This window comes from Corallococcus sp. RDP092CA, from assembly GCF_041903675.1.
Classification (GTDB): domain Bacteria; phylum Myxococcota; class Myxococcia; order Myxococcales; family Myxococcaceae; genus Corallococcus.
In genome coordinates, this window is record NZ_JAYESI010000005.1 from 113502 (window position 1) to 226603 (window position 113102).

The window sequence follows — 113102 nt, forward strand, 5'->3', positions numbered from 1 at the left end:
CGCTGGAGCACCCTGAGTCCGGCGGCACGCGGCTGCGTGTCACGGAGGGCCTGTCGCTCTGGGTGCCGGAGGTGCCGGAGCTGCCCCGGGGCACCCGCGCCGCCTACGCCGTGCCCGCCGAGGACATCCTCCTGTCCACCGGGCCCCTCACCGGCGTCTCCGCGCGCAACGTGCTCGAAGGCACGGTGACGAAGCTGGAGGAGGCGGGGGCAGGGGAGTGCGCGACCCACGTGGACGTGGCGGGCGTGCGCTGGGTGGTCCGCCTCACGCATTCCGCCGTGCGCGAGCTGGGCATCGCTCCGGGGCTGCGCGTGTTCCTCGCGGTGAAGTCCTCCGCGTGCCGCCGCCTGACGGGACGGGCCTCCTAGCTCCCGCGCGCTTCCGCTTCGAACTGGCGGTGGGCGGACTCCATCCGCTCCAGCGCGCCTTCGAGGCTGCGCTCGATGTCCTCGCGCTGGGCCCGCACCAGGGCCTCCGGAAACCCCATGCGCTCCAGGAGGTCTCGCTGCATGAAGAACGCCTCGCATCGCCCGAGGTCGTCCGAGCGATCCAGGAGCTGGCCTCCCTGAAGGAGGAACGCTCCCCAGGAAAGCGCCCCGTGGCGGTAGCGGAGGAACAGGCTCGCCAGGTGGTCCGCGTCCGCGGCGCGTCTCTCCTCGGGCGTGGCTGGCGATGGAAGCCTCGGAATGCCGCGGAGCAGCCCCAGCGCCGTGGGGGTATCCGGCGCCGTGCACAGCTCCAGCAGCCAGCGCGGTGAGTCATCCAGCTTCATCACCCACGCATCCGCCCAGGCGATGAGCTGTTCGAGCCCGATGAGCCCCATCTCCACCATCACGCCGATTCGCGCGACGGCGACCGGGTCGAACGGCGTGCCCTCCCTCACCGCTTCGCTCCCGGCTTCTTCGCGCCGCCGCGCCCCGGCTTCGCGTGGTAGCCCTCCACGAGCATCCCCAGCTCATGGACCACGGACATCGCCGTGTCCTGCGGGATGCGCGTGTCCTTCAGCCGGTTCTGCGCGGGGATGAGCACCAGGCCCGTGGCGCCGGAGAAGTCCGCCCGGGTGAGCGTGCAGCCCCGGAAGTTGCTGCCGGTGAGGTCCGCGCCGGTGAAGTCCGCGTCCGTCAGGTCCATGTCGAAGAAGTTCGCCTCGCGCGCCACGCAGCGCACGAAGGACGTCTGGCGCAGGCTCAGCCCCACGAACGAGCTGTAGGGCATGCCGCACTCCTCGAAGCTCACCTCCGGGTTCGGCGCCACGCCCGTCCAGTCGATGCCCATCAGCTTCGAGCCCTCGAAGCGCACGCCCCGCAGCCGGATGGCGTTGAAGTTCGCGCGCGTCAGGTTGCAGCCCTGGAACACGCACACCTCCAGCAGCGTGTCCCTCCACCGGCCCTCCTGCAGCTCGCAGTTCAGGAACGTGCACCGGTAGAACTCCTTGTCGCGCAGGTCGAGGCCCTGGAGGTTCAACCCCTCGAACGTCTCGTTCTCGAACGAGTCCTCCTGCTGGAGCCGCTCCACCGCGCTGTCGTCCTGGGCCATGCCGGCGTTATACCGGCCCGCCGTCACGCGCGCGCGGTGTGCAGCGTCCGCTCCAGCCAGTCGAAGACGCGCTCGTCCCGCAGCGCCGCCGCCGCGGGCTCGCAGTGCCAGCTCGCGCCCTCGGACTCCGTGAAGCGCAGCAGCGTGGAGTCCTTCAGCGCGGCGTGCAGCTCCTCGGACTGGCCCGGCCAGAACTGCTCATGGTCCGGGGAGGTGATGAGCACGGGACAGTCGATGCGCGCGAGCGTCTCCGCGTCCAGGTGCATCGCCTCCGCCGCCCTGTACGCGTCGAAGGGGGAGCGCGTCCCGTAGGGCGCCATGCGCCACTGGAGCTCCGCCCGCGCGGCGGGCGCGTGCTTCAGTCCCTCCGCCATGGACGCGTCGAAGGTCTCCTTCTCACCGGCATCCAGCAGCTGGCGCAGCTCCGGGGGCAGGTGCTCGCGCCACGAGTCCCCCACCCGCATCACGCCGGGGTCCGCGACCGCCGCCGCCACCCGGTGCTCGAACGCCACCGCGCGAGGCACCCAATAGCCCGCCTGGCTGATGCCTTGCAGCGCGATGCGCCGCGGATCCACGTCCGCGCGGGTGAGCAGCCAGTCCACCACCGGCGTCACCACGCGCTCCCAGTCCGCGCGGAAGGGCAGCCCCTGCCGGTGCAGCGCCGCGCCCTGGCCCGGTCCGTCGAAGGTCAGCGCGTTCCAGCCGCGCTCCACCGCCGCCGCGCCGCCGTCCTTCCACATCGACGTCACCGGCCCGTCGCTGCCGTTGTTCAGGATGAGCGTGGGCCTGCGCGTGCCGCCACCCCCTGGTGGCCGGAAGAGGTACCCCTCCAGCGACGTACCCTCGTAGGGGATGAGGACAGGCTCCACCGGCGGGTCGAACAGCGCGGCCGCGCGGTCCCAGCAGTCCCGGTGCCGCAGCCACAGCGCGCGGAACCGCTCCGGCCGCGAGGTGCCGGGCGCGCAGGCGGAGGCCTCATCGAAGTAGGTGCTCGCCCTCAGGAACGCGGAGCGCGCGCTGACGCGGAGGCCGCCCGCGGCGCTGGCGTGGGCCTGGCGCTCCAGCCGCTCGGCCAGGGCGGTGAACTCCCGCACCCACGCCTCGCGGTCCCCGTCCGGAATCCGGTCCACCGTGACGAGCACCTCTCCCACGTCGGAGAGTCCCCGGTACGCGGCGCCCAGCAGCCCCAGACGGGCGAACTCGAACCGCTCATCCTGGAAGTGGCGCTCCATCCCGGGAGGATGGCGCTCCTTCCCAGGGGGCGCCCGCCGTGGGCATCGAGGCCCGCCAGCGTCCGCCTCCCTGCCCACTCCACCGCGAAGGACCCGGCGACGGCGCGCCGGGCCCTCCACGGCCCTCACGCTACTTGGACACCAGCAACAGCAGGCCGCGGCCGCACACGCCGTAGCTCGTGCCCTCGCCGCCAATCAGCTGCGCGCTGCCCGGGTTGGGCACCACCTGGTTCGCGCCCTCGGCCCACGAGCAGGTGTCCGTCACGCGGTACCACTGCTTGCCATTGCCCGGCCACGGCAGCAGGAAGTTCACGGCGTCGGACCAGCCGTTGTAGGCGACGTAGATGGCGCTCACCGTCTCACCGGAGAACTCCGACGCGTCGATGCGGTACGCCAGCGCGTGCCTGGTCGGGTCGCTGAAGTACGCCGCGTCGGGGACGTAGCCGTCCGGCTTGAACCAGCGGTGCTGCTCCATCACGTTCCCGTTGTTGTCGTTCGTCTTGTAGAACTCCGCCGGGCGCAGCGCCGGGTGCGCCTTGCGGAACGCGATGAGGTTCTGGGTGAACAGGCGGAAGTGGGACTGCTCCGTGCTCCACGTGTAGTTCAGCCAGTTCTTGTCCGAGTCCAGGTTGTACGCGTTGTTGTTGCAGTACTGCGTGCGCAGGAACTCGTCACCGCCCGTGAGCATCGGCACGCCCGCGCTCAGCATCAGGAACGCCACGCCGTTGCGCGCCGCCTGCCGTTGGAGCATGGCGCTGCCGCCCTGGTCCCAGCTGTGATTGCTGTCCTCGCCACCGTCGGACGGGCCGTAGGGCCACGGCTGGGTGTTGTTCTTGCTGTTGCACGAGTACAGGTCCTTCAGGGTGAAGCCGTCGTGGGCCACCATGAAGTTCACGGACGCGGCCGGCTTGCGGCCGTCGTCCTGGAACAGGTCCGACGAGCCCGCGAAGCGCGTGGCCAGGTCCGACGGCTTCACGCTCTCCACGCCGAGCTGGTTCTGGTCCTTGCGGAAGACGTCGCGGAACGCGCCGTTCCACTCCCGCCACTTCGCCGGGAAGTTGCCCACCTGGTAGGAGTTGCCGCCAATGGCCCACGGCTCCGCGATGAAGTCCGTGCCCGCGCCGCCTGCCTCCGGCCGCGGATCCAGCTGCGTGGTGATTTGATTGAGCGCCGTGTTCGGGTTGTCGCGGTCGTACGAGTAGCCGTCGTGCGTGTCCGTCTGGTGCTCGTAGACGTTGCCCAGCACCGACGCCAGGTCGAACCGGAAGCCGTCCACGCCCAGCGTGTCCTTCCAGTACGACAGCGAATGCAGGATGACGTTCCGGGCCGTGGGATTGAACGTGTTGAAGTTGCCGCCCACGCCCGTGTTGTCCCAGTTGAACTTCATGTCCTTCGTCAGGCTGTAGTACGTGGGGTTGTCCAGGCCCCGGTACGACATGACGTTGTACGTGCTCGGGTCGCCGCTGATCCAACCGCCCCCCTCGCCGGTGTGGTTGTAGACCACGTCCACCAGCACCTTGATGCCGGCGTCGTGGAACGCCTTCACCATGGCCTTGAACTCGCGCGTGGGGCCGCCCGGCGTCTGGTCGCACGCGTAGCGGCGGTCCGGCGCGAAGTAGCTGAGGTTCATGTAACCCCAGTAGTTGTCGCCCGCGGTGCTGGCCACGGCGTCATTGCGGCCGTTGTCCGTCTCGTGCAGCGGCAGGAACTCCACCGCCGTCACGCCCAGCGCCGCCAACTGCGCGGCCTTCTGGCCCGCGGTCTTGTAGGTGCCCAGACAGGCGGAGTCCAACCCGGAGCCGGTGTCCTGCTTCGTCAGGCCGCGCAGGTGCACCTCATAGACGATGTCGTCCTTGAAGGCGCGCGTGGGCTTGGTGCCGGTGGCCGTGGTGTCCGGCGCCAGCACGATGCCCTTGGGCGCCAACGGGCCGCTGTCCTTGTAGCGGTGCAGCGGGCCGGACGCGAACACCGTGGCGTCCGCGTTGCTCAGGTTCACCGGGTCGTGGGACAGCTCCAGCGCGTACGGGTCCCAGAGGAGCTTGTTCGGGTTGAAGCGGTTGCCCGCCGAGTCCACATCCGCGACGAAGCCCACCGCGCTGTTGGTCGTCGGGTTCCAGGTGGATACGTACGTCCAGTTGGGCCCCCAGGCGCGGTAGCCGTAATAGACGGTGCCGGTGACGCTGTAGCTGTTCTTCAGCGTGGCGACGGAGACCGTCTTCGACCAGACCTGGGTCGTCGCGTTCTTCGTCATCACATACGTCACGGCGGGGGTCGCGCTCGTGGGCGTCCTGTAGATCCACAGCTCGATGCGCGTGGCGCGGGAGGAGTAGACGTTGAAGTCGATGTTGGACTGCGTGGCGTCGTACTTCGCGCCCAGCGTCCAGGTGAGCAGCCCCTGCTTGCGCTGCGCCGTGTCCTCCACCACGGCGGGCGCGGGCGCTTCGTCAGGCGTTTCCGGGGAGGCGCAGGAGACCAGCGCCGAGGCGAAGCCCACGGCGACGAGGGGCTGCCACCGCGCAAGCCAGGGGCTCCGGCGGTGACGACGGGGAGGGGGCATCATGGTTGTGGCTCCAGACGCGGCAATCGGGGTTCATGACCGCTGCAAGCCCACCGGGCCCGCGACTGCCCGGGGCCACCGGTTCACCACCCCCACGACAGTGAAGTCAACCGCGCGTTCCCCCGCGCGTGCCCCTCGGCCCGCGCGCGTATGACGCAAGACACGACCCGTCGCGTCATGGTCATGGAAGACCCCTGTAGGTCGCGGGAGACGCAATGGCTCACATCCTCTCGCGGCATGCCGCGGCTGCGCAGCCAGCGCCGCGCGCTTGGTGGCGGTGAGCGCGACCTGCCCTGCGGGACCCCCCGGCGATCCGGGAGGTCCCCACGCGGCGCTAGCAGGTCTTCTTGATCAGCGCGTTGCAGTTCTTGATGGCCTGGGCGACGGTGCAGTTGGTGAACGTACAGTAGGGCTGCGGCTTGCAGTACTGGAGCACGACCCAGCAGGAGGCCGCCTAGGCGCTCACGTCCGCGCTCGGTTCGATGGACATGTTCGCGGCTTCCTCCATCGGGGCCTCCTCGCCCGCGGAGCGCTGCTCGATGACCATCTGCGTGCCATCCTCCCTCGTGATCACCTGAGCGTTCTCCGACATCGAGGGGTCAGCGCCCTCGCCACAGCCGACGAGCGGAATCACAGCCAGCATCATTCCCAGGAGCAGCTTCTTCATGGTGGGTCCTTTCCAGAACAGGCGCGTGGTGACGCCGCCGGACAGGAGGGTGTCCGGTTGATATGGATTTGCGCCGAAAAAGCATGCTAGTCAAGCATTGCTTGAATTGGTCTGTTTTTGACAGGCGGCGTGCCCAGGGCCCTGGTTGATTGTCTGGAATCAAGTCGCGCGCATGCGAAGGGAGCCGCTGGCGCGCGGTGACACAGGCACGTCACCGCCACCGCCAGTTCCATAGCGAGTGGATGGTTCTCATGACGCAGGCCGTTATCTGGAGCGGCGTTCAGATGCGAAGAAGGCGGGTCCCAGTAAAAATCCAATCAATCTGTTTTGACTTGATGGAAACAAGGAATCCATGGTTATTGTGTTTCCCATGGCTCCCTCCACACCGCCCCAGACATCCGCCGCCGGCCCTTCGCGAGGGCGGGCCGTCCCCTGGGTGTTGGCGGGGGTGGGGCTGGTGGCCGTGGTTGCGGCCGTGGGGCTGCTGGGGCGTGGCGGCCATGACGCACAGGCTCCGTCCGCGATGGCCGCCCCCGTCAAAGCCACACAGCCCGGGGGCTCGCATGGCGGGGGTCGGGGCGGGAAGGTGGCGGCGGCCGGCGTGGAGGAGGCGGAGGCCGCGGAGCGCCGCTTCTCGGAGCAGACGTGCTTCCCGGAGCTGGCGCGCTTCAACGACGGCGTGACGCTGGAGACGTTCCGCGACTGGGCCGGGCCGCTGCTCGCGTCGAAGGATGCGCTCGTCCGCGACTACCTGAAGTCGAAGCTCGCGGAGCTCATCGGCGACGACGCGGCGAAGGCGGGGCAGGTGGTGGACTGGGCCCGGGACGCGCAGGGCGCGGAGTTCAAGGTGCTGCTGTCGGGCCTGCGGGAGGCGGACGCGGTGCAGAAGCCGCAGGTCGCCGCGCGGCTGCTGGAGGCGGGGCTGGACCCGAAGCTGCCCATCGAGCGGCGCGCGGGCCTGCTCTCCGCGCTCGACACGCAGAAGCACCTGACGCCGGACGCGATGGACCGGATGGCGGACTTCGCGCGCGACCCGGCGTCCACCGAGGCGGGCTGGGCGGCCACGCGCACGCTGGGCCGCGTGATGACGCGCGAGTCGGAGAACCAGGGCGATGCGTCGCCCTACCTCGACCGGCTCATCACCATCGCCACGGACGCGCCGGACGAGCAGATCCGCCACCTGGCGCAGACGGCGCCGCTGCACAACTCGCCCGTGCTGGATGAGAAGGCCACGGACCGCTTCGCGCGCATCCTCCAGAGCGAGGGCAACGAGGACGGCCGCGACGCGGCGGCGCAGGCGCTGGCCATGTCCTCCGACAAGGAGCGCGTGCTGAAGCTATTCGCGGACTCCTTCCAGCGCGAGCAGTCCGTGTGCGTGCGCTGGGCGCTGTTCCGCTTCTCCGCGCGCGTCGCCGGCCGGGAGGCCCTGCCCGTGATGGCGAACATGGCGACGGTGGATCCGCGCTTCCAGCCGCTCTACGGCACCTTCGAGACCCTCTACGCCCAGGGCAACGTCGACTTCATCCGCGTCTGGAACGAGCTGCCGGACCAGAACCCCTTCGGCTGCATGGACCGTCACCAGTAGGAGCCCTCCGCATGCCCCGCTTCCTTCATGGCCTTCGCGCGTTCGGGGGGCTGGCGCTGATGCTCGCGTCCCCGGCGGTCCTGGCCCAGTCCACGCCCACCGCCGCGGCGCCCGCGCTGCGGGGAGAGCGCTGCTCGGTCCAGGGGTTGATGGATCAGCTCCGCGAGGGGCTGCGCTCCCGGTCCAAGGCCTACCGCGACTATCTCAACGCCGTGCTGCGCGAGGCCGCCGTGTCGCTGCCCTCCGGCGAGCTGCACGCGGCGTTCGACCGGGAGACGGACCCGGCGATGGTGGAGCAACTGGCCTCGGCGCTGGTGGCGCGCAGCGAGCGTGAGGCGGAGAAGGACGCCATCCAGGCCGTGGCCCGCCGCGCGCTGGAGGACCGGGACCCGGCCGTCCGCGCCGCCACCGTCCGCGCCATGCGCCGCACGGGCGCGCTGGAGAAGACGGGGGACATGTACGAGCGGCTCATGCGGGACGGCTCGCCGGAGGTCCGCATGGAGGCGGCGACGAACCTCATCGAGGACAACCAGTACGTCTATTCCGGCTACCACGGCCCGGCGACGGACATGGCGGTGAACGCGGCGGTGGCGTCCGCGGATCCGAAGGTGACGGCGAAGCTCCTGGAGTCCCTGGACACGCGCAGGCTGGGGCCGGAGGCGGGGCAGAAGCTGCTCGGGATGCTGGGCCACGAGAGCGCGGACGTGCGGCGCGCGGCGGCGCTCGCGATGGGTGGGGTGCCGGCGGCGCAGATGGGGCCCGCGCGCGAGGCCCTGGTGGGCATGTACCGGGGGGAGCGGGACGCCGGGGTGCGCAAGGCGCTGGTGCAGGGCATCGCGGAGCTGGGCTTCGCGGACGCCGTGCCGGAGCTGCGCAAGCTGCGGAGCGTGGACCCTGGGATGGCACCGGAGATCGACGCGTGGATCCGCGTCCTGGAATCAGGCGTTCAGGAGTGGGACCTGCTCCTGAGAGAGAAGCAGCGGCTGCAACAGGTCCGTTGAGCGGCACCCCCATGGGGCCGGTCCCGCCGGCCCGAAAGGAACACCCCCGATGCGTTACATGAAGAAGAAGGCCTTCGCGGCCATCCTGGCCCTCGCGGTTCCCTCGGTCGCGGCTGCGTACTCGTACACGGTGAAGTCGCCCTTTCCGGGCACGGTGACGGCGACGACGTACTACTCCAGCGGCACGTTCCACGGCGCGCTGGACATCTCCAGCGGCCGTTGCAACTACTGGGGCGTGGAGACGGGCGTGGTGGCGTCCCTGTCCTGGAACGTGACCATCCGCACGTCGGGCGTCCACTGCAACGGCACGGGCAGCGGCACGCAGAACGAGGCGAAGCACGCGTTCGCCAATGGCAAGACGTTCCGCCTGTGGCACTTCATCAAGACGTCGGATTCGCATGACCGCACGTGCAACCGCTGCCAGGTGGGCAACGAGGGTGGCACGGGCAACGCCACGGGCCCGCACGTGCATGCGCAGTATGACAAGTCGGGCAGCAACCTGACCGGCTGGTACTCCGGCTACACCACCAAGGGTGAGGCCGTGGACCGCGCGGAGACCATCGGCGTGCTGGAGTAGTCACGCGGTGCCCGCCGGGGGCGGAGCGTCGTGGGGACGCTCCGGCTCCGGTGGGGCCGGGCCATCAGAAGCAGAAGCTGTTGCAGTACGGCGCGCCGTTGCGCTGGGTGCAGCAGATGTCGCCGTTGGAGCACGCGCCGTTGATACACGCGGGGCGGCAGAGCCCCTCGTCGCCAGCGCCGGTATAGGCACAGACGGTGGTGCCGGGGCAGGCGCCGGTCTCCCACTCACAGGCGAGCCCCTGCTCCCGGGTGCCGAGGGCTTCGTCGGCGGAGGTGCTACCGCCGCAAGCCGTGAGACCGACAACACAGAGCGCCGCGACGCACAGGGAACGCCACATGGATGCCTCCAGGGTCAGGTGGGACGGCTGGAGGATACACACACCGGGGCCGGGGCGTCCGGAGGGCGGGCGGAGTCCGCGATGCAGAACTGTGCGGTCCAGTACAGCAGCATGACGGCGTAGCCCAGGCCGGGCAGGGGCGTGACGAAGAGCCGGATGGAGAGCAGCCCATCGCTGGCGGAGAACAGCAGCGCGCCCAGGAACGCCAGCCATTGCGCGCGCCGCGGGAGCTCCGAGGCGCCCAGCATGGCCGTCGCGCGCCAGCCCATGGAGGAGATGACGGCGACATAGGCCGTCACCGGCGGCGCCATCCCGCCCAGGCCGGGCCACAGCGCCACGGTGGCGCCCACCGCCAGCAGCAGGAAGGGCAGCGCGCGGAGCAGGGCCAGGCGCCGCGTCACGCAGAGGAACGCGCCGGTGTAGCTCACGTGCGCGAGCAGGAAGGCGCCCAGGCCCGGCAGGAACAGCGCCGGGCTCACCTCCAGCAGCACGTCCCCGAGCAGGGACAGCGCCAGCCCCGCGAGGATGAACCGTGCGTAGCGCCCCCGCGCGGGCCACAGCCACCCGAGCAGGCACGCCATGGGCAGCGCCTTGGTGACGAGCCGCACCTCCCGGGGCCCCACGTCGATGGCGAGGAGGAAGCCCACCACGCCGGCCAGCCCCACCGCCGCCAGGAGCTTCGTCCCGCCTGTCCATGCGTCGCGCATGGAGCGGCACCTTACGAGGGCCGCGGTGCTTTGCATCAACGACGTGGGGGGGAGGCTCAGGCCGGGGGCGGCGCGCGGAGGGCCACCGCGCCGCGTCCCCGGCGGCGCGCGCGGACCCAGCGCCTGGAGGCGTGGAGCCTGCGCAGCACGCCCCGCAGCGACGGCTGCTGGCTGGCCATGAGCAGCAGGTAGCTCCACACGGAGCCGCCCCGGCGGCTCAGCAGGGCATGGGCGAGGGCCGTCGCGTCCCGGTTCACGTGGTCGGGGACGTTCTCGAACCACTCGGCGCTGCAGCGCGCGGCCAGCTGGATGGACAGCAGGGACGCGCGCCGCTCCTTGTCGTAGGCCTCCAGCGCGGCGGGCAGGTTGTCCGGCTGGGCCCGCAGCTGCCGCGCCAGCGCGATGGCGTCCTGGATGGCCAGCTTCGTCCCGGAGCCGATGGAGAAGTGCGTGGTGTGCGCGGCGTCGCCCATGAGCACGACGTTGTCGTGGTACCAGCGCGCGTTGGTGATGCGCTTGAAGTTGAGCCAGGGCGCCCGGCCCATGCCCTTCAACGGGTTGAACAGCGACTTGCCCTGGAGCCGGCTGTGGAAGATGCCCTCCAGCCTCCGGAGCGTCTCGTCCGGCCCCAGCGTGTCGAAGCCCAGGCGCCTCCACGTCGCCTCCTGGCACTCCACGATGCAGGTGCTGGTCTCGTCGTTGAAGCGGTAGCCGTGGAACCAGATCCACCCGGCGGGCGTCTCCTCGAAGGCGAAGGTGAAGGCGTCGAACACCTTGTTGGTGCCCAGCCAGAGGTACTTGTTGCGCCCCTCCTCCACGTGCGTCTGGAAGCGCTGCGCGTGGCGCTGGCGGAGCCGGCTGTTGACGCCGTCGCAGGCGACGACGAGGTCCGCGTCCATGTACGCGGAGAGGTCCGTGCCGTCCTGCTCGAAGCGGACATCCACCCCCAGCCCCTTCGCCCGCCGGACGAGGATGTCCAGCAGCCGGTCGCGCCCCAGCGCGAAGCCATCGCCGCCGATGTGCGTCGCGTGTCTGCCCCGCAGGTACACCTCCTGCGTGTCCCAGCGCGCCGCGGCCTCCGCGATGCGCCGCGCGCTCACCGGGTCGCTCCGGTAGAGGTCGTCCAGCAGGTCATCCCAGAACACCACGCCCCACCCGTACGTCACGCCGGCGGGGTTCCGCTCGACGACGGTGATGTCGTGCCTGGGGTTGGACAGCTTCGCCAGGATCGAGAAATAGAGCCCGGCCGGGCCTCCGCCAACACAGACCATCTTCATGACGTCCCCCCAGCGCACGAATGGCTGGATGCTACCGGGCCGCCATGGAAAGCAACGCTGGTCGGAAGCGCTGTCTGTCGTTGCTGGCAGGACAGAGCCGGGATGAGAGGCTTCAGCGGCTCCGGCCCGCGCGGCGCCGGCCCGGAGCGCCAGGGCTGGAGGATGGAGGCAGGTGTTCAGTCAGGAACGCGAGGAAGGCGGCGAGCCGGCGGCCGGGTTCGCGCCCGGCGGTGTGGACCGCGTGCAGGTCGATGTCCGGCAGCGTGAAGCGGTCCAGCGCGGACACCAGGTGGCCGGAGGCGAGCAGGGCCTCCACGTCCCAGGTGGACTTGAGGATGACGCCCGCGCCCGCCAGGGCCCAGTCCTTCAGCACGCCGCCGTCGTTGGCGGTGCGGTCCCCGGACACGCGCACGTGGAAGACGCGGCCTTCCTCGTCGCGGAACGCCCAGCTCGTCTGCGGCGCCCCTGGCCGCGCGAGCACCAGGCAGTTGTGGCGCGTCAGGTCCGCGGGCCTTCGGGGCGGCGGGTGGCGGGTCCAGTACGCGGGCGAGGCGCACACCACGCGCCGGCCGGAGACGATGCGCCGCGCCGTCAGCCGCGAGTCCGCCAGCGGCCCGAAGCGCAGCGCCACGTCGATGCCCTCCTCGATGAGGTCCAGCACCCCGTCGCTCAGCACCAGCTCCACGCGCACCCCCGGGTGGAGCCGGAGGAACGCGTCCACCAGCGGGGCCACCCGCGCGCGGCCGAAGTCGTTGGTGGCGGTGACGCGCAGGAGGCCGGTGAGGGGGCCCTCGCGCCCGCCCACGCTCGCCTCGCTCTCCGCCAGGTCGGCCAGGATGCGCTGGCAGTCCGCGCGGTAGCCCTCGCCCTCGGGCGTCAGCGACAGCCGCCGCGTGGACCGGGCGAGCAGCCGCACCCCCAGCCGGGCCTCCAGCCGCTGGAGCCCCAGCGTCACCGTGGAGGGCGCCACGCCCCGGGCGCGCGCGACGGCGGACAGGCTGCCGCGCCGCGCGATGTCCAGGAACAGCTCCATCTCGTCGAAGCGATCCATTGTTCGAAGCTATCGAATGCTGGTTTGCATGGCGTGGCCATTGTTTCGGAGGCTCGCGGACCGCATACCCACGGACCTCGAGCCTCTCTCCTCTCTCCCTGGGACACCCCATGCGCATCGAACTCACTGGAAGGATTGCCCTCGTCACCGGCTCCACGGCCGGCATCGGCCTGGCCGCGGCGAAGGGGCTGGCGGCGGCGGGCGCCACGGTCATCGTCAACGGCCGCACGCAGCAGGCGGTGGACCGGGCCATCGCGGCGGTGCGCGAGGCGGCCCCGGGCGCGGCGGTGAAGGGCTTCGCGGGAGACCTGGGCACGGCGGAGGCCTGCGAGGCGCTCGTCGCGGCGCACCCCCACTGCGACATCCTCATCAACAACCTGGGCATCTTCCAGCCGAAGGACTTCTTCGACGTGCCCGACGCGGACTGGAGCCGCTTCTTCGAGGCGAACGTCCTGTCCGGCGTGCGGCTGTCGCGCGCGTACCTGCCGGGGATGCAGAAGCAGGGCTGGGGCCGCGTGGTGTTCGTCTCCTCCGAGTCCGCGCTGAACATCCCCACGGAGATGATCCACTACGGCGTCACCAAGACGGCGCAGCTGGCCGTCGCGCGCGGGCTGGCCAAGCGCATGGCGGGCACCGGCGTCACGGTCAACTCCGTGCTGCCGGGCCCCACCGTGTCCGACGGCTTCCGCCAGATGGTCCGCGAGGAGCACGAGAAGACGGGCCGCTCCTACGAGGACATCGCCGCGGACTTCATCCGGGCGAACCGGCCCAGCTCCATCCTCCGCCGCGCCTCCAGCGTGGAGGAGGTGGCGAACATGATCGTCTACGTCGCGTCGCCCCAGGCCTCCGCCACCACCGGCGCCGCGCTGCGCGTCGATGGGGGCGTGGTGGACTCCATCGTCTGAGCGCCGCGGGCGGGCCCCGCGCGTCAGGGGGGCGCTGGGGGTGGGGTCCCCCCAGGCCGCGCCCAGGGCCACAGCCGTAGCCGGGCCGTGACAGGCGGGTCCTCCAGGACCGACGCCAGGGCGTCGCGTGTGCAACAGTGTAGGCGTCCGGCGGGGTTCAGGGGCATGCAGCCCGGTCGATAGACCATCGCATCCCGCCCTGCCGCTGATTATGCCTGGGGCTCGGCTCCCGGGTGGGACCCTCCAGGACTTCATGCCCAGCACGACCCGTCACGACCTCGCGCCATCCCCTTCGCTGAGCGCGGTGGGGCGCGCGCTCCCGCCGCACTACGCGAGCCAGGAGCAGCTCATCGCGGCGCTTCGCGGCCTGTGGGCGACGAAGCACTTCAACCTGGAGCGGCTGGAGGACCTGCACCGCAACGTGCAGGTGGGGGGCCGGCACCTGGCGCTGCCCCTGGAGGAGTACCCGGCGCTCGCCACGTTCCAGCAGCGCAACGACGCGTGGATCCGCGTGGCCACGGAGCTGTCGGAGCAGGTGGCGCGGGAGGCGCTGTCGCGCGCGGGGCTCACCCCGAGGGACGTGGACCACGTCTTCTTCGTCACGGTGACGGGCATCGCCACGCCCAGCGTGGACGCGCGGCTGGTCAACCGGATGGGCCTGCGCGACGACGTGAAGCGCACGCCCCTCTTCGGCCTGGGCTGCGTGGCGGGCGCGGCGGGCCTGGCGCGCGCGTCGGACTACCTGCGCGCGTTCCCCAGGCAGACGGCGCTGCTCATCGCCACGGAGCTGTGCTCGCTCACGCTCCAGCGCGAGGACCTGTCCATCCCCAACATCATCGCCTCCGGCCTCTTCGGAGACGGCGCGGCGTGCGTGGTGCTGCGGGGCGCGGAGGCAGGCGGCGCCGGGCCGCGCGTGGTGGGCTCGCGGTCGGTGTTCTACCCGGACACCGAGCGGGTGATGGGCTGGGACGTGGTGGACACGGGCTTCAAGGTGGTGCTGTCCGCCAAGGTGCCGCAGCTGGTGAAGGAGCACATCCGCGGCAACGTGGACGGCTTCCTCGCGCAGCACGGGCTGACCCGCGAGGACGTACGGCACTGGGTGGCGCACACCGGCGGCCCCAAGGTGCTGGAGGGCTTCGAGGCCGCGCTGGAGCTGGAGGCGGGCGCGCTGGAGCGCTCGTGGAGGTCGCTGCGGCAGGTGGGCAACCTGTCCAGCGCGTCCGTGCTCTTCGTGCTGGGTGAGACGCTGGAGGAGGCGGACGTGAGGCCGGGCGACTGGGGCGTGGTGATGGCCATGGGCCCGGGCTTCTGCGCGGAGATGGTGCTGGTGCGATGGTGACCGGCACGCAGGCGCTGTTCGCGGGCTTCATGGCGCTGCTCGTCGCGGAGCGGCTGCTGGAGCTGGTGCTCTCCAAGCGCAACGCGGCGCAGGCGTTCGCGCGGGGCGGGGTGGAGACGGGGCAGGGGCACTACCGGTTCATGGTCGTGTTCCACGCGCTGTTCCTCGTCGCGTGCGTCGCGGAGGTGTTCGGCCTCCAGCGGCCCTTCTGGGGCGCGTGGAGCTGGGCGGCGCTGGGGGGCGCTGGGGTGGCGCAGGCGCTGCGGTACTGGGCCATCGGGACGCTGGGGGATCGGTGGAACTCGCGCATCATCGTGGTGCCGGGGCTGGCGCCGGTGACGGGCGGGCCCTACCGGTTCCTGCGGCATCCGAACTACGTGGCGGTGGTGCTGGAGCTGTGGTGCGTGCCGCTCATCCACGGGGCGTGGGTGACGGCGGTGGTCTTCACGGTGGGCAACGCGGCGCTGCTCTACGTGCGCATCCGCGCGGAGGAGGCGGCGCTCGGGGCGATGTACTCCGAGGCCTTCGCCCACCGTCCCCGCTTCATTCCGGAGGTTCGCCGTGGCTGACATCGTGATGGAGGCGCTGGCGGAGATCCGCCGCATCGTCCAGGAGGAGCTGGAGTTCGAGGGCGAGGTGGAGCCCTCGCACGACCTCCTGCGCGACCTGCACCTGGACAGCCTGGGGCTGACGGTGCTGGCGGTGGGGCTGGAGAACCGCTTCCGGGTGCTCTTGTCGGAGGAGGACGCGCAGGGCGTGCGCACGGTGGAGGACCTGGCGCGGCTGGTGGGCGCGAGGGTCGGAGCCGCGAAGCCGGACGCGGGGGCGCACCCGTGAAGGGGCCGCCCCTGCCGGCGCTGAAGCACGCCACGGTGAACGCGATGCTGAAGGCGACGTCGCACACGTCGCTGGGGCTGGTGTTCGTGGACGCCGCCGAGCACGAGACGTCCCTGCCGTGGGCCCAGGTCTACCGGCGGGCGAAGCGCGCGGCGGCAGGGCTGGCGCGGTTGGGGGTGCGCCCGGGGGACCGGGTGGCGCTGCTGCTGCCCACGTCGCCCGCGTTCATGGACGCGTACTTCGGCGCGCTGCTGGCGGGCGCGGTGCCGGTGCCGCTGTATCCGCCGGTGCGGCTGGGGCGGCTGGCGGAGTACCACCGCTCGACGGCGCGGATGCTCCAGCTGACGGGCGCGGCGGTGGTGCTGACGGACACGCGCGTGCGGCTGCTGCTGGGCCCGAGCATCGAGCAGGCCCGGCCCAGGCTGGGCTGTCACACGGTGGACGCGGTGATGCACGGCGACGGGGACCTGGAGGTGGAGGTGGGGCCCGACGCGCTGGGGCTCATCCAGTTCTCCTCCGGCTCCACGGTGGAGCCGAAGCCGGTGGCGCTGACGCACGGGGCGCTGGTGGCGCAGGTGGCGGCGCTGGAGGCGGCGATGCCGGTGGCGCCGGGCGTGACGCCGGTGGGCGTGAGCTGGCTGCCGCTGTACCACGACATGGGGCTCATCGGCTGTGTGCTCGCGGCGCTGTACTACCCGGGCAGCCTGGTGCTGATTCCGCCGGAGACGTTCCTGGTGAAGCCGGCGCTGTGGCTGCGCGCGCTGTCGCGGCACCGGGGCTTCGTGTCGCCCGCGCCGAACTTCGCGTACGGGTTGTGCCTGAAGCGGGTGAAGGACGCGGACCTCCAGGGCGTGGACCTGTCCGGGTGGCTGCACGCGCTCAACGGCGCGGAGCCGGTGTCCCCGGAGACGCTGCGCCGCTTCGCGGAGCGGTTCGAGAAGTGGGGCTTCTCCGCGCGGGCGCTGCGGCCGGTGTATGGCCTGTCGGAGGCGTCGCTGGCGGTGACGTTCCCGCCCGGGGGCCGGGGGCCGCGCGAGCTGGGCGTGGATGCGGCCGCGCTGGCACGCGAGGGCCAGGCGCGCGACGGGGCTCGGACGCTGGTGAGCGTGGGCTCGCCGGTGGCGGGCTTCGAGGTGCAGGTGCGCGGCGAGGACGGCGCGGTGTTGCCGGAGCGCCAGGTGGGCCGCGTGTTCGCGAAGGGGCCGTCGGTGATGCGCGGCTACTTCGGGGACGCGGAGGCGACGGCGCGCGCGCTGGTGGAGGAGGGGTGGCTGGACACGGGCGACCTGGGCTTCAGCGCGGACGGGGAGCTGTATCTGACGGGCCGCGCGAAGGACCTGGTCATCATCCGGGGCGCGAACCACGCGCCGCAGGCCTTCGAGGATCCGCTGCTCGAGGTGGAGGGCGTGCGCACGGGCTGCGCGGTGGCGCTGGGCTTCACACCCGAGGGATGCGAGGACGAAGCGCTGCTCATCCTGGCGGAGCGCGCGGAGCGGGGCCCGGACGAGGCGTCGGTGGAGGCGGACATCCGCGCGGCGGTGATCGGTGCCACGGGCGTGCAGCCGCACACGGTGAAGCTGCTGGAGCCGGGGACGCTGCCGCGCACGTCCAGCGGCAAGCTGCGGCGGAGCGAGGCGTTGCGGCGCTATCTGGCCGGAGAGCTGACCGCGCCGAAGAAGGTGGGCGCGGTGGGGCTCGCGGTGGAGATGGCGAAGAGCGCGCTGGCGATGGTGCGCGCGGAGCACGACTCATGAGCGCGGCGGCGCTCGCGTGACCGCTCCGGTGCGCGGGGCACGGGCTGCTCGGAGCGGGATGGGGCGCGAAGCAGCGCTCCGTGCGGCTCCTGTAGTGCGCGGGGCACGGGCTGCTCGGAGCGGGATCGGGCGCGATGCAGCGCTCCGTGCGGCTCCTGTAGTGCGCGGGGCACGGGCTGCTCGGAACGGAATGGGGCGCGAAGCTGCGCTCCGCGCGGCTCCTGTGCCGCGCGGAGCACGAGACGGTTGGCGTGGGGTGGCGTGTACGCTGAGGCCCCGCGGAACCTGCTCTGGCTTGCCGCGCCCTGTGACCCGATGAGGTCCAAGAACGTGAAGCAACACGACGTGGTCGTGGTGGGCGGCGGCCCGGCCGGTCTCGCGGTGGCCATCACGGCGGCCCGGCGCGGGCTGGACACGGTGGTGGTGGAGCGCGCAGCCGCGCCCGTGGACAAGGCGTGCGGCGAGGGCCTCATGCCCTCCGGCCTCGCGGCGCTGGAGCGGCTGGGCGCGCTCGCGCACCTGGACCGGAGTGACAGCGCTCCCTTCGTGGGCATCCGCTACGTGCAGGAGGACGGCAGCGCGGCGGAGGGAATGCTGCCCGCGCCCGGTGGGCTGGGAGTCCGCAGGCTGGCCCTGTCTCATGCGCTGGCGACCCGCGCGCGAGAGGTGGGCGTGGACCTGCGCGAGCACACGCACGTCGTGTCACACGTGCGCACTCCGGACGGGGTGACGCTGGAGACGCCCGTGGGGCGCGTGTCCGCGCGCTTCCTGGTCGCGGCGGACGGCGTGAACTCACCGCTGCGCAGGGCCGAGGGCCTGGACGTGGAACAGGCCATGCCCCGGCGTTACGGCCTGCGGCGCCACTTCCGGCGCGCGCCGTGGACGCCCTACGTCGAGGTGCACTTCGCCTCCGGCGTCGAGGCCTACGTGACGCCCGCCGGAGCGGCGCGCGTGGGCATCGCGTTCCTCTGGGAGGACGGCGCCGCGGCGGGCCGCGTGAGCTTCGACGCGATGTTGGAGCGCTTCCCCCGGCTGGCGGAGAAGCTCACCGGCGCGGAGCCGGACTCCCAGCCGCGAGGCGCCGGCCCCCTGGCGCGCGGGGCCCGCACGCGCATCGCGGACCGCTTCGCCCTGGTGGGGGATGCCGCGGGCTACGTGGATGCGCTGACGGGCGAAGGCCTCACGCTCGCCTTCGCCTGCGCCGAGTCCCTGGGCGCGCTGCTCCCGGACGCCCTGTCGAAGGGCGCGGGCCACGACACGCTGCTGCCCTACGAGCGCGCCTTCCAGCAGGTGTTCCGCAAGTACGCCTGGACGACGCGGGGGCTGCTGATGCTCGCGCGCCGCCCGCGCCTGCGCAGGCCCGTGGTGCGCCTGCTGGGCCGCGCCCCCTGGCTGTTCGAGCGCATCCTCGCCGCCGTGGTGACGTGACCCGGAAAGCCTGGAGCCCTCGGAACCCGGGCGCAAAGCCGCACGGCGTGGCCCTTGTCCCATCGCCGTGCGCCGGAGACACTTGGCGCCATGGCATCTGGCCCCTCGGCTTCGCGTCCCTGGTTCGCGTTCTCCCTCGACCTGGCCCCGGCCGCGGCGAGCCGGCACCTGCACGGCCTGCCCCCCGTGCCCGACTTCCCCGAGGGCGAGCTCGCCGAGGCCCTGGACGTGGACGTCGTCTACGACGTCCACGTGCCCAACTGGGGAGGCCGGGTCGCACGCCTGGTGGAAGCCCCCGGACACCGGCTGTCCGGGCGCCTGCGTCTCGTCGCCACCGAGTCCTGGCCCGTCCTGGCCCGCCTGGAGACCGCCCTCGCCTTCGCCACCGAGGAGCGCGCCGTGAAGGTTCGCACCGCCCAGGGCGCCGTGGTGGAAGCCCATGCCTTCACCCCCGCCGCCCGCGACACCTCCACGCAGGGGCCCGTCAGCGAGGCCTTCCTGATCACCCTCGCCGTCGCCGCCGAGCGCGCTCGCCTGCCGGCCGCCGTCGTCGAAAAACTCCAGGCCGAGGCCCGCATCGTCCACGCCGTCCAGCACGCGCGTCCCGACGGACACCGGCCTCCGCCCCCCTCCAAGTCCGGCATTAAGTGACAACCGGGTCCAGCCAGACCGAAAAGCGCCCTGATCGCTGAGAAAAAGGGCGCTGGGACGCAACCGGGCATGGCGTGTCGCCGACGATGAAGAGGAGGGGCCCTCTCCCCGACAGTCGCCACCCACCGCCGGCCCCGAGGACGCTCACCGCATGTCGCCGCGAATCCCGACGCGAGTCTCCACCCCTCGCCCCACGCTCGCGAATGCCGCGGTCCCCACCGCCGCGCCCGCGAACACCGCGGCGCCCGCCGGAGCGGAGGCCCCTGTCAGCGCGCCCGCCGCCAACGTCGTGGCGCCCTCGGGGGGCAGTTGGAAGCGCTCCGCCACCAAGGAGGTGGCCATCTCCGACCTCCAGGAGAAGTTCGGCTGGACGGATGAGAGCTGGCAGGGGCGCCTGCTGCACGCGGCGGATGAAGGCGCTGACGGGAGCCGGGCCTCGAACGGCCAGGTGTCCGCGGCGGAGCTGGAGTCGTACCTCTCCGCGCCCACGGACGCGCAGTTCCTGACCTCGACGGCGCTCCAGCAGCAGCGCGCGGCGCTCGACGCGAAGCTCCAGGGGGGCGCGCAGTCCGCGAAGGTGGACAGCTTCGACAGCCCCTGGCAGCAGGCGGTGGCGAAGCGCGCGGACCTGCTGGGCGGCAACGGCGACGGGGAGCTCTCCGCGGACGAGCTGACGGCCTACATCAACGCGTCCAAGGCGAACCAGGCCAAGGGCACGGGCACGGCCGCGAACACGCAGTGGGTGCCGGACCAGCAGATGGCCGCCTTCCAGAGCCGCGTGGCGGAGGTGGCGGGCGAAGTGGATCCGCTCCAGGGCGTGGGCGGGAGCGGCGCGACGCCCGGGCTGAACCTGGTGAAGGAGTACTCGCGCACGCTCATGGACTCGGACAAGAACGCGCCCACGTTCGTGAGCTACCTGCTGTCCGCGGCGGACGTGAAGGAGACGCCCGCGGACGTCAGCCGGCTCAACAGCACCTTCGTGCGCGATCCGGAGCTGAAGGGCGGCGTGGTGGACGCCGACTACAACGGCACCGGCTTCGACCGGGGGCACATGAAGCCGGCCGAGGACTCGCCCACGCAGGCGGCGATGAACGAGAGCCACTACATGAGCAACATCGCGCCCCAGTACGGCAACCACAACCAGCAGGTGTGGCGCACGCTGGAGCGCGGCGTGTCGGAGCTGGTGAAGGAGACCGGCGGCAAGGCCTACGTCGTCACGGGCAACCTGTACCTGGACGACAAGGGCAAGCCGCTGCCGCCCGAGTCCCTCCAGACGACGGGCTCGAAGGACAGCCGGCGCATCGCGGTCCCCACGCACAACTTCAAGACGGTGCTGCTGGAGCTGCCCAACGGCAACCTGTCCATGTTCGCGTACATGGTGCCGAACGTGAAGGATGGCCCGTCCAAGAAGGACGCCATCCTCCCGCTGCTGCAGCAGTCGCGCGTGCCGGTGGACCAGATTGAAGAGCTGCTGGGCCAGGACCTCTACGCGCAGCTGCCCAAGAGCGTGCAGGACAAGCTGGAGAAGGACACGTCCGCCGCGGGCGTCTTCCAGCAGCAGAGCCTCTACGAGTCCGCCACGCTGCTGCGCGCCCCGCCGTCCACCTGAAGCGGCGGCGCGGCGACCGGGCTCAGCGGCGCACGCGGTACTTGAGCCACACGATGCCGGAGTCGCGGCGCTCCACGTGGGTGAGCTCCAGCGCCGCGCCCGCGCCGGTGGAGCCCTCAGGACGGTCGAAGAGGGTTGGAGTCCCGGGCAGACCGTCGGCGGTGGGGTGCACGAGCAGGCTCACCTCGTCGATGAGGCCCGCCGCGAGGAACGAGCCGTTGATGCCGCCCCCGCCCTCCAGCAGCAAGGTCTTGATGCCGAAGGTGTCTCCGAGCTTCTCCAGCACGCGGGCGAAGTCGATGTCCTGCTTGCCGCCGAAGACATAGGAGACGCCGCGCTCGCGCAGGTGGGCGAGGTGCGCGTCGGGGACGGACTCGGCGAGCACGACGACGAGGTGATCATCGTCGATGGCGCCGGACTCCCAGCTCAGCTTGCCGTGGGCATCCAGCGCGATGGCGTAGGACTCCGCGTCCTTGCGCGCGACGAAGTCCGTGCGGGGCAGGGGCGACGCGGGGGCGGGCTTGGACACGTCCCCTTCCGCGGCGAAGTCCTCCATGGTGATACGGCCGCACATCCAGGCGTCCGCGTCGAAGGTGTCGGCGGCGCGCTCGTATTCGCCGCGCATCGACGCCGTGTCGGGCCAATGCTTGACGACGATGCGCCCGTCGATGGACGAGATCATGTGGCAGATGACATGGGGCTTCATCGGGAGGCTCCGGAGCGCGGCCCGCCTTCAGGCGGCGGGCGGCGGAGCGCGGATGGTTCCCGAGGTGCCACGCGCTGTCGAACCGATTCCGCGCCGGTCCGTTCATAATCCCGCGAGCCGCTACCGCGTCGCGCCGGGAGTGGCCGGCACGCGGGTGAACTCCATCACCCAGTTGGTCTCCCAGGTCTCTCCGTCGAGCGAGAAGGCCTGCTCCCACCGTGCCCGCTCCTGGCCCAGGCGGGTCCAGTGGAACGCGACCTGGACCGGGCGGCCTCCTTCGGTGTCCTCGCCGTAGAAGCGGCCGTGGTCGCCGGTGAAGCCTCCGTGCACGGGCGGCTGGAGCACCGCGTGGCGGCTGTCGATCCAGTGGATGGACCAGCGGCGCTCCCGCGCGTCGAACAGGCGCAGCGCCATGCCGGAGAAGCCCCGCTCGAAGACGGTCTCCTCGACGTTGGACAGGCCGCCCAGGTGGGGTTGGCAGCGCATCCTGGACGTGAACACGTCCCAGTCGTCGCTGCCGGCCAGCCGTTGCTTGAGCTTCCGGTTCACGCACGTCCACTCGCCCATGAGGAAGTCGAAGTCGTGCACGTCGCCCGTGGGCAGTGGGGGAAGGGGCTTCATGGAGCGGAGCCTTTCGGGGAGGGGGTCAGCGCAGCTCGGACCGCGCGGTGGGGGCCAGCGTCAGGTGTTCGAGCGGCGCGCTCAGCCACGGCTGGAGCGGCTCCGCCCAGGCCGGTGAAGTGGCTCGGCGTCGGAGGTGCTCGCGGTGGTGTCCCGCATCCGGGAACACGGTGAGCCAGGCGAAGACGTGCTCGCCCGTGCGCACGGGCAGGGCGGGGAAGGTGTTCTCCGCGTGCTCGGTCTGGAACAGGGCTCTCGGCGGTGCGCCCAGCGCCGTGAGCGCCGGGCGCGCGTGGTGCTCGAATCGGGCCGTGAGGGCGTCATCGGCCGGGGCCTTCAGGTAGCAGAGCGTCACCTCCACCCGCGATCCGGGCCGTGCGTCCGTACCGGGCGGTGGCCGGGGCGTGGCGGGATGCGCGAGGCGCGCAATCGGGCGCAGGAGCAGGACGTTGTCGGAGTCCCGCATGGTCGCGTTCGCCGCGCTCCGGTGCTCCTTCCACACGGGGCCGCCGTAGAACGCGCTCAGGGCTTCGCGCCGCGACGCCATGTCGCGAAAGCCTCGCATCCACACGTACCGGTCCGGACGGTCCTCGTCGCGGAACTGACCGATGAGGTGCATCCCCGTGGCCTCCTGCGACTCGATGAAGGCCCGCTCGAAGAGCGAGATGAGGACGTCCCGCTGGCCGGGATGCAGCGTGTACTGGCGCAGTTCGAGGACCGAGCAGCAGGGAGACAGGGACGACATGGGAGGCTTCCGGGGTGCGGGTGCGGAGGCCATCCTTGCCAGGAAACTGGTAGGGTCATGAAGTCCACTTTCCGCTGAATCGGCCATACCAGTTGAAGACCTCCACCGGCGTCGCGTCCTCGCTCCTCCTGCGGCTCGATTCGCAGAGCTCCACGCCGCTCCATGAGCAGCTCTTCGAGGGCATCCGTGCGCGCATCCTCTCGGGAGCGCTGGCGCCCGGGCTGCGGCTTCCCTCGTCCCGCCAGCTCGCCGCCGAGCTGGACGTGGCCCGGAGCACCGTCCTCCAGGCCCTGGATGCGCTCACGGCGGAGGGCTACCTCGTGGCCCGCGCGGGCTCCTGCACGCGCGTCGCGCCCGAGCTGCCCCTGCTCACTGGAGAGCGGAGCCGTGAGCCCGGGCTCACCGGCGCCGCACGCGCAGCGAACATCGGACGGAGGCAGGGGGCTTCGCGGGGGCCTCGGCTTGCTGCCGCCACGCGGGCGTTGAGGCGCTCACCGGTGGGGGCTCCGCGCCTGGGGGCCGCGCCTCGCGCGTTCCGGCCGGGTGTCCCCGCGCTGGACCTGTTCCCCACCGCGCTCTGGGCCCGCACCGTGTCTCGCGTTCACGCTCGCGCGAGCACGGGGTTGCTCGACGGGGGTGACCCTTCGGGCCATGCGCCACTGCGTGAAGCCATCGCCACGCATGTGTCCGTGTCGCGGGGCGTGCGCTGCTCCTCGGAGCAGGTCTTCATCACCGCGGGCACCCAGCAGGCCTTCGATGAGGTCCTCCGGCTCGCGCTGAACCCGGGGGACCCCGTCTGGGTGGAGGACCCTGGCTATCCCGGCGCCCGTCGCGCCGTGCGCTCCGCTGGAGGACGGCCGGTGCCCGTCCCGGTGGACGGGGACGGACTCGACGTGGGCGCGGGCCTGGCTCATGCGCCTCGGGCCCGGGTCGCGTTGGTGGCTCCCTCGCACCAGTACCCGCTGGGCGTCACGCTGAGCCTGGCGCGGCGGATGGCGCTGCTCCAGTGGGCTGAACGCACACGTTCGTTGATCATCGAGGACGACTACGACAGCGAGTTCCGTCACCGTGGCCGTCCCCTCACCGCGCTCCAGGGGCTCGATGACGCCGGCTGCGTGGTCTACGTGGGCACGTTCAGCAAGTCGATGTTCCCCGGCCTGCGCCTGGGCTTCCTCGTCGTGCCGCCTTCGCTCGTGGACGTTGTCTCCGCCGCGCGCGCGTCCGCGTCCGCGCCTGCTTCCTCGCTGGAGCAGGCCGCGCTCGCCGTGTTCCTCGCGGAGGGCCACTTCGCCCGCCACCTGCGCCGCATGCGCGCGGCCTATCGGGAGCGCGGCGAGGCACTGCTCGAAGCCCTGCATGCCGACTGCGCGGGCGTCCTCGCGCCTCGTCCCTGTGACACCGGCATGCAGGTGTGCGCGTTCCTTCCCGCGCCGCTGTCCGACCTGCGCGTCCGCGATGAAGCGGCACGGCAGGGCGTGGAGGTCGCCGCCCTGTCCGATTACTTCCTCGGCCGACGCAGGGAGTCCGGTCTCATCTTCGGCTTTGGCGGTGTACGTCCGGACGACATGCGCGCCGGGACCCGGATCCTGGCCCGGGCAATCGAAGCCGCGCGGCGCCGCGGTCCCCGCTCCTCCCACCCGAGAGCGAAAGGACCGCCGCCCCGATGAGCACCGCCCTGCCCGTGCAGGCGACGTCACCCGCCGCTTCAAGGACTCCGCTGAGCGGGTTCTTCGATGCGTGGGTCCGCCCCGTGAAGGCCCACCACTGGCTCATCGTCACGGCACCGGACAGGCCACGGGTGCGCGCGCGGAAAGCGATGCGCGAGTGGGCGATGGGTTCTGCTTCTCGGACTGTGGAAGGACAGCCCCATGATGGGATGGTCGAAGAGGGGGGGGGCTGGCTGGCTCCGATTTTCGTCCAGTAGCGCCCACATCCCTTCCCGGGCGTGGGCCGTCTACGATGGCGGCATGACCTGGCGCTCCCTCCTCCTGCCGCTGCTGCTGTTGTCCGCATGCGGCCAGCGGCGCAGCGACCCCGCGCGCGTGGCGGAGGATCGGATGCGCCCCGCGCCCGTGGGCGCCTTCGCCGCGGGTATGCCTCCGGCCACCACGGAGGACTGCACGGTGCGCACGGCGAAGACCTGCTTCGACCAGGCGCTCACGCTGCTGGCCACGAACGCGCGGGGCCCGGAGCGGCTGCGCGCGCTGTCGCTGATGGGCAAGGCGTGCGACGGACAGGTGAAGGACGCCTGCTCCTGGCTGTCCCAGCACGTGAAGGAGCCCCGGCGCGTGCGCGGCGGCCCCCCGGACGACCCGGTGTTCCAGGAGGCCTTCGAGCACTGGCGCGAGGGCCGCAAGCACCACGTGCGCGTGAGCTGCCGGCTGGTGCAGGGTGGTGCGCCCCAGCAATGCGAGGTGCGGGAGGCGACGCTGCCGCCGGACCTGCTGGCGCAGGCGCTCGCCAGCATCCAGGCCTCGCGCTACACGCTGCCCACCCTCGACGGAGAGCCCTTCGAATGCGACTGGACCATCGTCATCAAGTGACGCGGCTGGGGCCCGCGCTGGCGCTGTCGCTGCTCACGGGCTGCTTCGCCGGCACCGTGCACCGGGGCCCGGTGACGGACCACTTCGATGGCGAGTCGTTCCAGAACATCGGCGACGCGCCGAAGCTGTCCCCGCTCGCGCTGGTGCGGGCCGCGATGGAGGAGACGCGCGGCCCCTGGCGCGACTACGCGGAGGAGCCCTTCGGCCCGAAGCCGCCGGAGCGCGTGGGGCCGGGCGAGCTGCGCGTGACGTTCATCAACCACGCCACGGTGCTGCTCCAGGCGGACGGCGTGAACGTGCTCACGGACCCCATCTACTCGGACCGGGCGAGCCCGGTGTCCTTCGTGGGGCCCAAGCGCGTGCGGCCCCCGGGCATCCGCTTCGAGGACCTGCCGCCCATCGACGTCGTGGTGGTGAGCCACAACCACTACGACCACATGGACCTGCCCACGCTGCGGAGGCTGGAGGCGGCGCACCATCCGCTCTTCCTCGTGGGCCTGGGCAACCGCGAGCTGCTCACGGACGAGGGCTTCCAGCGCGTGGAGGAACTGGACTGGTGGCAGGCCGCGCGGAGCGGCCCTCCGGGGTTGAAGGTATGGGCGGTGCCCGCGCAGCACCGCTCGAACCGGGGGCTGACGGACCAGGAGGAGACGCTGTGGGCGGGCTACGTGCTGGAGACGTCCGGCGGCCCGGTGCTCTTCGCGGGGGACACGGGGCTGGGGCCGCACTTCGACCGCATCGCGGAGCGCTTCGGGCCCATGCGCCTGTCGGTGCTGCCCATCGGCGCGTTCCGTCCGCGCGTCCTGCACCCGGTGCACATGGGGCCGGAGGACGCGCTGAAGGCGCACCGCGTGCTGCGCTCGGGCACGTCGGTGGCGATGCACTACGGCACCTTCCCCATGGCGTGGGACGGCCAGGACGAAGCGAAGTACCTGCTGCTGCGGCTCTTGTTGCGGGAAGAGGCGCGGCCCCGCTTCTGGGCGCTCGGCTTCGGCGAGGGCCGGGACGTGCCGCCGCTGCCGCCCGGCCATGGCGGGCGCGCCGATGCCGGACGCTGAGGGGAGGTGCCTCCGGAGGGAGAGGCGAGGATGGGTCGGTCGCGAGCGCCTGCGTCCGTCCGGGCGAGCTGCAACTGGAGTGCGAGCGGACGGCTCGGGTGAGGTCATGCCCTGACAAGCAGCCCGGCCCGGCCTTCAGGACTCCTCAACGACAGGCCACCACTCACTCAGTCGCAGCTCGATGGCATCGAAGGGTGCCGCGCGGATGACATCGTCATCGCCGTACACGCCCACCTCCGCCCAAAGCCCGTTGTGCAGCTCGCTCACCGTGAGCGTGCGTGCCTCCAGGTCGATGAACCAGAGATGTTGGATGCCAATGCGTGCGTAGAAGGGCCGCTTGATGCGCGTGTCGTAGCCCCGCGTGGACGGTGACAGGATTTCGCAGGCCCAGTCCGGGACGACCTTGCACCTTCCACCCGGCAGCACGGGCATCCGCTCGCGCCTCCATCCGGCGAGGTCCGGGTTGAACTCCGGCGCTCCCTCCACCTGGATGCCCGGCTCCGCCAGCACCCACCAACCGCCCGGGCCATTCTGGCCGCGCTGGAAGGGGCCTCGCAGGCCATCAATCAGCGCGCCCACCAGGTCCATGTGCCCGGCCCGGGGCCGCGCATGTGCATACAACGTCCCATCGATGATCTCGCCCACCACGCCCTCGGGCAGGGCCTCGATGTCAGCGAGGGTCGCCGGACCCCCGAGTGGTTTCGCGCCATAGGCCATGCCTGGAGTGTGGAGTTAGCAGCACCGTCTGACAAGCCAGACGCGGGACCGTCAGTCCGGCTGCGCGATGATCAACGTCTGCAAGGGCAGATGCCGGATGGGCCGCGTGCTCTGCACCTTGAACCCCGCGTCATCCAGGAAGCCCTCGACCTCCGCGGGCGTGTACGACGCGGCCCCGGACGTGAGGAAGTAGTGCAGCCCGATGAGCGGCGCGGAGGACCCCTGCGTGTCCCGCTCCTCGCGCAGGTACTCCAGCACCGCCAGCGTGCCCCGGGACACCATGGCGCCGCGCACGCGCCGCAGCAGCGCCACGCTCTGCGCGGGCGTCAGGTGGTGCAGCACCTGGAACAGCAGCGCGCCGTCATACGGCCCGCCCAGCTCCGCGCTCAGCACGTCCCCTTCCTTGTGCGTCACCCGGTGCGACAGCCCCGCCTGGGCGATGATGTCCCGCCCCACGCGCACGCTGCCCTCCAGGTCCACCACCGTGGCCTTCAGCCCCCGGTGCAGCCGGCACAGCTCCGCCGCGTACCAGCCATGCGCGCCGCCCAGGTCCAGCAGGTGCCTCGCCCCCCGGGGCAGGGGGATGTTCGCCGCCACCTCCGGCGAGGCCAGCCGCGCCAGCTGGTACATGGCCTGGATGTAGTCGCGCCAGCGCGGGTCGTCCGGCGCGAACTGGTGGATGTCCACCGACTGCCCGCTCCGCACCGCGTTCTCCAGCTGCCCCCACCAGTCCCACTGCGCGTAGTTGAACTCCAGGAACGCCGTGATGGCCTGCGGCGAGCGCGGGTCCAGCCACCGCCGCGCCCGGGGCGCCAGCCGGAAGCGCCCCCGGTTCAGCTCCACCACCTCGCAGGCGATGAGCGCCTCCAGCAGCGCCCGCATCCCCTCCGTGCTCGTCTTCAGCCGCGCCGCCAGCGCCTCCGCCGTCGTCGCGCCGTCCGCCAGCGCCGCGTACACGCCCAGCCGCGCCCCGGCCATCAGCGTGCGCGACGCCATCATCCCGAAGAAGGCGTGCGCCAGGGGCTGCGGCGCCAGGTTGAGGAAGTCCGCCACCCGCTCCAGGAGGTTGTCCGCTTTCAGGCCCAGCCGCATCGCGCGTCGCTCCGGGGAGTGGGGGGAGTGGCGGCTACCGGCGGCGCCGCGAGCCTGCCACGGCGGCCGCGCCCAGCACTATCAGCGCCGCCTCCGGGCCCACCATGCAGCCCTGCGTCTCCGCCTGGCGGATGCCGGTGTACTTGCACTTGCCCGCGTTGCAGCTGAAGCGCGGCGCGCAGTCACTGGTGCTGCGACAGTCCGTGGGCACGCGCCCGGTGTTGTCATCCCCCTCCGGGGAGTTGGGATCGTCCGGCTGGCCCGCGTCCTGCTGCGGTCCCTCCTGGCCCAGCGCCACCAGGGGAGAGAACACGAGGAATCCGGCCAGGAGCCCTGCCGGGCAGATGCGGGCGAGGAGGGAGGACATGAGGCGGGCGCCACCCTAACGCCCCAGCAGGGCGCTTGCACCCATCCTCTGAAGCGGGCGGCCTTCCGGGGTTCCCTGGAAACGGTGGCCGCCCCCGCGCCCGAATCTGCTACGGTCCCCCCCGCGATGGCGCCTCGAATCCTCGTCGTGGACGACAACCAGGAGCTCCTCTCCCTCCTCACGCAGCTGTTCGAGGACGCCGGGTATGAGGTGGTGGGCGCCAGTCGTGGCAAGCAGGCCATCGAGGCGGCCCGCGCCCAGCCCCCCGGCTGTGCCGTTTTGGACATCCTGCTGCCGGACATGATGGGCTACCACCTGGCGGACACGCTGCGGAAGGACAACCCCCAGCTGCCGCTGCTCTTCATCACCGGCGTCTTCAAGGGCGGCAAGCACGCCACCGAGGCGCGCCAGAAGTACCAGGCCGCCGGCTACTTCGAGAAACCCTTCGAGGCCCAGAAGCTGCTCGAAGCGGTGGCCAAGGTGCTGCCCGCGGAGAAGAAGGTCCCCGCCGCCTCCATGCAGGACGCCTTCGAGGTGGAGCTGGACATCGACGTGGAGGAGGAGGGCCCGCAGGACGCCATGGAGCTGACCGGCCGCATCAAGGTCACCGGCGGCGGCAACCTCACGGCCGAGATCCGCGGCGCCAACCTCACCGCCACGCCCATGCAGAAGGTGTCCACCACCCAGGTGCGGCCCCCCACGCCGGGCCGTCCGCCGGATCCGCTGCCCGTGGGCGCGGGCGCCCCGGGCAGCCGCCGGGGCGAGCTGCGGGACAACCTGCCGTCGCTGCTCACCGCCTTCTACCTGTCGCGCGAGACGGGCGAGCTGGGCGTGCAGCGCGGCAAGGTGAAGAAGGTCGTCTACTTCGAGAACGGCACCCCGGTGTTCGCGCTCTCCAACCTGCTGGCGGACCGCTTCGGGCAGTTCCTGGTGCGCGTGGGGAAGATCAAGCCCGAGCAGCTCCAGGACGCGTCCGCCGTCGCCGCGCAGAGCCACCGGCGCACCGGCGACGTGCTGGTGGAGCGCGGCCTGCTCAAGGACACCGAGCGGCTGTACTACGTGGGCCAGCAGGTGAAGGCCATCATCTACTCGCTCTTCTCCTGGGAGGAGGGCACGTACGTGATGAGCTTCAAGGAGAAGGCCTCCTCGGAGTCCATCAAGCTGGACGTGCACCCGGCGAACCTCATCGTCCGCGGCATCAAGAAGCTCTACAAGCCGGAGCGCCTGCGCCGCCTGCTCCAGCCCGAGGACCGGCTCATCCCCGCCGTCGCCCCCGCCTACGGCCTCAACGAGGTGGAGCTGGAGCGCTGGGAGGCGGAGCTGTTGCCCAAGGTGGACGGCAACCGCGTGGTGGCGGAGCTGCTCGCGTTCGCCAACCGCCCGGAGCACGTCGTCTACGGCTTCCTGGTGTCCATGATGGCGCTGGGCATCCTGGACAAGCGCGCGTAGGCGGACCCGGCCGCGGGACGGAGGCCCCGCGGCGTCACGGCCCTTCAGACGAGCCGCGAGCCGATCCAGAACAGGCCCAGCGCGCCGGAGCCCAGCGCCACGCCGCGCTGGATCCACAGGTTGATGCGCGCGTTGGCGCGCGACAGGCCCTCGGCGAACAGCAGGCCCACCGCGCCCATGCCGATGAGGATGCCCAGCGCGAAGCCGGGCAGGTACGTCCACGCGGACAGGCTCATGCTGCCGCCCACCAGCAGCGGGGGCAGCGCGATGAGCAGCGACCGCACGCCGCTCACGGCCATGAACGCGCCCGCGGCGGTGCTCACGGTGTGCACGTGCTCGTGCGGCTCGCGGTCGTGGCCGGGCAGGTGCGGGTGGCCGTGGTCCAGGCTGTGCGGGAAGAGCAGGGCGGTGACGGCCAGCGCCACCAGCACCGCGCCGCCGAACACCTCCGCCCACCGCTCGAAGGTCTCCGACAGGCCCACGCCCGCGAAGAGGCACACCGCCGCGATGCCGCCCAGCATGGCCGCGTGGCCCAGGGCGAAGCGCAGCGCCGTCATGAGGGCGACGCGCCGCCGACCGCCGCCCAGGGTGCCGAGCGTGGCCATGGCGGCGCAGTGATCCGGCCCCAGGGCGTGGAGCAGGCCTTGGGACAGGCCGAGCAGGAAGGCAAGCAGGATGGGAGCCACGACGGCGCACCCTAGCCGTGGTTTAACCCTGTGGCCAGCAGGAGGACGTCCCACACCATGCGCATCACCCATCCCCGAACTTCCGCCGCGCTGCTGCTCGCGGGGCTGCTCGCCCTGTCGGGCTGCTCCAACGACCCCGGGCCGGAGCAGCTGAAGAAGGCCGAGGACCGCTACCAGGAGCTGATCAACCAGAACCTCCCCGCCCAGGATCCGGCGTGGGCGGAGGTCACCGCCCAGTTCGAGGCCGTCCCCAAGGACTCCAAGGCCCGCGCCGAGGCGGACAAGCGGCTGGCCGCGCTGAAGGCCGCCCGCGAGAAGCTCCCCCCGCGCCCCCTCGCGCGGCCCGGGGCGACGGGAAAGGGCGCCAGCGACGTGGAGGCCAAGCGCGCCGCGTGCGAGTCGCTCGCGAAGAAGATGGGCGAGGCCCACACGGACGCCACGCGCAACCTGCTGCGCAAGGTGCTGGAGACCTGCCAGGCGGACCTGGTCAAGCTGGAGGCCAACAGCCACCCGCCGGGCGAGGAGGTCCACCCGCCGGGCGAGGAGGCCCACGCTCCGGCCGAGAACGCGCGCTGACGTTCCCGTGCGCGCGGAGTTGAGAAGCCACCGGGGGCTGGGTATGGAGCCGACGCATGCCCATGCCTCAAGCAGGTGACAAGGCCCCCGGCTTCTCGCTCCCCGACCAGAGCGGCGCCACCGTCTCCCTCTCGCAGCTCAAGGGGCGGCACGTCGTCCTCTACTTCTACCCGAAGGACGCGACCCCCGGCTGCACCACGGAGGCGTGCGACTTCCGCGACGAGCACTCCGCGCTGGTGAAGGCCGGCGCGGTGGTGCTGGGCGTGTCGCCGGACAGCGTCGCCTCGCACCAGAAGTTCGCCGCGAAGCAGGGGCTGCCGTTCTCGCTCCTGGCGGACCCGGACCACGCGCTGGCGGACGCGTACGGCGTGTGGGGCGAGAAGTCCCTCTATGGTCGCAAGTTCATGGGCCTCATCCGCGCGACCTTCCTCATTGGCCCGGACGGCAAGGTCGTCCGCGTGTGGCCCAAGGTGAAGGTGGCCGGCCACGTCGCGGAGGTCCTGGCCACGCTCCAGGGCGGCGCCGCGGCCGAGGCTCCGAAGCGGGCCCCGAGGGCGCTGGCGAAGAAGGCCTCCCCGGCCGGGGTGAAGGCCGCGGCTGTCAAGAAGCCGGCGGCCAAGAAGGCCCCGGCGGCGAAGGGCGCGGCCCGGAAGGGTGCTCGCGCCTGACGTGGGGCGTGGGGCCGGGCGCCGGTGCACTCCTGGCGGGACAGGGAGGCCGGGACCGTGTATGCCTGCGCCCGTGGCTGGCCTCTCTCTCCCCGAGCGGGGCTGGCCGTTCACCATGAAGCCCTGTCGGCCTCCGGGCCGGACAGCGGGCGGCCGGCAGGGCCTGCCCCCGGGTGGGTGCCCGGTGGTGGGCGAGGTCGGCATGACCATTCCTCAGGGATGGCGGAGACGATGAACATGCGCGAGCGAGGCATTCAGCGGTGGATGGGGGCGGCGGCGCTGGCGGCGGGCGTGCTCCTGGGCACGGCCTGTGGCGGGCTGCCGGAGACGGGCGGCAAGCAGCCGGATGAGTCGCGAGGCAATGCCTTCGCCCAGCGCGGGACGCAGCCGGAGGCCGTCTACAACGTGGCCGAGCAGCAGGGCCACGAGAACCCCGCCGACGCGCACCACGGCGACCCGGCCGCGAAGCTGCCCCCGCATGTGCTGACGGTGGACCGGGGCTACAACGGCACCATCGACAAGATCGGCTCCAGCATCGACCCGCGCACGCCGGCCAAGGCGGGCAAGTCCAACAACTCCAAGCGGGACGACGCGGGCGGGATGATGGCGCACCGCTACGCCGTGCTCGGCGGGGCGGACTACTCGCCCGCGGCGGACGGGCTGGGCGGCTGGAACGTCTCCACCGCGAACGAGGGCACGCGCGGCTTCGAGGAGCCCTACGCCTACGTCGGCACCCCGCCCATCTACCTGCGCGACCGCGAGTAGGACGGAGGTCCAGGAGGCGCCCGCCGGCCAGCGTGCCAGCGGGCGTCCGTGCTCCCGCCCCGCCACTCCCGGCGGGGCGTCGGGGTGGCCACTCCTTCTGTCGAGGCCCTCGCGGCTTCCGGAAGGAGCAGGCCATGCACTCGAAGAAGCTTCACCCCTGGACGCTGGTGGCCGTGTGCGCCGCGACGGTCGCGGTGGTCGGCCCTGGCTGCAACCGTGGCAAGCCCACCCTGCCGCGCGCGGGGAGCCGCTATCAGGGCATCGCCAACACCCAGCAGCCCGCGCCGCGCGGCTCGGGAGGCTCCGGCGCGACCGTCCCCACCGACGCGAGTGGGTCGCCGCTGAAGCCGCAGCCCGCCGGGGCCCAGGGCAAGCAGAACCAGATTGGCGCGCCTGGCTTCACCACGCCCCAGGAGCCGGTGCCCGGAGACCGGGGCGGCGCCCTCCGCTTCCAGGGACCCATGGGGCAGGGCTCCGAGCTGGGCTCCAGGCACGCCGGCCACTAACGCGACGCGAGCATGACCTCCGTGGGGTCCTTGCCGGTGAAGGCACTGGCGAGGCCCTGGGCCAGGGCGCGGTGCTCCGCGTCGCCCAGCGTGGCGAGCCGGTCCTCGGCGGGGTGCGCGAAGCGGGCGGCGAGCGCGTCCAGGCGCCGGTGCGCTTCGGTGATGCGCTCGCGCGGGACGCGGCCGGACTCCACCGCCTTCACCAGCGCCTCGATGGCGGCGCGCTGCACGTCCGCCTTGTGGCACACGAGGAACAGGTCCACGCCCGCGAGCGTGCCCTGCACCGCGGCCTCCGCCACCGAGTAGTGGTCCGCGATGGCCTTCATCTCCAGGTCGTCGCTGACGAGCACGCCGTCGAAGCCCAGCTCCTTGCGGAGCAGGTCGTGCAGCGCGCGGTGGCTCATGGTGGCCGGGACGCCCTGCTCCAGCGCGTCGAACAGCACGTGCGCCGTCATCAGCGACGCGAGCCCCGCCTTCGCGAAGGCCTGGAACGGCACCAGCTCCACGCGGCGCAGGCGCTCCAGGTCATGCGGCAGCCTCGGCAGGGTGAGGTGGCTGTCCGACGTCGTGTCGCCGTGGCCGGGGAAGTGCTTTCCGCAGGACGCCACGCCGCCGGCCTCCAGGCCCTTCGCGAGCGCCACGCCCAGCCGGCCCACCTCCACCGGGTCGCGGCTGAAGCTGCGGTCGCCAATCACCGGGTTGGCCGGGTTGGTGTCCACGTCGAGCACGGGCGCGAAGTCCCAGTCGAAGCCCACTGCGCGCAGCTCGTGCGCGAGCAGCCGGCCCACGCGCTCGGCCAGGGCCTCGTCGCCGCGCTGTCCCAGCTCGCGCATGGGCGGCAGGGACGTGTAGGGCTCGCCGCGCAGGCGCGCCACGCGGCCACCCTCCTGGTCCACGGAGAGGATGAAGGGCCGGCCCGCGCGCGTCTTGATTTCGCGGCACAGCGCCGCGGTCTCCGTCGCGGTGCCCACGTTGCGCTTGAAGAGGATGGCGCCGTAGATGCCGTCGTCCATCAGCGCCGCGAGGTCAGCGTCGATGCGGGTGCCAGGAAAGCCCACCATGAAGAGGCGGGCGCAGTCGCGATAGAGGGCGGAAGCAGGGCTCACGGCCGCGCAGTGTGGCAGAGCCCGCCGCCTGTGTGGCACCGCGCGCGAGGCCCGAGCGTCGGCTGCCTGTCAGGGCACGGAGCGGGCCGGTCCCCAGACCTTCGGGCTGGGCCCCGACGGACGCACCCATGCGAACCTGTCGGACCGCTTGGGGGACCAGTGGCTGGGGCAGGCTGTCCGCTCCGGTCCGCGGAAACCTGTCCGACAGTCGGACAGGTTCTGGAGAAGCGCCGCCGGGGCGGGCTACTTCCGCAGGAGCGTGCCCTCGAAGAAGAACGCCAGGCACGCGGCCAGGATGAGCCACGTCCACAGCGGCACGGCGGGCTTGTCCGCATCCCCCGTGGAGGCCTTCACCGTGTCCTCGCCAAAGTAGGCCGTCAGCGTGTCCGGCGGCACCCGCGTCAGGTCACTCTCCGCCGGGTCCAGCGTGGCGGCGAAGTCCAGCGCGGCCACGGGCTTCCCATCCGCGCCCAGCACCGAGTGCACGCCCGGCTCCACCGTGGGCCCCGCCACGAACGAGCCGTCTGGCTGTGCCTTCAGGGGCACCTCGCCGCCGTCCGGCGCGCGCACGCCCGCCACCTTCTGCGTGCCCTCCGGGTGCAGCGTCACGGACTCGCCCACGCGCACGCGCACCTCCTCGCGCTCCTCCAGCGAGCCCGTGAGGTACGCGGCGAAGCGCTGCATCAGCGGCAGGAAGCTGGTCCGGATGGCGAAGTCGCTCCAGTCGCGGTCCACCGTGCTGGTGAACAGCGCCACGCGCCCCTTGCCCCGCCGCGCCACCGCCACCGCCGGCGCGCCGTCCTCGTAGGTGGCCAGCACCTGGCTGGTGCCCGGCGCGGACGGGCTGTCCGCCTCCAGCAGCATGTACTTGTAGAAGCGCGCCCCGATGAGCCCCTCCTCCGCGCGGCCCGTGAAGGGCGCGAACAGCGGATGGTCCACCTTCACCTGCGCCAGCTTCGCCGTCTTCGTCTCCGCGTCCGGATCCTCGCGCTCGGCGCTGGTGCGCACCAGGCGCAGCGGGCGCGGCAGGAGCGTACCCAGCCGCTGGTTGTACGCCTCCGGGTTCACGTGGTCGCCCACGCTCACGAAGAGGCCGCCGCCGTTCTCCACGAAGGCCGCCAGCTTCTGCGCCTCCTCCTCGGATGGCGCCGGGGTGTTGAGCAGCAGCACCAGGTCATAGGCGCTGAAGTCCTCGCGCAGGCCCACCTCCGCGTCGCGCACCGTCACCTCCACCGGCGAGCCCGGCGAGGTCAGCGCGGCGTCCACGAAGAAGGCCTCGTCCCGGTAGCGCGTCGCGTGCGGCGAGCCGTTCACCACCAGCGCCTTCAGCCCGCGCGGCACCGGCAGCACGAAGGCCCGCCGGTCGTCCTCCGCCAGCGCGTCCGGCGCGAGCGTCACCTGGCCCACCACCGTGCCGCCCTGCGGGAAGCGCACCGTCAGCGTCTTCTGCGTCGTGCCGCCCGCGGGCACGTCCACGAAGCCCTTGGCCAGCGTGGACTCACCCACGCGCACGGCGGCCTCCAGGTCCTTGGCCGGCTTCGCGCCGAAGCTCCGCACCGTGAAGGTGAACTGGTACGCGCGCGGCCCCGCCTGGAGCGCGGGCTCCACCCGCAGGTCCACCAGCGCGTGGTTGTCCAGCGACTCGCGCCCGGACGCCACGTCGCGCAGCACGACCTCCGGCTTCACCGTGGCGCCCGTGGGCCCCTTCACCGTGGGCGGCGGCGCCTCCAGCCGGAAGCCGGAGGCCGTCATGTCGGAGACCACCACCAGGCGCTTGCCCGGCATCGGGTTCTCCTCCAGCGCGCGCGCGGCCATGTCCAGGCAGCGCGACAGGTCCGCCGTGCCGTAGGTGGGCTTCGCCTCGTCCACCAGCGCGCGCAGCCGCGCCCGGTCGAAGCCCGGCGGCGGGGGCGCTTCCGGCGACGCCGTGCACACCATCACCGTCGCGGGCTCCTCGGGCAGCAGGTCCTTGAGCGCGTCGCGCGCCTCGTCGCGGCCCTTCTCGAAGTTGGACGTGCCGTCCGACCAGCGCATGGACAGCGACGCGTCCAGGATGACCGCCGTGGCCGCCGGCCCGCGCGTCACCGTGGCCGCCTGCGCGTCGCGGGTGAGCTCCGGCCGCGCCAGCGCCACGGGGATGGCCAGCAGGATGAGCGTGCGCAGCGCGTACAGCAGCAGCCGCTTCAGCTTGAGCCGGCTCGCCGTGCGCTTCTGGCTGCGCAGCACGAACGCGAGCGGCCCGAACGGATGCGCCCGGGGCCGGCGCCGGTCGAACAGGTGCACCAGCACGGGGATGAGCGCGCCCAGCGCGCCCAGGAGGAACCACGGGTTGCCGAACGTCACCTGCGCCTCCCGCGACGCCCCAGAAAGCGCAGCAGCACCTCATCCAGCCGCTCGTCCGTGCGCACCAGCTCGTAGTCCACGTCGGCCTCGGCGCAACGGGCCTTCACGTCCGCGAGGAACGCGCCGAACTCCTCCAGGTAGCTCTGCTTGATCTCGCGCGGGTTCACCTCGATGCGGCCCTCGCCCTCCATGTCCAGGAAGAGGGTGGGGTCGTCGAAGGGGAACGTCAGCTCCGCCGGGTCCACCAGGTGGAACACCGCCACGTCGTTCTTGCGCTGCCTGAGGGCCAGGATGCGCTTGAGCGCCTCCTGCCGCTCATCCAGCAGGTCCGACAGCACGATGACCGTGGAGCGCCGGGGCAGCACCTCCGCCAGATGATCCGCCGCGCCGCCCAGGTCCGTGGGGCCTTGGGCCTTCGTGTGCTCCAGCGCGTCCAGCAGCACGTTGAGGTGGCCGGCGGAGGCGCGGGGCGGCACGTCCTTGAACGCGCCGCCCACCATGAGGGCCAGGCCCGCCGCGTCCTGTTGGCGCACCAGCAGGTAGCTGAGCGCGCCCGCGAGCGTCTTGGCCACGTCCAGCTTGGACAGCGCGCCGCTCTGGTAGCCCATGGACGCGGACGCATCCACGACCATCACCGAGCGCAGGTTCGTCTCGTGCTCGAAGCGCTTGACGTAGTACTTGTCGAACTTGCCGTAGGCCTTCCAGTCCAGGTGGCGCAGCTCGTCGCCGGGGGCGTACTCCTTGTGCTCGGCGAACTCCACGCTCTGGCCCTGATGGGGGCTCTTGTGGAGGCCGGACAGCACGCCCTCCATCACGGCGCGGGCGCGCAGCTTCACGCCCTGGAGGCGGGACAACGTCTGGGCGTCGAGCAGCGCCATGGGGTTGGAAGCGCCTAGCCCTTCACCACCGTGAGGAGCTGGTCGATGAGCTTCACGGACGTGATGCCGTCGCTCTCCGCGGTGAAGTTGGGCAGCACGCGGTGGCGCAGCACGGGCCGCGCCAGCGCCCGCACGTCCTCCACCGTGGCCACGAAGCGGCCGTTGAGGATGGCGCGCGCCTTGGCCGCGAGCACCAAGTACTGGCTGGCGCGAGGCCCCGCGCCCCACGACACGTTCTTCGCCACGAAGTCCGGCACGCCCGCTTCCTTGGGGCGCGTGTGGCGCACCAGCTCCACGGCGAAGCGCACCACGTGGTCCGGCACCGGCACGCGGCGCACCAGCTCCTGGAGGGCCAGGATGCGCTCGGGGGAGAGGATCTTCTCCAGCTTCGGCGGCGCGCCGGCGGTGGTGCTCTTGACGATCTGCACCTCCTCCTCGGCGGTGGGGTAGCCCACGTCCACCAGGAACATGAAGCGGTCCAGCTGCGCCTCGGGGAGGGGATAGGTGCCCTCCTGCTCGATGGGGTTCTGCGTGGCGAAGACGAGGAAGGGCAGCTCCAGCGGGTACGTGCGGCCGCCGGCGGTGACGCGGTACTCCTGCATGGCCTGGAGCAGCGCGGCCTGCGTCTTGGGCGGCGTGCGGTTCACCTCGTCCGCGAGGATGATGTTCGCGAACAGCGGGCCCTGCATGAAGCGGAACGCGCGGCGGCCGGTGGTCTTGTCCTCCTCCAGGATGTCCGTGCCCGTGATGTCCGAGGGCATCAGGTCCGGCGTGAACTGGATGCGGTTGAAGGACAGGTTGAGCACGTCCGCGAGCGTGGAGATGAGCAGCGTCTTCGCCAGGCCCGGCACGCCCACGAAGAGGCAGTGGCCGCGGCTGAAGAGCGAAATCAGCAGGTGCTCCACCACGTCCCGCTGACCGACGACGCGCTTTTCAATCTGCTCGACGATGGCGCTGCGGGCCTGGGCAAGCTCCTCGACGGCGCGCAGGTCCTCGGGGGTGGCGTCGGACGGGGGGAGAGGGGCGGGGGCGGCGCTTTCCATGGAAGGGTTCTCTTAGTCGGCGCGGCGGGGGCGGACCAACGGTTTCCGTCGCCCTGGGGCCCCGAGCGTGGGGTGCCAACCGTTCCAGTCCGCCGGTATTCCGCGGGGGATGGAGGGGGGCCCCCGCCGTGACGCCGCCGGGACGCCCGCGGGTCCCCCCGACCCCGCGCCCGGTCCCCCGTTCGCCCCCCGGCCTGTTTCAGCTCCCTCCGGGGCGGGGGGAATGCCGCACCGTGGACACACTGCTTACGTTCCCAAGGCACCTGCGCTGGGGCAGGGCAGGCATGGGAGCAGGGCATGCGTTCAGCGCGGCGGGTCAGCTGGGGCGGGTGGGCACTTCTGGGCGCGGGACTCCTCGGGCTGGGTGGCACTGCGTGTGGTGGTGGCGCTCCGGCGGACGAAGCTGGGGATGTGACGGGCGGTACGGAAGCCCGGGAGGCGGTCCCCGCGCCGGCGCCGGAGACGGCCGCTCCCTCGGCGGGGACCCAGGCGCCCGCGGAGGCGCCCACGGCGGAGGCGCCCCGGCCCGCGGCCCCGGCGGCGAGCGCCTGGTCGCTCACGCAGGGCGGCCCGCAGGACGACACGGGCGCGGGCCTGGCGGTGGGGCGGAGCGGAGATGTGCTGTGGGTGACGTCCGGCACGCCGCGCTCGGATGAGGACCGGGAGCAGGTGGACGGGGAGCGGCTGGTGCTGACGCTGTCCCGCTACTCGGCGGACGGGACGAAGCAGTGGGCGAAGGAGTTCGAGCGCAACCGCCTGTCGGACCTGCGCGTGGCGGGCTCCACGGGAGCTGACGGCGCGGTGTTCCTGTCCGGCAACGCGTTCCTGTACTCGGCGGACTTCGGGCTGGGCGAGGCGCAGGACGGCTTCCTGGTGAAGTTCTCGCAGGCGGGCGCGCCCGAGTGGCAGCACCGCGTGGGCCAGAAGGTCTACGCGGTGGCGGCGGACGCGGCGGGCGGCGTGGTGGCGCTGGGCGAGGAGTGGACGCCGGAGGTCCATACGCCCCAGCTGGTGCGCTACGCGGCGGACGGCGCGGTGGCCTGGACGAAGACGTTCGATGGCGCGAAGGAGGGCACGCTGCTGTCGGCGGTGGCGCTGTCGGCCTCGGGTACGTCGGTGGTGGCCGGGCGGCTGGTGGGCCCGGTGACGGTGGATGGGCACACGTTCGACGCGCGGGGCACGGGCGGCTTCGTGGTGCTGGCGTTCGGCGCGGACGGGGCGCTGGCGTGGGGCCGCGAGGTGCCGGGCGTGAACGGGCGCGTGGGCTCCGTGTCGGTGGGCGCGGACGGCACGGTGGCGGTGGCGGGCGAGGCGGTGGGCCTGCTGCTGTGGAACGGCGTGGCCCTGGATGAGGGCGGGCCGTTCGTGCTGACGGCGACGGCGGACGGGCAGGAGCGCTGGGTGAAGCAGCCCACGTGTGGCACCGCGTCCGTGGGCACGGTGGCGGCGGTGGAGGCCGCGGGCCCGGTGGCGGCGGCGTGCGGCAACACGCTCACGCGCTACGCGGCGGACGGCGCGCTGCTGGGCACGGAGACGCTGGCGCCCGAGGCGTGCGGGAGCGGCGCGTGCTCGCTGGCGACGACGACGCTGGTGGCGGCGCCGGACACGGGGCTGGTGGTGTCTGGCTGGCAGCGCGACGGCGCGGGCGACACGTGGAACCAGGATGCGTTCCTGCGGCGCGTGACGCCCTGACTCGGGAGACGCCTGCGCCGGACCTTCAGTCCCGGTCCGGCGCGCCCAGGGGGAACAGGGGCCGGTACGGCCGCGCCTCGTTCACCGCGCGGGCGAAGGACGGGCGGGCCAGCAGCCGCGAGCGATAGGCGCGCAGCCGGGGATGGGACTCGGAGATGCGGTGCGTCCAGTCCGCGTAGAACAGGGAGGGCGCGGCGGCGCAGTCCGCCAGCGTGAAGTCGTCGCCCGTGGCCCAGGTCCGGCCGGCGAGCTGACCTTCGAGCCAGCCGTAGGCGCGCTCCAGCTTCTCCACGGACATGGCCAGGCCGTCCTTGCGCTTCGTGGCGTCCCCCGTCAGCGCGCCGTCCACGGCGTGCTGGGCCGCGTTCATCACGTGCAGGTCGAAGAAGCGTTCGAGGAAGCGCACGTCCAGCGCGGCCTTCGGATCCTCGGGCAGCAGGCGCACGGGCCCGGGATGCACGAGCTGGAGGTACTCGATGATGATGCTGGTCTCGACGACGTCGCGCTCGCCATCCAGCAGCATGGGGAACTTGCGCAGCGGCCAGCGGCGCAGCCATTCGGCCGAGTGCTGAGGCGTGTCCGGCCCGATACAGCGGAACTCGAAGGGCGTGCCGTTCTCGTACAGCGCGATGAGCACTTTCTGCGTGTACGACGAGAAGGGGTGTCCGTAGAGCGCGAGCGACATCGAGGGCCTTTCTGGTCAACTGCTTGCGTTTGGCAGGTGGTTGAACCGCACCTCGATGGCTTCACGCAAGGCCCGCCGTGCCCAGCTTGAGGTCCTGGTTGAGCCCCGCGTCCCTGCGCACGCGCCAGATGTACTGGTCCAGGAAGTAGTGGTGCAGCGCGAAGCCCCAGATGAAGCCTTCCATCAAGTCGCGCAGCGTGAGCCCCGCGCCGCCCAGCGCCACCTTCGCGTCGAACGCGCCGCAGCCCGGGTGCACGCCCATGCCGCAGCCCAACGTCCGGTACGCCAGCGTGAAGGCGAGCCCGCAGAGCGCGTAGACGATGAAGCGCTGGCTCACCTTCGGCGCCCATCCGAACGCGGACCGGTCCACGCCTTCCGCGTGGTAGCGGTTGCGGTGAAAGAACCAGACGATGCCGTGGTACTGCACGTTGTGGAACGCCGTCACCGCCACGGTGAACATCAGGAAGTCCATCCGGCGCGACACCGACGGCCAGAACACCAGCGACGTCAGCGTCACGAACACCGCGAACGGCCAGCGCTGCCCGGCCAGCACCGACGCCGCGAACACCGCCGGCCCCGCCGCGAACCAGCCCAGGCTGCCCCAGAGCAGCCGCGCCCGCGTCTTCCGCTCCCGAGCGTCCAGGTACGTGCGCGACACCGTCGCGAACAGGTGCGGTCCGTCCAGGAGCAGCACCCACGCCCACCACAGCGGCGGCCCGCTCACGCCGCCCAGCACGTGCAGCGCCATCTGCGCCAGGCTCGCGCCCAGTCCCCCGACCGTGGAGAGCAGGTCGTGCCGTCGGTCCACCAACCATCGGGCGTGCAGGGGAGCCGGGGCGACATGGGGGACCGCGTTCATGGGAGGACTCCCGTCCAGGGGACCCGGACTGCTTCCTGGGAGAAACGAAGCCCCAGGATAGCGGGGACATACAGGTAAGTCAGACGCGCACCTGGAGGTCTTGAGCGGGAACCGGCCGGACGGGCAGGGGGCCAGAACCCCCTTGAGGGAATGGCCTCCGGACGCGACAGTGCCGAACCATGGATCAAGGTCGGCGTACCTCGGACCGCAAGTCGGTCGGTCTGTTGGTGAAGCTCAAGCATGAGTCCGTGGGGAGCTTCACCGAGGAGTTCGCCACCAACATCAGCCCCGGGGGCATGTTCATCCGCTCGCGCACGCCGCAGCCGGTGGGCACCCCCGTGCGCTTCGAGGTGCAGATCGCCAACGGCGTGCGCGTGCTTCAGGGCGCCGCGACCGTGCGCTGGGTGCGCGAGGTGAACGACCCCGCGGGGCCTCCGGGCATGGGGTTGCAGTTCCTGGAGCTGGACACCGCGAGCCGCGCGCTCGTGGACATGATGCTCCAGCGCAAGGCGGGCGGGGCCGCGCCGGTCGCCGCGCCGCTGCCGTCCATTGCTCCGGTCGTGGCGCCGGGCATCGCGCCGCTGGCCTCGCCTGGCATCGCGCCATTGACCGTGCCGGGCATCGCGCCGGTGCGTCCGCCCGCTGCCGCGCCGGCTCCCGCGGCCACCGCGCCCCGGCCCGCTGCCACCTCCGCGCGTCCCGCCGCCGTCGCACCGCCCGCGCGTCCTGCTTCGGGAGGTGCCGCGCTCGACTCCCTGTTCGATGACCTGGATGCACCCGCGTCCGTGGCGGACGAGCCGCTGTCCCTGGGCGGCGCGGACGAGCCGTTCTCGCTGGGGACCCCGGACGAGGAGCTGGGCCTGGCGCAGGCGGACTCCGCGAACGACGTGGACATCCCGCTGGACGAGCTCATCGCGGGCACGCCTCCACCTGCCGTGCAGGGGGTGCTGTCGAGCGATGATGAACCGCTGCCCGGGCTCGACTTCGAGTTCGAGGCTCCGGCCGTGGAGGCGCCCATCGCCATGGGCGAGCCGCTGGAGGAGGTGCCCATCGAGGTGGGCCTCTCCGTCGAGGACAGCGCGGCGTCGAGCGCGGGCGATGCGGGTGGTTTCGAGCTGGATTTCTCGGATGCCTTCGCCCCCGAGCCAGCGCCTCCGGCGCCGGTGCAGCGAGCTGCCCCTCCGCCGCCTCCGCCCGCGGTGAAGCCGGCCGCGCCGCCGCCGGCGCCCGCTCCGTCTTCCGGTGGCAGCGCCGAGTTCGACTTCGACCTGTCGTCGCTGGACGACGACCCGCTGGAGCTGGCGCGCGAGCCCACGTCGTCGCCGGGCCGTCAGCGGCCGCCGCTGGGGCGTGAGCCCGCGTCCTCGCCGGGCCGTGCCGCCGCGCCGGCCCTGGGGCGTGAGCCTGGAGCCGCCGCCGGTCGCGCCGCGCCTGGATTGGGACTGGAGCCCGGATCCGCTGCTGGCCGTGCGCCTGGATTGGGACTGGAGCCCGGGTCCGCCGGTCGTGCCGCGCCGGGCCTGGGGCTCGAGCCGCGCTCCTCCGGCGGTCGTCCCGCCGCGCCGGGTTTGGGCCGTGAGCCTGGATCCGCCGCAGGGCGTTCCGCGCCCGGGCTGGGGCTCGAACCCGCTTCCCCGGCGGGCCGTGCCGCCTCGCCGGGCCTGGGCCGTGAGCCTGGAGCCGCTGCGGGGCATCCCGCCGCGCGCGCCCCCGGTGAGCTGCCGCTGGAGCCCGGCTCCTTCGCCAACCGTCCCGCGGCGGGCCGCGCCCCCGACCTCTCCCAGGAGGCGGCGTCTTCCTGGGGCCGCGCCGCGCCGCAGCAGCCCGCGCCGCCGCAGCCCCCCGCGCCGCAGCGCTCCTCCGGCGGCAGCACCGAGTTCGAGCTGGACCTGTCCATCGACGACGACGGTCCGCTGGAGCTGGCGCGCGAGCCCGTGTCCTCTCCGGGACGTCCCCGGCCCGTGGCCCCGCCTCCGCCGCAGCCCCCGCCGAGCACGCTGCCCCCCTCCGTGCGACAGGCCCCGCCCGCGCCCGCCGCGCCGAGCGCCCCCGCCATGCTCGCGCCCGCCGCCGCGCCGGTGGCCGCCGCGCCGCCTCCCCTGGACGCCAACGGCCAGCCGCGCCCCATCTACCTCACGCCGCCGCAGACGCTGTCCGGCACGGGGGCGGTCATCGGCATCGACCTGGGCACCACCAACTCCTGCGTGGCGCTCCTGTCCAACGGCCGGCCCATCGTCCTCCGCTCGCGCGAGGGCTACAACACCATCCCGTCCGTCATCTCGCTGAGCGCGCAGAACAAGCTGCTCGTCAGCCACCGCGCGAAGAACCAGCTCGTCCTTCGGCCCACGCAGACCATCTACGGCGCGAAGCGCCTGGTGGGCCGGCCCTACGAAAGCGCCGTGGTGAAGCAGGTGCGCGAGCGCTTCCACTACGAGATCACCCCCGACGCCGCGGGCCGCGCCGCCGTGCGCCTGGGCAACGACGTGCTGTCGCTGGAGGAGGTGCAGGGCATCATCCTGCGCGAGTGCAAGGAGATGGCCGAGGCCCACCTCAACCAGAAGGTGGAGCGCGCCGTGGTGACGGTGCCGGCCTACTACTCCGAGCCCCAGCGTGAAGCGGTCCGCAAGGCGGGCGCGATGGCCGGCCTCAAGGTGGAGCGCATCCTCAACGAGCCCACGTCCGCGGCGCTCGCGTACGGCCTCAACCGCGAGCTCAACAAGAAGGTGCTCGTCTACGACCTGGGCGGCGGTACCTTCGACGCGACCATCCTGCGCATCGAGAAGAACGTCTTCGAGGTGCTGGGCACCGGCGGCGATATCTTCCTGGGCGGTATCGACTTCGACAACCTCATCGTCGACTTCCTCCTGGAGCGCTTCCAGGAGAAGGAAGGCATCGCGTTCAACGGGGACGGCATCGCCCTGTCGCGCGTGGGCGACGCCGCCGAGCGCGCGAAGATGGCGCTGTCCGAGCGCAGCACCTTCGAGGCCCACATCCCCATGTTGATGATGGATGACGCGGGCCGCCCGAGGGACCTGCGCGTGACGATGTCGCGCCAGGAGCTGGAGAAGATCTGCGACCCGCTGCTCAACCGCACCATCGACGTGGTGCGCGACGTGCTGCTGGACGCCAAGCTGAAGGCCTCGGAGGTGGACGACATCATCCTGGTGGGCGGCATGAGCCGCATGCCGCTGGTGCGCGACAAGCTCAAGGGCCTGTTCGGCAAGAACGCGCAGGCGAGCGTCAACGCGGACGAGGCCGTGGCGCTGGGCGCGGCGCTGTACTCGGGCTCGGTGGACAAGGTGAGCAGCGTGGTGCTCATCGACGTGCTGCCCATGACCATTGGCGTGGCCATGCCCGGGGGCGGCTTCAAGCGCGTCATCGAGCGCAACAGCCCGCTGCCCACGCAGCGCTCGTTCGCCATCAGCACGTCGCAGGACAACGAGGAGCGGATGGAGCTGTCCGTCTTCCAGGGCGAGGACAACCACATCTCCGCCAACGAGTACCTGGGCACCGTGCGCATGGAAGGCCTGCCGCGGGGCCCCAAGGGCTCCGTGCGCGTGGCCGTGACGCTGAAGCTCGACTCCGAATGCGTGCTGCACGTGGAGGCGCGTGAGTACTCGACGCGCAAGGAGGTGAAGGCGACGCTCGCCACGCGCTACTCGCCGGAGGAGCTCCAGCGGCAGCTCCAGGTGAGCAAGGAGGCGGTGAACGCCGCCGAGGAGCGCCGGGGCGCGGACCTCAAGGAGCGCGCCGGTCGCTTCTGGGGCTTCGTGAAGAAGGCGCTGGGCCGCAAGTAGACTGGCCCCATGACCGCCTCCGCCCCCCGCTACATGGCGCGCTTCCGCTGCATCGCGGAAGCGTGCGAGGACACCTGCTGCGCGGGGCTCACCGTGCCCATCAGCGAGTCGCGCTGGAGCCTGCTGCGCCAGAAGGTCGCGGGCACGCCGGACGAGGCGCGCGTCGCGGCGCTCATCCAGCCGAACCCGGACGGAGCCACGGGCCAGCAGGCCGGCCTCCTGGGCAAGCGCGCGGACGGACACTGCGCCTTCCTGGATGAAGCGAAGCTGTGCTCGCTCCAGCGCCGGTACGGTGAAGCGGTGCTGCCGGATGGCTGCTCCGTCTTTCCCCGGGTCCTCACGCGCTGGGGCGCGCAGGTGGAGATGGCCGGGTCGCTCGCGTGTCCGGAGACGGCGCGACTGTGCCTGCTGGCGGAGGACGCGCTGGTGCGCGAGCCCGTGCCCGAGGAGCAGGCCCTGCGCCCCCAGGTCGCCCGGCAGGTGGCGTCGGGGGACGACGCGTGGACGGCCCACGCGGACGCCGTGCGCGAGGCGATGCTGCGGCTCCTGAACCGGCGCGAGGTCCCGCTCGCCGCGCGCCTGTTCGCGCTGGGCCGCATGGCGCTGGACCTGGGGGACTTCTACTTCCCGGGGACGGCGTCCTTCGGTCCTGAAGCCCCGGAGCGGCTCGCGCGCATCCTCGCTGGGTACGACTCCGCGGAGACCCTGGCGACGCTGCGCGCGCAGCTCGACGCGCTGGAGCTGCCCGGAGGCCCGTGGGCCGGCATCTGCGCCGCCGTGCTCCGCTCACGCGAGGCCGCTGTCGGCAGCCCGCGCTTCCTCGCCCTCATGGGCGACGTGCGCGCGTCCTACGGTGGCGCGGAGACGGGGCCTGACGAAGCATGGCGGCTCCACGCCGCCCGGCGCTCCGCCCTGGAGTCCCTGCACGGCGAGCGCGTGCACCAGTACTTCCTGCACCACGCGCTCAACCACGTCCTGCGCCACCCGTTCACCGAGGCCGAGAGCCTCCTGGACGCCGTGTTCCTGCTCGTGCTGCGCGCCTCGGTGGTGCGCTGGGTGCTGCTCGGGCACCCCGCCGTGGTGGCGCTGCTGGACGCGCCCGGCACGCCCGTGGCCGCGCTGGACGCCGCCGCCGTGGAGGCGTTCCAGGTCGTCGCCAAGCACGTGGAGCAGGCGCCCACGTTCCTGGACTTCGCCCGGGGGCTGGCCGGCGAGGGCCCGGAGACCTTCGCGCGGCTGCTCATCCTGGTGAAGGGCCTGTAGCGCCCGCGCTCAGCCCTGCGATCTCGGCTTCGCGCCCAGCTGCTGCATGGCCCGCTGGAAGGACGGGTACTCGTGCGCGCCCTGGATGGCCAGCCGGTCGCCCAGGATGAAGGTGGGCACCGCGCGGATGCCCATCTCCTGGGCCTCGCGCACGGACGCCTCCACGAGCTGCCGGTAGCGGCCTTCCTCCACCGCGCGCTGGAGCGCGTCCGGATCCAACCCGGCCTCCACGCCCGCGGCCCGCAGCGTGTCCCACTGCCAGAGGTCCTGACCTTCACTCCAGTAGCGCCGCAGGATGGCCGCCTGGAAGGGCTCCAGCCTGCCCTGGGCGCGCGCGTACTCCGCCGCCTCGTGCGCGCGGCGCGTGGACGGGATGAGGTCCCGCTGCACCAGCGTCAGCCCGGCCCTGGCGGCGCGGAGCTTCAGCGGGTTGTTGGGGTCCTTCATCCCCTGGCGCACGTACTCGGGCAGCGGCAGCCCTTCCGGAGGCGTCTCCGGGCGCAGGAAGTAGGGGTGCCACTCCACCTGGACGTCGTATTCCTTCTTCAGCTTCTCGACCTCACCGAGGCCGACGTAACACCAGGGTCAAACGAAGTCGGACCAGACGTGGACGACGATGGGTGCGCTCATGGGCGGAATCTCTAGCACCGCGCGTCAGGGCCTTCCACCCATTCCACTGGGGCCCGCATCCATCGGTGGACAGCCCGTCCTCCCGAGGGCACGGTCCGGGTTCCATCTCTCCGGAGGAACCTCCCCGTGCCCCTGTCGCTCCTCGCGGCCCTGGCGCTCGGCGCAAGCCCCGCGTCCGCGCCCCATCCGTTCAATCAACAGGACCTGGTCACGCTGCGCCGGCTCAGCAGCCCGCGCGTCTCGCCCGACGGACGGCAGGTGGCCTACGTCCTGCGCTCCACCGACCTGGAGATGAACCGCGGCCGCACCGACCTGTGGCTCGTCAACCTGGACGGCTCCGCGCCGCGCCAGCTCACCTCCCACCCGGACAGCGACAGCGACCCCGTCTGGGCGCCGGACGGCAAGAGCCTCTTCTTCCTGTCGTCGCGCGGCGGCTCCTCGCAGGTGTGGCGCCTGCCCGTGGACGGCGGCGAGCCGCTCCCCGTCACGAAGCTGCCCCTGGACGTGAACAGCTTCGCGCTGTCGCGCGACGGCCAGCGGCTGGCGGTGGCGCTGGACGTGCGCCCGGCCTGCGCGGACCTCGCGTGCAACACCCTGCGCGCCGCGGAGGCCTCCAAGAAGAAGACCACCGGCCGCGCGTATGATCAGCTCTTCGCGCGGCACTGGGACACCTGGCGGGACGGCACGCGCTCGCACCTGTTCGTCGTCCCCGTGGCCGGCGGCACGGCCGTGGACGTGATGAAGGGCATGGACGCGGACGCGCCCAGCAAGCCCTTTGGCGGCGCGGAGGAGTTCACCTTCACGCCGGACGGCAAGGGCCTCGTCTTCGCCGCGCGCGACGTGGGCACCACCGAGCCGTGGTCCACCGACCTGGACCTGTTCCTCGCGCCCATCGACGGCAAGACGAAGCCGCGCAAGCTCACGGAGAAGAACCGCGCCACGGACACGAGCCCCGTGTTCAGCCCGGACGGCAAGACGCTCGCGTACGTGGCCATGTCCCGCCCCGGCTACGAGTCCGACCGCTTCCGCGTCATCCTGCGCACGTGGCCGGGCGGCCAGGAGCGCGTGCTGACCCAGGACTGGGACCGCTCCGCCGGCTCGCTCGCGTGGAGCCACGACGGCGCCACGCTCTACACCACCGCCAACGACGTGGGGCAGAACGCGGTGTTCGCGCTGGACGTGGCCTCCGGCAAGGCGCGCCGCCTCACGCAGGGCGGCAGCGCGGACGCCCCCCAGCCCGCGGCGGACGGCCAGGTCGTCTACGCGCTGGATGACCTGGACTCGCCGTCGGACCTGTACGCGATGAAGGCGGACGGCACCGGCGCCCGCCAGCTCACCCAGGTGAACCAGGAGGCGCTCGCGGGCCTGAAGTTCGGCGCCTTCGAGCAGTTCAGCTTCCCGGGCTGGAACAACGAGACGGTGCACGGCTACGTGGTGAAGCCCGTGGACTTCGACCCGAAGCGCCAGTACCCGCTGGCCTTCCTCATCCACGGCGGGCCGCAGGGCAGCTTCGGCAACCACTTCCACTACCGGTGGAACCCGCAGGTGTACGCGGGCCGCGGCTACGTGGCGGTGATGATCGACTTCCACGGCTCCACCGGCTACGGCCAGGCCTTCACGGACTCCATCGCGGGGGACTGGGGCGGCAAGCCGCTGGAGGACCTGAAGAAGGGCCTCGGTGCCGCGCTCCAGAAGTACCCCTTCATCCACAAGACGAAGCGGTGCGCGCTGGGCGGCAGCTACGGCGGGTACATGATCAACTGGATCGCCGGCAGCTGGGCGGACGGCTTCCAGTGCCTGGTGAACCACGACGGCATCTTCGACGAGCGCGCCGCCTACTACGACACCGAGGAGCTGTGGTTCCCCGAGTGGGAGCACAAGGCGCTGCCGTGGGAGAAGCCGGAGGCGTATGAGCAGTTCAACCCGGTGAACCAGGTGGCGAAGTGGAAGACGCCCATGCTCGTCATCCACGGCGGCAGGGACTACCGCGTGGTGGACACGCAGGGCATCTCCACCTTCACCGCGCTCCAGCGCCGGGGCATCCCGTCCCGCTTCCTGTACTTCCCGGACGAGAACCACTGGGTGCTCAAGCCGCAGAACAGCATCCAGTGGCACGACGAGGTGCTGGGCTGGCTGGACCGCTGGACGCGCAAGTAGCGCCTCCGCGAGGAGGGACCCCTGGGGCGCAAGGCCCCAGGGGCGCCCGCACCCCTCAGGGGATGCCGAAGCAGTCGTCGATGCAGTTGGCGAGGACCTCCGAGCACGTCCGGTCGGAGAGGCACTGCGAGCACTCCGCGGTGCGCGCGCGGCGGGCGTCCTGCTCGCTCTCCTTCTCGTCCTCCCAGGCGCCGATCTTCTCGGCGCACTTGCCGGTATCCAGGTCCGCGTCGAAGCACTCCTTGCGGTAGTCGCAGATGGCGTCGGCGTCGTTGGAGCAGCCGGTGAGGAGCAGCACGGAGACGCAGGAGGCCAGGGCAATCAGTCGTGACATGGCCCGGCACTATGCACGCGGAAGGCGCCTCCCGTGAATCCACTTCAGGGGAGGCGCTCCGTGCTTCATCACGGCTGGATTACTTCGTCTTCGTCGCACCGCTGGGGGTGCCCGAGGCGCCGCTCATGGAGCTGCCCGTCGTCGCGCCCGTGGCGCCGTGGTCCATGGTGCTGCCCTGCATGCCGGCGCCGCCCACGCCCATGGCCTCGTCCAGCTTGCCGAGGGTCTGGTAGGCCATGTCGCGGTGCCTGGGCAGCTCCTGGGTGAGGTTCGTGAGCAGCGTGGCCAGCTCGCCCGTGGCGTTCATGCCGTGCTGGGCGGCCATCACCTCGCCAATGGCGGCGTCATGCGCGGCCACCTGGCCGGCCATATAGGCCGAGTCGAACGGCGCGCCCTTCAGCGCCTGGAGCTTCTCCATGTCCGCCTTGTCCGCGGCCATGGCCTTCTTCTCCAGGGTGTTGGCGGGCGTGGGCGTCTCCGCCAGCTTCATGTTCTGCGACTTCGCATAGGCCATGACCTTCTGGTCGGTGGTCGTGTGCGCGTCGATCATCGCCTGCGCGTAGCTCTTCACGTCCGGGTTCTGCGAGTTCTGCTGCGCGAGCTTCGCCTGCTTGATCTCCGTCTGGTTGATGTGGTGCACGCGCTCCAGGAAGGCCTTCGGGTCCGCAGGGGCCTCGAAGCCCTTGAACTCCAGCGTGCCCTTCGCGGCGGGGGTCGTCTTGCCGGGCGCGGGGTTGGGGGACGTGACGTTCTGGGCCAGCGAGACGCCGCCGGTGAGGAGGACCGCGGCGAGGGTGACTCCGTGCAGGGTGCGCTTCATGGGGTGCAGCTCCTTTTCAAGGCCTCGGGAGTGAGGCGGGACAAGGCCGGTGGACCGGACACGCTCCCGGATCCGCGCGGCGCACGTTGGAGCAGGGCGCGACAGCGGACCCAGTGGGTGGGGAGGAGGACGTGTGCCACTTCACGTTGCACCTCCGCGCCGGTGCGCCAGTGGACACCGCCACTGCCCCCCGGGCGCGGACGCGGACGTTCAGCACCGCACGACTGTCTGGGAGCGCCATCCCGTCCTCCTCGTGCCCGGAAAGCCAGGCATCCCCCGAAGGCGGGAAGGGAGCGGAGGCGGAGCCCCGGCTGGCTGGCCGCCGGGGAGGAGGGCTACTTCGCGGGGCGCGGCGCCGGCTTCGGCGCCGGGGCGGGCTTCGGGGCGTCGGGCGTGCCGGCCGGGACGTTCTTCGTCTCCGACAGCTCGTCCTCCGCGCGCAGGAAGGCCTGGGCGGCGCGGTCCACGTCGTCGGGCTTGAGGCCCGTGAGGTTGGCGGCGGCCACGCGCGTGCGCGACGCGAGCGCCGTCTCCCCCAGCGCGCCGTGGATGCGCGTGAGGGCCACGTGGATCTCAGGGTCGAACGGGTCCGAGGCCAGCGCCTCCAGGTACGCCGTCTTCGCCTTCGGGTAGTCCTTGCGGAACAGCAGGATGCGGCCCAGGTGCACGTTGGTGGAGGGCGAGCCCGGGTGCATGCGCAGCGAGCCGCGCAGCACGGCCTCCGCTTCATCCAGCCGGCGCAGCTCCAGGAGCGCGAGCGCGAACTTGTTGGAGACGGACTCGTACTTGTCGCCCACCAGCTTGTGCGCCCGCGCGTACTCCTCCGCGGCGGCCTTCACGCGGTTGCGCTCGCGCAGCACCTCGCCCAGGTGCGCGAACTTGCGCGCGGGGACCTCGGTCACCTCGGCGAAGCCGCCGAAGGAGATCTCACGCCCCTTCTTCTCGCTGTCCTTCTTCTCCCCCTTGGCGTCCTCCTTGAGCACCACGCGGTCGTCGCGCGGCACCAGCTCCTGCGGGAAGGGCTGCTTCTTCACGTAGGCCAGCCACGTCTTCTCGAAGAGGGGGAAGGGCATGCCCGTCGCCGCCTCCACCGCCTTCTTGTCCGGCTGGCCCGCCTTCAGCTCCTGCAACAGGGTGCGCAGGCCCGCGGTGCCCTTGGTGCCGTGGATGTAGTCGATGGCGTAGAACACCTCCGCGAACGCGGTGGCCGCGTCCTCCGCCGTGGGCAGCATGGCGATGGAGGGGTGCATCTTCTCGAAGGGGATGAGCTTGTCCTCCTTCACGCGCTTGCCCAGCAGCGCCTGCGTGGAGGGCGTCATGGCGAGCCCGCCCTTGCCGCGCCAGCGCGACTCCAGGAACTTGGCCAGGCCCTCGTGCAGCCAGATGGGCACGGTGTTGTGGGACAGCTGGCTGACCACCAGGTGCACGTACTCGTGCGCCAGCGTGTCCTGCCAGTCGTAGCCCTGCGCCACGGCCTTGGGGCTCGTGACCATCAGCTTGTTGAACTTGCAGATGGCGATGGTGCCGGTGGTGCGGATCTGCTTCTCCGTCAGCGTGCTGACGCGGGACAGCTCGCGCGCGTTGTTCACCACCTCCACGCGCACCTTGCCCGGCGGCGTCCAGCCCAGGTCCTCCGCGAGCGCGCGGTGGATGGCCTCCAGCGTCTCCAGCGCGTAGGGCACCAGGATCTCCTCCTTGCCCTTGGGGTAGAAGAAGATGAAGTGCTCGCTCTCCGCGCGCTGGTGGTCCTTGACGATGGCGCGCGTGTCCTTGGCCAGCCGCAGGTAGCTGCCCGGCTTGTCCTCGATGTTGGCGCCTTCCAGCAGCGTCACCGCGTCGTCGTACTGGCCGTCCTCGAAGGCCACGCGCCCCTGGAAGTACTTGAGGGGCTCCAGCTCGGACGGCACGCGCTTCTCGACCTCGGCCAGCTCGCGGCGGGCGGCGCCCACGTCCCAGTCGTCCAGCGACTGCTCCACCTTGCCCAGCCGCTGCTTCACCTCTTCCTTGAGGGCCGCGTCGGGCGGCTGCGCGAGGGCCGCGGGGGCGGCGAGCAGCAGGGCGCACAGGGCGCCCAGGCAGGGAATGGTCGCGTGCGTGCGGCGGCTCACTTCACCAGCTCCTCGTAGTAGCGCTTCACCTGCTCGCGGTACTTCTCCGGCGCGCCCTGCTTCATCGCGTCCAGCAGGTCCTTGCGGAACTCGCGAGGCGCCTGGAACGCGTCCTCGTCCGGCAGCTCCACCTTGTCCTGCGGGTCGCGGCCGTTGCCCTCCTGGCGGCGGCCGGAGCCCATGGGCATGGGCAGCCCGCGGCCGCCCTTGCGGCCCTGCTGGCTCTGCTGCATCTGCTGCTGGAAGCGCTTGAGGCCCTCCATGGCGGCCTGCTGCTCACCGTAGCCGCGGCCGGGGTCGCGGCCCTGCATGCGCTGGGCGGCCTCGCCCATGCGCTGGCCAATCTCCTCCATCTGCTGGCCGGCCTCCTCCCCGAACAGGGGCGCCGTCTGCTCCATGTCCTCCATCTGCTGGCGCAGGCCCTGCGCGCGCTGCTCCAGCTGCTGCTGGCGCTGGCCCAGCTGCTGGAGCTGCTGCTTCTCCTGCTGCGACAGCTGCGAGCCCGGCGGCGGGAAGAGGTTCTGGAGCTGCTGGCTCACGTCCGACACGTCGCGCGCGTCCTTCTTGAGCTGCTCCGCGAGCTTCGCGGACTGCTGGCGCACCTCCGGCGGGTTGCCGAACATCTCGTCCAGCTGGCGCTGCTGCTCGCCCATGCTGGACAGCTGGCGCGCGGCGTCCTCCGCGCGGGCGGCGGACTCGGCGGCGAGGTCGAAGTCGTCCACCTTGAGCGCGTTCTCCACGTTGCGCAGCTCGGACTGGGCCTCCTCCAGCGGGCGGGCCGCGCGGCTGTTGAGCCGGCCCGGGTCGAGCTTCTGGTAGTGCTCCTGCACCTGCTGCACCTTGCGCGCGAGCTCGTCCTTGAGGGCCTGGCCCTTCTCCTTGAGCCGGTCGCGGTTCTGGCTGCGGGCCTGGTCGCGCAGGGCGCGCGTCTGCTCCGCGACCTTCTGCTGCTCGTCCAGGGTGCCCTTCAGGTCGTCCATGAACTTGCCGAACTTCTCCGCCAGCTCCGGGTACTGCTCCGCGCCGAAGTCCTCCTGGGACTTGTCCATGGAGTCGAGCATCTCGTCCATCTGCATGCCCAGCTCCTGGAGCTTCGCGAGGGCCTCGTCCGCCTTGCCCTCCTGCATCAGGCGCTCGACCTCGTCCATGGCGCCCTGCATGTCCTCCTGCTGCATCATCTCCGACAGCGCCTCCGCGTTGAGGTGCTCGTCGCGGATGCCCTTGCGCAGCTCGGCCATGCGCTGCATCAGCTCCTGGATGCGCGACTTGAGCTGTTGGATCTGCTGCATCACCTGCTCGCGCGCGGCCTCGTCCGGGTTGGCCTTGAACTGCTCGATGAGGCGCGACAGGTCGCGGCGGTCGTTGGCCAGCTGCTTCGTCAGCTCCTGGAGCGCCTCCAGCTTCTGCCGGTCCAGCAGCGACTCCAGGTAGAGGATGTCGCGCTCCAGGCCCTCGATTTCGTCCTCCACCACGGCGGTGAGCCGGGTGCCGGTGCCCCAGTCCTCGCCGCGCGCGCGCTGGGTGCGCAGGTAGAGGCGGCGGAAGTCGGAGGTGGTGCCCACGCTGCGCTTGAGGTCCCCGCCGATGTTCAGGAGCGCGGAGATGATCTCCTTGGGCACGTCCTTCTCGCGCGACAGCTCGCTGCCCTGCGCGCGGAAGTCGTCCGCGAGCTGCTGGCCGCTCGAGTCCACGGACTTCGCGCTCTCCACCGCCTGCGCGTCCTTCTGCTTTGCTCGGTCGGGGCCCTCCAGGCGGTCCGCCAGGTGGTCCACGAGCCGGCCCCACAGCGCCTCCGCCTTCTCCAGGGCGGCGCGGCGGTGCTCGGCGGCGCTGTAGACGCGCAGGGTCTGCGTGCGGCTGACGCCCTTCTTGGGGCCCTCCACCGCGTCGTTGTCCTTCGCCTCCACGTAGTAGGTGATGCGGTCGCCGGGGGCGGGCTTGAGCGGGCCCAGGTCCCAGCGGAAGGTGCCCCGGCTGCGGCGGCTGTCCTCGCGCGGCAGGGGCACGCGCGCCTCCTGCTTCGCGCCGGGCATGCGGTACACCAGCGCCAGGCCGGACAGGCCGTAGTCGTCGGTGGCCTCGTACTTGAGCGTCACGGTCTGGCCGGGGTCGACCTCGATCTCCGTGGACGGCGTGAGCAGCGTCACCTGGGGCGCCTTGTCTGCCTCCACGGTGAGGGGGAGGTCCGGGCCCACCGCGAGCGGCTTCGCGCGCGCGCCGTAGAAGACGAAGTGGTAGTGGCCGCCCTGCTTCGCCACGAAGCTGCCCTGGAGCTCGCGGCCGCTGGTGACGGTGAGGGGCAGCGTCTGTCCGTTGACGACGACCTCCGCGCGCTCGATGGGGCGGTCCGAGCGCGTCTTCAGCGCGACCTCGGTGCCGGCGGGCGCGCTGACCTCGCCGTTGGTGCCGGGCACGGTGCGCGGCGCGAGGCCCGTGTACGCGGGGTAGCGGTAGGTGAGCTCGATGTCGCCGGTGATGGGCTCCGCCTGCGCGGCGGTCTCCGGGCGCGAGGCCTGCTCGCGCAGGTGCTTCCAGCCCGCGGCCCACCGGCCGCCCACGAAGAACAGCAGCACCGCGAGCAGCAGCACGGCGCAGCCGGACGCCAGGGCCACGCGGCGCAGGGGCTGGCGGTCCACCACGAGCCGGGGGTCCACCGTGCGGGCCCGCTCGTCCATCTGTTGGAGGAACGCGTCCGCGAGCTGGGGGGACCAGCCGGCCTCCTCGCGGCGCTCGCGGGCCAGCTCCACCGCCGCGAGCACGTCCAGCGACAGCTCCGGGCGGCGCTGGCCCACGAGCCGGGCGGTGCGCGCGTCGTCGCCCACCTGCCGGTGCGCGAGCACGACGCCGAAGACGTACGCCACCGCCGCGCCCACCGGCACGGCGAGCCACAGCAGCGCCTGGGCCAGCCCCGGCGCCGCCCGGCCCAGGAGGCCGGTGGCGAACAGGAGCACGAGGGCCGCGACGGCGCCCAGCAGGACGCCCTGGGCCCACAGCTGGCGCCGCTGGCGGGTGCGCACCTGGGCGAGCAGGTCCACCACGCCGCGGGAGCGCGCTTCGCGCCGGGCCTGGGGCGGCGGAGCCGGAGGCGGCGGGGGCGGCGGCTCGGGGGTGGGGCTCTGCGGTGTCTCGAGGTTCACGCTGGCTTGTCCGCTCGTCGGTCGCGAGCCAACCCCGGAGGGGGCGGGCTATTTCCCAATTGTGGCCCACTCCCGCCGTCTTCGCGCGTGCAACGCCGGGGCGGGCGACAGGAAATGGCGCCCCTGTGTCCGCCGCGCGAAGGAGGGGCGGACGGCAGGGTTCTGGGGACAACGCGGAGGGGGCACCGGTGCCCTCCCCGTCCGGCCGGGAGGGCAGGGGGCGGGCGCTCAGCCCTCGGCGGAAGGCTTGGTCTGGGAGGCCGCCGGGGCGTCCTCCATGCTCGCCGAGAGGCCGCCCAGCTCCTCGGCGAGGGTCTTGAGCACTTCCTGGGTGAAGAGGATGCGGTCGCGGGGCAGGCGGGCGAGCACGCGCTGCACGGAGGCCTCGACGGTGCCCTCGGAGGGGATGTCCAGCACGCGGCCGGAGTCGGTGAGCGCGAAGAGGGCCTTGCGGCCGTCGAGCGGATCCGACTTGCGCTCCAGCAGCCCGCGCTTCTCCAGGCGCTTGAGCACGCCGGTGAGCGTGCTGGGGTGCACGTGGAGGATGTTGGCGAGCGTGCCGGCGGTGATGCCCGGGAAGCGTCCGACCAGCCGGATGACCAGCCTCTGCGGGCCGGTGAGCCCCAGCGTGGACTCCATCCGCTTGGACGTGGACTGCAGGCCGTGATCCACGGCCCACAGGAGGCGCATGAACTCCAGCACCTCACCCAACTGTTGATGCTGCGGGCCCCGGGACTTGCTGCCTTCCGAGCCTGGAATCGACTCCGGGGCGTGTGTGTCCTTCATGGGCGCATCCTCCCTCACCGCCGGCCTCCCTGTCTTTCTGATGTGGTCCAAAGATGGGCGTGTCCTAGCGCGTCGGCTTGGGGGTTCCAGCAAAATCCGGAAGGGATGCTCGCGGCCGGACGGGGCTGCCCGGCCGGGGGCCTTGGGGGGTGGCATGACGCGAGCGGGTGGCCGGGTGTGTCATCCCAGCCAGAGAGGGCCGCCGTCCCCGGACATGCCGGGACCCGGGAATGGCGGCCCCCGTGAGCCTGAATCAACCAAAGGTTGTATTTGTCATGGGTTCGTGGCGGGTCCCTCCCTTCCCGGCGGCGGGGGGGCGGGGACCTGCTCGACCTTGAGCGTCGTGGGGCCGGTGAGGGCCAGGTGGGCCCTCAGCTTGAGGAACTTCTTCTTTCCGAAGCCCTTGACCCGGACCAGCTCCTCGATGCGCCCGAAGGGCCGCTTCTTGCGGTGCTCGAGGATGCGCTGCGCCGCCTTCTCACCCACGCCCGGCAGCAGGTCCAGCTCCGCCGCCGTGGCCTCATTCAGGTTGACCACCCCCACGTATTGCATGCGCGGGCTGGCGGCGTCCGCGCGCCCCGGCCCCATCAGCATGCAGCCCAACACCCATCCCCAGGCCCACTTCACGAGTGGCCCCCCACGCCCGCCTCCAGCGAGGGCTCGCCCCCGAAGCGGCTGCTGGCCGCGGAGTCGCGCTTCTCCGCCGCCTCGCGCACGTGCAGCTTCCCGTCCAGGGGCAGCACGTCCAGCAGCACGTTGAGCGAGCCGTCCTTGTTGACGAACGCGCTGCCCGCGCGCACCCAGATGCTCCCGCCCTTGCCCTCGCGGATGGAGAACACCGCCAACCGCTTCCCCGCCATCAGCATCGACACGCTTCCCCCTTCAGACTCCCGGGCCACCACGGCCCGGGCACCTCGCTGGCTCGACCGCCTGAGGTCGCGTCCGGGCTTGAGCAGCCCGCGTGCCAGCGGCGTGTTCCTCTGAGGTCATGTCAGCGCACCCGTGCGGCGGTGTGCGCGGCGTCCACGCCCGGGGATGGGCGCGGATGCTCCAGCGCGGGTCTTGCGCGGTGAGAGTCGGGAGATTGTCTCCGCAGTGCGGAGACAATTGGATGCATACCAGGGGCAGCGGGTAGAGCGCTGCCTGTTGGCTCAGTTTGCCACTGTGGTTCCCGGCGCTGAGATTGTCACAGCACTGCTGCGACAAGTGGGGGGACCCCACGGACCGCGCCTTGACGGGCTGGGGGTGACCTCCTAGAAGGACCGGGCCCTTGGGTGCCCATGCCGGGCCTTCAAGAGGGAAGCCGGTGCGAGTCCGGCGCGGTCCCGCCACTGTGAACGGGTTGCCCTGAGGTCCAGGGCCGGAAGCCTCGGCTGTCACCACTTTCGCTCCGGCGAGGGGAAGGTGGAGGGTTCCTTCCAGAAGGGCGCAGCGTGCGCCCACGTCTGGAGCCCGTGAGCCAGGAGACCTGCCCGGGGGTGCGGCAGCGGTCCTGCCGTGAGGCCTTCTCTCTTCGACGGAGAGAGCGGAAGGCGGAGCATGTGGCGCTCGCTTCTCGCCCGGGCCTTCATGGGCCTGGTGCTCAGCTTCCAGGCGCAGGCCCAGGCCGGGCAGGAAACGCCTGCGCCCGAGGCCGAGGCCAGCGAGACGCCCCTCCCTGAGTTCGTCCTCCCCACCGTCGAGGTCATCGGCAAGGACGTCTCCGAGGCCCCCGTCGACGCCGCCCGCCGCCGCGATCCCACCGGCGCCATCACCGTCATCGATGCCCGCGAACGCGCGGGCGAGGCTCGCGACACCGCGGAGCTGCTCGGCGGCTCCGCGAGCCTCGTCGTGCAGGACTCCGGCGGCTACGGTCAGAGCAAGAGCCTCGTGGTGCGCGGCGCGTCTTCCAACGGCGTGCTCGTGTTCCTGGACGGCATTCCGCTCAACGGCGCGGGCGGCGTCGCGGACCTGTCGCTCATCCCCGTCGCGCTGCTGGAGCGCATGGAGATCCTCCGCGGCGCGGCCGGGGCCCGCTACGGCGCGGGCGGCCTGGGCGGCGCGGTCAACCTCGTCACCCGCGCGCCTTCGTCGCGGCTGCTCTCCAGCGGCGAGGTCACCTACGGCAGCTTCGAGACCGTGATGGCCCACGTCGCCGCGTCGGGCGCGCTGCTCGACGGTCAGGCGCTGGTGCTGCTGCACGGCGGCCGCTCCCAGGGGGACTTCAGCTACCGCGTGGATGAGCTGCCCGCGCTCGACGACAACCCGCTCACGCAGGAGGTGCGCACGCGCAATGACGCTCGCGGCGGCGGCGCGCTCCTGAAGTACCGGCACGGGCTGGACGGCGGCGGACGCGTGGACGTGCTGGCGGAGGTGTCGCTGGAGGACCGCGCGCTCGCGGGCACCGTGCAGAACCCCACCGTGTCCCGCCGCCAGGACCAGACGCGCCTGTCGTTGGGCGCTCGCTGGGCACGGCCCTTCGGGGACACGGGCGAGGGCAGCGCTCGCGGCTTCTTCCGCCGCGACTGGCTGGACGTCACCGGCGGCACCACCGGCGTGGACTCCGGCGCGCAGCGCTACACCGTGGGCGGCGTGGAGGTGGAGGGGCGCGCGGTGTGGGGACCCCACGCGCTCGCCGTCACGCTCGCCGGGTCGTCGGAGTCCGTCACGCAGGCCGTGGGCGCGCAGGCCGCGTCCTGGTGGCGCGCGAGCGTCATGGCCATGGACGAGCTGTCCCTGTTCTCCGAGCGCCTGAAGCTCGTGCCCTCGCTGCGCGTGGAGCGCGTGGGGCGCTTCTCGCTCCTGTCGCCCAAGCTGGGCGCGAGCGTGGACCTGGGCCACGGCTTCGGCGTGCGCGCCAACGCGGGCCAGTCCCACCGCGCGCCGTCGTTCCTGGAGCTCTACATCCGCCAGGGCCTGCTGCTGCCCAACCCGGAGCTCAAGCCCGAGCGCGCCCTGTCCGTGGACGCCGCGGCCTTGTGGCGCGATGACGCCTGGAGCGTCACCGCGGGCGGCTTCGCGGCGGTGTACGAGAACCTCATCGCCTACGAGCTGTACCCGCCCATGCTCGCCAAGCCCTACAACTTCGCCGCCGCGCGAGTGTGGGGCGCGGAGGTGGAGCTGGAGGCCCGACCGCGCGCGTGGCTCACCGCCACCAGCAGCTACGCGTGGACCCGCACGCAGAACCGCTACGGTGACCCGCGCTACTTCGGCAAGGAGCTGCCGTATCGCCCTCGCCACAAGTGGGTGGGGCGGCTGCGCGTGGGGCCGGGCTGGCTCAACGGCCGCGCGGAGGTGCTCGTCCAGTCCGCGCAGCTGATCAACCGCGTGGGCGAGGCGCGGCTGTCACTGCCCTCGCGCACCTGGGTGAGCGTGGGCGCCTCCAGCACCTTCCTGCACCGGCCGGACCTCACCGTGTCGTTCGACGTGAAGAACCTGCTCGATGCGCGGACCGCCGACTACACCGGCATGCCGCTGCCCGGCCGCGCCGCCTACGTGACGCTCGCCGTGGCGCTCGACCCATCTCCTCCGGAGGATTCCCATGTCGCGTCCCCTCCCTGATGCGCGGTTCGCGCTGTTGCTGTCGGCCCTGGCGGCGGCGCTCCTCACCGGCTGCCCGGAGGAGAAGGTCCTGTGCACGACGGGCCTGAGCGTCTGTGGCGCCGAGTGCGTGGACCTCCAGGGCGACCCGTCGAACTGCGGCGCGTGTGGCACCGCGTGCGGCGCGGGAGAGACGTGTCAGGCGGGCGCGTGCGGCTGCCAGCCGGGCACGGAGGTCTGTGGTGACGCCTGCGTCGCGCTCATGAGCGACCCGCTGAACTGTGGCGCTTGTGGCGCCGCGTGCTCCTCCGGGCAGGTCTGTGAAGCCGGCACCTGCCGCGAGGGCTGCTCCGCTGGCGCCGAGCGGTGCGGGGACAGCTGCGTCGTGCTCGCGGAGGATTCGCTCAACTGCGGCGCTTGCGGCACGGTGTGCCCGGACGTGCAGTCCTGCCACGCGGGCCGCTGCATGTATGACGTGGTGACGGCCTGCTACACCAACGGGCAACTGGTGGGCATCCAGGCGGGGACGGACCGGATGGGGCCCCGGCGGCAGTTCGGCTCGGGCGTGCAGTCGCTGGCGGCCTGGGATGGCGTGGTGCTGGCGGCGGACGCGGCGCGCGCGGTGCTGTCGCAGGCTCCGGCGGGGGCGCTGGGGACGGTGGCGGAGGAGGACTCGCTGGGCGCGGTGGCGTCCTCGCCCAATGACATCCTGGTGGACCCCCCGTATGTGTATGTCCTCGACTCGGTCAACAACACGCTCCAGGTGCTCAAGCGGGAAGGGGCTTCGCAGGGCGGAGGGCTGGGATTGCGCACGGTGGGGCAGGTGAACCTGGGCGCCAACACCAGCCCGCAGGTCATCGCGAAGCGCGGCGACACGTTCTACATCCCGCTGTTCGGCACGGCCGGCTCCGACTTCAAGCAGGGCAACGCCGTGGCGCGCGTCAGCGTGAGCGATCCGGAACACCCCCGGCTCGTGGACACCCTGCCGCTCACGGGCCTGGACCTGAAGTCCTTCGATGGCGGGACGACGATGGCGCTCCCGTACGCGGCGGTGTCGGTGGACGCGGGCGTCTACGTGGCGCTCACCAACCTGAACCCCGCGAATGACTACCTGCCCAACGGGCCCGGGATGCTCGCGCGCATCGACCCAGCGGATGGCGGGGTGCGGGCCATCGATCTGGGCGCGAAGGACTGCCTCAACGCGGGCGACGTGATGGAGGTGGGAGACCAGCTGGTGGTGAGCTGCCTGGGCGAGGCGGTGTTCGACACCACGAGCGGCTACCGGGCGAAGGCGGTGAAGGCCACGGGGCTGGTGCTGGTGAAGGATGACCAGCCGGTGGCCTCGTATGCGCTGTCGCCGGGTTGCACCGGGGGGCCGGAGAACGGCTGCGACCTCGCGGTGGGCGGACGGCTCGCGGTGGTGGGCAACGCCGTGTACGTCACGGACGTGAACGCGGGCCGCGTGTTCGTGGTGGAGGTGCGCGACGGCCAGCTCGTCGAGCGGCGCGGCAACTCCACGCCTCAGGCGGCGGGCCCGGCGCTGGATGCGTGTCCGGTGGACCCCCGGCGCCAGGTGTCCAATGCCATCGACATCGTCGCGGTGCCGTGAGGCATTGGCCCGCCTGTATTGACAAGCACTGCCGTCCGCCATACTCCAGCGCGCGTCGTTGGTACGCCGCATCCGCGCAGGGTGCGGCGTTGAAAAAGGGAACCCGGTGTGAAGCCGGGACTGCCCCGCAGCGGTGAGCAGGAACGAACGCCGTCCCCGCAAGCACTGGCCCTCGGATGGGCTGGGAAGCGACGGCCAGTAGGTGGGTGTCCCGGTGAGGGCCTCCCGCGCCTGCGAGTCCGAAGACCTGCCACGACCCATGCCTCCGGGCATGGCCAGACCGAAGCCTCCGAGGGGAGGTGACGGAGGTCTTCCGCTCGCGCGGCGTGTCGTGGCCTGACGTGTCCCTCGTGCGCGGTCCGCTCTCCGTCCCCGCCCCTTGGATTCACCTCGCCCGTGGGGGCGATGCAAGGGAGCAGTCGCGGATGAAGACAGAGCGGATGATGACGGCGCGGGGACTCAAGGGCTTCACGTGGGTGCTGACGACCCTCGCGATGGCGCTGCTCCACACCGGGTGCGGCGATGAGTGCATCGATGACTTCGACTGCCGCGACCAGGGCACCCCCGCCGCGGGACAGCGCTACACCTGCGTCGAGAACAAGTGCGAGCAGACGCCCATCGCCGTGCCGGACGCGGGCACGGAGACCGATGCGGGCACGGAGACCGACGCGGGCACGGACACCGACGCCGGCACCGAGACCGACGCCGGCACCGAGACCGACGCGGGCACGGAGACCGATGCGGGCACCGAGACCGACGCGGGCACCGAGACCGACGCGGGCACCGAGACCGACGCCGGAACGGATCCGTGCGAGGCCGCCACCTATGACCCGAAGCTGGGCACGCTCCAGCTCCAGGCGGGCTTCGTGGCCGGTGAGGCCGCGACGCTGCCCTCGGCCGCGGGGCCGGTGGGCGTGACGCCCGGTCCCACGTACTCGCTCTACACGGTGGTGTCGGACAGCTACGTCGGCCCGCATGCGCTGTACTCACTGGGCACGTGGCCGCAGGTGTCGCTGGGCACGGCGTCGCTGTTCGACGTGGCCGCTCCCGCGGACCAGAGCCCTGGCGCTCAGCTCTTCCTCAGCAGCTACGTGGAGACGGACGGCCTGCGCGTCCTCACCGGCTACACGAAGTCCGGCGCGGGCTTCCCGGGCTCCGTGGGCGTGTATGACGTCGCCACGCCCGCCAGCTCCACCTACGTCTCCGCGCCGAGCAACTTCTCCGCGGGCGTCGTGCCGGGGGCGTTCCTCATCAACGGCGGCGGGCTCGACACGGTGTCGGCCGGCCTGGCCGTCTACGCGCTGAAGACGGACGTCACGCCGTACACCGCGCTGAAGGTGGGCACGCTCCCTCCGGAGACGGGCGGCAGCGGCTTCACCGCCGTGTCCACCAACGGCGTCGCGATGCTCGGCTACTACTCCGACGAGACCTTCCTCAACGAGGGCCGCGCGGTGGGCCCGGCGGTCATCTCCGAGGCGCTCACCTCCGGCACGCCGTTCGCCGTGGCGGATGCGCCCGCGCTCGACGTGGGCTCCAACTTCGTCGCGGCCGCGGGCCACGGCGAGGGCGTGTCGGTGCTCCGCGGCGACTACGTCCCGCCCGACTACAACTTCGCCGGAACGGACATCTCGCGCTTCGCCTTCACCGTGACGAACGGTGGCGCGACCGTGACCGTGGGCGCCCGTCAGCCCGTCCTCGTCTACGTGGACCAGTGCACGAGCGTCACCGGGATGACCGCCATCGGCGCGGACCTGCTCGTCGGCGTGGATGACAAGAACGGCGCGCGCCTGGTCCGCATCCAGCAGGCCCCGTGAGCATGCCCATGAGGACGGCCCTTCTTCCAAAGTCGTTCGCGCTGGGCGTCACCGCGCTCCTCACCGTGGCGTGCGGCGGCGAGGACTGGCAGGACTCCACCCAGGCCCAAGCGCTCGTGGGGGATCCGTTCGCGGACCGCATCGTGTCCTTCTCTCCGGGCACCGGCGCGGGGTTCGGTCAGAGCCTGCTGCCGGGCATCGTGCTGGGCGCGCCGCAAGGGGATGGCGCGGGCTCGGGTTCGCTGGACGTGCTGTCGCTCGGGCGCAACGGCGTCATCGTCCTGGAGTTCACCGACATCGCGGTGAAGGACGGGCCGGGCGTGGACCTGCTCGTCTTCGAGAACCCGTTCATCAAGCCCAACGGCAAGCCGTTCGCGGAGACAGGCGTGGTGGCTGTCAGCGACGACGGCGTCACCTGGTACGAGTTCCCCTGCGCGTCGTCCGACGTGGCGAACAACTACCCGGGCTGCGCGGGCGTCACGCCCGTGTACTCGCACCCCTCCAACGGCATCCCGGCCACCGACCCGGCCGTGGCGGGCGGTGACGGCTTCGACCTGGCGAGTGTGGGCCTCACCCGCGCCCGCTTCGTGCGGATCCGCGACTCGGGCGCCAACGGATACGCGGGCATCAGCGGCGGCTTCGACCTGGATGCCGTCGCCGTGGTGAACGGCGTGCAGCTGCCGTAGCCGCGCGGAGCGCCGGGGCCGTTCTCCAGCGGACGGTCCTGGAGGCTTCGCGCGTCCACCTGGCGCAGCCGGGCCGGGGGAAGGCTTCCGGGGTGGGGGCGGCGGGATTAGATGCCCGCTGTTCCTCCCCCGGGTGCGCTTCCATGAACCGTCGTCTCGCCTCACTCCTCGTGTTGCTGGGCGTCCTGCTCGGCGCGGCCGCGCCGTCCCTCGTGCCCTCGGCGGTCTGGGCCCAGGCGTCCCGCGGCGCGCCACGGAAGGAAGCGGCGCCACCTCCTCCCGCACCGGCGTATGAGTACACCTTCGTCAAGCGCGAGGGCCCGGACGAGGACCTGGCGGAGCTCCAGCGCCTGGGGGCGGAGGGCTGGCGCGTGGTGTCCACCGTCGTCGTGGATGGCAGCACGCGGCGCTACGTGCTGATGCGCGACCGCCGCGCGGAGCCCGCGCCGCATTGACTTTGTCACAGGGGCGCCATAGTCCCGCCCCGTCATCGAGGCCTTCCCGCCATGGGGCGTGAGGGCTTCCAGGGAACCCGGTGCGAGTCCGGGACTGCCCCGCAGCGGTGAGCAGGCGCGGCGTTCGCACGAACGCCGCTCCCGCGAGTCCGAAGACCTGGCGACGACCCGGCAGCCTCCCCACGGAGGGGCCGGCGACAGACCGGAACCTCCGCGGGGAGCTGACGGCGAAGGCAGGCCTCCAGGGGGCGACATGCGCCCGGGGGCCGGTGCCTTTCGTCCTCGGCCTCCCGCCAGGGGGAACGGCTTCTTCCGCCTCCATGCGGAGAGGCCAGGAGCGAGGACGCGATGCGGACCGACACGAAGCGGATGGGCACGAAGGGCCAGCGCGCGGCGCTGATGGGCGCCCTGCTGGCGATGGTGCTGGGCGGCACGGGCTGCGGCGACGAGTGCGTGGACGCCTTCGACTGCCGCGACAAGGGCGCGGCTCCGGAGGGCCAGTCCTGGGCCTGCGTCGATGCGAAGTGCACCCAGGTCGCCGTCGACATCGAAGAGGACGACGCGGGCACCGGCACGGACGCGGGCACCGGCACGGACGCGGGCACGGAGTCCGATGCGGGCACCGGCACGGACGCGGGCACGGAGACCGACGGCGGCACGGACACGGATGGTGGCACGGTCGCCTGCGCCCCGCTGCCGCGCGAGCAGGTGCTGGGCACGCTCCAGCTCCAGACGGGCTTCACCGTCGCGGAGTCTGCGCCCCTGTCCACGGAGGTGCGCGCGGTGGTGGCCACGCCCGGCCCCACGTACTCGCTGTTCGCGCTGCGCGAGACGACCACCGGCCGTGACGTCTTCTCGCTGGGCACCTGGCCGGACGTGACGCTGGGGAGCGCGGCGATCGACACGGTGATCGCGCCCGCGGATCGCGCCAACCCGACCGCGACCTTCCCGTCCTACTACCTGGCCTATGACGGCACGCGCCTGCTCGCGGGCTACACGAAGAGCGGCTTCCCCGCCCCGGGCTCCGTCGCCGTGGTGGATCCGTCCACGCGCGACGCGACGACCTACCTCGACGCGCCGGACAACTACACCGCCGCGGGCACCCAGGACGCGTTCTTCATCAACGGCGGCGGCCTGGACACCGAGGCGGCCGGCCGGGGCGTCTACGCCCTGGTGACCTCCGCCAAGCCCTATGTCGCCGCGAAGGTGGTGGACTTCCCTGCGGACGCGGCCAGCAACGGCGTCACCGCCGTCGCGGGCAACGGCATCGCGGTGTTCGGCTACGCGGTGGCGGACACGTACGTGAACGTGGCGTACGCCGTGTCCAGCTCGAAGGTGGGCGAGGCGCTGGCCTCGCGCACGCCGGTGGTGCTCGTGAACGAGCCGAAGGTGGACGTGGGCTCTGACTTCACCGCCGCCGCGGGCTTCGGCAACGGCGTGGCGGTGGTGCGCGGGACCTACAGCGGCGCCACCGACGTGTCGCGCTTCTCGCTCACGCCCGGCCTGGGCGGCAACCAGCCCATCAGCGTGGGCACGCGCCAGGCGGTGCTCAACGCCACGGATGCGTGCACGGCCGTGGACCTGCTGTCGTCGCTGGGCTCGGACCTGCTCGTGGGCGTGACGGACGTCAACGGCCGCCGCCTCGTGCGCATCCAGCAGGGGGAGCCGTGATGAAGCGCCCGCTGCTCGCGCTCGGTGCGCTGCTGGCCCTGGGCGCGTGCACGGGCGACCCGGAGCCCGCCCCGCTTCCGGATGAGGCGTTCGTGGACGCCGGCGCCCGCGAGGATGCCGGTGCTCCCGATGCGGGCCCGGACGTGGACGCGGGGACGGACGCCGATGCCGGTGTCGACGCCGGCTCGCGCCCGGTGGATCCGTTCGCGGACCGGGTGACGGCGTACCAGTTCGGCGACCTGGCTGGCTTCGGGCAGGACCGCTTCCCGGACGTCGTGCTCGGGCCTCCCGTGGGCGCCGGGCAGAACGCGGGCTCGCTGGACGTGCTGTCGCTGGGGCAGGGCGGCTCCATCACCCTGGAGTTCACCGACCTCGTCGCGGTGGACGGCCCGGGCGTGGACCTGCTCGTCTTCGAGAACCCCTTCCAGAAGTACGGCGGCGACATCTTCGCGGAGACGGCCAGCGTGTCCGTCAGCGACGACGGCGTCACCTGGTTCGACTTCCCGTGCGCCGCCACCGACAAGGACGGCGGCTACCCGGGCTGCGCCGGGACGCACCCGGTGTACTCGGCCCCGGACAACGGCGTGTCGCCCATCGACCCGGCCGTGGCAGGCGGGGACGGCTACGACCTGGCGGACGTGGGGCTGCCACGCGCGCGCTTCGTGCGCCTCACCGACACGGGGCTCAACAGCTACGCCGGCACGTCCGGCGGCTTCGACCTGGATGCGCTGTCCGTGGTGAACGGCCAGCTCGTGGACGGCGGCGCGCCGTGAGCGCTCGCGCGCCCCACCTGCCCTCGGATGACCCGGAGGCGGGTGGGGTGGACCGCCGCCAGGCGCTGTGCGCGCTCCTGCGCGGCACCTGCGCCCTGGCCGCGCTGGGCTGCGGCGGCGACTGGCGCGAGGCCGTGGTGCTGCCCGCGCCGGACCCGGGCCCGTCCCCCGTGTGCGGTGACACCGGCGTCCCGGGGACACCCGAGGAGGGCTGGGTGGAGGTCCCCCTCTCCGCGCATCCGACCCTGCGCGAGCCCGGAGGCCACGCCACCGTCCGCGTCCCGGAGGCGCTGCTGGACGTGGTGGTGGTGCACGCGGCGGATGGCTGCCTCCGGGCCGTGTGGCGCACCTGCACCCATGGCGACTGCGCGGTGGCCTGGGACGGAGCGCTCGGGGCGGTGGAGTGCCCCTGTCACGGCTCGCGCTTCGGCCTGGACGGGAGCGTGCTCCGGGGACCCGCGTCCCGCCCGCTGACCGCATTCCGCACCCTGCGCGTGGGTGACGCCCTCTTCATCCACCGCCCCAGGTGAACTCAGACCCCGGGGGCCCTCCCGTATCGGGCGGGTTCCCCGGGTATGACGCGACGCGGGAGGGCCTCCAAGTCCTCGGCTGGACGCCCGTCCACCACGGGAAAGTGTCTCGGACTCTCGGAAGATTGGGAGGTCGTGTAATGTCCTGCGCCCGATGTGGCAGATCATCATCAACGGGCCCGGCTACTTCGACACGTCGTACGACCTGCCGGAGGGCGTCACCAGCCTCGGCCGTGCGGACGAGAACGACATCGTGCTGGGCGGCGACCTGGTGTCGCGCCGGCACGCGCGACTCTACGTCGAAGGTGACGTGCTGCGCATCGAGGACCTGGGCAGCCGCAACGGCAGCCGGGTGAACGGCTCGCCGCTCCAGGGCAGCAAGCACCTGAACGCGGGCGACACCGTGGCGCTGGGGGAGAACACCCTGGCGGTGCGCCAGCCGCACACGGTGGAGAACGCCGCCACGGAGATGATGGACCTGGGCGCGGGCGGCGTCGTGCGCTTCGGGCATGGCACGGACGTGGGGCCCTCCGTGCTGCTGGCCAAGAACGTCAAGGACGCGGACGTGCTGCGCCTGCTGGACAACGTGGGGCCGCTGCCGTTCGACGACGCGTTCAGCGGCGCCTCGCCCCTGCCCACCGGCGCCGCCGTGGCCAGCCCGCGCGTGTCCTACGAGACGCTGGTGCTGCTGGTGCACGCCGCGGAGGCGTTGGCCACCGCGCGCACGCTGACCGCGTTCCTGGAGTCCGCCATGGACCGGCTCCTGGAGCGCACCGACGCCACCACGGCGGTGGTGCTGCTCAAGCACGCCACCGGGCCGCTGGTGCCCGCGGCGGTGCGCCACCGGGGGCGCCTGGCCAAGGGCGAGGTGCCCGTGTCGGACGCCATCGTGGACGAGGCCATCCGCCAGGGCCGCGCGCTCGCGGTGGGCGACGTGCGCGACGACCGCCGCTTCGCCGGACGCGAGAGCGTCATCATGTACGGCGTGGACCGGGTGCTGTGCATCCCCATCGGCACCGAGCCGCCCTTCGCGGGCGTGCTCTACGTCAACGTGCCCGGCGGGGGCGACACCAGCCTGGAGCTGATGCTGGACGCGTGCACCGCGGTGGCCCACCTGGTGGCCAGCGGCGTGCAGCGCTTCGCCGTGCGCGACGGCTCCAGCACGGACCGGATGCGGCGCAACCTGGAGCGCTTCCACTCGCCGGAGGTGGCCGAGCGCCGCTCCGCCGAGGCCCAGCGCACGGGCGGCAAGCTGCCGGGCCTGGAGGAGAAGAACCTCACCGTGCTGCACGCGGAGCTGGCGGACTTCAGCGCCGTCATCGCCCGGCTGGGCGCGGCGCGGGCCACGCAGCTGCTCAACGACTTCCACGCGCGCATGAGCGGCATCATCTTCAGCTTCGAGGCCACCGTGGAGGGCTTCCTCGGCGAGTCCATGCGCGCGCTCTTCGGCGTGCCCTACGCCAAGGGCGACGACGCGGTCCGCGCGGTGCGCGCGGCGCTGGCCCTGCGCGCGGACTGGGAGCGGGGCATGGCCCGCAGGCCCCAGGACGAGCGGTGCGAGCTGCGGATCGCCCTGCACTCCACCAAGGCCCTGGTGGGGATGATCGGCACCGAGGCGCGCATGGAGTACAGCGCCGTGGGGGAGGGCATGGGGATGGCGGGCTGGCTGGCCTCCACCGCGGCTCCCGGGCAGGTGCTGATGACCGGCAAGCTCCTGGCCGCCACCGGCGCCCGCTTCGACGTGATGCCCCTGGGCGAGCGCGTGGTGCGGCCGCCCCGCGACAAGGTGGCGGTTTTCGAGGTGATTGAAGAGGACATGGGCATGCTGACCAACCCCGGTATCCGGTGAGGCGGCCGGCTCGGCCGGTTGGCCGGTTGAAGCAGCCCCCCTGCTCGGGGTTCAATGCGCTTCCCGTGGTGGACCCCCGCACCGCATGAGCTCTTCGAACCCGCCCGCCCGATTGCGTCCCTTCCGGCCGCAGCCCTTCGGCCGGTACACGCTCCTGTCGCACCTGGCCACCGGCGGCATGGGGGAGATCTACCTCGCCCGCCTGGAGGGCGCGCAGGGCTTCGAGAAGCTGTGCGTCATCAAGAAGATCCTCCCGCAGTTCGCGGAGGACCAGGACTTCGTCGACCGCTTCGTCGGGGAGGCGCGCACGCTGGTGCGGCTGGGGCACGGCTCCATCGCGCAGGTGCTGGACATGGGCGTGCACGAGGGCGAGGCCTACATGGCCCTCGAGTACGTGGACGGCAAGGACCTGCGCAAGGTGGCCGCGCGCGTGAGGGACCGGCAGACGCCGCTGCCGCTCACCTTCGTGCTGTACGTGATGGGCCGGGTGCTGGACGCGCTGGCGTACGCGCACCGCAAGCGGGACGAGGAAGAGAAGGAGCTGAAGCTCGTCCACCGGGACATCTCGCCGCAGAACATCCTCATCTCCTACGAGGGGGAGGTGAAGGTCATCGACTTCGGCCTGGCGAAGAGCCGGCTGTCGGCGGCGAAGACGAACCCCAGCATCATCCTGGGCAAGTTCCTCTACATGTCGCCCGAGCAGGCCCGGCACCAGCCGGTGGACCGCCGCAGCGACCTGTACGCGGTGGGCCTGTGCCTCTACGAGCTCATCTCCGGCAAGAACCCCTTCGACGCGCTGCCGCCGGGCGAGCTGATGTCCGCGGTGGCGAACCCGAAGGTGGCGCCGCTCAGCGAGGTGGAGCCGCTGACGCCGCCGGCGGTGTCGCAGTTGGTGGCGAAGGCGCTGGCGGTGGAGCCGACCCAGCGCTTCCAGACGGCGGAGGACTTCCGGGTGCGCCTGCAGGCGTGCCTGATGGAGATCGACACCAGCGCGGGCCCGGAGAGCGTCAGCCGCTTCATGCGCGACCTGTTCTCCGCGGACTACCAGTCCGAGCGGCGCCTGCTGGCGTCGCTGCGCGAGGTGTCGCGCGACGCGCGCGGCAGCGGCTCGTACGAATCGGTGGCCCCCGCGCCGCGCCCGACGATGCAGGCGGCCACGCTGCCTCCCAAGACCATCCGCCTGGACGGGCCGGTGGAGGCGCTGTCGTTCCACCCCACGCCCCGCAGCCGCGAGGACGGCGGCGGCGTGCGCGACGACGGCGAGACGCGCCCTGGCGTGGTGGTGGACGAGTCCACGCGCCCCGCGTTCCCGGTGGAGGCGCTGGAGGAGGCGGCGCGCGCGAAGCTGCGGCCCAGCCCCGCGTCGTCGGAGCCGTCGCCCACGGTGGAGGTCCGCCAGGACGCGATGGAGCGGCCCACCATCCTGGAGGGCCTGCCGGCCATCCGCACCGCCGAGGAGCGCGCGCTGGAGGCGGCGGCCCCGCCAGCCGGTGAGCCCACCGCGCCCCGGGCGGAGGCGCTGCCGGCCTCGGAGGCGTCGAGCGAGCCCACCGCGCCGCGCGCCACGTCACTGCCGTACGCGGAGCCAGGCCCGCCGCCGCGCGACGCGCCTCCGGTGCCGGACGTGCCGGTGGCTCGGCCGTTCGCGGACGCGGGCGGGCGGGGGGCCTCGCTGCCGTTCTCGGATTCGGTGGGGCCGCGGGGCGTGCCGCCTCCGCCGATGGCGGCGATTCCCGCCGTGCGGCCGGCGGATGGGCCCGTGCCCGTCGTGCCGGCGGATGCATCCCGGCCGGTGGCGCCTCCGCCCATGCCCGATGCGTCGGGCGAGTCGCTGCCGTTCATGGAGCCGCCGCCTCCGCCGGATGACCCGTTCCTGGAGGAGGACGAGGAGCTCCCCGAGAGCCCCTATCCGTGGCCGGAGGAACCCCTCCCCGCGGGAGGCCGCTCCAGCGGCGCCGAGCTTCGCGCCGCGGAGGCGCGCATCCCGGAGGGACAGCGTCCCACCGCCGCGATGCCGTCCCTGTCGGCGGTGCGCGCTGGCGGCACGACGCCGGCCCTGTCGGTGGCGCGCCCTGGTGGCATGACGCCGTCCGGCGGCAGCCGGCCCGCGCCTGCGCCCGCATCCGATGCGGCTCGCGCGTCGGAGCCCCTGCCGGGCCTCGATGCGGTGCGCGTGTCGGAGTCCTCGCGCGGCTTCGATGTGCCCCGGGCTTCCTCGGAGCCCTCGCGCGGCTTCGATGCACCCCGGGCCTCGGAGTCCTCGCGCGGCTTCGATGCGCCCCGGGCTCCCGAGCCGGTCCGCGGCTTCGAGATACCCCGGGCCTCAGAGCCCGCGCGCGCGGTGGAAGCGCGCATCCCGGAAGGTCAGCGCCCCACGGCCGCGATGCCCTCGGTGGCGCCCTCGCGCCCCGGCGTGACGACGCCGTCGAATGGCAACCGGCCGGTGCCGGCGCACGCCGCGCCCACCATCCAGGTGCCCTCCATCCAGTCCGGGACCTTCCGCTCCGTCGACGCCGACGAGGACTCGCGGGACCCCGAGCCGCTCGAATCGGGTCCGGTTCCCCGGCCCACGATGCAGGACACGCGGCCGTCGGAGGACCCGGTCGCGGTGGATCTGCGCGCGCTGGAGTCGGACGCCAGCGTGCCGTACATCTCCGCGGATCCGGATGACGCCCCGGCGGCCCGGCTGGGCGACGCGGACACGCACCCGCGCATCCCCATGCCGTCCCGCGCCTCGCGCCGCGAGGAGCCCCAGGCCCGCGTGATGCTGGACGAGGCCCTGCTGCGCGAGGCCTCTTCCGCCACCGGCAAGCGAGAGCCAGACACCGGCCCCACCGCTCCGGCCCGGGGCCGCACCGGGTCCCGGCGCGCCGTGCGGGGGTCGTCACCGAGCACGCCGCCCGCGCGCTCCAGCACCTCGTCGAGCGTGCGCGCCGTCTCCCGCGCCCCCGCGCCCGCCGCGGATCCGGACGAGTCCTCCACCTCGCGGGCGACACGCGACGCCGCGACCCGGCGCAAGGCCATGCCGGTGCGGCCGGAGCCCTCGGAGCCGCCGCGTGCCGCGCGGCGTGAGGCGGCGCCGGTGAAGAAGGGCGGCGCGCTGCGCTCCGCGCTGATGTTCCTGCTGCTCATGGTCGTCGCGCTGGCCATCGTGGGCGCGGGGCTCTACTTCGTCCCGGAGCTGCGCGTGGCCGTGGGCCTGGAGCAGTCGCGGACGTCGACGCCGCCTCCGCCCACCCCGGTGCAGCAGCTCTCCACGCGGCCCTCGCGCCCCACGGGGCGTCCGCCTGGGGCCGAGCCGGCTTCGGCGGACACGCCCCCGGCCCAGGACGTGGCCGCCACTCCTCCCGCGCCGCAGGCCCCCGCCGAGGAGGCCCTCTCGGCATTGACCGCGGATGAGCTGCTCGGTCCCAATGCGTCGGCGGAGGGCACCGCCGCGTCCACCCCCGCCGCGAAGAAGCCAGCGCCGTCACGCCCTCCCAAGCGCGCCGCGCCGGCCCGTCCCGCCAAGGTGAGCAACCTCCCCCTCGAGCTGGAGAAGGAGTGGACGCAGACGAAGACGCTCTTCCAGACGCTGGAGGAGAAGCACGGCTGCGAGGCCATGGGGTTGGCGTGCAACCTGTACGGCAAGCTGGTGGAAGACTTCAACGAAGGGGGGAGCAGGACGCCGACGCTCAGGGCCGTGAAGAACCTGCATGAGAAGCTCAAGATCGTGAAGCGCGCCCAGGAGTAGCCGCCACAGGGAAGCCGCGCCTAACGGCGCGTCCCCGCGTCCATCGTCCCCGTGCCCGCGTCGCGCCCGGAGCCGCCGGTGCCCTGCGAGGACGCCGCGCCCCGGTAGCTCTCCGCGAGCCCCGTGCCCAGCTCCTCGCTGCCGCCCATCGCGCCCCGGCTGTTGCTGTTGTAGGGCGTGCCGCCGCCCTCCTGTCTGGCGGTGTCGCCCAGGTTGTTGCTCGCCGCCTTCCCGGCCTGAGCCTCGCGGGAGCGATACTGGAGCTGCACGGGATCCTGGAACCCTTGCGTGTCCGCCGGAGGCGATTCCTTGCCGCAGCCCCAGCCTCCCAGGGCGCCGCCCACCAGCAGCCCCAGCCCCACCGCGCGCTTGAAGCCCTTCATGATGTCCCCCCCCGGCGCGAGCGAGTCCGCGCCCATCCGCCCGGGAAGTTAGGGCCGATGCCCGCCGCGGCCACCCGCCCCGACAGCTACCTGCCCGGCCGCCCGCCGGGCTCCGGGAAGTGCCCGTGTTGACAAGACTGTCGTCCCAGCGGGAAACACTGGGAGCGCGGGACCCCTACGCCGTGTGTCTCCCCCCGCCCCCGAGGCCGCATGGTGCGCTACGCGCTCGCCATCTTCACCAGCGCCTTCCTGCTCTTCGGAGTCCAACCGCTGGCGGGCCGGTACGCGCTGCCGTGGTACGGCGGCACGCCCGCGGTGTGGACCGTGTGCATGCTGTTCTTCCAGGCGGTGCTGCTCGCGGGCTACGCCTACGCGCACGTCGTGGCCTCCCGGCTGCGTCCGCGCGCGCAGGCCCTCCTGCACCTGGGCCTGCTGGTGGTGGCGCTGGCGGCGCTGGCGGCGCGGGCCTCGTGGACGGGCTCGCCGCTGGCGCCCGGGGAGGGGTGGCGCCCGGTGGACGAGCACCTGCCCGTGCTCCGGCTGATGGGGATGCTGGCCGCCACGCTGGGCCTGCCCTTCTTCGTGCTCAGCACCACCGGCCCGCTCGTCCAGGCCTGGTTCGCCCGCGCGCGGCCGGAGCGCTCGCCGTACGTGCTCTACGCGCTGTCCAACGCGGGCTCGCTGCTGGCGCTCTTGGGCTACCCGTTCCTCGTGGAGCCCTGGGTGGGCCGGAGCGCGCAGGCCTGGGGCTGGGCCGTGGGCTTCGTCTTCTTCGTCCTCTGCATCCTGGCCTGCGCCAGGGACCTGCTGCGCCGCGCCCCCGCGAACGCCCTGGGAGAGGCCTCCGCCGGGGACTCCACCCACGCCGCCGCCGAAGCCTCCACGGCGCCGCGTCCGGGCCTGGGGCCCACGCTGACGTGGCTCGGGCTGAGCACGTGCGCGTCGGTGCTGCTCCTGGCGACGACGAACAAGCTCTCCCAGGACGTGGCGGCGGGGCCCTTCCTGTGGGTGATGCCGCTGGCGGTGTACCTCCTCACCTTCATCCTGGCCTTCTCGCGCGAGTCCCTCTACGCGCGCACGCCGTACTCGGTGGGGCTCATCGCCTCCGTGGTGCTGGTGACGTACGCGCACAAGGAGGGGCCGTCGCTGGGCCTGGGGTGGCAGGTGCTCTTCCACGCGGGCGCCCTCTTCACGGGCGCCATGGTGTGCCACGGCGAGCTGTACCGGCGCCGGCCCGCGCCGCGCTACCTGAGCGCCTTCTACCTCTGGGTGTCCGTGGGCGGCGTGGTGGGCGGCGTGTTCGTCAACCTGGTGGCGCCCGCCCTCTTCAACGCCTACTGGGAGCACCCGCTGGCGCTGGCCGCGTGCTGTGGCGTCGCCTTCGTGGGGCTGATGCGCAGGCCGAAGGCGGAGTCGGTCGTGGCGCGCACGCAGCGCCTGCTGCGCGGGGCGATGCTGGTGGGCGTGGCGGTGCACCTGCCGGTGCTCGTCGCCACGGACCTGGGGCGCGTGCGCTTCGCCGCGCGCAACTTCTTCGGCGTGGTGCGCGTGCTGGAGCTGTTCCCGGACGACCCGAAGCAGCACCAGTACGCCCTGCGCCACGGCGCCATCACCCACGGCTGGCAGTACATCCAGCCGGAGCGCCGGCGCGTCCCCTCGGCGTACTACACGGCGGACAGCGGCCTGGGGCTCGCGCTCGCGGAGCAGCGCCGGTGGCGCCAGGCGCTGGGGCTGCCCACCGGCCTGCGCGTGGGCATGCTGGGGCTGGGCGTGGGCAACAGCGCCATGCTCCTGGCCGCCGGGGACGACGCGCGCTTCTATGAAATCAACCCCGTCATCATCGCCCTCGCCAGGGGGCAGGGGGGCTTCTTCAGCACGCTGAAGGACACGCCCGCGCACGTGGAGGTCGTCGAGGGCGACGCGCGCATCTCCCTGGAGAAGGAGCTGGAGCACGGCTCGCGCCAGTTCGACGTGCTGGCGCTGGACGTCTTCAGCTCGGATGCCATCCCGGTGCACCTGCTGACGCGGGAGGCGATGGCGCTCTACGTCCAGCACCTGGCGCCGCACGGCGTGCTGGTGCTGCACATCAGCAACCAGCACCTGGACCTGGTGCCCATCAGCCTGGCGCACGCGCGGGCCGCCAACCTGTCCGCGGCGCTCGTGTCGCGGGACAGTGAAGGCGACGCGGTGTCCAGCGCGTGGATGCTGCTGAGCCCGGACAAGGAGTTCTTCGGGGGCTCCACCTTCCACGAGGGGCGGGCCCGGACGCGCCGGTTGGCGCTGCGCGGCGAGCCGGAATACGTCTGGACGGACGAGCGCAGCAGCGTGCTCCAGGCCCTGCGTCCCCGGGCCCGGGGACGGGCCGCGGCCGACCCGAACGTCACGGACGCGCCCGAGCCTTCGTCTCGTCCGCCCGCGCGGCCCGTGGCGCGGCCCGTGGCGCCCTGACAGGGCGGCGGGCCGGACGGGCCTCAGTGCCCCTGCGCGGCGTGGGACGGCGCGGGCTTGACGGTCATCCGCACGTCCAGCGCGGCCAGCACGCCCAGCACCGCGCACGGCAGCGCCAGCGTCACGGCGCCGTGGCGCAGGAACAGGAACGGGCCCAGCGTGGAGCCGGCGAGGAACGCCAGCGCCAGGCCCAGGTGCAGCCGCGTGCGCTCGAACTGCACGGCGGAGGGCAGGTCCCTCACGCGGTGCCACAGCCCCGTCGCGCCCTCGCCTCGAATGCCGTCGCGCACCCACGCGAGCATCTGCACCAGCTGGATGCCGATGTCCGTGAGCAGCCCCGTCACGTGCGTGGTGCGCACCACCGCGCCGGACACCCGCGTGACGAGCGCGTTCTGGAGCCCCATGGAGAACGCGAGGCCCCAGAGCAGCACCGGCGCGCGCGTGTCCGGCAGGGACGTCAGGCCCACGCCCACGCTGCCCAGCACCAGCGCCTCCAGCAGCAGCGCGGCCACGTGCCGGCCCCGCGTGCGGTGGCGCGCGGCGTCCAGCAGCGCCGTGGCGCAGAAGGCCCCGGCGACGAACAGGGTCATCAGCTGGGCGGGCAGCCGCGCCGCGCCCCAGCGGCCCTGGGCGAGGGACTCGCCCAGCGTGGCCATGTTGCCGGACATGTGGGACGCATGCGCGCCCAGCGCCACGAACCCCATGGCGTTGACCGCGCCGGCCACGGAGGCCAGCAGCACGGAGAGGCGGGAATAGGCACGGCGGGATTGTGGCGACGTCTGGGCACTGAACATGACGGGCGGGCCCACCCGGGAGGAGGGGCGGGCCACGCGCCCGGGAACGCTATCACCCGCCGCCCCGGCGTGCGTGTCTTGTGGAGGGGGCGGGCAGCAGGAGCCGGCTAGCCCGGCGGCCAGTGGAGCTGACGGCCCGCGAGCAGGTGCAGGTGGATGTGGAACACGGTCTGGCCCGCGTCGCGCTGGGTGTTCATCACCACCCGGTAGCCCTTGTTCGCGTGGCCCCGCTCGCTCGCGACCTTCGCCGCGGCCCTGTAGAGGCTGCCCACCAGCGCCCGGTCCTCCGCCGCGATGTCGTTCATCGTGGCGATGTGCTTGCGCGGGATGAACAGCACGTGGGTGGGGGCCTGGGGGTTGATGTCCTCGAAGGCCAGGCAGTCGTCGTCCTGGTAGACGACCTTCGCCGGGATGAGGCCATCGCGAATCTTGCAGAAGAGGCAGTCGGATTCGGGCATGGCCGTGGCTTACCAACCCGCCAGAGGGCCCGGAAGGGGCTTCCCGGCCCGGAGTGTCCCGCTCAAGGCAGTCGCCACGAGTAGCCGGGGTCCGGTGCGCAGCCCGCCACGGGCAGCTTCACCAGCGCCACCGGGCCGTCCCGGGCCACCCGCGTGCCCGCCCCCTCGAAGCCCACCCGGGTGATGACGTGGCTGAAGCGGCGGGACTCCCGCCCGGGGCCGGTGTGGGGATACAGCGGCACCTTCCGGTGGAAGTAGCTGTAGCCCCCCGCCCACGCCAGGTGCACCGCCTCCACCTTGAGGCCGCACACGTCGTCGCGCCGGCCCGCCACCTCCAGCAGCCGGTTGACGGGGCCCTGGTCGTCCCAGGCGCTGTCCCTGGGGCGCACGCGCTCGTACTGGCCCAGCTGTCCGAAGGTGAGCGCCCCCGCGCCCGCGGCGGACAGGAGCGCCCCCGCCGCCACCGCCACCGTGGCGGTGGCCCGCGCCGGTGCGCCGCGCAGCAGCCGCGAGGCCGAGTCCAGCCCCACGCCCGCGAGCGCCGCGAACAGGGGCAGCACCGGCACCAGGAAGCGCAGCTCCTTGTGAGGCTGGAGCGCGTGCAGGACGAAGAACGCCGCCGCCAGGGAGGCCAGCGCCCACGCCCGGGGCACGGCCACGAGGGCCAGCGCGGCCGTGACGAGGGTCAGCGCGGGCATGGCCGTGCGCAGGACGCGCGGGTAGTAGCCGAAGGGCTCGGTGCCCCACTGGGCCGCCTTGCCCTGGAGCACGTTGAAGTCCAGGTAGACGATGGCCGAGTGGAACCACCGCCCCCAGGTGAGCGCGTCCAGCAGGCCAAAGGCCAGCGCCCACCCGGACAGCACCGCCAGCGCCACCCCCGCCTGACGCCACTGGCGCCGGCAGAGGAGCACGGCCACCAGGCCGGCGCAGAAGACGCCGTTCTGGAGCCGCAGGAGCACCGCCAGCCCCAGGAGCGACGCCCCGGCCACCAGGGCCCGCCGGGACGCGGCCCTCGGCAGCGCCAGGGCCAGGCCCAGCACCACCGGCAGCGCGGAGGCGTTCTCGCTCATGGCCCGGGGCGCGAAGTACAGCGGCACCGACGCCAGGGCGAACAGGGCGGCCCCGCCGGACGCCGCCAGCGTGGAGGCCCCGGCCGCGCGGGCGAGCCGCCACGTGGCCCACGCCGTGGCCGTGCCCACCAGCGCGAAGAAGCCCTTCACCCACGCCAGGTAGCCCGCCGGGTCCGTCAGCCCCACGAGCCGGCCCAGCCCCAGCACCCCCGCCACCAGCCCTGGCAGCGCCCAGTTCCGGGCGCCCTCGACGAACTCCCAGGCCACGAGGCCGTAGCCGTAGACCAGGCGGTGGGCCGGCTCCAGGCTCTGGTAGACCTCGTCCGGCCAGTAGATGCCGTCGTCGCTCAGAGCCCGGTGCAGGCGGAAGGCCGCGCCCAGGACGAGCGAGGCCCCCAGGAGGAGGAGGCCCAGCCGGCGCTCGAAGGGGGCTTCGGTGCCAGCCCCGGGGGGCGCGTCCGTGGGAGCTCCGACCCGCGCTCCGGACCGGGGCTCGGCGGCGGCTGTAGGGGAGGCGGGGGGAGCGGCGGACACGGTGCGGTTCACCTCCGGAGGCCGGTGGGTGATATCCACGTCCCGACGATGAAATCCATTCGCATCTCCCAGTTCCTCGAGGACCACGGGCACGACCTGCTGCTGACCCTGATTGCGGGCTCCCAGGGGCTGACGCGCACGGTGGACTCCTCGCGCATCCAGAAGCCGGGCCTGGCGCTGGCGGGCTTCACGGAGCACCTGCATCCCCGCCGCGTCCAGGTCTTCGGCAACACGGAGATCTCCTACCTGGCCACGCTGGCGGAGGACGCGCAGCGCTCGTCCCTGGCCAAGCTCTTCAGCGAGGAGGACCTGGCGTGCGTGGTGGTCACCAAGGCGCTGGACGTGCCGCGCGCGCTGGTGGACGCCTGCGAGGCGGCGGGCCTGGCGCTGATGAAGACGCCGCTGCTCTCCAGCGAGTTCATCCAGCGGGTGCAGAACTTCCTGGAGGACGCGCTCACGGAGTCCAGCAGCCTGCACGGCGTGCTGATGGACGTCTTCGGCGTGGGCATCCTGCTGTTGGGCAAGAGCGGCATCGGCAAGAGCGAGATCGCCCTGGACCTGGTGATGCGGGGCCAGCGGCTGGTGGCGGACGACATCGTGGACGTCACCCGGCGCAAGGGGGCCGTCTACGGCGCGGGCAATCCGGTCATCAAGCACCACATGGAGATTCGCGGACTGGGCATCATCAACATCAAGGACCTCTTCGGAGTGTCCGCCGTCCGGGAACAGAAGAAGATTGAGCTTGTGATTGAGTTGCAGGAATGGGATCCGCACCAGGAGTACGACCGCCTGGGCGTGGAGGACAAGCACCTGCAGATTGTCGGCGTGGACATCCCCCTGTCCGTCGTCCCAGTGCGTCCTGGACGCAACATGGCCACCATCGTGGAGGTGGCCGCTCGCAACCAGCTGTTGAAGCTTCAGGGCCACCACTCGGCGCGAGAGTTCGCCGAGCGACTCAATCGAGCCATCGCCCAGGGGGCGATGCGCCGCACCTTGGGAGAAGAGGTCGAGTGACCGCCCCCGCGAAGCAGATCATCGTCATCACCGGCATGTCAGGTTCCGGAAAGTCCACCGCCATCCGGGCGCTGGAGGACGCCGGCTTCTTCTGCATCGACAACCTGCCGGTGCTCCTCCTGCCCAAGCTGACGGAGCTGGCGGGGGGCGGCAACATCGAGCGCATGGCGCTGGTGGTGGACGCGCGCGAGGGCGTCTTCCTCAAGGACGCGCCCCGGGTGCTCGACGAGGTGCGCCGCGCGGGCCACCAGGTGGACGTGCTCTTCCTGGACGCCAGCGACGACAGCCTGATGCGCCGCTTCAGCGAGACGCGCCGCCGCCACCCGCTGGCCCCGGACGGCACGGTGGCGGAGGGCATCCACGCGGAGCGCGAGGCGCTGAGGGACCTGCGGGAGCTGGCGGATCAGGTCATCGACTCGTCGGCGCTCAACGTGCACGACCTGAAGCGCATGGTGCAGGGGCGCTTCAGCCCGGAGCCCACGACGGGGCCCAGCCTGTCCATCATGTCCTTCGGCTACCGGTACGGCGTGCCGCCGCAGGCGGACCTGGTGTTCGACGTGCGCTTCCTGCCGAACCCGTACTTCGTGCCGGAGCTCAAGGGGCTCACGGGCAAGAACCCGAAGGTGTCCGGGTACGTGCTGGAGCGCGAGGAGACGCAGGCGTTCCTGGACAAGGTCGTGGACCTCTGCCGCTTCCTGTTCCCGCGCTACCAGAAGGAGGGCAAGGCGTACCTCACGGTGGCGCTGGGGTGCACGGGCGGCAAGCACCGCTCGGTGGCGCTGGCGGCGGAGATGGTGCGCCGGCTGTCCGCGGACTACGGCCGCGTGCAGCTGTGGGACCGCGACATCGAGAAGGAGTAGCGCGGCCTCCGGAGCCCGGTCAGTGCCGGGTCTCCGTGACGGGCGTGAAGCGCGCGCCGGTGACGCCCTCCTTCTCCAGGGCTTCCTTCACGACCTCGGAGACGACGAGGGTGACGGGCCAGCCCCAGGGGCGGAACACGCGGGCGCGGCCCACCTGGGCCGGGTCGATGCGCAGGCCCCGGACGGAGCGGTACTGGCCCACGCGCGCGGGGAGGCCGTCGCCGGGGCCGTAGCGGTGGACCTCCAGGCAGGCGGCCTCGTCCACGCAGCGGATGAGGCGCGTGGCGACGAGGAGGAAGTACGGCTCCGGCTGGCCCTCGATGTCCACGGGGATGAGCTGCACGTCCTCGGGGGCCAGGCGCGCGAACACGGCGGCGACGCGCGGGTGCACCACGGGGGTGAGGCCGGCGCCGGCGAGGCTGAAGTCCAGCGGGGTGAGCTTCAGCTCATTGGGGATGTGGAGCGGGCCGGGGGGATCCACGGGGCGCCCGGCGGTGAACATCCATACGTCGCCCACCTCCTTGTCCTCCAGGTCCAGCGGGTCGCCGGGCTCCCAGCGGCCGGGGGCGCGGAAGTCGTCGTGCAGGTCGTAGAAGCGGGTGGCCGTGGCGGCGCTGGTGCGGCGGGACTTGCGGCTGCTGGTGTGCGGAGCGGTGCCATGCGCGACGATGCGCGCGGCCGGGCGGCGGGGGCGGCTGGTGCGGACGGGAGGCGAGGCCTCCTCCGCGACCGACGCGCGCGAGCGCCGGGGCGCGGCGGCGGTGGGTTCGGTACCGCCGGGCAGGCTCTGCCGGTCCGGGGGGCTGCTCTTGGCGGGCCGGAGCCACAGCCGTCGCAGCGCGTTGGTGAGACGCCTGAACATCAAGCGATGTTACCCAAGCGCCTGCTGGAGGGGAGCCCCTCCTGTGAGCTTCCTCGCCCGTCCTCAAGGCAGGCCGGCAGCCATCGGCGTTTCGGGCCGGGTCATTCCTGGCCCGGACGCGCTGGTGGCCCTGCTTCCGGCGTGGCTGGGCCGTGAGGGGGCATGCCATGGTCCGCGCCCATGACGACCCCGAGCCCGAAAGCCGAAGCCCCCGCCACGCCCGAAGCCGTGTTCGCCGGCCTGCTCCAGAAGCTGGGGGAGGCGGGCAGGGCCCCGGCTGGAACGCTCGCCACGCCAAAGACGCCCGAGGCGTTGGCGGCGGCCCTCTTCGACGTCGCGGGGAGCACGGGCGCGGCGATGTTCTCCGTCTGGGCGGCGGACGACACGGACAGCGCCGCAGACGAAGACGGGGAGGGTGGGGACGGAGGGGCGGGGGAGCGGATCATCAACGCGGGCATCACGCTGTTCTTCATCGCGAGGGACACGCCGGGCACGGTGGGCCTGCTGGGCGCGGAGCGGATCCCGGTGCGTCAGCCCATGGCGTATGCGCTGTACCGCCCGCTGGGCAAGGCGCTGACGGCGTACGCGAAGCGGGGCGCGGATCCGGTGATGCCGGACCGCGGCAGTGTGTCCTTCCCGGCGGGAGCAGCGGATCCGGACATCGAGTTCCGCGTGTCCTTCCGCGAGGACGCCCTGGGCACCTGGACCACGGTGGTGGCGAGGGACCGGGAGACGCGCCAGGCCTATCCGAGCATTACCAGCCTCCCGCTGTCCGCCGAGGCGGCGGCGTTCCTGAAGGGGCATTTCAACCGTTTGGACAAGTCGCTGTTCAACGGCCAGGTGGTCCTGCTCACGGGAGCCTCCGGCACGGGCCGCAGCACGACCCTGCGAGCCGTGATGGATGCGCTGCCCGACAACGTGCACGCGCTGGCGGCGGTGGAGGAGCCGAAGGGCGGACCGGGAGGCGCCATCGGCGTCGTGAAGGTGGGCGGGGAGCTGAAGCTGGTGCAGGCGCTGCGGTCGTTCCTGCGGCAGGACCCGGACCTCGTCTTCGCGGATGAGGTGCGCACGCTGGAGGACATGCAGATGCTCTGCAACGCCGCGTTCACGGGCCACGCGGCGGCCGCCGTCCTGGAAGCGAAGACGCCTGAAGAGGGCTACGCGTGGCTGACGGAGGCCATGCCGGGCTTGCCCGTCCATGCGCTCATCGTGCACCACACGCGCGACGCGGCGGGCGCACTGGCGATGACGCTCCATCAGACGAAGCCCACGGAGGATGGCAAGACACTGCACATCGTCCCTTGGACGCCGGGAAGCTGATCAGGGCCGGCGGGTCGCCGTCAGTTGCCGCATGTCCCAGCGCAACGGAACGCTGCCGTCCGTATGCCGCAGCGGCTCCACGGCCTGGAGGATCGCGGCCTGAGTGTCGCCTGCGCCGCTGGAGGCAGACGGCCTGCGTCGTACGTCGTGAGCAGTCACTCCCAGTCCTCACCAGGCGACGCGTCCCCCTGCATGGAGCGGGACCGCACCATTGACGTCCGCGATGTCTTCGCTGAAGAGCGCGCGGTCCATCAACGGAGGAGACTTATCAAATGAGCGCCCGGTGGTTCAGCCGTGAACCACCGCGAAGTCACCTCTGCGAGGTGCGCGTGGAAGCCAATCAGGTCTGACTCGGAAGGGAGGGTCCTGGGACTCCTGCCACCTGCGGCGTCCCGCGCGGCGGACCCGGGTCCCGCCTGAAGGGTCCCCTCATTTAGCGAGTTGATCAGCACACGCTTGCTTGGCCGCAGCGTGCGAAGGTGCTGGCACCCGCGCCAAGAGGAGGCCACCATGACGCGCAAGGTGGCCATTGACGAAGAGCAGGTGCGGGCGTTTCTGACGGAGGTGTTCGAGGACGACCTGCACGTCAAACGAATCCTGTCCCTGTCGCACGCGACGCTGGGGGCGTTGCAGGCGGCGAGCCTGTCCGTGGCGGCCATTGGCAAGGCCATGGCGTGGGCGAGAGGAGAGGACGTCACGTCCAAGCACGCGGTGAAGCAAGTGGACCGGTTGCTGTCCAATGGGGGCTTCGACGTCTGGAAGCTCTTCGCGGCCTGGGTGCCCTTCGTGCTGGCGGAGCGGACCGAGGCCGTCATCGCGCTGGACTGGACGGACTTTGAGCAGGACGACCAGGAGACGCTCGTGGCGAGCCTCATCACCGGCCATGGCCGGGCCACCCCCCTCTTGTGGACGACGCTGGTGAAGTCCGCTTCCGGGGGCAATCGGCAACTGGTGGAAGACCAGACGCTTCAGCGACTGCGCGAGGTGATTGCCTCGCAGGTGAAGGTGACGGTGGTGGCGGACCGGGGCTTCGCGGACGTGAAGTTCTACGCGCTGTTGGGGCAACTCGGCTTCGAGTACGTGGTGCGCTCCCGTGCGGACGTGCTCGTCACGTCCGAGGAGGCGGAGACGAAGTGCGCGGCCGAGTGGGTGCCCGAAGGCGGGCGCGCAAAGGTGCTCCGGGGCGCACGCGTCACCGCGGCAATGGTGCCGGTGGGGGCGGTGGTGTGTGTGAAACGCAAGGGAATGAAGGACTCCTGGTGCCTGGCCACCAGCTTCACGGACGCCACTGCCCAGGAGGTGCTGGACGTCTACGCCCGGAGATTCACCATCGAGGAGACATTCCGGGACGTGAAGGACCTCAAGTTCGGCATGGGATTGAAGCAGGTGCGTGTGAAGACGCCGGAGCGTAGGGACAGGTTGCTGCTCATCAGCGCCCTGGCCCAAGTCCTTCTGACGCTGCTGGGCGCAGCGGGCGAGGCGCTGGGGTACGACAAGCATTTGAGAGTGAATACGGTGAAGCGGCGGACGCACTCGCTTTTCACCCAGGGTACCTACTATTTCATGGCCATGCCGCGAATGAGCGATGAACGACTTCGCCCGTTGGTGGAGCGATTCGCACAACTCGTTCGCGAGCACGCCGTCTTCCGAGAAGCCTTCGGACTTATCTGAGTCGGATGAGGGGATGCTTCAGGGTCCAGGGGGGATTACCTTTGCTCCAGGCCAGGTGACTCGCATTTTCGGGCATACGCATCCAACTTCGGCCCCCCCTAGCGCAGCGGACTTCGAGGCGCTGCGGAGGCTCGGGCAGTCACAACAAGCTGTCTACCATGGTGGTCAGGCCACCAAGATAAGGCCGTGATGAGTGTCTTGGTTCAAGGTGCAACTCCCTGTTCTGTTTGTGGCAAGATCATGGGGTCGGAGGACGCCGTGGTGCAGTTGCCTGCCTTTGTCTGGAATGAGGCTGACGTGCTCCTTCCGTTCAATGATGCTTCAATGCACCGGATGTGTTTTGAGGCGCATCCACTGCGAGCGCGAGTGGAGGCTGCCCTTGAAGAGCTCAGCCGCAAGACTGGGCCAGGACGGCGGAAGTGCGCCGTATGTGGGAATGAGATCCTGGACCCAGACGACTATTTGATGGTGCCACGGCTCACCGATGATGCGGCTTCGCCAGCTTATCGTTTTAACTACATGCACCTTCACCGTTCGCACGTCCGTGGATGGCGTGGGCTCGTAGACCTTGAGCGCCTTCTGGAGCAGCTCGAGGCCGGAGGAGGCTGGGAGGGAAATGTGCTCCGGGACTTGCTCCAGCAACTTCGAAGGCTGTCGGTCTGAACACGCAGGAACTCGGCGCGGGGGCGGACGCCCCCGCGTCCGGGTGGGTTGCCTCGATAGGAAACCGCACCATGCCAATACTGGCATCCAAGGTGGGAATCGTGGTCGCGCGGGACTTTGGATCCCGGGTAGCCGACTTGGCTCGCGTCTTTCACGTATGGGTCGTTGAATCGCGCGCAAACACCCCAGTCATCCACGGCGTCTGGAAGAGTGGCCTGATGGAAGCGGCGGTCGATCCTCTCGCGGGAGGCGTCACGTCATTCGCCGCTCTCGAGGGAGAGTCTCCAGAGGCGATGTGCGCGAGGATCGCCGGTGCTGTGGACGAGCACCATGGTGCGTTCGCACATGACCCCCCGTGGTCCGAAATCGAGGTCTTCGGGGTCAAGCTGACGTCAACCTTGCGGCACGTCTTCGACGAACTCGAAGCAACGGCCTGTACTCCAATCCAGGAGGGGTTCGTCTGTCGGCGGTCGTTGCCGGGAAACACCTGACAGCTGGAGCGGATCAGGGATGACGTGTCCCAGTCAGCTGCCGCATGCCCCAGCGCAACGGAACGCTGCCATCCGAGCGCCGCAGCGGCTCCACGGCCTGGAGGAACGCGGCTTGAAGAGACGCCTGCGCCGCTGGGGACAGGCGGTCCGCGTCGTACGTCGTGAGCAGTGACTCCCAGACCTCACCGGGCGACGCATCCCCCTGCACGGAGAGGGACCGCACCGTGACGTCCGCGAAGCCCTCGGCGAAGAGTTCCTGCAACCCGTTGACGGAGCGGACCCGCGGGTCGCCCAGCCGCATGGGAGGAACCGCCACCGCGCTCTTCATGAGCCCGGCGAACACCTCCAGCGCGTTCCCCGGCACCGGGTCTCCCCCCACGACGATGGATACCCGCCCGCCCGGCTTCAGCACACGCCGCAGCTCCGCGAGCACGGTCTCCACGTCGTCCATCAGCATGAGCGCCAGGTGGCTCAGCACCACGTCGACGCTGGCATCCCCGAGCGGAAGCGACTGCGCCCGTCCCTGAAGCAACGTCGCCGTCCCGTTCAATCGGGCCCGCGCCGCCTCAAGCTCATGAGCGCTCATGTCGAGCCCGACGAGCGACAGCTCCGATTGCTCCCGTCGCGCAATCAGCTCCAGCAGGTATCCATCCCCACACGCCAGGTCGAGCACTGTCAGGGGCCGTGCATCGCGAGGCACGACGGCCTCCAGCAGCGCATAGCTCGAAGGAGCCGCTTCCTCCGCTTGCACGGGCGCATGCGCGAACCACCGCGAAGTCACCCCCGCGAGGCGTGCATGGAAGTCGAGCAGGTAGGACTCGGATGGAGAGGGCATGGGCACCTTCAGCGCCGGGGCTTCTTCTGTCCCGCGTTCGTGGCCTCGGCGGTGAGGGCCAGCACGGAGTACAGGTTCATCGTGTAGACGCTGTTCTCCGGCTCCAGGTCGGAGGCCTTCTGGAAGAAGGCACTGGCGCGCTCGTAGTCGCGCTGGTGGTTCAGGAGGATCATCCCCATGCGGTTGTAGAGCGGCGCGGGCTTCGGCAGGAGCCCGATGCTGCGCTCCAGCAGGTCCAGCGCCTCCGCCAGCTTCCCGGCCTGCTCCAGCCGCACGACGCGCTGGAGCACCTCCTCCCGCGTGTCCTCCCCCTTCGGCGGTGACGCCGGCGGCACCGTGGGAGGCTTCGCCGTCAGCGCCGCCCCCAACGTCACGGACGGCGCCGGCGGAGGCCGTGCTCCCGCCGGAGCCGCCGCCTTCGGCTTCTGCCCGAACACGGGCGTGCCATCCCCGGAGAACGAGGCATCCGCCGACGCCAGCGTGCCCACCAGCTTCGTCACGCCGCGCTCGGACAGCGACTCGAACACCGCGCGCAGCTCCAGCTCCGTCACCTGGGTGATGAGCGCCATGTCTGACAGCGCCGTGCGCCCGTCCACGAACGACAGCACGTACGCCTCGAACGGGCTCAGCGGCTGGTTCACCAGGTCCAGCCCCGCCACGATGACAGGCCGCACCGGCGGCCCCTTCTTCGCCGTGGCCTGCGCCTGGAACGCCACGACCCGCGTCGCCTCCTGCTGGGGCGGCCGGGGCACGCCGCGCGCTCCCGTCTGCTCGGGCTTCGTGAGCAGCGCGCGCACCAGCGACACGTTGTCCCGGGGCGGCAGGTCGTCCACGCTCCGCACGAGCAGCAGCTCGCAGCGCGCGCACTGGAAGTCCCCCGGCTTGCAGGACGCACCACAGTGCGGACACACCAGGTCCTCCGGCGGGTGCTCGAAGGCGTGCGCGTCCGCGTAGTAGTGCTTGCGGATGGCCGCGCGGATGGACCGGCGCACCGCCACGAACGGCAGCACCTGCGCCACGCCCACCGTCCACGCAATCTCCTCCAGCGCCCGCTGCCGCTGCGGCTCGGAGATGGCCACGTACAGCGCGTCCTGCGCCAGCCGCAGCGGCATGAAGTCGAAGCCCTCCGCCAGCCGCACCGGCACCCGCTCCAGCAGCGCCGGGTCCACCTTCGCCTGCGCCAGCTTCTCCGTGGACACGAAGCGCGTCTTCAGCTCCTGCGCCAACAGCCGCAGCACCGGCGTCTCGTCCACGCCCAGCCGCACCAGGCACTCGCCCAGCTTCAGCCCCGTCTCCTGCTGCCGCGCGAGCGCCCGGGACAACAGCTCCGGCGTCAGCACTCCATCCAGGACCAACTGCTCCCCGAGCTTGCGCGTCATGCCCCGATTCAAGGACGCCCGGGCCGCCCCGTCCACCGGCATCCACGCCACCTACACCGCTTTCCCACCCCTCCTGTTGCGAACGTGTATTGATTACACTAAGATGGTGTCGCAATCACACAAACCAACGCAGCAGGCGAGGGGGATGCGCGGATGTTCATCGGGTACATGAAGTCGACGCCGACCACGTACGTGATGCAGTACCGGGACGGCGCGGTGGTCCGCGAAGGCGCGGGCCTGTCGTTCCTCTACTGGAAGCCCGCGACGACGCTGGTGGCGGTGCCGCTGTCCAGCGCGGACGTCCCGTTCGCCTTCAACGAGGTCACCCGAGACTTTCAGCCGGTGACCCTCCAGGGGCAGCTGACCTACCGGGTGGAGGACCCGCGCCGGCTGGCGGGGCTGCTGGACTACTCCATCACCCCGGCGGGCCGTCACCGCTCCGACGACCCGGAGAAGCTGGCGGACCGGCTGGTGCAGGCCGCGCAGGTGCGCGCCCGCGCGGTGGTGCAGTCGCTGAGCCTGCGCGAGGTGCTGGTGCAGTCCGACCTCCTGGAGTCCCGCGTGCTGGCGGCGCTGGCGGACGCCGAGTCCGTGAAGTCGCTGGGCGTGCACGTGATGGCCTTCTCCGTGCTCTCCATCCAGCCCACGCCGGAGATGGCGCGCGCCCTGGAGGCCGCCGCGCGCGAGGCGCTCCAGCGGGAGGCGGACGAGGCCATCTACGCCCGCCGCAACGCGGCCGTGGAGCAGGAGCGCCGCATCAAGGAGAGCGAGCTGGCCACGGAGCTGGTGGTGGAGGAGCGCCAGCGCCAGATTCGCGAGGCGAAGATGGCCGCGGACATCGCGGTGGAGGAGCAGCGCGCCGCCCTCATGGAGCGCTGGGTCCAGAACGAGCGCCAGTCCGCGGACGCGCGCGCGTACACGCTGGAGAAGACGCTGGAGCCGGTGAAGGCGGTGGACTGGAAGACGCTCCTGGCCACGTCCGCCAACGGCGGCGACCCGGCGCTCCACATCGCCCTGGCCTTCCGCGAGATGGGCGAGAACGCGCAGCGCATCGGCGAGCTCAACGTGTCGCCGGACCTGCTGCGCTCGCTCCTGCCCGCGGCCTCCGGCCCGAACCCCGGACCCCGCCCGGACCCCGCGCCGGCCGCGGCCCCCAAGCCCGGCCGCGCGGACGTCCACCGCTTCGACCGCTGACCGGCCCCGGAAAGGATGCACGCCATGTTCGAGAAGGTGGTGCTCGTCACGCGCAAGACGCGGCTGGCGGACCTGGTGGTCCGCTTCAACACCAAGAAGCAGGCGAAGTTCTACGTGGAGCACAACGGCCAAGACTTCAACGGGTTCGAGGCGGAGGACGACACGTACCGCCGCGCGGTGGACGGCCTGCGCGCGCAGCTGGACGTGGGCCTGCCGGTGCAGCAGGTGGACCGCTCGCTCGTGCCCACCTTCCTCTTCACCGGCAAGGAGGTCGTGGTGGCGGTGGGCCAGGACGGCCTCGTCGCCAACGTGGCCAAGTACGTGGGCAGCCAGCCGCTCGTGGGCGTCAACCCGGACCCCGCGCGCTTCGACGGCGTGCTCCTGCCCTTCCTCCCGCGCGACGCCCGGGGCGCGGTGCTGCGGACGCTGGAGGGCCGCGCGAAGGTGCGGCAGGTGCAACTGGCGGAGGCGCGGCTCCAGGACGGCCAGCGGCTGCTCGCCTTCAACGACCTGTTCATCGGCGCGCGCACCCACGTGTCCGCCCGCTACCAGGTCCGCCACGGCGGGAAGGAGGAGTCGCAGTCCTCCAGCGGCGTGCTCGTGTCCACCGGCGCGGGCTCCAGCGGGTGGCTGTCGTCCGTGTTCGCGCTCGCGCAGGGGCTCACCCGCTGCACGGGCGGCACGCCGGGGAAGCCCTGGACGCTCGGCTGGGAGGACGCGCGGCTCGCCTTCGTCGTGCGCGAGCCCTTCGTCAGCCGTCACTCCAGCGCGGGCATCGTCGGCGGCTTCGTCACCGCGCAGGAGGAGCTGGTGCTCGAGTCCCGCATGCCCCAGGGCGGCGTCATCTTCAGCGACGGCATGGAGGAGGACTTCCTCACCTTCGGCGCCGGCGCCACCGCCCGCATCCGGCCGGCGGAGCAGCGGGCCCGCCTGGTCGTCCACTGAGACACCGCACCCGATGCGCCAGGTCCCTGGACTCCGGTACGCCCCGAGTACCCTTGGACCTCGCGGGGCCTCCTGGGTTTTCCAGGTGATACCGCCGCGTCCGTGCCATGGCCCGCCCGGCTCCCTACCCACCGAGCGGGGACGCCGGGCTCGCCCCGCGGGGCACGCACCGCGCGGGCGCGTGGCGCATCTCCTAGAGCGTGGGGAGACCGCGCCCGGCTCCCCGTCCGGCAGACGACACCCTGTCCCTTCCCCGGACCTGAAATTCCAGGCATGGTGGGCGCAGTCGCCTTACCTTCGAAGCGAAGTGGTTGGGGCAGCGGTTCCCAGGTGCAGGCGGAAACCTTCACCGGAGTTGCGTCCGGTCGTTGATGGGCGTAGGACGCAAATTCTCCCGGGAAGTGGCTCAGGGGTGATCCATGGTCGGCCTCGTCATCGCATCGCACGGGCGTCTCGCGGATGAGCTTGTCTCTACCGCTGAACAGATTGTGGGCAAGCTGCCCGCCGTGGCCACCTGCAACATCGAGCCGGGGGCTCCTGTCGAGGACCTCCGGGCCAAGATGAAGCAGGCCGTGAAGACCGTCGACGAAGGGGACGGTGTCATCATCATGGCCGACCTCTTCGGAGGGACCCCCTGCAAGGAATCGCTGATGATGTGTCAGCGGATGAATCTGGAAGTCCTGGCTGGCGTCAACCTGCCCATGCTGCTGAAGGCCAACTCGCTCCGCTCGGAGCAGCTGGCGCTGTCGGACATGGCCCACCAGCTGGCGTCGTACGGCCAGCGCAACATCACCTGTGCATCCGCCCTGCTTCGCGAGGCCCAGCAGCAGCCGCGAACTTGACGGACCCGCACGGGTCGGCGATTCGAGACTGCCGTGATCACCCTGGTCCGCGTCGACAACCGCCTCATCCACGGTCAGGTCGTCGAGGCCTGGCTCCCCCACCTCAAGGTGTCCCGCGTGGTGGTGGCGGATGATGAGGCGGCCTCCAGTCCCCTCATCCGTGCCGCCATGGCGCTCGCCGTGCAGAGCGCCATCGAGGTGCAGATCCTCCCCCTGGCCGAGGTGGACTTCGCCGCCCTGTCCAGGGACGGGGTGCGCACCCTGGTGCTCTTGAGGGACGTGGCCTCCGTGCCCTTCGCCTTCCAGCACGGGCTGGCCATGGACCAGCTCAACCTGGGCAACGTGCACTTCGGCACCGGGAGGCGGCAGGTGTCGCCGTCCGTCTTCCTGGCGGAAGGCGAGCTGCAGGCGCTCCAGCAGCTGTCCGCGCAGGGCGTGCGCGTGGAGGCGCGCGCCGTGCCCGCGGAGAAGGCCGTGGACCTGCCGGACCTGACCGAGCGCTGGTCGAAGGCCGGGTGAGCCGGTGAACGTCGGCTGGACCCAGGTGGCGCTCGCGTGTCTCTGGGGGGGGCTGGTGGCCGTGGAGCGCAAGGCGTTCCTCCAGGCCATGCTGTCCCGCCCCCTGGTGGCCGCCACGTTCATGGGCGGCCTGCTGGGTGACGTGGGCGGGGGCCTGTCCGTCGGCATGCTGCTGGAGCTGTTCTACCTGGGCACCGCCAACCTGGGCGCGTCCCTGCCGGAGAACGACACGCTCGCGGCCACCGGCACCGCCGCCGCCGCCGCCACCCTCACCGCCGCCACCGGCGCGGGCTCCACGCCGGCCATCTGGTCGCTGGCCGTGCTGCTCTTCATCGGGCTGGGGCGGGTGGGGCGCCGGCTGGACCGGCTCCTGGAGGGCTACTCGGCCCGGCTCGCGCGCGTGGCGCTGGCGTCCGCGGAGGCCGGCAACCTCACGCGCGCCATGCGGCAGAACCTGTGGGGCATGTGGCCCCACTTCGTGGCCTACGGCGCCCTCACCGGCGCGTGCGCGCTGGCGGGCTACTTCCTGGAGCCGGTGATGGTGGCGCTGCCGCACGCGCTGGTGCGGGGCCTGGCGTGGGCGTACCCGGCCATGGCGTCCGTGGCGGCGGCCATCGCCGCGCAGTCCAGCCACGCGAAGCGCGCGCCCCTGTACGCGGGCCTCGCCGCGGCGGCCGTCACTGCGGCGGTGGTGCTGGTGCAGCTGCAGGAGCAGCGGCCATGAGCACCACGCCCACGCCCGTTCCCGCCGCTCCCGCCGCCGCCCAGGCCTTCGCGCCGCCCGCGCGGCTGTCGCGGGGCACGCTCCTGCGCGTGTTCCTGCGCTCGCTCTTCCTCCAGGCGTCGTGGAACCCCAAGGGCATGCAGAACCTGGGGCTCGCGTACGCCGTCTACCCGGCGCTGGCGAAGCTGTACCCGCCGGGCCCGCTGCGCGAGGCGGCGGTGCGCAGGCACCTGGTGTTCTTCAACACGCACCCCTACGTGGCGGCGGCCATCGTGGGCGGCGTGGTGAACCATGAGCAGAAGATCGCCCGGGGCGAGGAGACGCCGGACCGGGTGGTGGGCTTCAAGGCGGCGCTGATGGGGCCGCTGGCGGCGCTGGGGGACGGGTTCTTCTGGCTGTCGCTCAAGCCCGCGGTGGGCGGCCTGTGCGCGGCGATGGTGCCGCTGCTGGGCGTCTGGGCGGTGGCGCTCTTCCTGGTGCTCTACAACCTGGTGCACCTGCTCTTGCGCATCCGGCTGTACTGGCTGGGCCTGAGCCTGGGGGACCGGCTGGTGGAGGCCGTGGCGCGGGTGAACCTGCCCGCCAAGGGCGCCCGGCTGCGGGGCGTGGCGGCGGCGAGCGCGGGCGGCCTGGCCGCGTGGCTGGCGGTGAGCTTCGGGGCGACGGCGGGCGGGACCTGGGCGCCGTTCCTGGCGGTGGGGTGCCTGGCGGTGGGCGTCCTGGCGTACGTGCTCGTCAACCGGCGCGTCCCCACCTACGTGGTCCTCTACGTCGCGGCGGGATTGGCCTGCGCGGCGGGCGCCTTTCTGTGAGTACGAACTGAAGAGAGAAGCGGGAGTCGCACGATGGCCAGTGAAGCCAAGGGAACCTTCGAGATCATCAACGCGCTGGGGCTGCACGCCCGGGCCGCGGCGCAGATGGTCAAGGTGGCCAACCGCTTCAAGAGCGAGGTCACCATCGAGGCCTCCGGGCAGCGCGCCAACGCCAAGTCCATCATGGGCGTGCTGATGCTCGCGGCGGCCCAGGGCACCCAGGTGACCCTCACCTGCAAGGGCGAGGATGCCGAAACCTGCCTGTCCGAATTGAAAAAGCTCATCGCGGACCGGTTTGGCGAAGCGCAGTGAGCGTCAAAGGGGCGTTAGACTCCCCATGAGGTCAGGAAAAACGTGACCAGCCAGGCCACCCCTACACTCAGGTTGACGGGCATCGGCGCCTCCCCGGGCGTGGCGGTGGGCCACGCCTTCATCCTGGACCGCAAGCGCATCCGCACCCCCAAGCTGCGGCTGGCGGACGCGGAGGTGGAGCCCGAGCGGATGCGGATGAAGACCGCCATCGACCTGTCCGACCGCCAGCTCGCGGAGCTGAAGGAGCAGATCACGCGCACGGAGGGCAGCGACCACGCCCTCATCCTGGAGGCGCACCGGCTGATGCTCCACGACCCCATGCTCGTGGACGAGGTCAACCGCCTCATCGTGGAGGACCGCATCAACGCGGAGTGGGCGGTGCGCCGCACGGCCCGGAAGATCAAGCACCTCTTCGACAACATCCCGGACGAGTACTTCCGCGAGCGCCGCTCGGACGTGGACTACGTGGCGGACCGCATCATCCGCAACCTGATGGGCCAGGTGGTGGACGAGGAGGTGGAGGTGCCCGCGGAGGCCATTGTCGTCGCACATGACCTGCCGCCCGCGGACGCGGCCATGATGGCGCGCAGCGGGCGGGTCGCCGGTTTCGTCACGGACCTGGGCGGCCAGACCAGCCACACCGCCATCGTGGCCCGCGCGCGGGAGACGCCCGCGGTGGTGGGCGCGGGGCGCGCGAGCGAGCAGATCTCCCCGGGCGACCTCGTGGCCATGGACGGCACGCGCGGCATGGTGCTGGTGAACCCCACGGAGGACCAGCTCACGCTCTTCCGCGAGGAGCAGCGCCGCTACCTGGAGAGCGAGCAGCTGGCGCTGGCCACGAAGGACCAGCCCGCGGTGAGCACGGACGGCTTCCGCATCCGGCTCAACGGCAACATGGAGTTCCTGGAGGAGATCCCCTCGCTGCTGGCGCACGGCGCGGAGGGCATCGGCCTGTACCGCACGGAGTTCATGTTCCTGGACCGCAAGACGGCGCCCACGGAGGAGGAGCACTACCGCGCCTACAAGCAGGTGCTGGAGGCCATGGGCGGCCGGCCCGTCACCATCCGCACGCTGGACCTGGGCGGCGACAAGGTGCCGGGCAAGACGAAGCACGAGAAGGAGCCCAACCCGGCCATGGGCCTGCGGGCCATCCGCTACTGCCTGTCCAACCGGGAGCTGTTCCGCGTCCAGCTGCGCGCCCTCCTGCGCGCCAGCGTGCACGGCAACCTGCGGCTGATGTTCCCGCTCATCTGCGGCGTGAGCGAGCTGCGCGAGGCGCGCAGCGAGCTGGAGGCGTGCCGCACGGCGCTGGGACGCGCGGGCGTCCCGGTGGGCAAGCGCTTCCCGGTGGGCATCATGGTGGAGACGCCCAGCGCGGCGACCATCGCGGACCGGCTGGCGCAGGAGGCGGACTTCTTCTCCGTCGGCACCAACGACCTCATCCAGTACTCGCTGGCCATCGACCGCCAGAACCGCGAGGTGGCGTACCTCTACCGGCCGCTGCACCTGTCGGTGCTGCGCATGCTCCAGAGCATCGTGGACGCGGCGAAGTCCGCCAACATCCCCGTCTCCATGTGCGGCGAGATGGCGGGCGACCCGCTCTTCACCCTGGTGCTCCTGGCGCTGGGCTTCGACGAGCTGTCCATGACGTCCGGGCAGATCCCCGTGGTGAAGCGCCTGATGCGCCGGGTGAGCCGCGGCGAGGCCGTGGAGATGCTCCAGGGCGCCATGGAGCTGACCACCGCGGAGGAGATTGAACGCTTCGTGCGCACGGAGATGGACCGGCGCTTCAGCAGCCAGGAGGGCTCGCTGCTGGCGCCGGCGAGGGATCCGGAGCCGGAGCCCGTGTAGGCCCGGCTCCCCTCGGCCGAATGCGGGGGGAGGGGGTCGCCGTTTCCCGGCGGAGTGCACACGTTGGCCGGACACGAGCGCAGGAGGCGGCAGCGTGTTCAAGCCAACGGACATTCAGCGAGGCATGACGGTGCGGGACCGGGACGGCGAGGCGCTCGGCGGCATCGTCGCGGTGGACCCGCGCGGCTTCACCATCGGCAGGGGGCGCATCCTCGAGCGGGAATACCCGGTGCGCTTCTCCGACGTGGCGGACCTGGACGGGGATGACGTCTACCTGCGCCGGGACCTGGCCAGCCTCCCGGGCGCCGTGCTGGCCGAAGGCGCGCTCGACCTGGACGAGGAGACGCGCCAGGACCGCGAGGACGCGACGCACGCACCGCACCGGCCGGTGGCCTACACGCACGACCTGACGGGCGCGCTGGTGCCCATGGAGTAGCGGGCCGCCGCTCGCGCGCCGCCCTTCACCTGGGACGGGAGTCGTCGCCACCCGCGACGGCCCCGTCCTCGTTGCTTTCGTCGCCGCCGGCGTGGCGGCTGTGCATGGGCGACAGCAGCCGGGAGAGGGGGCGCAGCACCACCAGCGACAGCAGGGCCAGGGCCACGGTGGCGCCGGCGGCGACGTAGAGGCCCAGGCCGCACGCCAGGCCCATGGCCGCCGTCACCCAGAGGTTCGCCGCCGTGGTGAGCCCCTTCACCACGCCCCCGTGGCGCAGGATGACGCCCGCGCCCAGGAAGCCGATGCCCACGACAATCTGGCTGGCGACGCGGCTGATGTCCGTCTGCGTGCCGCCCGGGGACTCGCCGGGCCGCAGGAGGTGCTCCGTGTAGACGCTGGAGAGCGTGAAGCAGCACGCCCCCAGCGCCACCAGCATGTGCGTGCGCAGCCCCGCGGCCTGGTTGCGCGCCTCGCGCTCCACGCCCAGCACGCCGCCCAGCAGCGCGGCCAGCGCCAGGCGCCCGATGATGACTTGAGGATCCACCGGGGCGCGACGCTACTCGCCCAGGTCGATCTTCTCGTCCTTGTCCGCGTCGTTCAGTTCGGGATTGGGCAGCGTGTCCAGCGTGGCCACCAGCAGCTTGTAGGACGGCACCACGTAGGGCTCCACGTCCTGGCCCAGCGCGGTCACGTACTGGTCCTTGCGCTCCACGTACTTCTTGTCCTCGGAGTCCCAGCTGCCGCCGGCCTCCGCGGCCCACACCTCCTGGCCGTCGCGGCAGCGGATGAGCTGCGCCTTCACCGCCACCTCCGCGCCGTCACCCACGCGCTTCACCGAGGGGTCCAGCCAGAGCACGCCCTCGATGCCCTCCTCGCACTGGGCCTTGAAGGTGGGGTCCGTGGGGCGCTCGGGGAGGGACGTGTTGGCCTTCACCAGGTAGTCCCGGTTCTGGTTCAGCCACTGCCGGGCGATGAGGCTCCACAGGTCCCCCACGTACTGCTGCCCCGGCGGGAATGGCTGCGTCACCACCGCCAGCCGCTTCACCTGCAGCCGGTCCACCGTGGCGTAGTCGGGGCGCAGCCGCTGGCTCTTCACCGTGCTCGCGCAACCCGTGAGCACCATCAGGCCCAGCACCGCGCCCACCCGCTTGAACGTCCCCATGGCTCGAAGCTCCCGAAGAAGTGAACGGCCCCGCGCTCCCCGGTGGGGGAGGGCGGGGCCGTGAGGTCCGGCGCGGATATTAAGCGCTTCCTCCGCGCTGTCAGGCGGCGCGTGTGGAGGACGTGTCGCCGCCCGTGGCGGAACCGCCCTCTGGCGAACGCCCGGCGTCCTTCTGCCGCTTGTCGTGCATCAGCTGCATCACCGCCGCCAGCACCGTGAAGGACACCAGCAGCGTGGTGATGAGGCCGATGCAGGCCACGAGGCCCATGGAGCGCAGGCCGTTGTGGCTGGCCACCAGCAGCGCCGCGAAGCCCGCCACCGCCGTCAGCGTGGAGGACGCCACCGCCGCGCCCACGCTGCGCAGCGCCACCAGCGGGGACGTGCCCTCCAGGAAGCGGTGCAGGAGGTAGAGGCCGTGGCTCACGCCGAAGCCCAGGAGGATGGGCAGGATGATGATGTTCATGAAGTTCAGGCGCAGGTCGAACAGCGCCATGAAGCCCATCATCATCGCCAGGCCCACCGTCAGCGGAATGACGGACGCCAGCGCCAGCTTGGCGTTGCGGAAGTCCGCGAAGTGCATCACGAGGATCCACAGCGCGGTGAGGATGACCGTGAGCTTCGCGTCCTTGAGCACCATGCGCGCCAGCGACGCGTACAGCTGCGTGGCGCCCGCGGCGCGGAACTCCTTCTCCACCGGCGCGCCCGTGGGCCCGGCCTCCGTGAACTTGCCCGGCGTCACCAGGGCCTTGATGGAGCTGGTCTGGTCCGCGAACTGGAGCATCTGCTTGCCGTCCCACAGGTCCACGCTCGGGTAGATGAACGTGAGGTAGCCGTGGTTCTCCGGCTTCGTGCTGGGCAGGTGGCGGAACTGCGAGGCGTAGATCTCCGGCACGTGGTGCACGTCGAAGGGCCGCGCCTCCAGCATCTTGAAGAACAGGGCCGCCTTCTCCTGCGTCTCCGGCGGCAGCGCCTTCACGTCGATCTCCTTCAGCTCCTCCTGCCACTCCTCCAGGATCTTCGCGTTCGCCTGGGCGATGCCCTCCGGCGGCACGAAGGTGAAGAGGCTCATCACCTGGGAGATGGCGGGGCGCTTCTTCGGGTCGCTCGTCAGCTCCTTGTAGAGGGCCTCCGTCTCCGCCAGGTCCTTCGTGTAGACGGCGAGCGGGTCGCTGGCGATCTTGAAGCGCGCGTTGATCTCATCCTGGAGCACCACGGACGGCTGGTTCGCCGGCATCAGCGCGCGGGTGTTGTAGTTGAAGCGCACGCCGTAGGGCAGCCGCGCGAAGAAGCCCGCGTCCGCCGGGGGCTCGCCGCTCTTCCACGGGATGGCCGCGCCGCACACCACCGCCACGATGACGCAGCCCACCGCCAGCACCAGGCCGGGGCGCGGGATGCGCAGCTCCTTGCCGGACGCGCTGTTGGTGGGCGGCGGCTTCATCACGCCGATGAGCTTCTGCGGCAGCTCCGGGTTCCTGCGGCCCGCCAGCGCCAGCAGCGCCGGGCACCAGGAGAACAGCGTGAAGCCCAGCATCAGCGTGCCCGTGCCGGCCAGGAAGCCGAACTGGGAGAAGCCTTTGAACTCGCTCACCATCAGCACGTAGAACGAGCCGGCCACCACCACCGCGGACACCAGCGCCGGGCGGCCCGCGTTGATGACCGCGTCGCGGATGGCCACGTCGTAGCGCTTGCCCGCGCCCAGCTCCAGGCGCGTGCGGAAGATGAAGTGGATGCCGTAGTCGATGCCGAACCCCATCAGGATGCCGCCCAGGATGGAGGTGATCATGTTGAGCTCACCCAGCGTCGCGTAGGTGAAGCCCAGCGTGTACAGCGTGCCCGCCACCGTGCCGCTCACCACGATGAGCGTGGGCGCCCACTTGCGGAAGAACGCGATGGTGATGGCGAAGATGGCGATGAGCGCGATGATGGTGACTGGCTGGAGCGAGTCCTCGATGGCGTACGAGTCGTCCACCGCCGTCTTGTAGGAGCCCGTGAAGCCGTAGGCGACCGTCTGCTTGTCGCCCATCTTGTAGTAGTCCTCCACCAGCTGCACGCCCGCGGCGTTGCTCCGGGAGTACGCCTCCAGGTCCCTGCGCAGCTTGTCCACGTACTCCTTCGTCTTGCCGATCTCGTTGGTGTCCCACATCGGCTTGATGAGGAGCAGCAGCAGCTTGCGGTCCTGGGAGATGTAGTAGTCGTCCGCGATGCTCTTGTTGCCGACGCTGGAGTACTTGTCGACCAGGTCCTGCAGGTCCAGCTTCACCGGCTCCGTCTTCTTGATCTCGATGTAGAAGGGGTTCGCGCGGCGGATCTGATCCTTGAGGAACGCCATGATGCGGCGCTTGCCCTCGGCCAGGTCCTCCGTCTTCACGAACAGCACCATGTTGTTCTGCACGAACTCGACGGGAATCTTGTAGGTGACCGAGCGCGCGTTGGCCTTGTCCTCGCCCACCATCTTCGCCACGTCGTCCGCGACGCGCTTGAGGGTGGGCTCGTCATCGCCGCGCAGCGCGACCATGAAGAAGCCGCTGCCGCCCACCATGTCGATGACCCGCTTGACGTCCTTCACCTCCTGCAGGTCCTGGGAGATGAGGTCCAGCTGGTTCGAGTTGATGGTCAGCTTCGACGTGCCCCACAGCGCCAGGCCGAGCAGCAGCAGCAGCACGGCCATGACGGTGCCGGGGCGCCGGACCAGCATCTCGGCGTAGGCAAGGGCGAGGCGGGGCGGGGGATGGGACGAGGGATTGCCGCTCATGGGCGCCGGACCCTATCTCCGAACGCCCCCGCCCGGAAGCGAAGCCCGGGATGCCTGTCCGCCCCACCACCGCGCGAGACAGGGCCTCCCACCTCACGGGGAATAAACCGCGACTTCAGTGTCCTGGAGGCCCGGCCAGGGGGAGGACGGGGACCTCCGCCTCGCCGGTGGCGGGCTCGTCCCGGGGCGGGATGAGGAAGGGGAGCGGGCTGCGCAGGAAGCGCAGGAACACCGCGCCCAGGAAGCGCAGGCCCTGGCTCACCGGCACGTCGCGGGCCCGCAGGGCCACGCCCAGGGCGAGCGCGAAGGACACGCTGAAGTTGACGATGCCGACCACCAGCACGCCCGCCACGGCCGCCAGGAAGCCGGGCTCCATCACGGCGGAGGTGCCCAGCGCGCAGCCGGCGAGGGCCAGGGAGGCGAAGGAGAAGGTGACGTGCCGCACGTCCAGGTGGAGGCCGAAGAAGCTGCCCACGCCCGGCGCCACCGCCAGCAGCACGCCCAGGGAGACGCTGCCCCCCACGCCCGCGGCGTGGTGCTCGAGCGCGTCCGCCACCTTCCGCGCGCCCTTCTCGCCCACGAGCGCGCGCAGCACCCGGTGGTGGGCCAGCGCCTCCGGCAGGCGGCGGTAGACGATGAAGTTCTCGAACCAGCCCGCGGCCACGCTGGACGCCCAGAGCAGCACGCCCGTGAGCGCGGCGTAGAGGAGCGTGGCGCTCTTCCAGGGGTGGAGCGTGTCCACGACGGAGCGGGCCTTCTCCTGGGACAGGAACGCGTGGCCCGTGAGCGCCTGGAAGCCCAGCGCGAGCGCCACCGCGACGGGCAGCACGCACCCCAGGTTGCCCAGGATGGCCGCCAGTTGGGAGCGGGTGACGCGCGGCACCAGCGCCGCCAGGCGCTCCATGCGGCGGGGGCCGCTGTCCGGGCCCGAGTCCTCGCCCACCGCGGCCGCCAGCGTGGAGGCCGTCATGGAGGGCTGCTTGGTGGCCAGCGTGAAGCCCAGCAGCTGCATCAGCACGAAGCCGCCCGCGTAGTTGAGCGCGACGAAGAGGCCCGCGAAGAAGGGGGCCAGCGGCAGGGCGGAGAGGGCGAACTTCAGCGCGGCGGCGAAGGCGGTGATGAACCCGCCGCCCGCCGCCGAGTGCACCATCTGGTGGAACTCGGCCTGCGTGGAGGTGATGTAGTGCTCGCCGGTGTTGCCGGTGCGCTCGATGATCTTTCGCGCCAGCATCCGCGAGTTGCGCCGCACCAGCGCGCGCACGGAGCGGTCCGCGTGCGCGAGCCGCAGCAGGTCCGACAGCAGCGCCAGCGCCTCGCGCCAGCGGGGCTCCCCGCGCGGCGCGCCCAGCACCCGCGCGATGGCCTCCATCCGGTCCAGGCCGCGCCGGATGCGCTCCATCCGGTACACCAGGTCCACGCTGACGCCGGAGTCCTCCAGGTGCTGGGTGACGGTGCGCACCACGCCGCGGCAGTCCTCCACCACGCGGGCCAGGTCCGACAGCGCCTCCATGGCCCCGTCGCGCGCCAGCACCGCGTCGCACACCAGCCGCAGCCGCAGGAAGGGCGACGCGCGGAAGGGCATCTCCGGGGTGCGGTCGCGCACGTCCTCGGCCAGCCCCAGCCCCGCCACCTGCACGCCCAGGAGGAGCAGCGCGTCCATCAGGTCCCCGCGCACCCGCGAGGACGGGGTGGGCTCCGGTGGGGGCGGCTCGCCCACCAGCGCCGTCAGCCGCGCCAGCAGCATGGGGGACAGCGCGCCCAGCCACTCCGCGTCCTCCGGCACCGGGAACAGGCGCAGGAGCAGCTGCGACAGCTTGCCCGGCTCCGGCGGCGCGGGCAGCACGCCGCGCACGAAGCGGTCCGTCAGCTCGGAGAAGAAGCCGTTGCCGGTGCTCAGGCCCACCTGGGCGAAGAGCTTCAGCCCCCGGCTGTTCGCGAACACCCCCGCCACCAGCCGGGTGACGGACGCGCGCAGGGCGGCCTCGCCCTCCAGCACGCGCACCAGCAGGGCCAGCCGGGAGTTCGCGGGGGACAGCGACCGGTCATCCGCGTCCGTGAGGCCGTGGGCGGGGATGCGGTCGCGCATCCAGTGCATCCACCGCTCCACCCACGCCAGGCGCTGCTCCAGGCCGTCGCTGGGGACATCCGACAGCAGCCGGAGCAGGTCCCGCACGGCGGGGTGTCCCGGGGCCCGGGGGGCGTACTGGACGCAGAACGCGTCCATCTCGCGGTCGGACGGCGCGCCACGGAGCAGCAGCTGCGGGGCGGGGCTCGAAACAGTCATTCGCCAGGCGCTCCGAGGAGGGGGGAGCGCCCGAGCCTACCCGGCCCGCGCCTCCCCCGGAACCTGAAGGGACGGCGAGGGCCTGGCTGCCTGGCTGCCTGGGCGCGGGGTGGCTGGATTACTTCAGCTTCACCGAACCGAGCTCGTCGTTCTTCTTCCGCATGGCGCCGAGCAGCGCGTCCCAGCCGCCCTCCTTGAAGAGGGGGCGGACCTGATCATCGCGGATGCCGGTGAGCATGGAGTCGCCGAGCACGGACACGTCCACGACCTTCCAGCTGCTGCCCACCTTCTCCACGGCGTACTTCAGCTTCATCTCCTGCTTCTTCAGCGGGTGGTTGATGAAGATGGTGGAGCCCACGAGCGCCTTGTCGCCCGTCACCTGCGGCTCGTCGTAGGTGATGGAGTCCAGGTTCTTGAAGTTCTCGCGCACCTTGGGGAAGGCGATCTTCGCGAACAGGCTCTGGAAGAGCTGGGTGAACTCCTTGCGCTGGGCGTCCGTGGCCTTGGTCCACTCGTCGCCCAGCAGGAACAGCCCCTGCTGGTCGCTGCCCAGGTTCTCCAGGGCCTTGAGGTCCTTCTCGTAGCGCACGGACTGCACCACGGTCTTCACCGGCTTGGTGACGGCTTCGGAAGCCTTGGGCGCGGCGAGCGCGGGCGCGGCGAAGGTGAGGGCAACCAGGAAGGGAAGGGTGCGAAGGCGGGCGATGGCGTTCATATGGGTCGGTGACCTCCAGAAGAAGGGCGCGGGTCCTGTAGCCCAGGGGAACGCCGCGCGAACCATTAAATTCATCTGGCGGGCGGCCATACCCTGCACGTCGGGGCCGCCTGCCCGAAGGGCGCTCCCACCGAATAATCCCCTGTCTCGGCAGGTTTGACTCTGCTGGGACCGCACGTTTAGTGTCCGCCCCCTGCGCTGCGTCACCGAATAAGCGCGAAGCCCGAGAAGACATGCCTACCGACTTCCTGTTCACGTCTGAATCCGTCACCGAGGGCCACCCGGACAAGATCGCCGACCAGATCTCCGACGGTGTGCTCGATGCCATCATCGCCAAGGATCCGCAGGCGCGCGTCGCCGTGGAGACGCTCGTGAAGACGGGCCTCGCCATCGTCGCGGGCGAGGTGACGACGAATTGTTACGTGGACATCCCGAAGATCGTCCGCTCGACCATCACGCGCATCGGCTACACGGACAGCTCCATGGGCTATGACGGCCACACGTGCGGCGTCATGGTGGCCATCGAGGGCCAGAGCCAGGACATCGCCCGGGGCGTGGACAACAAGAAGGACCAGGGCGCCGGCGACCAGGGCATGATGTTCGGCTTCGCGTGCGACGAGACGCCGGAGCTGATGCCCGCGCCCATCCACTACGCGCACCAGCTCACCCGCCGCCTGGCGGAGGTGCGCCGCAAGAACCACCCGTGGATCCGCCCGGACGGCAAGAGCCAGGTCACGGTGGAGTACAAGGACGGCAAGCCGCTGCGCATCGACGCGGTGGTGCTGTCCACGCAGCACTCGGATGACGTCTCCAACAAGAAGATCCAGGAGGCCATCCGCGAGGACGTCATCCTGAAGGTCCTGCCGAAGAAGCTCATCGACAACAAGACCAAGTTCTTCATCAACCCCACGGGCCGCTTCGTCATCGGCGGCCCCATGGGCGACTCGGGCCTCACGGGCCGGAAGATCATCGTGGACACCTACGGCGGCATGGGCCGTCACGGTGGCGGCGCGTTCAGCGGCAAGGACCCGTCCAAGGTGGACCGCTCGGCCGCGTACATGGGCCGCTACATCGCGAAGAACGTCGTGGCGGCGGGCCTGGCCAGCCGTTGCGAGGTGCAGGTGTCCTACGCCATCGGCGTGGCGGAGCCTGTCAGCGTGATGGTGGAGACCTTCGGCACGTCCAGCGTGCCGGAAGAGCAGATCGCCCGCGCCGTGCGCCAGGTGTTCGGCCTGCGCCCGCGCGAGATCACGGAGCACCTGGACCTGCTGCGGCCCATCTACCAGAAGACGGCCGCCTACGGTCACTTCGGCCGCTCGGAGAAGGAGTTCACCTGGGAGCGCACGGACAAGAAGGACGCGCTCCGTGAGGCGGCCTCCTCCCCCGCCCCCAAGGCGCGCACGCCCCGCCTGAAGGCGGTCTGACGCACCCGCGCCGTTCCCTGGAAGTTCGCGCGCTCGTCCCGTCCCGGGGCGAGCGCGTTTTCATTTCCGGGCGGGGCGCGTGCGGTGGGCGAGCGCACACGGCGGGTGAATTGTTAGGACACGGGCATGCCGACTCCGGGTGCCGCGTCTGGCTGGCGCATCGTGCTGCTCACCGTGGCCCCCGCGGTGGCGCACGACTTCACGTTGGCGCTGAGGGCCCAGGGGCACGAGGTGGTGGGGCTGGTGGTGCCGGCGGGCGTCCGGGGCCTGCGTCCGCCGGACCTGGAGCGGTGGGCGGAGCTGGGGCGGCTCTTCGAGGCCGCGCCGCCGTCGCTGGACGTGCTCCTGCTGGGGGAGCGGGCGCACCTGACGCCCCGCCTGGCGGCGCTGAGGCCGGACCTCCTGCTGTGCTTCTTCTTCCCGTGGCGGCTGCCGCCGGAGGCGCTGGCGCTGCCGCGGCTGGGGGCGGTGAACGTGCACCCGTCCCTCCTGCCGCGCTACCGGGGGCCCTGCCCGCTGGGGTGGGCGCTGCGCGAGGACGCTCGCGAGCTGGGGCTCACCTTCCACCGCATGGACGCGAGCTTCGACACCGGGCCCGTGCTCGCGCGGGGGACGTTCCCGGTCCGGGACGAGGACACGGAGGAGGTCGTCTTCGAGAGGCTGATGCTCGCGTCGCGCCGGCTGCTGCCCCAGGTGGTGGAGCGCGTGGCGCGTGGGGACCCGGGGGAGCGGCAGGTGGAGGCGGACGCCACCTTCGCGCCCTTCTTCGAGGTGGCGTACCGGGACATCGACTGGCGTGACAGCGCGCGCGCCGTGCACCTGAAGGTGCGTGCGTGCCGCTTCGCCGGCTGGCGGGAGGGAGGGGAGGACGCGAGGGCCCGGCTGCAAGGCCGCTGGCTGCGGGTGCGGCGCACGCGGGCCTGGCGGGGCGAGGACCTCCACGCGGCGCCGGGCACGCTCCTGGCCCGGCAGGGGGATGAGCTCCTGGTGCAATGCGGGGACGCGCCGCTCTGGGTGGTGTCGCACACGCCGGAAGAGCCCTGAGCGGTAGCGGACAGCCGGGCGGGCGGGGTGGGGGGCGCGGCTGGCGCCTGCCCTCGGGCGGACACACACACAAGGGCATGGCGAAGCCACTGGAAGACCCGTACCCCCTGGTCCAGGTCGAGCACTACGAGCGCTACGTGGGCGCGGAGGTGGTGGAGCGCATCCTGGAGAAGGCGCGCCCGCTGCAGGACCTGCGGGTCGCGCACGTCAACTCCACGTACTACGGCGGCGGGGTGGCGGAGCTGCTGTCGCCGCTGACGCTGCTGATGAACAGCGTGGGCATGGCCACGGAGTGGCGGGCCATCCAGGGGCCGCCGGACTTCTTCAACATCACGAAGAAGATGCACAACGCGCTGCAGGGCGCGGACATCCACCTGACGCAGCTGAAGGCGACCATCTACGAGGAGGTCGTCTACGAGAACGCGGTGCGCAACCGGCTGGACCACGACCGGGTCGTCATCCACGACCCGCAGCCGCTGCCCATCGTGCGGCACAGCCGCAAGCGCGGGCCGTGGATCTGGCGCTGCCACGTGGACCTGTCGAATCCGGAGCCTTCGCTGTGGGCGTACCTCAAGCCGTTCGTGGAGCAGTACGACGCGACGGTGCTGAGCATCCCGGAGTACGAGCGCGAGCTGTCCATCCCGCAGCTGTTCTTCATGCCGGCCATCGATCCGTTCTCCATCAAGAACCGGGAGATGAGCGAGGCGGAGATTGAAGAGCGGCTGCGGCACCACCACATCCCCACGGACCTGCCGCTGGTGGTGCAGGTGTCACGCTTCGACCATTGGAAGGACCCCGAGGGCGTGGTGGCCGCGTGGCGCATCGCCCGCGAGGAGGTGCCGTGCACGTTGGTGCTGATGGGCAACATGGCGTCGGACGACCCGGAGGGGCAGCGGGTCTACGAGCAGGTGACGCGGCACCGGGACGAGCGGCTCATCATCCTCAGCCGCGAGGACACGGCGCTGGTGAACGCGCTCCAGCGCCGCGCGGCGGTGGTGGTGCAGAAGTCGCTGCGCGAGGGCTTCGGGCTCACGGTGGCGGAGGCGATGTGGAAGGGCACGCCCGTCATCGGAGGGAACGTGGGCGGCATCCGGCACCAGATCGAGGACGGGCACAACGGCTTCCTGGTGGACTCGGTGGACCAGTGCGCGCAGCGCATCGTGCAGTTGCTGCGCAACCCGAAGCTGCGCCACCAGCTGGGGCACCACGCGCACGAGACGGTGCGCCGCCGCTTCCTGCTCACGCGCTACCTGGAGCAGTACCTGGACCTCTTCAGCGCGTTCGAGGCCCGCTACCACCTGCGTCCCCTGCCGCACCTGACGACGTGAGTCAGAGCGAGTCCAGGAACGTGAGCAGCGCGGCGCGCTCCCTGGGGGACATGCGCTGCACGGCCTCGCGTGAGGCCTTCGCCTCGCCGCCGTGCCAGAGGATGGCCTCCAGCACGGAGCGCGCGCGGCCGTCGTGGAGCAGGCGCGTGTGGCCGTTCACGGTGGCGGTGAGCCCCAGGCCCCAGAGGGGCGGGGTGCGCCACTCGGTGCCGGTGGCCTGGTGGTCCGGGCGCCCGTCCGCGAGCGCTTCGCCCAGGTCGTGCAGCAGCAGGTCCGTGTACGGCCAGATGCGCTGGTTCGACAGCTCCGGGAAGCCGGGCAGCTCGCCCGTGGTGGTCGTGGGGCGGTGGCAGCGGTCGCAGCCCGCGCGCAGGAACGCGGCCTTGCCCGTGCGCACGTCCTCGCGGTCCGCGCCCCGTCGCGCGGGCACGGCGATGAGGTGCGAGTAGTCGGAGAGGGAGGCGAGGTTGGCGGCGTCCACCTCGGGCTCGCCGCCCGTGGCCCCCTTCAGGCACTGCGACTGCGCGGCGGTGCACGGAGGCTGGGGGAACAGCGCGGAGGTGAGGCCCATGTCGCCCAGCAGCGCGCCCGCGGCCTGGTGCTCCAGGTCCGGCTGGTTGGCCTTCCAGCCGAAGCGGCCGAGCACCTCTCGGCCCTCCCTCGCGTTCCAGACGCGGTTGGGGCGGCCCCGGATGCCGTCGCCATCGCGGTCGTCGGGGTCGGCCCAGGCGAGCAGCGTCGCGTCCGGGATGGCCGACAGCAGGCCCAGGCCCACCATGGGCTGCGCGATGCGCGGGGACAGGCGCACGTCGGGCGCGAGCGGGCCATAGCCCAGGTCCACCAGCGCATAGCGCGGCGACTGGAGCGTCACGCTGGCCTCGCCCTGGAGGGGCATGGGGGCCAGGGACGCGTAGGTCACCTGCACCTGGCCTTCGGCGGGGACACCCTCGATGGCGCGGGGCTGGAACTGGTCGCCGTAGGTGGGCTCCGGCATGGGCTCACCGTGCGGGCCCGCGCCGGGCACGGAGAGGCGCACGAGCAGGGACGCGGGCGCCTTCGTGTTGCCGGTGACGGGCGCGCCCCGGCCGTTGGCGACGTGGCAGGCGAGGCACGAGGTGGCGTGGAAGAGCGGGCCCAGGCCGTCGCGGTCGCGCTGGCTCGCGGGCGCGGGGACCCAGTCCACCTCGAAGTTGGCCTCGCCCAGGAGGAAGCGCGACCTGCACTCCACCGTGATGTTGGCCAGGGGCTGCACGAACGCTTCGGGGCCGGCGTGGAACACCGTGGTGTCGCCACCGGAGCGCGGCTCGTCCGGGTCGAGCGGCGCGACCTCCAGCGGCACCTCCTCCGGCGTGTCGCTGGGCGGGTCACCCGGCGACGGCGAGGGCGTGCCCCCGCCGCAGGACGCGAGCAGCAGGGCGAGGAGGCTCGCGGGGAGCGTGATTCCGAAGCGCATGATGTGTGTCTACGGCAGGGTCACGGGGCGGGGCGTGGACACATACGACGGCGCGCCTTCCCCCAGCCCCAGCTGCCCGCTGAGGTTGCTGCCCCAGATGAGCACACTTTCGTCGCGCGCGCGGGCCAGCGCGTGCTGGGCTCCCGCGCCGAGCTCCACGACGGGCAGGTCCGTGGCCACGCGCGCGGGCTTGACGCGCTGGCTCGTGTCTCCCACGCCCAACTGGCCCGTGGTGTTGAGGCCCCACGCCCAGGCCGTGCCGTCACCGCGCAGGGCCCAGCTGGAGTTGTTCGCGGCCACCACCGCCGTGGCCCCCGTGAGCTCCAGCACGGGCGTGGGCTGCGCGCGGCCACCGCCGAAGCCCGCGTCCCCGTGGCCCAGCTGCCCGGACGTCCCCGTGCCCCACGCGCGCACGGTCCCGTCCGCCAGCAGCGCGAGCAGGTGGCTGCGCCCGGAGGCCAGCTGCTCCACCTGCTCCAGGTGGGGCACGCGCTCGGGAGCGGCCTGCACGCGCGCCTCCGTCTCGCCCGTGCCCAGCACCCCGTCCCGGTTGTAGCCCCACACGGACACGGTGCCGTCGCGGTGCAGCGCCGCGGAGTGTTCGCTGCCCGCGACCACCTGCACCACGTCGGTGAGGTCCGGCACGGCGGTGGGCTCCGTCACCGCGGCGCCCTCCTCGCCCAGGCCCAGCTGGCCGCGCGCGTTGACGCCGAAGGCCCAGACCTGGCCGCTCGCGTCGAGCAGCAGCGCGTGCCCCGTGCCCAGCGCCACGCCCACCACGTTCTTCACGCCTTCGACCCGGTGCGCGCTGCCCGCCACCGCGCCCCCTGCGTCGAGCTGGGACGCCAGCGCGCCGCACAGCCACGCGCGCCCGTCCGAGTCGAGCCACGCGGTCGTGTCCATGGCGGACACGGTGCCGATGGGGCGCTGGTCCTCGAGCGCCAGCGCCGGGAGGGCGCGCTCGTCCGGCGTCACGTCGCAGCGCTGGCCGGACCCGTTGTCGCCCCACGACGCGAAGCGCCCGTGGTGCAGCACGCCCGTGTGGCTGAGGCCCGCGCCCAGCTCCGGCCCCGCGGAGAAGGGCACGTCCTGCGTCGCCGTGTTGCCCGCGGCATCCGTGGCGGACACGTGCAGCACGTGCGCGCCCGGTGGCACGAGCAGCTCCATGGCCAGCGTGGAGCCCGCGACGGACAGCGTCCGCGAGCCTCCGTCATCCAGCCACACCTGCACCCGGGTGGCGTCTCCCACGTCCCCCGCCAGGCGCAGGCGGCTCACCCCCAGCCGCTGGCCCGGCGCGGGCGCGTCGATGCGCAGCACCGGGGCCTCGGTGTCGGGCGGCGTGACGGCGGGGTCCTCTCCAGGAGAGGACTCGCCGCACGCGCAGAGCGCCAGCAGCAGGAGCGCGGCCTTCTTCACGGCAGCGTCACCTGGATGGGCTCCGAGTACGCCCACGACTCCTTCGCGGCGGGGCCTCCGCCCACGCTGCCCTTGAAGTTCCAGCCCCAGCCGTAGATGGAGCCGTCGCTCCGGATGCTCACCGCGTGGAGCGCGCCCGCGCCGAACGTCTTCACGTTCGTGAGGCCCACCACGGGCGTCGAGGGCGACGTGAGCGACACCTTGTCGCCCGTGCCCAGCGAGCCGGTGGAGTTCTGGCCCCAGCCCACCACGGTGCCGTCCGCGCGGAGCGCGAAGCTGATGGTGCCGTTGGCCACCACCGCCGTGGCGTTGGTGAGGTTCAGCACCGCCACCGGCACGGCGCTGGTGCCATCCGCGCCGCTCAGCCCCTGGCCCAGCTGGCCATTGAGGCCCAGACCCCAGGCGACCACGCTGCCATTCGCGCGCAGCGCCAGCGTGTGGTCCTTGCCCGCCGCGATGTCCACCACGTCCGTCAGCCCCGGCACCTGCGCGGGCCGCGCGTGCGAGTCGCTGTCCTTGGTCCCCAGGCCCAGGTTGCCGGAGCTGTTGCGGCCCCACGTCCACACCGTGCCATCCGCGCGCAGCGCCACGGAGTGCTCCGAGCCCGCGGCCACCTGGACGACGTCCGTCAGGTCCACCACCTTCACCGGCACGTCGGAGGCGGCCTGCGCCGAGCCGTCGCCGAGCTGCCCCGCGTTGTTGGCGCCGAAGGCCCACACCGTCCGGTCCTCCGCGAGCACCAGCGCGTGCGAGAAGCCCCGGACCGCCGTCACCGCGTCCGTCAGCGACGGCACGCGCTCCGGCGCCCAGCGCGTCGCGGTGTCCTGCGTGCTGGAGCCGGGGACGCCCAGGCCCAGCTGCGCGTTCTTGTTGTCACCCCACGTCCACACCGTGCCGTCCATGCCGACCACGAGCGAGCTGTTCTGTCCGAACGCCACCGCGCTCACGGCGGGCAGCCCCGTCAGCAGCAGCGGCGAGGGGGAGTAGCCCAGCTCCGGCCCGGGCTGGCCCACGCCGAGCTGCCCCAGGTTGTTGTTCCCCCAGACGTACACCTTCCCGTCGCGCAGGAGCGCCGAGTGCGAGCCGCCGCCGCTCACCCACCGGCCGAAGCGGAAGTGGGCCTGCTGCTCGGTCGTGTTGCCCGCCTCGTCGCGCGCCCGCAGCACGAGCGTGTTGTCGCCGCGCCCGGGCGTGAGCGTGAAGGCGAAGGCCCCCTGCGCGTCCGGCGTCGCGGTGACGGCCTCCTCCGCGCCGCCGTTGAGCTGCCAGGTGAGGCTCGTCACGGCGACGTTGTCCGTGGCCTGACCCGTGACGCGCACCTGGTACACGGTGAGGTCCTGGCCCTCGGTGGGGCTGGTGAGCGCCAGCGTCGGGGCCTGCGTGTCGACGGTGGGCGCCACGTAGGTGAAGTGCAGCGTCGCCTCGGCGGTCTGGCCCGCCGCGTCCGTGACGCGCAGGAGGAGGGTGTTCCCACCCGCCACCGCGTCCACGGGCACCGTCACCGCCTGCTCCGTCTGGCCCGGCGTGACGGGGACGTCCGTGGCGCCGCCGCCGTTGTGCGTCGCCGTCAGCGTCGCCAGCCCGCCCTCCGCGTGCACCACCGCCTGCACCTGCACCGGGCTCGCCTCCAACTGGGCGCCCTCGGTGGGAGAGGTGAAGGACACCGTGGGGGCCGCGGCGTGCGTGCCCGCGTCCACGCCCGCATCCGTGTTGTCCGAGGGCCGGGGCGTCGGGTCATCGTCACCGCACGCGCCCAGCAGCAGCAGCGCCGCCACCCACGCACTCCGCATCGCCTTGTGTCCTCGCATGGACCTGCCTCGCTGGCCGTTCACGGATTTCCGCTTCGGCTGACTAAGTTGATATTGATTCGCAAAGTCGATTCGATGCGGGCGTGTATCGCGGCAGGCGCCTCACGCGCAAGGGGGGTGGGGTGGGGGCGGCGATCGCACTTGCCGTCCGCGTGCCCCTTCACCGCGTGCGGTGCGCGGGTTGGCACGACACGGTGGCGCATCGCCCGCGACGTCCTCGCCAGAAAGACAGACATGGGGGCTTTCGAGGTGGCTTTCATCCCTGGCTCCAGCGTGAGGGACACGCCGTCCGCGGCCCGTGCCGCCGGCGTGTCGGAAAGACAGACATGGACACGAAGCAGCGACGTCAGCGTGGCATGACGCTGTTGGAGATCATGGTCGTCGTCACCATCCTGGGGCTCATCGCCGCCGCCGTGGGCGTGACGGTGCTGGAGCAGTTCGGTCAGGCGAAGCGGCAGCGGGTGGGGCTGGACTTCCGCTCGCTGGGCCAGGCGCTCCAGCTGTACGCGATGAAGCAGGGCCGGATGCCGGACACCTCCGCGCGGCTGCGCGCGCTGGTGGAGGAGCGCATCCTCCCGGAGCTGCCCCGCGACCCGTGGGGCCATGACTCCGTGTACACGCTGGACCGGGGCGTGCCGGCCCTCGTGTCACTGGGCGCGGACGGCGCACCGGGCGGCGACGGAGATGAGCGGGACCTCTCGTCACTCGACCGGGACGCGCGGTCCCGGGAGTGACGCGAGGAGGAAAAAGGGTGCTGCCCGAGTGGAGAAGCCGCGATTGGGTGGCGTATCAGGCCAAGGCGGGTTCGAACCGCGAGCCCCATGTGGGTGGAGCTTATCCGGTGCGTGTAGGGCCTCTCCGGCCGGGCAGCACGCCCAGGGACGCGGGCGCCGCGAAACTCCTGACGGGGAATCTTCGCGGCCGCGCCGTCAGTCCGTGGGGAAGGTGTCGAGCGTGAGGGACTCCGGCGGGACCTTCAGCTCGCGCGGCAGCTTGAGGACGCCGTCCAGGTAGCGCCAGCCAGCGCCGTCGTGGCGGAAGTCCGAGCGCTCCACGAAGGACCGGTCCTTTCCCTTCTCGAACACCTTGGCGAAGAAGAGGACGCGGGCGAGCCCCGACGCGTCCGGGGGCTGGTGACCCAGCACCACCAGCCCCGGGTACTGGTGGGACTGGGCGGAGTCGCGCAGCTCGCGCAGGGCGTCCGCTTCTGGACGGGCCTTCAGCGGGTGGTGGGGGTGGAGCGTCTTCCAGAGGTAGGCGGCGTCGCGCAGGGCGAAGGCGCTGTAGCGGCTGCGCATGAGGCGCTCGGCGTCGGGCGGCTCCGCCTCGCCTTTGTGGAAGGGGGCGCAGCACTGCTTGTAGCGCTGGCCGGAGGAGCAGGGACACAGGGGGGCGGGGGGCATGGCGGGGCCCAGCCTACCCGGGTTCCCGGTGTGGACGGTCGGGTGGCGGACCCGGGCGGGGGCCTGG

General features: G+C 72.0%; 98 protein-coding genes, 1 pseudogene and 3 riboswitches (1 of these 102 only partly in view). Of the genes and pseudogenes, 53 read left to right on the forward strand and 46 right to left on the reverse strand.

The annotated features are described in order from the left end of the window. On the forward strand, positions 1-368 hold the final stretch of the coding sequence (gene modC / locus U8525_RS07975) for a molybdenum ABC transporter ATP-binding protein (RefSeq protein ID WP_374263707.1). Its footprint begins 703 nt before the window's first position; only the last 368 of its 1071 coding nucleotides appear in the window; its start codon lies off the left edge, out of view; it ends in the stop codon at positions 366-368. Here modC and U8525_RS07980 read toward each other — a convergent pair. The 5 genes from U8525_RS07980 to U8525_RS08000 all read right to left on the reverse strand — a co-directional run bounded on the left by U8525_RS07980 (position 365) and on the right by U8525_RS08000 (position 5992). Further along, on the reverse strand, positions 365-883 hold the full coding sequence (locus tag U8525_RS07980) for a hypothetical protein (protein ID WP_374263304.1): 519 nt from the start codon (positions 881-883) through the stop codon (positions 365-367). The genes modC and U8525_RS07980 overlap by 4 nt on opposite strands. Next, positions 880-1536, reverse strand: coding sequence for a pentapeptide repeat-containing protein (locus U8525_RS07985; protein WP_374263307.1), 657 nt, complete (start codon positions 1534-1536; stop codon positions 880-882). Before U8525_RS07985 ends, U8525_RS07980 begins: the two co-directional genes overlap by 4 nt. Positions 1537-1559: 23 nt before the next feature. Beyond that, positions 1560-2768: an alpha/beta hydrolase family protein gene (locus tag U8525_RS07990; RefSeq protein ID WP_374263310.1), complete on the reverse strand. Its 1209-nt coding sequence runs from the start codon at positions 2766-2768 to the stop codon at positions 1560-1562. Positions 2769-2898: 130 nt separating this feature from the next. Beyond that, positions 2899-5328 carry an alpha-amylase family glycosyl hydrolase gene (locus tag U8525_RS07995; RefSeq protein ID WP_374263313.1) on the reverse strand — a complete coding sequence of 810 codons (2430 nt, stop codon included), beginning with the start codon at positions 5326-5328 and terminating at the stop codon, positions 2899-2901. A gap of 451 nt (positions 5329-5779) precedes the next feature. Then, complete coding sequence (locus U8525_RS08000) at positions 5780-5992, reverse strand: hypothetical protein (protein WP_374263316.1); 213 nt, start codon at positions 5990-5992, stop codon at positions 5780-5782. Between the two features lie 586 nt (positions 5993-6578). Here U8525_RS08000 and U8525_RS08005 point away from each other — a divergent pair. Genes U8525_RS08005 through U8525_RS08015 form a run of 3 tightly spaced genes read left to right on the forward strand, consistent with a single transcriptional unit; the run spans position 6579 to position 9155 of the window. Next, positions 6579-7577 carry a hypothetical protein gene (locus U8525_RS08005; protein WP_374263319.1) on the forward strand — a complete coding sequence of 333 codons (999 nt, stop codon included), beginning with the start codon at positions 6579-6581 and terminating at the stop codon, positions 7575-7577. A gap of 11 nt (positions 7578-7588) precedes the next feature. Further along, on the forward strand, positions 7589-8578 hold the full coding sequence (locus U8525_RS08010) for a HEAT repeat domain-containing protein (protein WP_374263322.1): 990 nt from the start codon (positions 7589-7591) through the stop codon (positions 8576-8578). A 49-nt stretch (positions 8579-8627) separates the two neighbouring features. Beyond that, positions 8628-9155: a hypothetical protein gene (locus U8525_RS08015; protein ID WP_374263325.1), complete on the forward strand. Its 528-nt coding sequence runs from the start codon at positions 8628-8630 to the stop codon at positions 9153-9155. A 64-nt stretch (positions 9156-9219) separates the two neighbouring features. Here the strand turns inward: U8525_RS08015 and U8525_RS08020 are convergent, their stop codons facing one another. The 4 genes from U8525_RS08020 to U8525_RS08035 form a co-directional block, all read right to left on the reverse strand. Continuing rightward, entirely contained in the window at positions 9220-9495 is a 276-nt protein-coding gene (locus U8525_RS08020) for a hypothetical protein (protein WP_374263328.1), read from the reverse strand. Positions 9496-9509: 14 nt separating this feature from the next. Then, the gene (locus U8525_RS08025; RefSeq protein ID WP_374263331.1) at positions 9510-10202 is read right to left on the reverse strand and encodes a lysoplasmalogenase; all 693 of its coding nucleotides are present in this window, start codon (positions 10200-10202) and stop codon (positions 9510-9512) included. Between the two features lie 56 nt (positions 10203-10258). After that, a complete protein-coding gene (locus U8525_RS08030) occupies positions 10259-11479 on the reverse strand; it encodes an FAD-dependent monooxygenase (protein WP_374263334.1) in 1221 nt (406 codons plus the stop codon). 112 nt (positions 11480-11591) lie between these two features. Next, a complete protein-coding gene (locus U8525_RS08035; protein WP_374263337.1) occupies positions 11592-12530 on the reverse strand; it encodes a LysR family transcriptional regulator in 939 nt (312 codons plus the stop codon). Positions 12531-12640: 110 nt separating this feature from the next. Between U8525_RS08035 and U8525_RS08040 the strand changes: the two genes are divergently transcribed. The 8 genes from U8525_RS08040 to U8525_RS08075 all read left to right on the forward strand — a co-directional run bounded on the left by U8525_RS08040 (position 12641) and on the right by U8525_RS08075 (position 21053). After that, the gene (locus U8525_RS08040) at positions 12641-13435 is read left to right on the forward strand and encodes an SDR family NAD(P)-dependent oxidoreductase (RefSeq protein ID WP_374263340.1); all 795 of its coding nucleotides are present in this window, start codon (positions 12641-12643) and stop codon (positions 13433-13435) included. Between the two features lie 253 nt (positions 13436-13688). Then, a complete protein-coding gene (locus U8525_RS08045) occupies positions 13689-14774 on the forward strand; it encodes a type III polyketide synthase (protein ID WP_374263343.1) in 1086 nt (361 codons plus the stop codon). Next, positions 14768-15343: an isoprenylcysteine carboxyl methyltransferase family protein gene (locus U8525_RS08050; RefSeq protein WP_374263345.1), complete on the forward strand. Its 576-nt coding sequence runs from the start codon at positions 14768-14770 to the stop codon at positions 15341-15343. The genes U8525_RS08045 and U8525_RS08050 overlap by 7 nt, the downstream gene beginning before the upstream one ends. 7 nt (positions 15344-15350) lie before the next feature. Beyond that, positions 15351-15611, forward strand: a complete 261-nt coding sequence (locus U8525_RS08055; protein WP_374263709.1) for an acyl carrier protein — start codon at positions 15351-15353, stop codon at positions 15609-15611. Between the two features lie 44 nt (positions 15612-15655). Further along, complete coding sequence (locus tag U8525_RS08060; protein ID WP_374263711.1) at positions 15656-17365, forward strand: fatty acyl-AMP ligase; 1710 nt, start codon at positions 15656-15658, stop codon at positions 17363-17365. A 330-nt stretch (positions 17366-17695) separates the two neighbouring features. Then, positions 17696-18793 carry an NAD(P)/FAD-dependent oxidoreductase gene (locus U8525_RS08065; protein WP_374263347.1) on the forward strand — a complete coding sequence of 366 codons (1098 nt, stop codon included), beginning with the start codon at positions 17696-17698 and terminating at the stop codon, positions 18791-18793. Positions 18794-18883: 90 nt separating this feature from the next. After that, positions 18884-19444 (forward strand): gamma-glutamylcyclotransferase, encoded by a 561-nt coding sequence (locus U8525_RS08070; protein WP_374263350.1) that lies wholly within the window; start codon positions 18884-18886, stop codon positions 19442-19444. 151 nt (positions 19445-19595) lie between these two features. After that, positions 19596-21053, forward strand: coding sequence for a DNA/RNA non-specific endonuclease (locus U8525_RS08075; protein ID WP_374263352.1), 1458 nt, complete (start codon positions 19596-19598; stop codon positions 21051-21053). Positions 21054-21075: 22 nt separating this feature from the next. On the opposite strand, the gene U8525_RS08080 is transcribed toward U8525_RS08075, so the two are convergent. The 3 genes from U8525_RS08080 to U8525_RS08090 form a co-directional block, all read right to left on the reverse strand. Further along, positions 21076-21759 (reverse strand): dihydrofolate reductase family protein, encoded by a 684-nt coding sequence (locus U8525_RS08080; protein WP_374263355.1) that lies wholly within the window; start codon positions 21757-21759, stop codon positions 21076-21078. Between the two features lie 120 nt (positions 21760-21879). Continuing rightward, positions 21880-22380 (reverse strand): hypothetical protein, encoded by a 501-nt coding sequence (locus tag U8525_RS08085; protein ID WP_374263358.1) that lies wholly within the window; start codon positions 22378-22380, stop codon positions 21880-21882. Positions 22381-22405: 25 nt separating this feature from the next. Continuing rightward, positions 22406-23125, reverse strand: coding sequence for an NIPSNAP family protein (locus U8525_RS08090; protein ID WP_374263360.1), 720 nt, complete (start codon positions 23123-23125; stop codon positions 22406-22408). A 92-nt stretch (positions 23126-23217) separates the two neighbouring features. Between U8525_RS08090 and U8525_RS08095 the strand changes: the two genes are divergently transcribed. The 3 genes from U8525_RS08095 (at position 23218) to U8525_RS08105 (ending at position 26726) form a co-directional block, all read left to right on the forward strand. Next, positions 23218-24792 carry a PLP-dependent aminotransferase family protein gene (locus U8525_RS08095; RefSeq protein WP_374263363.1) on the forward strand — a complete coding sequence of 525 codons (1575 nt, stop codon included), beginning with the start codon at positions 23218-23220 and terminating at the stop codon, positions 24790-24792. A gap of 300 nt (positions 24793-25092) precedes the next feature. Further along, positions 25093-25668 carry a hypothetical protein gene (locus tag U8525_RS08100; protein WP_374263365.1) on the forward strand — a complete coding sequence of 192 codons (576 nt, stop codon included), beginning with the start codon at positions 25093-25095 and terminating at the stop codon, positions 25666-25668. After that, positions 25641-26726, forward strand: a complete 1086-nt coding sequence (locus U8525_RS08105) for an MBL fold metallo-hydrolase (protein ID WP_374263366.1) — start codon at positions 25641-25643, stop codon at positions 26724-26726. The genes U8525_RS08100 and U8525_RS08105 overlap by 28 nt, the downstream gene beginning before the upstream one ends. Positions 26727-26861: 135 nt before the next feature. Here the strand turns inward: U8525_RS08105 and U8525_RS08110 are convergent, their stop codons facing one another. The 3 genes from U8525_RS08110 to U8525_RS08120 form a co-directional block, all read right to left on the reverse strand. Then, positions 26862-27374 (reverse strand): Uma2 family endonuclease, encoded by a 513-nt coding sequence (locus tag U8525_RS08110; protein WP_374263369.1) that lies wholly within the window; start codon positions 27372-27374, stop codon positions 26862-26864. Between the two features lie 120 nt (positions 27375-27494). Next, a complete protein-coding gene (locus U8525_RS08115) occupies positions 27495-28535 on the reverse strand; it encodes a methyltransferase (protein WP_374263372.1) in 1041 nt (346 codons plus the stop codon). A gap of 34 nt (positions 28536-28569) precedes the next feature. Beyond that, positions 28570-28902, reverse strand: coding sequence for an MXAN_6627.5 family MYXO-CTERM protein (locus U8525_RS08120; protein WP_374263374.1), 333 nt, complete (start codon positions 28900-28902; stop codon positions 28570-28572). Between the two features lie 126 nt (positions 28903-29028). Between U8525_RS08120 and U8525_RS08125 the strand changes: the two genes are divergently transcribed. Next, entirely contained in the window at positions 29029-30351 is a 1323-nt protein-coding gene (locus tag U8525_RS08125) for a response regulator (protein ID WP_374263376.1), read from the forward strand. Positions 30352-30395: 44 nt separating this feature from the next. Here U8525_RS08125 and U8525_RS08130 read toward each other — a convergent pair whose 3' ends face one another. Further along, positions 30396-31037, reverse strand: coding sequence for a hypothetical protein (locus U8525_RS08130; protein ID WP_374263379.1), 642 nt, complete (start codon positions 31035-31037; stop codon positions 30396-30398). 57 nt (positions 31038-31094) lie between these two features. On the opposite strand from U8525_RS08130, the gene U8525_RS08135 reads away from it, so the two are divergent. From U8525_RS08135 to U8525_RS08150, 4 genes are all read left to right on the forward strand, one after another. Further along, positions 31095-31613 (forward strand): hypothetical protein, encoded by a 519-nt coding sequence (locus U8525_RS08135; protein WP_374263382.1) that lies wholly within the window; start codon positions 31095-31097, stop codon positions 31611-31613. 62 nt (positions 31614-31675) lie between these two features. After that, the gene (gene bcp / locus U8525_RS08140) at positions 31676-32281 is read left to right on the forward strand and encodes a thioredoxin-dependent thiol peroxidase (protein ID WP_374263384.1); all 606 of its coding nucleotides are present in this window, start codon (positions 31676-31678) and stop codon (positions 32279-32281) included. Between the two features lie 237 nt (positions 32282-32518). Further along, on the forward strand, positions 32519-33046 hold the full coding sequence (locus U8525_RS08145; protein WP_374263387.1) for a hypothetical protein: 528 nt from the start codon (positions 32519-32521) through the stop codon (positions 33044-33046). A 134-nt stretch (positions 33047-33180) separates the two neighbouring features. Next, the gene (locus U8525_RS08150; RefSeq protein WP_374263390.1) at positions 33181-33552 is read left to right on the forward strand and encodes a hypothetical protein; all 372 of its coding nucleotides are present in this window, start codon (positions 33181-33183) and stop codon (positions 33550-33552) included. Here the strand turns inward: U8525_RS08150 and nagZ are convergent. From nagZ to U8525_RS08170, 4 genes are all read right to left on the reverse strand, one after another. Next, positions 33549-34613 carry a beta-N-acetylhexosaminidase gene (gene nagZ, locus U8525_RS08155; RefSeq protein WP_374263713.1) on the reverse strand — a complete coding sequence of 355 codons (1065 nt, stop codon included), beginning with the start codon at positions 34611-34613 and terminating at the stop codon, positions 33549-33551. The genes U8525_RS08150 and nagZ overlap by 4 nt on opposite strands. 288 nt (positions 34614-34901) lie before the next feature. After that, the gene (locus tag U8525_RS08160; RefSeq protein ID WP_374263392.1) at positions 34902-37001 is read right to left on the reverse strand and encodes a BatA domain-containing protein; all 2100 of its coding nucleotides are present in this window, start codon (positions 36999-37001) and stop codon (positions 34902-34904) included. After that, positions 36998-37879, reverse strand: a complete 882-nt coding sequence (locus U8525_RS08165) for a DUF58 domain-containing protein (RefSeq protein ID WP_374263395.1) — start codon at positions 37877-37879, stop codon at positions 36998-37000. Before U8525_RS08165 ends, U8525_RS08160 begins: the two co-directional genes overlap by 4 nt. 14 nt (positions 37880-37893) lie before the next feature. Beyond that, positions 37894-38922 (reverse strand): AAA family ATPase, encoded by a 1029-nt coding sequence (locus tag U8525_RS08170; protein ID WP_374263397.1) that lies wholly within the window; start codon positions 38920-38922, stop codon positions 37894-37896. 411 nt (positions 38923-39333) lie between these two features. On the opposite strand from U8525_RS08170, the gene U8525_RS08175 reads away from it, so the two are divergent. Next, a complete protein-coding gene (locus tag U8525_RS08175) occupies positions 39334-40614 on the forward strand; it encodes a hypothetical protein (protein ID WP_374263400.1) in 1281 nt (426 codons plus the stop codon). A gap of 25 nt (positions 40615-40639) precedes the next feature. Here U8525_RS08175 and U8525_RS08180 read toward each other — a convergent pair whose 3' ends face one another. Further along, complete coding sequence (locus tag U8525_RS08180) at positions 40640-41299, reverse strand: glutathione S-transferase family protein (protein ID WP_374263403.1); 660 nt, start codon at positions 41297-41299, stop codon at positions 40640-40642. A gap of 61 nt (positions 41300-41360) precedes the next feature. Continuing rightward, positions 41361-42158 carry a hypothetical protein gene (locus U8525_RS08185; protein ID WP_374263406.1) on the reverse strand — a complete coding sequence of 266 codons (798 nt, stop codon included), beginning with the start codon at positions 42156-42158 and terminating at the stop codon, positions 41361-41363. 179 nt (positions 42159-42337) lie between these two features. Here U8525_RS08185 and U8525_RS08190 point away from each other — a divergent pair, with 179 nt between their 5' ends. Further along, entirely contained in the window at positions 42338-45955 is a 3618-nt protein-coding gene (locus U8525_RS08190) for a TIGR02266 family protein (protein ID WP_374263409.1), read from the forward strand. A 9-nt stretch (positions 45956-45964) separates the two neighbouring features. Further along, the gene (gene fliB, locus U8525_RS08195; protein WP_374263411.1) at positions 45965-47218 is read left to right on the forward strand and encodes a flagellin lysine-N-methylase; all 1254 of its coding nucleotides are present in this window, start codon (positions 45965-45967) and stop codon (positions 47216-47218) included. Positions 47219-47227: 9 nt separating this feature from the next. Here fliB and U8525_RS08200 read toward each other — a convergent pair. Further along, positions 47228-47791: pseudogene (locus U8525_RS08200) on the reverse strand (DsbA family protein); the annotation flags it as partial. A 183-nt stretch (positions 47792-47974) separates the two neighbouring features. Between U8525_RS08200 and U8525_RS08205 the strand changes: the two are divergent. Continuing rightward, complete coding sequence (locus tag U8525_RS08205) at positions 47975-50005, forward strand: prolyl oligopeptidase family serine peptidase (RefSeq protein ID WP_374263414.1); 2031 nt, start codon at positions 47975-47977, stop codon at positions 50003-50005. 55 nt (positions 50006-50060) lie between these two features. Here the strand turns inward: U8525_RS08205 and U8525_RS08210 are convergent, their stop codons facing one another. From U8525_RS08210 to U8525_RS08240, 7 genes are all read right to left on the reverse strand, one after another. Beyond that, entirely contained in the window at positions 50061-50339 is a 279-nt protein-coding gene (locus tag U8525_RS08210) for a hypothetical protein (RefSeq protein WP_374263417.1), read from the reverse strand. A gap of 79 nt (positions 50340-50418) precedes the next feature. Continuing rightward, positions 50419-51159, reverse strand: a complete 741-nt coding sequence (locus U8525_RS08215; protein WP_374263420.1) for a DUF4142 domain-containing protein — start codon at positions 51157-51159, stop codon at positions 50419-50421. A 335-nt stretch (positions 51160-51494) separates the two neighbouring features. Next, a complete protein-coding gene (locus U8525_RS08220) occupies positions 51495-53267 on the reverse strand; it encodes a peptidase MA family metallohydrolase (protein ID WP_374263423.1) in 1773 nt (590 codons plus the stop codon). Continuing rightward, entirely contained in the window at positions 53264-56404 is a 3141-nt protein-coding gene (locus tag U8525_RS08225; RefSeq protein ID WP_374263426.1) for a DUF4175 family protein, read from the reverse strand. The genes U8525_RS08220 and U8525_RS08225 overlap by 4 nt, the downstream gene beginning before the upstream one ends. A gap of 228 nt (positions 56405-56632) precedes the next feature. Then, a complete protein-coding gene (locus U8525_RS08230) occupies positions 56633-57190 on the reverse strand; it encodes a MarR family winged helix-turn-helix transcriptional regulator (protein ID WP_374263429.1) in 558 nt (185 codons plus the stop codon). 273 nt (positions 57191-57463) lie between these two features. Beyond that, on the reverse strand, positions 57464-57784 hold the full coding sequence (locus tag U8525_RS08235) for a ComEA family DNA-binding protein (protein WP_374263715.1): 321 nt from the start codon (positions 57782-57784) through the stop codon (positions 57464-57466). Positions 57785-57813: 29 nt separating this feature from the next. Then, positions 57814-58056: a hypothetical protein gene (locus U8525_RS08240; RefSeq protein WP_374263717.1), complete on the reverse strand. Its 243-nt coding sequence runs from the start codon at positions 58054-58056 to the stop codon at positions 57814-57816. 389 nt (positions 58057-58445) lie between these two features. Continuing rightward, positions 58446-58681, forward strand: a riboswitch (cobalamin riboswitch). 48 nt (positions 58682-58729) lie between these two features. Here U8525_RS08240 and U8525_RS08245 point away from each other — a divergent pair. The 10 genes from U8525_RS08245 to U8525_RS08290 all read left to right on the forward strand — a co-directional run bounded on the left by U8525_RS08245 (position 58730) and on the right by U8525_RS08290 (position 73829). Then, positions 58730-60730, forward strand: a complete 2001-nt coding sequence (locus U8525_RS08245; protein WP_374263432.1) for a TonB-dependent receptor plug domain-containing protein — start codon at positions 58730-58732, stop codon at positions 60728-60730. Beyond that, positions 60711-62318, forward strand: a complete 1608-nt coding sequence (locus U8525_RS08250) for an MXAN_6577-like cysteine-rich protein (RefSeq protein WP_374263435.1) — start codon at positions 60711-60713, stop codon at positions 62316-62318. The genes U8525_RS08245 and U8525_RS08250 overlap by 20 nt, the downstream gene beginning before the upstream one ends. 42 nt (positions 62319-62360) lie before the next feature. Next, positions 62361-62588, forward strand: a riboswitch (cobalamin riboswitch). A 155-nt stretch (positions 62589-62743) separates the two neighbouring features. Continuing rightward, positions 62744-64132 (forward strand): hypothetical protein, encoded by a 1389-nt coding sequence (locus tag U8525_RS08255; protein WP_374263438.1) that lies wholly within the window; start codon positions 62744-62746, stop codon positions 64130-64132. Between the two features lie 8 nt (positions 64133-64140). After that, entirely contained in the window at positions 64141-64818 is a 678-nt protein-coding gene (locus U8525_RS08260) for a cell surface protein (RefSeq protein ID WP_374263441.1), read from the forward strand. A 143-nt stretch (positions 64819-64961) separates the two neighbouring features. Continuing rightward, positions 64962-65273: a hypothetical protein gene (locus U8525_RS08265; protein WP_374263444.1), complete on the forward strand. Its 312-nt coding sequence runs from the start codon at positions 64962-64964 to the stop codon at positions 65271-65273. A 70-nt stretch (positions 65274-65343) separates the two neighbouring features. Further along, positions 65344-65432: riboswitch (cobalamin riboswitch) on the forward strand. A 189-nt stretch (positions 65433-65621) separates the two neighbouring features. After that, a complete protein-coding gene (locus U8525_RS08270) occupies positions 65622-66944 on the forward strand; it encodes a hypothetical protein (protein WP_374263447.1) in 1323 nt (440 codons plus the stop codon). Next, positions 66944-67717 carry a cell surface protein gene (locus U8525_RS08275; protein ID WP_374263450.1) on the forward strand — a complete coding sequence of 258 codons (774 nt, stop codon included), beginning with the start codon at positions 66944-66946 and terminating at the stop codon, positions 67715-67717. The genes U8525_RS08270 and U8525_RS08275 overlap by 1 nt, the downstream gene beginning before the upstream one ends. Then, complete coding sequence (locus U8525_RS08280) at positions 67714-68247, forward strand: ubiquinol-cytochrome c reductase iron-sulfur subunit (protein ID WP_374263453.1); 534 nt, start codon at positions 67714-67716, stop codon at positions 68245-68247. The genes U8525_RS08275 and U8525_RS08280 overlap by 4 nt, the downstream gene beginning before the upstream one ends. A 154-nt stretch (positions 68248-68401) precedes the next feature. Continuing rightward, entirely contained in the window at positions 68402-70096 is a 1695-nt protein-coding gene (locus U8525_RS08285) for an FHA domain-containing protein (RefSeq protein ID WP_374263456.1), read from the forward strand. Positions 70097-70181: 85 nt separating this feature from the next. After that, a complete protein-coding gene (locus tag U8525_RS08290; protein WP_374263458.1) occupies positions 70182-73829 on the forward strand; it encodes a protein kinase in 3648 nt (1215 codons plus the stop codon). Between the two features lie 20 nt (positions 73830-73849). Here U8525_RS08290 and U8525_RS08295 read toward each other — a convergent pair whose 3' ends face one another. Further along, positions 73850-74212, reverse strand: a complete 363-nt coding sequence (locus tag U8525_RS08295) for a hypothetical protein (protein ID WP_374263460.1) — start codon at positions 74210-74212, stop codon at positions 73850-73852. 210 nt (positions 74213-74422) lie between these two features. Here U8525_RS08295 and U8525_RS08300 point away from each other — a divergent pair, with 210 nt between their 5' ends. Further along, positions 74423-76660 carry a spermidine synthase gene (locus tag U8525_RS08300; RefSeq protein WP_374263462.1) on the forward strand — a complete coding sequence of 746 codons (2238 nt, stop codon included), beginning with the start codon at positions 74423-74425 and terminating at the stop codon, positions 76658-76660. Between the two features lie 23 nt (positions 76661-76683). Here the strand turns inward: U8525_RS08300 and U8525_RS08305 are convergent, their stop codons facing one another. From U8525_RS08305 to U8525_RS08315, 3 genes are all read right to left on the reverse strand, one after another. Beyond that, on the reverse strand, positions 76684-77454 hold the full coding sequence (locus U8525_RS08305) for a YoaK family protein (protein WP_374263464.1): 771 nt from the start codon (positions 77452-77454) through the stop codon (positions 76684-76686). Between the two features lie 107 nt (positions 77455-77561). Beyond that, complete coding sequence (locus tag U8525_RS08310) at positions 77562-77912, reverse strand: histidine triad nucleotide-binding protein (RefSeq protein WP_374263466.1); 351 nt, start codon at positions 77910-77912, stop codon at positions 77562-77564. 62 nt (positions 77913-77974) lie between these two features. Continuing rightward, complete coding sequence (locus U8525_RS08315) at positions 77975-79555, reverse strand: hypothetical protein (RefSeq protein WP_374263468.1); 1581 nt, start codon at positions 79553-79555, stop codon at positions 77975-77977. 9 nt (positions 79556-79564) lie between these two features. Between U8525_RS08315 and hprK the strand changes: the two genes are divergently transcribed. Beyond that, positions 79565-80530 (forward strand): HPr(Ser) kinase/phosphatase, encoded by a 966-nt coding sequence (gene hprK / locus U8525_RS08320; RefSeq protein WP_374263470.1) that lies wholly within the window; start codon positions 79565-79567, stop codon positions 80528-80530. Beyond that, complete coding sequence (gene rapZ / locus U8525_RS08325; protein WP_374263472.1) at positions 80527-81390, forward strand: RNase adapter RapZ; 864 nt, start codon at positions 80527-80529, stop codon at positions 81388-81390. The genes hprK and rapZ overlap by 4 nt, the downstream gene beginning before the upstream one ends. A gap of 19 nt (positions 81391-81409) precedes the next feature. Here the strand turns inward: rapZ and U8525_RS08330 are convergent, their stop codons facing one another. After that, a complete protein-coding gene (locus tag U8525_RS08330) occupies positions 81410-82252 on the reverse strand; it encodes an imm11 family protein (protein WP_374263474.1) in 843 nt (280 codons plus the stop codon). Between the two features lie 180 nt (positions 82253-82432). On the opposite strand from U8525_RS08330, the gene U8525_RS08335 reads away from it, so the two are divergent. The 3 genes from U8525_RS08335 (at position 82433) to U8525_RS08345 (ending at position 86397) form a co-directional block, all read left to right on the forward strand. Then, positions 82433-83572 carry an ATPase, T2SS/T4P/T4SS family gene (locus U8525_RS08335; protein ID WP_374263476.1) on the forward strand — a complete coding sequence of 380 codons (1140 nt, stop codon included), beginning with the start codon at positions 82433-82435 and terminating at the stop codon, positions 83570-83572. Positions 83573-84082: 510 nt separating this feature from the next. After that, positions 84083-85243: an IS4 family transposase gene (locus U8525_RS08340; RefSeq protein ID WP_374263478.1), complete on the forward strand. Its 1161-nt coding sequence runs from the start codon at positions 84083-84085 to the stop codon at positions 85241-85243. Positions 85244-85977: 734 nt separating this feature from the next. Continuing rightward, on the forward strand, positions 85978-86397 hold the full coding sequence (locus U8525_RS08345) for a hypothetical protein (protein ID WP_374263480.1): 420 nt from the start codon (positions 85978-85980) through the stop codon (positions 86395-86397). Between the two features lie 13 nt (positions 86398-86410). Here U8525_RS08345 and U8525_RS08350 read toward each other — a convergent pair whose 3' ends face one another. Both U8525_RS08350 and U8525_RS08355 read right to left on the reverse strand, forming a co-directional pair. Continuing rightward, positions 86411-87232 (reverse strand): class I SAM-dependent methyltransferase, encoded by an 822-nt coding sequence (locus tag U8525_RS08350; RefSeq protein ID WP_374263482.1) that lies wholly within the window; start codon positions 87230-87232, stop codon positions 86411-86413. 8 nt (positions 87233-87240) lie between these two features. Further along, positions 87241-88611 carry a hypothetical protein gene (locus tag U8525_RS08355; RefSeq protein ID WP_374263484.1) on the reverse strand — a complete coding sequence of 457 codons (1371 nt, stop codon included), beginning with the start codon at positions 88609-88611 and terminating at the stop codon, positions 87241-87243. A gap of 153 nt (positions 88612-88764) precedes the next feature. Here U8525_RS08355 and U8525_RS08360 point away from each other — a divergent pair, with 153 nt between their 5' ends. From U8525_RS08360 to U8525_RS08400, 9 genes are all read left to right on the forward strand, one after another. Further along, positions 88765-89805 carry an SPFH domain-containing protein gene (locus tag U8525_RS08360; RefSeq protein ID WP_374263486.1) on the forward strand — a complete coding sequence of 347 codons (1041 nt, stop codon included), beginning with the start codon at positions 88765-88767 and terminating at the stop codon, positions 89803-89805. Between the two features lie 24 nt (positions 89806-89829). Continuing rightward, positions 89830-90750: an NAD+ kinase gene (locus U8525_RS08365; RefSeq protein WP_374263488.1), complete on the forward strand. Its 921-nt coding sequence runs from the start codon at positions 89830-89832 to the stop codon at positions 90748-90750. Between the two features lie 419 nt (positions 90751-91169). After that, positions 91170-91592: a PTS sugar transporter subunit IIA gene (locus tag U8525_RS08370; RefSeq protein ID WP_374263490.1), complete on the forward strand. Its 423-nt coding sequence runs from the start codon at positions 91170-91172 to the stop codon at positions 91590-91592. A 33-nt stretch (positions 91593-91625) separates the two neighbouring features. After that, positions 91626-92111, forward strand: coding sequence for a PTS sugar transporter subunit IIB (locus tag U8525_RS08375; protein WP_374263492.1), 486 nt, complete (start codon positions 91626-91628; stop codon positions 92109-92111). Positions 92112-92115: 4 nt separating this feature from the next. Then, a complete protein-coding gene (locus U8525_RS08380) occupies positions 92116-92835 on the forward strand; it encodes a PTS sugar transporter subunit IIC (RefSeq protein ID WP_374263494.1) in 720 nt (239 codons plus the stop codon). Then, positions 92832-93647, forward strand: coding sequence for a PTS system mannose/fructose/sorbose family transporter subunit IID (locus U8525_RS08385; RefSeq protein ID WP_374263496.1), 816 nt, complete (start codon positions 92832-92834; stop codon positions 93645-93647). The genes U8525_RS08380 and U8525_RS08385 overlap by 4 nt, the downstream gene beginning before the upstream one ends. A 33-nt stretch (positions 93648-93680) precedes the next feature. Next, positions 93681-93959: an HPr family phosphocarrier protein gene (locus tag U8525_RS08390; RefSeq protein ID WP_374263497.1), complete on the forward strand. Its 279-nt coding sequence runs from the start codon at positions 93681-93683 to the stop codon at positions 93957-93959. A 42-nt stretch (positions 93960-94001) separates the two neighbouring features. After that, on the forward strand, positions 94002-95810 hold the full coding sequence (gene ptsP, locus U8525_RS08395; RefSeq protein WP_374263499.1) for a phosphoenolpyruvate--protein phosphotransferase: 1809 nt from the start codon (positions 94002-94004) through the stop codon (positions 95808-95810). 94 nt (positions 95811-95904) lie between these two features. Continuing rightward, on the forward strand, positions 95905-96246 hold the full coding sequence (locus U8525_RS08400; protein ID WP_374263501.1) for a hypothetical protein: 342 nt from the start codon (positions 95905-95907) through the stop codon (positions 96244-96246). Positions 96247-96271: 25 nt separating this feature from the next. Here U8525_RS08400 and U8525_RS08405 read toward each other — a convergent pair whose 3' ends face one another. From U8525_RS08405 to U8525_RS08425, 5 genes are all read right to left on the reverse strand, one after another. Further along, the gene (locus tag U8525_RS08405; RefSeq protein ID WP_374263503.1) at positions 96272-96790 is read right to left on the reverse strand and encodes an MgtC/SapB family protein; all 519 of its coding nucleotides are present in this window, start codon (positions 96788-96790) and stop codon (positions 96272-96274) included. 12 nt (positions 96791-96802) lie between these two features. Further along, positions 96803-97408, reverse strand: a complete 606-nt coding sequence (locus U8525_RS08410; protein WP_374263505.1) for an MXAN_6521/LA_1396 family lipoprotein — start codon at positions 97406-97408, stop codon at positions 96803-96805. A gap of 100 nt (positions 97409-97508) precedes the next feature. Further along, the gene (locus U8525_RS08415; RefSeq protein WP_374263507.1) at positions 97509-100160 is read right to left on the reverse strand and encodes an RND family transporter; all 2652 of its coding nucleotides are present in this window, start codon (positions 100158-100160) and stop codon (positions 97509-97511) included. Positions 100161-100275: 115 nt separating this feature from the next. Beyond that, complete coding sequence (locus U8525_RS08420; RefSeq protein ID WP_374263509.1) at positions 100276-102444, reverse strand: site-specific recombinase; 2169 nt, start codon at positions 102442-102444, stop codon at positions 100276-100278. 118 nt (positions 102445-102562) lie between these two features. Then, complete coding sequence (locus tag U8525_RS08425) at positions 102563-103159, reverse strand: ABC transporter substrate-binding protein (protein WP_374263511.1); 597 nt, start codon at positions 103157-103159, stop codon at positions 102563-102565. Between the two features lie 233 nt (positions 103160-103392). Here U8525_RS08425 and metK point away from each other — a divergent pair, with 233 nt between their 5' ends. The 3 genes from metK to U8525_RS08440 all read left to right on the forward strand — a co-directional run bounded on the left by metK (position 103393) and on the right by U8525_RS08440 (position 106955). Further along, positions 103393-104583, forward strand: a complete 1191-nt coding sequence (gene metK, locus U8525_RS08430) for a methionine adenosyltransferase (protein ID WP_374263513.1) — start codon at positions 103393-103395, stop codon at positions 104581-104583. 126 nt (positions 104584-104709) lie between these two features. Next, on the forward strand, positions 104710-105627 hold the full coding sequence (locus U8525_RS08435; RefSeq protein WP_374263516.1) for a methionyl-tRNA formyltransferase: 918 nt from the start codon (positions 104710-104712) through the stop codon (positions 105625-105627). A 77-nt stretch (positions 105628-105704) separates the two neighbouring features. Next, positions 105705-106955: a glycosyltransferase gene (locus U8525_RS08440; protein ID WP_374263518.1), complete on the forward strand. Its 1251-nt coding sequence runs from the start codon at positions 105705-105707 to the stop codon at positions 106953-106955. Position 106956: 1 nt separating this feature from the next. Here the strand turns inward: U8525_RS08440 and U8525_RS08445 are convergent, their stop codons facing one another. The 3 genes from U8525_RS08445 to U8525_RS08455 are packed head-to-tail and all read right to left on the reverse strand — an operon-like array spanning position 106957 to position 111632. Continuing rightward, entirely contained in the window at positions 106957-108408 is a 1452-nt protein-coding gene (locus U8525_RS08445; protein WP_374263520.1) for a di-heme oxidoredictase family protein, read from the reverse strand. A gap of 9 nt (positions 108409-108417) precedes the next feature. Next, positions 108418-109824, reverse strand: coding sequence for a hypothetical protein (locus U8525_RS08450; protein ID WP_374263522.1), 1407 nt, complete (start codon positions 109822-109824; stop codon positions 108418-108420). After that, entirely contained in the window at positions 109821-111632 is a 1812-nt protein-coding gene (locus tag U8525_RS08455) for an Ig-like domain-containing protein (RefSeq protein ID WP_374263524.1), read from the reverse strand. The genes U8525_RS08450 and U8525_RS08455 overlap by 4 nt, the downstream gene beginning before the upstream one ends. A 326-nt stretch (positions 111633-111958) precedes the next feature. Between U8525_RS08455 and U8525_RS08460 the strand changes: the two genes are divergently transcribed. Continuing rightward, positions 111959-112366, forward strand: coding sequence for a type II secretion system protein GspG (locus U8525_RS08460; protein ID WP_374263526.1), 408 nt, complete (start codon positions 111959-111961; stop codon positions 112364-112366). A gap of 195 nt (positions 112367-112561) precedes the next feature. Here the strand turns inward: U8525_RS08460 and U8525_RS08465 are convergent, their stop codons facing one another. After that, positions 112562-113035, reverse strand: a complete 474-nt coding sequence (locus tag U8525_RS08465; RefSeq protein ID WP_374263528.1) for a YchJ family protein — start codon at positions 113033-113035, stop codon at positions 112562-112564. Positions 113036-113102 lie beyond the last annotated feature (67 nt).

Excerpts from the sequence above, each read along its gene's own strand:
- U8525_RS07985 (WP_374263307.1), bottom strand. The coding sequence starts at position 1,536 with ATGGCCCAGGACGACAGCGCGGTGGAGCGGCTCCAGCAGGAGGACTCG.
- U8525_RS07990 (WP_374263310.1), bottom strand. The coding sequence starts at position 2,768 with ATGGAGCGCCACTTCCAGGATGAGCGGTTCGAGTTCGCCCGTCTGGGG.
- U8525_RS07995 (WP_374263313.1), bottom strand. The coding sequence starts at position 5,328 with ATGATGCCCCCTCCCCGTCGTCACCGCCGGAGCCCCTGGCTTGCGCGG.
- U8525_RS08000 (WP_374263316.1), bottom strand. The coding sequence starts at position 5,992 with ATGAAGAAGCTGCTCCTGGGAATGATGCTGGCTGTGATTCCGCTCGTC.
- U8525_RS08010 (WP_374263322.1), top strand. The coding sequence starts at position 7,589 with ATGCCCCGCTTCCTTCATGGCCTTCGCGCGTTCGGGGGGCTGGCGCTG.
- U8525_RS08015 (WP_374263325.1), top strand. The coding sequence starts at position 8,628 with ATGCGTTACATGAAGAAGAAGGCCTTCGCGGCCATCCTGGCCCTCGCG.
- U8525_RS08020 (WP_374263328.1), bottom strand. The coding sequence starts at position 9,495 with ATGTGGCGTTCCCTGTGCGTCGCGGCGCTCTGTGTTGTCGGTCTCACG.
- U8525_RS08025 (WP_374263331.1), bottom strand. The coding sequence starts at position 10,202 with ATGCGCGACGCATGGACAGGCGGGACGAAGCTCCTGGCGGCGGTGGGG.
- U8525_RS08030 (WP_374263334.1), bottom strand. The coding sequence starts at position 11,479 with ATGAAGATGGTCTGTGTTGGCGGAGGCCCGGCCGGGCTCTATTTCTCG.
- U8525_RS08035 (WP_374263337.1), bottom strand. The coding sequence starts at position 12,530 with ATGGATCGCTTCGACGAGATGGAGCTGTTCCTGGACATCGCGCGGCGC.
- U8525_RS08040 (WP_374263340.1), top strand. The coding sequence starts at position 12,641 with ATGCGCATCGAACTCACTGGAAGGATTGCCCTCGTCACCGGCTCCACG.
- U8525_RS08045 (WP_374263343.1), top strand. The coding sequence starts at position 13,689 with ATGCCCAGCACGACCCGTCACGACCTCGCGCCATCCCCTTCGCTGAGC.
- U8525_RS08050 (WP_374263345.1), top strand. The coding sequence starts at position 14,768 with ATGGTGACCGGCACGCAGGCGCTGTTCGCGGGCTTCATGGCGCTGCTC.
- U8525_RS08055 (WP_374263709.1), top strand. The coding sequence starts at position 15,351 with ATGGAGGCGCTGGCGGAGATCCGCCGCATCGTCCAGGAGGAGCTGGAG.
- U8525_RS08060 (WP_374263711.1), top strand. The coding sequence starts at position 15,656 with ATGCTGAAGGCGACGTCGCACACGTCGCTGGGGCTGGTGTTCGTGGAC.
- U8525_RS08070 (WP_374263350.1), top strand. The coding sequence starts at position 18,884 with ATGGCATCTGGCCCCTCGGCTTCGCGTCCCTGGTTCGCGTTCTCCCTC.
- U8525_RS08075 (WP_374263352.1), top strand. The coding sequence starts at position 19,596 with ATGTCGCCGCGAATCCCGACGCGAGTCTCCACCCCTCGCCCCACGCTC.
- U8525_RS08080 (WP_374263355.1), bottom strand. The coding sequence starts at position 21,759 with ATGAAGCCCCATGTCATCTGCCACATGATCTCGTCCATCGACGGGCGC.
- U8525_RS08085 (WP_374263358.1), bottom strand. The coding sequence starts at position 22,380 with ATGAAGCCCCTTCCCCCACTGCCCACGGGCGACGTGCACGACTTCGAC.
- U8525_RS08090 (WP_374263360.1), bottom strand. The coding sequence starts at position 23,125 with ATGTCGTCCCTGTCTCCCTGCTGCTCGGTCCTCGAACTGCGCCAGTAC.
- U8525_RS08100 (WP_374263365.1), top strand. The coding sequence starts at position 25,093 with ATGACCTGGCGCTCCCTCCTCCTGCCGCTGCTGCTGTTGTCCGCATGC.
- U8525_RS08105 (WP_374263366.1), top strand. The coding sequence starts at position 25,641 with ATGCGACTGGACCATCGTCATCAAGTGACGCGGCTGGGGCCCGCGCTG.
- U8525_RS08115 (WP_374263372.1), bottom strand. The coding sequence starts at position 28,535 with ATGCGGCTGGGCCTGAAAGCGGACAACCTCCTGGAGCGGGTGGCGGAC.
- U8525_RS08120 (WP_374263374.1), bottom strand. The coding sequence starts at position 28,902 with ATGTCCTCCCTCCTCGCCCGCATCTGCCCGGCAGGGCTCCTGGCCGGA.
- U8525_RS08125 (WP_374263376.1), top strand. The coding sequence starts at position 29,029 with ATGGCGCCTCGAATCCTCGTCGTGGACGACAACCAGGAGCTCCTCTCC.
- U8525_RS08135 (WP_374263382.1), top strand. The coding sequence starts at position 31,095 with ATGCGCATCACCCATCCCCGAACTTCCGCCGCGCTGCTGCTCGCGGGG.
- bcp (WP_374263384.1), top strand. The coding sequence starts at position 31,676 with ATGCCTCAAGCAGGTGACAAGGCCCCCGGCTTCTCGCTCCCCGACCAG.
- U8525_RS08145 (WP_374263387.1), top strand. The coding sequence starts at position 32,519 with ATGCGCGAGCGAGGCATTCAGCGGTGGATGGGGGCGGCGGCGCTGGCG.
- U8525_RS08150 (WP_374263390.1), top strand. The coding sequence starts at position 33,181 with ATGCACTCGAAGAAGCTTCACCCCTGGACGCTGGTGGCCGTGTGCGCC.
- nagZ (WP_374263713.1), bottom strand. The coding sequence starts at position 34,613 with ATGGTGGGCTTTCCTGGCACCCGCATCGACGCTGACCTCGCGGCGCTG.
- U8525_RS08165 (WP_374263395.1), bottom strand. The coding sequence starts at position 37,879 with ATGGCGCTGCTCGACGCCCAGACGTTGTCCCGCCTCCAGGGCGTGAAG.
- U8525_RS08170 (WP_374263397.1), bottom strand. The coding sequence starts at position 38,922 with ATGGAAAGCGCCGCCCCCGCCCCTCTCCCCCCGTCCGACGCCACCCCC.
- U8525_RS08180 (WP_374263403.1), bottom strand. The coding sequence starts at position 41,299 with ATGTCGCTCGCGCTCTACGGACACCCCTTCTCGTCGTACACGCAGAAA.
- U8525_RS08185 (WP_374263406.1), bottom strand. The coding sequence starts at position 42,158 with ATGAACGCGGTCCCCCATGTCGCCCCGGCTCCCCTGCACGCCCGATGG.
- U8525_RS08190 (WP_374263409.1), top strand. The coding sequence starts at position 42,338 with ATGGATCAAGGTCGGCGTACCTCGGACCGCAAGTCGGTCGGTCTGTTG.
- fliB (WP_374263411.1), top strand. The coding sequence starts at position 45,965 with ATGACCGCCTCCGCCCCCCGCTACATGGCGCGCTTCCGCTGCATCGCG.
- U8525_RS08210 (WP_374263417.1), bottom strand. The coding sequence starts at position 50,339 with ATGTCACGACTGATTGCCCTGGCCTCCTGCGTCTCCGTGCTGCTCCTC.
- U8525_RS08215 (WP_374263420.1), bottom strand. The coding sequence starts at position 51,159 with ATGAAGCGCACCCTGCACGGAGTCACCCTCGCCGCGGTCCTCCTCACC.
- U8525_RS08230 (WP_374263429.1), bottom strand. The coding sequence starts at position 57,190 with ATGAAGGACACACACGCCCCGGAGTCGATTCCAGGCTCGGAAGGCAGC.
- U8525_RS08235 (WP_374263715.1), bottom strand. The coding sequence starts at position 57,784 with ATGCTGATGGGGCCGGGGCGCGCGGACGCCGCCAGCCCGCGCATGCAA.
- U8525_RS08240 (WP_374263717.1), bottom strand. The coding sequence starts at position 58,056 with ATGCTGATGGCGGGGAAGCGGTTGGCGGTGTTCTCCATCCGCGAGGGC.
- U8525_RS08245 (WP_374263432.1), top strand. The coding sequence starts at position 58,730 with ATGTGGCGCTCGCTTCTCGCCCGGGCCTTCATGGGCCTGGTGCTCAGC.
- U8525_RS08250 (WP_374263435.1), top strand. The coding sequence starts at position 60,711 with ATGTCGCGTCCCCTCCCTGATGCGCGGTTCGCGCTGTTGCTGTCGGCC.
- U8525_RS08255 (WP_374263438.1), top strand. The coding sequence starts at position 62,744 with ATGAAGACAGAGCGGATGATGACGGCGCGGGGACTCAAGGGCTTCACG.
- U8525_RS08260 (WP_374263441.1), top strand. The coding sequence starts at position 64,141 with ATGAGGACGGCCCTTCTTCCAAAGTCGTTCGCGCTGGGCGTCACCGCG.
- U8525_RS08265 (WP_374263444.1), top strand. The coding sequence starts at position 64,962 with ATGAACCGTCGTCTCGCCTCACTCCTCGTGTTGCTGGGCGTCCTGCTC.
- U8525_RS08270 (WP_374263447.1), top strand. The coding sequence starts at position 65,622 with ATGCGGACCGACACGAAGCGGATGGGCACGAAGGGCCAGCGCGCGGCG.
- U8525_RS08275 (WP_374263450.1), top strand. The coding sequence starts at position 66,944 with ATGAAGCGCCCGCTGCTCGCGCTCGGTGCGCTGCTGGCCCTGGGCGCG.
- U8525_RS08285 (WP_374263456.1), top strand. The coding sequence starts at position 68,402 with ATGTGGCAGATCATCATCAACGGGCCCGGCTACTTCGACACGTCGTAC.
- U8525_RS08290 (WP_374263458.1), top strand. The coding sequence starts at position 70,182 with ATGAGCTCTTCGAACCCGCCCGCCCGATTGCGTCCCTTCCGGCCGCAG.
- U8525_RS08295 (WP_374263460.1), bottom strand. The coding sequence starts at position 74,212 with ATGAAGGGCTTCAAGCGCGCGGTGGGGCTGGGGCTGCTGGTGGGCGGC.
- U8525_RS08300 (WP_374263462.1), top strand. The coding sequence starts at position 74,423 with ATGGTGCGCTACGCGCTCGCCATCTTCACCAGCGCCTTCCTGCTCTTC.
- U8525_RS08305 (WP_374263464.1), bottom strand. The coding sequence starts at position 77,454 with ATGTTCAGTGCCCAGACGTCGCCACAATCCCGCCGTGCCTATTCCCGC.
- U8525_RS08310 (WP_374263466.1), bottom strand. The coding sequence starts at position 77,912 with ATGCCCGAATCCGACTGCCTCTTCTGCAAGATTCGCGATGGCCTCATC.
- hprK (WP_374263470.1), top strand. The coding sequence starts at position 79,565 with ATGAAATCCATTCGCATCTCCCAGTTCCTCGAGGACCACGGGCACGAC.
- U8525_RS08330 (WP_374263474.1), bottom strand. The coding sequence starts at position 82,252 with ATGTTCAGGCGTCTCACCAACGCGCTGCGACGGCTGTGGCTCCGGCCC.
- U8525_RS08335 (WP_374263476.1), top strand. The coding sequence starts at position 82,433 with ATGACGACCCCGAGCCCGAAAGCCGAAGCCCCCGCCACGCCCGAAGCC.
- U8525_RS08340 (WP_374263478.1), top strand. The coding sequence starts at position 84,083 with ATGACGCGCAAGGTGGCCATTGACGAAGAGCAGGTGCGGGCGTTTCTG.
- U8525_RS08345 (WP_374263480.1), top strand. The coding sequence starts at position 85,978 with ATGCCAATACTGGCATCCAAGGTGGGAATCGTGGTCGCGCGGGACTTT.
- U8525_RS08350 (WP_374263482.1), bottom strand. The coding sequence starts at position 87,232 with ATGCCCTCTCCATCCGAGTCCTACCTGCTCGACTTCCATGCACGCCTC.
- U8525_RS08355 (WP_374263484.1), bottom strand. The coding sequence starts at position 88,611 with ATGACGCGCAAGCTCGGGGAGCAGTTGGTCCTGGATGGAGTGCTGACG.
- U8525_RS08360 (WP_374263486.1), top strand. The coding sequence starts at position 88,765 with ATGTTCATCGGGTACATGAAGTCGACGCCGACCACGTACGTGATGCAG.
- U8525_RS08365 (WP_374263488.1), top strand. The coding sequence starts at position 89,830 with ATGTTCGAGAAGGTGGTGCTCGTCACGCGCAAGACGCGGCTGGCGGAC.
- U8525_RS08370 (WP_374263490.1), top strand. The coding sequence starts at position 91,170 with ATGGTCGGCCTCGTCATCGCATCGCACGGGCGTCTCGCGGATGAGCTT.
- U8525_RS08385 (WP_374263496.1), top strand. The coding sequence starts at position 92,832 with ATGAGCACCACGCCCACGCCCGTTCCCGCCGCTCCCGCCGCCGCCCAG.
- U8525_RS08390 (WP_374263497.1), top strand. The coding sequence starts at position 93,681 with ATGGCCAGTGAAGCCAAGGGAACCTTCGAGATCATCAACGCGCTGGGG.
- U8525_RS08410 (WP_374263505.1), bottom strand. The coding sequence starts at position 97,408 with ATGGGGACGTTCAAGCGGGTGGGCGCGGTGCTGGGCCTGATGGTGCTC.
- U8525_RS08415 (WP_374263507.1), bottom strand. The coding sequence starts at position 100,160 with ATGAGCGGCAATCCCTCGTCCCATCCCCCGCCCCGCCTCGCCCTTGCC.
- U8525_RS08420 (WP_374263509.1), bottom strand. The coding sequence starts at position 102,444 with ATGACTGTTTCGAGCCCCGCCCCGCAGCTGCTGCTCCGTGGCGCGCCG.
- U8525_RS08425 (WP_374263511.1), bottom strand. The coding sequence starts at position 103,159 with ATGAACGCCATCGCCCGCCTTCGCACCCTTCCCTTCCTGGTTGCCCTC.
- metK (WP_374263513.1), top strand. The coding sequence starts at position 103,393 with ATGCCTACCGACTTCCTGTTCACGTCTGAATCCGTCACCGAGGGCCAC.
- U8525_RS08435 (WP_374263516.1), top strand. The coding sequence starts at position 104,710 with ATGCCGACTCCGGGTGCCGCGTCTGGCTGGCGCATCGTGCTGCTCACC.
- U8525_RS08440 (WP_374263518.1), top strand. The coding sequence starts at position 105,705 with ATGGCGAAGCCACTGGAAGACCCGTACCCCCTGGTCCAGGTCGAGCAC.
- U8525_RS08445 (WP_374263520.1), bottom strand. The coding sequence starts at position 108,408 with ATGCGCTTCGGAATCACGCTCCCCGCGAGCCTCCTCGCCCTGCTGCTC.
- U8525_RS08455 (WP_374263524.1), bottom strand. The coding sequence starts at position 111,632 with ATGCGAGGACACAAGGCGATGCGGAGTGCGTGGGTGGCGGCGCTGCTG.
- U8525_RS08460 (WP_374263526.1), top strand. The coding sequence starts at position 111,959 with ATGGACACGAAGCAGCGACGTCAGCGTGGCATGACGCTGTTGGAGATC.
- U8525_RS08465 (WP_374263528.1), bottom strand. The coding sequence starts at position 113,035 with ATGCCCCCCGCCCCCCTGTGTCCCTGCTCCTCCGGCCAGCGCTACAAG.